The 112,182-nt window shown below is 58.2% G+C and carries 105 protein-coding genes and 2 pseudogenes (1 of these 107 only partly in view); 52 read left to right on the top strand and 55 right to left on the bottom strand.

Annotation, left to right across the window (positions count from 1 at the left end; all coding sequences use genetic code 11):
* The 3 genes in view from ACQR3R_RS13405 to ACQR3R_RS13395 are tightly spaced (at most 9 nt apart) and all read left to right on the top strand, a layout consistent with a single transcriptional unit that may run on beyond the window.
* Positions 1-606, top strand: the 3' portion of a protein-coding gene (locus ACQR3R_RS13405; protein WP_428272782.1) for an ABC transporter permease subunit. It extends 222 nt beyond the left edge of the window; only the last 606 of its 828 coding nucleotides appear in the window; the start codon falls outside the window, past its left edge; its stop codon occupies positions 604-606.
* 2 nt (positions 607-608) lie between these two features.
* Positions 609-2,264, top strand: a complete 1,656-nt coding sequence (locus tag ACQR3R_RS13400; RefSeq protein WP_428272781.1) for a nickel ABC transporter ATP-binding protein NikE — start codon at positions 609-611, stop codon at positions 2,262-2,264.
* Between the two features lie 9 nt (positions 2,265-2,273).
* Positions 2,274-2,978 (top strand): NAD(P)H-dependent oxidoreductase, encoded by a 705-nt coding sequence (locus ACQR3R_RS13395; protein WP_428272780.1) that lies wholly within the window; start codon positions 2,274-2,276, stop codon positions 2,976-2,978.
* A 61-nt stretch (positions 2,979-3,039) separates the two neighbouring features.
* Here ACQR3R_RS13395 and ACQR3R_RS13390 read toward each other — a convergent pair whose 3' ends face one another.
* Complete coding sequence (locus ACQR3R_RS13390; RefSeq protein WP_428272779.1) at positions 3,040-3,231, bottom strand: DUF1508 domain-containing protein; 192 nt, start codon at positions 3,229-3,231, stop codon at positions 3,040-3,042.
* A 189-nt stretch (positions 3,232-3,420) separates the two neighbouring features.
* Between ACQR3R_RS13390 and ACQR3R_RS13385 the strand changes: the two genes are divergently transcribed.
* The 3 genes and pseudogenes from ACQR3R_RS13385 to ACQR3R_RS13375 all read left to right on the top strand — a co-directional run bounded on the left by ACQR3R_RS13385 (position 3,421) and on the right by ACQR3R_RS13375 (position 6,015).
* Positions 3,421-4,359 (top strand): LysR substrate-binding domain-containing protein, encoded by a 939-nt coding sequence (locus tag ACQR3R_RS13385; protein ID WP_428272778.1) that lies wholly within the window; start codon positions 3,421-3,423, stop codon positions 4,357-4,359.
* A 15-nt stretch (positions 4,360-4,374) separates the two neighbouring features.
* Positions 4,375-5,571, top strand: a pseudogene (locus ACQR3R_RS13380) (low temperature requirement protein A).
* A gap of 78 nt (positions 5,572-5,649) precedes the next feature.
* The gene (locus ACQR3R_RS13375; protein ID WP_428272777.1) at positions 5,650-6,015 is read left to right on the top strand and encodes a 5-carboxymethyl-2-hydroxymuconate Delta-isomerase; all 366 of its coding nucleotides are present in this window, start codon (positions 5,650-5,652) and stop codon (positions 6,013-6,015) included.
* Positions 6,016-6,017: 2 nt separating this feature from the next.
* On the opposite strand, the gene ACQR3R_RS13370 is transcribed toward ACQR3R_RS13375, so the two are convergent.
* From ACQR3R_RS13370 to ACQR3R_RS13360, 3 genes are all read right to left on the bottom strand, one after another.
* Positions 6,018-6,953, bottom strand: coding sequence for a LysR substrate-binding domain-containing protein (locus tag ACQR3R_RS13370; protein WP_428272776.1), 936 nt, complete (start codon positions 6,951-6,953; stop codon positions 6,018-6,020).
* Positions 6,954-7,049: 96 nt separating this feature from the next.
* Entirely contained in the window at positions 7,050-7,967 is a 918-nt protein-coding gene (locus ACQR3R_RS13365) for an EamA family transporter (RefSeq protein ID WP_428272775.1), read from the bottom strand.
* A 15-nt stretch (positions 7,968-7,982) separates the two neighbouring features.
* A complete protein-coding gene (locus ACQR3R_RS13360) occupies positions 7,983-9,167 on the bottom strand; it encodes a cyanate transporter (protein WP_428272773.1) in 1,185 nt (394 codons plus the stop codon).
* Positions 9,168-9,580: 413 nt separating this feature from the next.
* On the opposite strand from ACQR3R_RS13360, the gene ACQR3R_RS13355 reads away from it, so the two are divergent.
* From ACQR3R_RS13355 to ACQR3R_RS13330, 6 genes are all read left to right on the top strand, one after another.
* Positions 9,581-10,963 carry a glutamine synthetase family protein gene (locus tag ACQR3R_RS13355; RefSeq protein WP_428272771.1) on the top strand — a complete coding sequence of 461 codons (1,383 nt, stop codon included), beginning with the start codon at positions 9,581-9,583 and terminating at the stop codon, positions 10,961-10,963.
* 177 nt (positions 10,964-11,140) lie between these two features.
* On the top strand, positions 11,141-12,790 hold the full coding sequence (locus tag ACQR3R_RS13350; RefSeq protein ID WP_428272769.1) for a phosphoethanolamine--lipid A transferase: 1,650 nt from the start codon (positions 11,141-11,143) through the stop codon (positions 12,788-12,790).
* A 74-nt stretch (positions 12,791-12,864) separates the two neighbouring features.
* Entirely contained in the window at positions 12,865-13,527 is a 663-nt protein-coding gene (locus ACQR3R_RS13345; RefSeq protein ID WP_428272767.1) for a methyltransferase domain-containing protein, read from the top strand.
* Between the two features lie 123 nt (positions 13,528-13,650).
* Positions 13,651-14,784 carry a ribonuclease D gene (gene rnd, locus ACQR3R_RS13340; protein ID WP_428272765.1) on the top strand — a complete coding sequence of 378 codons (1,134 nt, stop codon included), beginning with the start codon at positions 13,651-13,653 and terminating at the stop codon, positions 14,782-14,784.
* A complete protein-coding gene (locus ACQR3R_RS13335) occupies positions 14,781-15,074 on the top strand; it encodes a YcgL domain-containing protein (protein ID WP_428272763.1) in 294 nt (97 codons plus the stop codon). The genes rnd and ACQR3R_RS13335 overlap by 4 nt, the downstream gene beginning before the upstream one ends.
* A 120-nt stretch (positions 15,075-15,194) precedes the next feature.
* Positions 15,195-16,127: an NAD(P)-dependent oxidoreductase gene (locus ACQR3R_RS13330; protein WP_428272761.1), complete on the top strand. Its 933-nt coding sequence runs from the start codon at positions 15,195-15,197 to the stop codon at positions 16,125-16,127.
* 116 nt (positions 16,128-16,243) lie between these two features.
* Here ACQR3R_RS13330 and ACQR3R_RS13325 read toward each other — a convergent pair whose 3' ends face one another.
* The gene (locus ACQR3R_RS13325) at positions 16,244-16,837 is read right to left on the bottom strand and encodes a nitroreductase family protein (RefSeq protein WP_428272759.1); all 594 of its coding nucleotides are present in this window, start codon (positions 16,835-16,837) and stop codon (positions 16,244-16,246) included.
* Between the two features lie 165 nt (positions 16,838-17,002).
* On the opposite strand from ACQR3R_RS13325, the gene ACQR3R_RS13320 reads away from it, so the two are divergent.
* Both ACQR3R_RS13320 and ACQR3R_RS13315 read left to right on the top strand, forming a co-directional pair.
* Positions 17,003-17,452, top strand: coding sequence for a YcgN family cysteine cluster protein (locus ACQR3R_RS13320; protein WP_428272757.1), 450 nt, complete (start codon positions 17,003-17,005; stop codon positions 17,450-17,452).
* A 20-nt stretch (positions 17,453-17,472) separates the two neighbouring features.
* On the top strand, positions 17,473-18,702 hold the full coding sequence (locus ACQR3R_RS13315; RefSeq protein ID WP_428272755.1) for a hypothetical protein: 1,230 nt from the start codon (positions 17,473-17,475) through the stop codon (positions 18,700-18,702).
* A gap of 27 nt (positions 18,703-18,729) precedes the next feature.
* On the opposite strand, the gene ACQR3R_RS13310 is transcribed toward ACQR3R_RS13315, so the two are convergent.
* The 5 genes from ACQR3R_RS13310 to ACQR3R_RS13290 all read right to left on the bottom strand — a co-directional run bounded on the left by ACQR3R_RS13310 (position 18,730) and on the right by ACQR3R_RS13290 (position 25,575).
* Positions 18,730-19,107 carry a YgaP family membrane protein gene (locus ACQR3R_RS13310; RefSeq protein WP_428272753.1) on the bottom strand — a complete coding sequence of 126 codons (378 nt, stop codon included), beginning with the start codon at positions 19,105-19,107 and terminating at the stop codon, positions 18,730-18,732.
* 80 nt (positions 19,108-19,187) lie between these two features.
* Entirely contained in the window at positions 19,188-19,658 is a 471-nt protein-coding gene (locus tag ACQR3R_RS13305; RefSeq protein WP_428272751.1) for a TrmH family RNA methyltransferase, read from the bottom strand.
* A gap of 116 nt (positions 19,659-19,774) precedes the next feature.
* A complete protein-coding gene (locus tag ACQR3R_RS13300; RefSeq protein WP_428272749.1) occupies positions 19,775-21,199 on the bottom strand; it encodes an efflux transporter outer membrane subunit in 1,425 nt (474 codons plus the stop codon).
* Positions 21,183-22,349 (bottom strand): efflux RND transporter periplasmic adaptor subunit, encoded by a 1,167-nt coding sequence (locus ACQR3R_RS13295; RefSeq protein WP_428272747.1) that lies wholly within the window; start codon positions 22,347-22,349, stop codon positions 21,183-21,185. The genes ACQR3R_RS13300 and ACQR3R_RS13295 overlap by 17 nt, the downstream gene beginning before the upstream one ends.
* On the bottom strand, positions 22,339-25,575 hold the full coding sequence (locus ACQR3R_RS13290) for an efflux RND transporter permease subunit (protein ID WP_428272745.1): 3,237 nt from the start codon (positions 25,573-25,575) through the stop codon (positions 22,339-22,341). The genes ACQR3R_RS13295 and ACQR3R_RS13290 overlap by 11 nt, the downstream gene beginning before the upstream one ends.
* Before the next feature lie 224 nt (positions 25,576-25,799).
* Here ACQR3R_RS13290 and ACQR3R_RS13285 point away from each other — a divergent pair, with 224 nt between their 5' ends.
* Together ACQR3R_RS13285 and ACQR3R_RS13280 are read left to right on the top strand one after the other, a co-directional pair.
* Positions 25,800-26,204 (top strand): PA0061/PA0062 family lipoprotein, encoded by a 405-nt coding sequence (locus tag ACQR3R_RS13285; RefSeq protein WP_428272743.1) that lies wholly within the window; start codon positions 25,800-25,802, stop codon positions 26,202-26,204.
* 29 nt (positions 26,205-26,233) lie between these two features.
* Complete coding sequence (locus ACQR3R_RS13280) at positions 26,234-26,644, top strand: PA0061/PA0062 family lipoprotein (RefSeq protein WP_428272741.1); 411 nt, start codon at positions 26,234-26,236, stop codon at positions 26,642-26,644.
* Positions 26,645-26,784: 140 nt separating this feature from the next.
* Here ACQR3R_RS13280 and ACQR3R_RS13275 read toward each other — a convergent pair whose 3' ends face one another.
* The 6 genes from ACQR3R_RS13275 to ACQR3R_RS13250 all read right to left on the bottom strand — a co-directional run bounded on the left by ACQR3R_RS13275 (position 26,785) and on the right by ACQR3R_RS13250 (position 31,128).
* Entirely contained in the window at positions 26,785-28,176 is a 1,392-nt protein-coding gene (locus ACQR3R_RS13275; protein ID WP_428272739.1) for an ATP-binding protein, read from the bottom strand.
* Complete coding sequence (locus tag ACQR3R_RS13270) at positions 28,154-28,837, bottom strand: winged helix-turn-helix domain-containing protein (RefSeq protein WP_428272737.1); 684 nt, start codon at positions 28,835-28,837, stop codon at positions 28,154-28,156. Before ACQR3R_RS13270 ends, ACQR3R_RS13275 begins: the two co-directional genes overlap by 23 nt.
* Positions 28,838-28,962: 125 nt before the next feature.
* Positions 28,963-29,172: a hypothetical protein gene (locus tag ACQR3R_RS13265; protein WP_428272735.1), complete on the bottom strand. Its 210-nt coding sequence runs from the start codon at positions 29,170-29,172 to the stop codon at positions 28,963-28,965.
* 138 nt (positions 29,173-29,310) lie between these two features.
* Positions 29,311-29,820 (bottom strand): hypothetical protein, encoded by a 510-nt coding sequence (locus tag ACQR3R_RS13260; protein WP_428272733.1) that lies wholly within the window; start codon positions 29,818-29,820, stop codon positions 29,311-29,313.
* A 201-nt stretch (positions 29,821-30,021) separates the two neighbouring features.
* Positions 30,022-30,393: a YajD family HNH nuclease gene (locus tag ACQR3R_RS13255; protein ID WP_111450808.1), complete on the bottom strand. Its 372-nt coding sequence runs from the start codon at positions 30,391-30,393 to the stop codon at positions 30,022-30,024.
* Positions 30,394-30,441: 48 nt separating this feature from the next.
* Positions 30,442-31,128, bottom strand: coding sequence for a spermidine synthase (locus ACQR3R_RS13250; protein ID WP_077046469.1), 687 nt, complete (start codon positions 31,126-31,128; stop codon positions 30,442-30,444).
* Positions 31,129-31,220: 92 nt separating this feature from the next.
* Between ACQR3R_RS13250 and ACQR3R_RS13245 the strand changes: the two genes are divergently transcribed.
* Entirely contained in the window at positions 31,221-31,508 is a 288-nt protein-coding gene (locus tag ACQR3R_RS13245; protein WP_428272730.1) for a hypothetical protein, read from the top strand.
* Here the strand turns inward: ACQR3R_RS13245 and ACQR3R_RS13240 are convergent.
* Both ACQR3R_RS13240 and ACQR3R_RS13235 read right to left on the bottom strand, forming a co-directional pair.
* Positions 31,505-31,978 carry a cyclic nucleotide-binding domain-containing protein gene (locus tag ACQR3R_RS13240; RefSeq protein ID WP_428272728.1) on the bottom strand — a complete coding sequence of 158 codons (474 nt, stop codon included), beginning with the start codon at positions 31,976-31,978 and terminating at the stop codon, positions 31,505-31,507. The two genes, ACQR3R_RS13245 and ACQR3R_RS13240, sit on opposite strands and share 4 nt — an antisense overlap.
* Before the next feature lie 92 nt (positions 31,979-32,070).
* Positions 32,071-34,164: a prolyl oligopeptidase family serine peptidase gene (locus tag ACQR3R_RS13235; protein WP_428272726.1), complete on the bottom strand. Its 2,094-nt coding sequence runs from the start codon at positions 34,162-34,164 to the stop codon at positions 32,071-32,073.
* Positions 34,165-34,270: 106 nt separating this feature from the next.
* On the opposite strand from ACQR3R_RS13235, the gene ACQR3R_RS13230 reads away from it, so the two are divergent.
* The 6 genes from ACQR3R_RS13230 to ACQR3R_RS13205 all read left to right on the top strand — a co-directional run bounded on the left by ACQR3R_RS13230 (position 34,271) and on the right by ACQR3R_RS13205 (position 38,577).
* Positions 34,271-34,759 (top strand): hypothetical protein, encoded by a 489-nt coding sequence (locus ACQR3R_RS13230; protein ID WP_428272725.1) that lies wholly within the window; start codon positions 34,271-34,273, stop codon positions 34,757-34,759.
* A gap of 32 nt (positions 34,760-34,791) precedes the next feature.
* Positions 34,792-35,568: a class II glutamine amidotransferase gene (locus tag ACQR3R_RS13225; RefSeq protein WP_428272724.1), complete on the top strand. Its 777-nt coding sequence runs from the start codon at positions 34,792-34,794 to the stop codon at positions 35,566-35,568.
* An 11-nt stretch (positions 35,569-35,579) separates the two neighbouring features.
* A complete protein-coding gene (locus tag ACQR3R_RS13220) occupies positions 35,580-36,122 on the top strand; it encodes a DUF2937 family protein (RefSeq protein ID WP_428272722.1) in 543 nt (180 codons plus the stop codon).
* A gap of 78 nt (positions 36,123-36,200) precedes the next feature.
* Positions 36,201-36,953 (top strand): 5-oxoprolinase subunit PxpA, encoded by a 753-nt coding sequence (locus tag ACQR3R_RS13215; protein ID WP_428272721.1) that lies wholly within the window; start codon positions 36,201-36,203, stop codon positions 36,951-36,953.
* Positions 36,950-37,654, top strand: coding sequence for a carboxyltransferase domain-containing protein (locus ACQR3R_RS13210; protein ID WP_428272720.1), 705 nt, complete (start codon positions 36,950-36,952; stop codon positions 37,652-37,654). The genes ACQR3R_RS13215 and ACQR3R_RS13210 overlap by 4 nt, the downstream gene beginning before the upstream one ends.
* Positions 37,651-38,577 (top strand): 5-oxoprolinase/urea amidolyase family protein, encoded by a 927-nt coding sequence (locus ACQR3R_RS13205; protein WP_428272719.1) that lies wholly within the window; start codon positions 37,651-37,653, stop codon positions 38,575-38,577. The genes ACQR3R_RS13210 and ACQR3R_RS13205 overlap by 4 nt, the downstream gene beginning before the upstream one ends.
* A 102-nt stretch (positions 38,578-38,679) precedes the next feature.
* On the opposite strand, the gene ACQR3R_RS13200 is transcribed toward ACQR3R_RS13205, so the two are convergent.
* From ACQR3R_RS13200 to ACQR3R_RS13190, 3 genes are all read right to left on the bottom strand, one after another.
* Positions 38,680-39,858, bottom strand: coding sequence for a VWA domain-containing protein (locus tag ACQR3R_RS13200; RefSeq protein WP_428272718.1), 1,179 nt, complete (start codon positions 39,856-39,858; stop codon positions 38,680-38,682).
* Between the two features lie 11 nt (positions 39,859-39,869).
* Positions 39,870-40,715 carry an AAA family ATPase gene (locus ACQR3R_RS13195; RefSeq protein WP_045058724.1) on the bottom strand — a complete coding sequence of 282 codons (846 nt, stop codon included), beginning with the start codon at positions 40,713-40,715 and terminating at the stop codon, positions 39,870-39,872.
* A 338-nt stretch (positions 40,716-41,053) separates the two neighbouring features.
* Positions 41,054-42,130: a DUF748 domain-containing protein gene (locus tag ACQR3R_RS13190; RefSeq protein ID WP_428272717.1), complete on the bottom strand. Its 1,077-nt coding sequence runs from the start codon at positions 42,128-42,130 to the stop codon at positions 41,054-41,056.
* A 127-nt stretch (positions 42,131-42,257) separates the two neighbouring features.
* Between ACQR3R_RS13190 and cysK the strand changes: the two genes are divergently transcribed.
* From cysK to ACQR3R_RS13170, 4 genes are all read left to right on the top strand, one after another.
* Complete coding sequence (cysK, locus tag ACQR3R_RS13185; protein ID WP_428272716.1) at positions 42,258-43,232, top strand: cysteine synthase A; 975 nt, start codon at positions 42,258-42,260, stop codon at positions 43,230-43,232.
* 192 nt (positions 43,233-43,424) lie between these two features.
* A complete protein-coding gene (locus ACQR3R_RS13180) occupies positions 43,425-44,363 on the top strand; it encodes an aspartyl/asparaginyl beta-hydroxylase domain-containing protein (protein WP_428272715.1) in 939 nt (312 codons plus the stop codon).
* 260 nt (positions 44,364-44,623) lie between these two features.
* Positions 44,624-44,788: a hypothetical protein gene (locus ACQR3R_RS13175; protein WP_428272714.1), complete on the top strand. Its 165-nt coding sequence runs from the start codon at positions 44,624-44,626 to the stop codon at positions 44,786-44,788.
* A gap of 109 nt (positions 44,789-44,897) precedes the next feature.
* Positions 44,898-45,761 carry an EamA family transporter gene (locus ACQR3R_RS13170; protein WP_428272713.1) on the top strand — a complete coding sequence of 288 codons (864 nt, stop codon included), beginning with the start codon at positions 44,898-44,900 and terminating at the stop codon, positions 45,759-45,761.
* A gap of 39 nt (positions 45,762-45,800) precedes the next feature.
* Here ACQR3R_RS13170 and ACQR3R_RS13165 read toward each other — a convergent pair whose 3' ends face one another.
* The 4 genes from ACQR3R_RS13165 to ACQR3R_RS13150 all read right to left on the bottom strand — a co-directional run bounded on the left by ACQR3R_RS13165 (position 45,801) and on the right by ACQR3R_RS13150 (position 49,952).
* Positions 45,801-46,757, bottom strand: a complete 957-nt coding sequence (locus ACQR3R_RS13165; protein ID WP_428272712.1) for a LysR substrate-binding domain-containing protein — start codon at positions 46,755-46,757, stop codon at positions 45,801-45,803.
* Positions 46,758-46,826: 69 nt separating this feature from the next.
* A complete protein-coding gene (locus ACQR3R_RS13160) occupies positions 46,827-48,356 on the bottom strand; it encodes a tripartite tricarboxylate transporter permease (protein WP_428272711.1) in 1,530 nt (509 codons plus the stop codon).
* On the bottom strand, positions 48,353-48,886 hold the full coding sequence (locus ACQR3R_RS13155; RefSeq protein ID WP_428272710.1) for a tripartite tricarboxylate transporter TctB family protein: 534 nt from the start codon (positions 48,884-48,886) through the stop codon (positions 48,353-48,355). The genes ACQR3R_RS13160 and ACQR3R_RS13155 overlap by 4 nt, the downstream gene beginning before the upstream one ends.
* 52 nt (positions 48,887-48,938) lie before the next feature.
* Positions 48,939-49,952, bottom strand: a complete 1,014-nt coding sequence (locus tag ACQR3R_RS13150; protein WP_428272709.1) for a tripartite tricarboxylate transporter substrate-binding protein — start codon at positions 49,950-49,952, stop codon at positions 48,939-48,941.
* A gap of 377 nt (positions 49,953-50,329) precedes the next feature.
* On the opposite strand from ACQR3R_RS13150, the gene ACQR3R_RS13145 reads away from it, so the two are divergent.
* The 7 genes and pseudogenes from ACQR3R_RS13145 to ACQR3R_RS13115 all read left to right on the top strand — a co-directional run bounded on the left by ACQR3R_RS13145 (position 50,330) and on the right by ACQR3R_RS13115 (position 59,195).
* Positions 50,330-51,676, top strand: a complete 1,347-nt coding sequence (locus ACQR3R_RS13145; protein ID WP_428272707.1) for an MFS transporter — start codon at positions 50,330-50,332, stop codon at positions 51,674-51,676.
* Entirely contained in the window at positions 51,669-52,634 is a 966-nt protein-coding gene (locus ACQR3R_RS13140) for an amidohydrolase family protein (RefSeq protein WP_428272705.1), read from the top strand. Before ACQR3R_RS13145 ends, ACQR3R_RS13140 begins: the two co-directional genes overlap by 8 nt.
* Before the next feature lie 155 nt (positions 52,635-52,789).
* Positions 52,790-53,635: pseudogene (locus ACQR3R_RS13135) on the top strand (4-hydroxythreonine-4-phosphate dehydrogenase PdxA); the annotation flags it as partial.
* Positions 53,636-53,988: 353 nt separating this feature from the next.
* Positions 53,989-55,314, top strand: a complete 1,326-nt coding sequence (locus ACQR3R_RS13130) for an MFS transporter (RefSeq protein ID WP_428272703.1) — start codon at positions 53,989-53,991, stop codon at positions 55,312-55,314.
* 33 nt (positions 55,315-55,347) lie between these two features.
* Entirely contained in the window at positions 55,348-56,523 is a 1,176-nt protein-coding gene (locus ACQR3R_RS13125) for an L-rhamnonate dehydratase (protein ID WP_150745842.1), read from the top strand.
* Between the two features lie 53 nt (positions 56,524-56,576).
* Positions 56,577-57,572: an AraD1 family protein gene (gene araD1 / locus ACQR3R_RS13120; protein ID WP_428272700.1), complete on the top strand. Its 996-nt coding sequence runs from the start codon at positions 56,577-56,579 to the stop codon at positions 57,570-57,572.
* Between the two features lie 42 nt (positions 57,573-57,614).
* Positions 57,615-59,195 carry an aldehyde dehydrogenase family protein gene (locus ACQR3R_RS13115; RefSeq protein WP_428272698.1) on the top strand — a complete coding sequence of 527 codons (1,581 nt, stop codon included), beginning with the start codon at positions 57,615-57,617 and terminating at the stop codon, positions 59,193-59,195.
* 95 nt (positions 59,196-59,290) lie between these two features.
* On the opposite strand, the gene ACQR3R_RS13110 is transcribed toward ACQR3R_RS13115, so the two are convergent.
* The 7 genes from ACQR3R_RS13110 to ACQR3R_RS13080 all read right to left on the bottom strand — a co-directional run bounded on the left by ACQR3R_RS13110 (position 59,291) and on the right by ACQR3R_RS13080 (position 66,029).
* Positions 59,291-60,181 carry an EamA family transporter gene (locus ACQR3R_RS13110; protein WP_428272696.1) on the bottom strand — a complete coding sequence of 297 codons (891 nt, stop codon included), beginning with the start codon at positions 60,179-60,181 and terminating at the stop codon, positions 59,291-59,293.
* A gap of 439 nt (positions 60,182-60,620) precedes the next feature.
* The gene (locus ACQR3R_RS13105) at positions 60,621-61,001 is read right to left on the bottom strand and encodes a hypothetical protein (protein WP_428272694.1); all 381 of its coding nucleotides are present in this window, start codon (positions 60,999-61,001) and stop codon (positions 60,621-60,623) included.
* The gene (locus ACQR3R_RS13100) at positions 60,982-61,395 is read right to left on the bottom strand and encodes a polymorphic toxin type 44 domain-containing protein (RefSeq protein WP_428273423.1); all 414 of its coding nucleotides are present in this window, start codon (positions 61,393-61,395) and stop codon (positions 60,982-60,984) included. The genes ACQR3R_RS13105 and ACQR3R_RS13100 overlap by 20 nt, the downstream gene beginning before the upstream one ends.
* A 37-nt stretch (positions 61,396-61,432) precedes the next feature.
* Positions 61,433-61,834, bottom strand: a complete 402-nt coding sequence (locus ACQR3R_RS13095; RefSeq protein ID WP_428272693.1) for a hypothetical protein — start codon at positions 61,832-61,834, stop codon at positions 61,433-61,435.
* Positions 61,835-62,241: 407 nt separating this feature from the next.
* Positions 62,242-62,583 (bottom strand): hypothetical protein, encoded by a 342-nt coding sequence (locus tag ACQR3R_RS13090; protein ID WP_428272691.1) that lies wholly within the window; start codon positions 62,581-62,583, stop codon positions 62,242-62,244.
* Positions 62,584-62,644: 61 nt separating this feature from the next.
* Complete coding sequence (locus ACQR3R_RS13085) at positions 62,645-64,180, bottom strand: polymorphic toxin type 44 domain-containing protein (RefSeq protein ID WP_428272689.1); 1,536 nt, start codon at positions 64,178-64,180, stop codon at positions 62,645-62,647.
* Between the two features lie 223 nt (positions 64,181-64,403).
* Positions 64,404-66,029, bottom strand: a complete 1,626-nt coding sequence (locus tag ACQR3R_RS13080) for a methyl-accepting chemotaxis protein (protein WP_428272687.1) — start codon at positions 66,027-66,029, stop codon at positions 64,404-64,406.
* Positions 66,030-66,441: 412 nt separating this feature from the next.
* On the opposite strand from ACQR3R_RS13080, the gene aceK reads away from it, so the two are divergent.
* The 3 genes from aceK (at position 66,442) to ACQR3R_RS13065 (ending at position 73,655) form a co-directional block, all read left to right on the top strand.
* Positions 66,442-68,163 carry a bifunctional isocitrate dehydrogenase kinase/phosphatase gene (aceK, locus tag ACQR3R_RS13075; protein WP_428272685.1) on the top strand — a complete coding sequence of 574 codons (1,722 nt, stop codon included), beginning with the start codon at positions 66,442-66,444 and terminating at the stop codon, positions 68,161-68,163.
* A gap of 157 nt (positions 68,164-68,320) precedes the next feature.
* On the top strand, positions 68,321-72,232 hold the full coding sequence (gene hrpA, locus ACQR3R_RS13070; RefSeq protein WP_428272683.1) for an ATP-dependent RNA helicase HrpA: 3,912 nt from the start codon (positions 68,321-68,323) through the stop codon (positions 72,230-72,232).
* A 301-nt stretch (positions 72,233-72,533) separates the two neighbouring features.
* A complete protein-coding gene (locus ACQR3R_RS13065) occupies positions 72,534-73,655 on the top strand; it encodes a beta-ketoacyl-ACP synthase III (protein ID WP_428272682.1) in 1,122 nt (373 codons plus the stop codon).
* Positions 73,656-73,771: 116 nt separating this feature from the next.
* On the opposite strand, the gene ACQR3R_RS13060 is transcribed toward ACQR3R_RS13065, so the two are convergent.
* Positions 73,772-75,100 (bottom strand): putative porin, encoded by a 1,329-nt coding sequence (locus ACQR3R_RS13060; RefSeq protein ID WP_428272680.1) that lies wholly within the window; start codon positions 75,098-75,100, stop codon positions 73,772-73,774.
* Positions 75,101-75,380: 280 nt separating this feature from the next.
* Here ACQR3R_RS13060 and ACQR3R_RS13055 point away from each other — a divergent pair, with 280 nt between their 5' ends.
* Entirely contained in the window at positions 75,381-76,505 is a 1,125-nt protein-coding gene (locus ACQR3R_RS13055; protein WP_428272678.1) for a GNAT family N-acetyltransferase, read from the top strand.
* 15 nt (positions 76,506-76,520) lie between these two features.
* On the opposite strand, the gene aqpZ is transcribed toward ACQR3R_RS13055, so the two are convergent.
* From aqpZ to ACQR3R_RS13030, 5 genes are all read right to left on the bottom strand, one after another.
* A complete protein-coding gene (aqpZ, locus tag ACQR3R_RS13050) occupies positions 76,521-77,216 on the bottom strand; it encodes an aquaporin Z (protein WP_428272677.1) in 696 nt (231 codons plus the stop codon).
* A 149-nt stretch (positions 77,217-77,365) separates the two neighbouring features.
* Positions 77,366-79,198: an ATP-binding cassette domain-containing protein gene (locus ACQR3R_RS13045; protein ID WP_428272675.1), complete on the bottom strand. Its 1,833-nt coding sequence runs from the start codon at positions 79,196-79,198 to the stop codon at positions 77,366-77,368.
* A gap of 85 nt (positions 79,199-79,283) precedes the next feature.
* Positions 79,284-79,847, bottom strand: coding sequence for a peptidylprolyl isomerase (locus ACQR3R_RS13040; protein WP_428272673.1), 564 nt, complete (start codon positions 79,845-79,847; stop codon positions 79,284-79,286).
* 3 nt (positions 79,848-79,850) lie between these two features.
* On the bottom strand, positions 79,851-80,654 hold the full coding sequence (locus ACQR3R_RS13035; protein WP_428272671.1) for an alpha/beta fold hydrolase: 804 nt from the start codon (positions 80,652-80,654) through the stop codon (positions 79,851-79,853).
* Between the two features lie 14 nt (positions 80,655-80,668).
* Positions 80,669-81,592: a PA3225 family LysR-type transcriptional regulator gene (locus tag ACQR3R_RS13030; RefSeq protein ID WP_428272669.1), complete on the bottom strand. Its 924-nt coding sequence runs from the start codon at positions 81,590-81,592 to the stop codon at positions 80,669-80,671.
* A 49-nt stretch (positions 81,593-81,641) separates the two neighbouring features.
* Between ACQR3R_RS13030 and ACQR3R_RS13025 the strand changes: the two genes are divergently transcribed.
* The 3 genes from ACQR3R_RS13025 (at position 81,642) to ACQR3R_RS13015 (ending at position 83,870) form a co-directional block, all read left to right on the top strand.
* Entirely contained in the window at positions 81,642-81,956 is a 315-nt protein-coding gene (locus ACQR3R_RS13025; RefSeq protein WP_428272667.1) for a hypothetical protein, read from the top strand.
* A gap of 229 nt (positions 81,957-82,185) precedes the next feature.
* The gene (locus tag ACQR3R_RS13020) at positions 82,186-82,785 is read left to right on the top strand and encodes an NAD(P)H-dependent oxidoreductase (RefSeq protein ID WP_428272665.1); all 600 of its coding nucleotides are present in this window, start codon (positions 82,186-82,188) and stop codon (positions 82,783-82,785) included.
* A gap of 218 nt (positions 82,786-83,003) precedes the next feature.
* Positions 83,004-83,870 carry a carboxylate/amino acid/amine transporter gene (locus tag ACQR3R_RS13015; RefSeq protein WP_428272663.1) on the top strand — a complete coding sequence of 289 codons (867 nt, stop codon included), beginning with the start codon at positions 83,004-83,006 and terminating at the stop codon, positions 83,868-83,870.
* 19 nt (positions 83,871-83,889) lie between these two features.
* Here the strand turns inward: ACQR3R_RS13015 and ACQR3R_RS13010 are convergent, their stop codons facing one another.
* The gene (locus ACQR3R_RS13010) at positions 83,890-84,777 is read right to left on the bottom strand and encodes a LysR substrate-binding domain-containing protein (protein WP_428272661.1); all 888 of its coding nucleotides are present in this window, start codon (positions 84,775-84,777) and stop codon (positions 83,890-83,892) included.
* A gap of 160 nt (positions 84,778-84,937) precedes the next feature.
* Here ACQR3R_RS13010 and ACQR3R_RS13005 point away from each other — a divergent pair, with 160 nt between their 5' ends.
* Positions 84,938-85,582 (top strand): isochorismatase family protein, encoded by a 645-nt coding sequence (locus tag ACQR3R_RS13005; protein WP_428272659.1) that lies wholly within the window; start codon positions 84,938-84,940, stop codon positions 85,580-85,582.
* A gap of 117 nt (positions 85,583-85,699) precedes the next feature.
* Here the strand turns inward: ACQR3R_RS13005 and ACQR3R_RS13000 are convergent, their stop codons facing one another.
* On the bottom strand, positions 85,700-86,998 hold the full coding sequence (locus tag ACQR3R_RS13000) for a mechanosensitive ion channel domain-containing protein (protein WP_428272657.1): 1,299 nt from the start codon (positions 86,996-86,998) through the stop codon (positions 85,700-85,702).
* Between the two features lie 193 nt (positions 86,999-87,191).
* Between ACQR3R_RS13000 and ACQR3R_RS12995 the strand changes: the two genes are divergently transcribed.
* On the top strand, positions 87,192-88,538 hold the full coding sequence (locus tag ACQR3R_RS12995; RefSeq protein ID WP_428272655.1) for a DEAD/DEAH box helicase: 1,347 nt from the start codon (positions 87,192-87,194) through the stop codon (positions 88,536-88,538).
* A 52-nt stretch (positions 88,539-88,590) separates the two neighbouring features.
* Here the strand turns inward: ACQR3R_RS12995 and ACQR3R_RS12990 are convergent, their stop codons facing one another.
* Together ACQR3R_RS12990 and ACQR3R_RS12985 are read right to left on the bottom strand one after the other, a co-directional pair.
* Entirely contained in the window at positions 88,591-88,866 is a 276-nt protein-coding gene (locus tag ACQR3R_RS12990; RefSeq protein ID WP_428272653.1) for a hypothetical protein, read from the bottom strand.
* A gap of 83 nt (positions 88,867-88,949) precedes the next feature.
* Positions 88,950-89,684: a DUF899 family protein gene (locus ACQR3R_RS12985; protein WP_428272651.1), complete on the bottom strand. Its 735-nt coding sequence runs from the start codon at positions 89,682-89,684 to the stop codon at positions 88,950-88,952.
* A gap of 176 nt (positions 89,685-89,860) precedes the next feature.
* Here ACQR3R_RS12985 and ACQR3R_RS12980 point away from each other — a divergent pair, with 176 nt between their 5' ends.
* Positions 89,861-90,250, top strand: a complete 390-nt coding sequence (locus ACQR3R_RS12980; protein ID WP_428272649.1) for a hypothetical protein — start codon at positions 89,861-89,863, stop codon at positions 90,248-90,250.
* A gap of 65 nt (positions 90,251-90,315) precedes the next feature.
* Here the strand turns inward: ACQR3R_RS12980 and ACQR3R_RS12975 are convergent, their stop codons facing one another.
* From ACQR3R_RS12975 to ACQR3R_RS12965, 3 genes are all read right to left on the bottom strand, one after another.
* Positions 90,316-91,185, bottom strand: coding sequence for a DUF6279 family lipoprotein (locus tag ACQR3R_RS12975; RefSeq protein WP_428272648.1), 870 nt, complete (start codon positions 91,183-91,185; stop codon positions 90,316-90,318).
* A gap of 78 nt (positions 91,186-91,263) precedes the next feature.
* A complete protein-coding gene (locus ACQR3R_RS12970; RefSeq protein WP_428272646.1) occupies positions 91,264-91,980 on the bottom strand; it encodes a TorF family putative porin in 717 nt (238 codons plus the stop codon).
* A 219-nt stretch (positions 91,981-92,199) separates the two neighbouring features.
* Positions 92,200-92,379: a hypothetical protein gene (locus ACQR3R_RS12965; protein WP_007946007.1), complete on the bottom strand. Its 180-nt coding sequence runs from the start codon at positions 92,377-92,379 to the stop codon at positions 92,200-92,202.
* Between the two features lie 361 nt (positions 92,380-92,740).
* On the opposite strand from ACQR3R_RS12965, the gene ACQR3R_RS12960 reads away from it, so the two are divergent.
* The 3 genes from ACQR3R_RS12960 to ACQR3R_RS12950 all read left to right on the top strand — a co-directional run bounded on the left by ACQR3R_RS12960 (position 92,741) and on the right by ACQR3R_RS12950 (position 95,142).
* A complete protein-coding gene (locus ACQR3R_RS12960) occupies positions 92,741-93,577 on the top strand; it encodes a S1-like domain-containing RNA-binding protein (protein WP_428272643.1) in 837 nt (278 codons plus the stop codon).
* Positions 93,578-93,623: 46 nt separating this feature from the next.
* On the top strand, positions 93,624-94,016 hold the full coding sequence (locus ACQR3R_RS12955) for a DUF2177 family protein (RefSeq protein ID WP_428272641.1): 393 nt from the start codon (positions 93,624-93,626) through the stop codon (positions 94,014-94,016).
* 193 nt (positions 94,017-94,209) lie between these two features.
* The gene (locus ACQR3R_RS12950; RefSeq protein ID WP_428272639.1) at positions 94,210-95,142 is read left to right on the top strand and encodes an EamA family transporter; all 933 of its coding nucleotides are present in this window, start codon (positions 94,210-94,212) and stop codon (positions 95,140-95,142) included.
* On the opposite strand, the gene ACQR3R_RS12945 is transcribed toward ACQR3R_RS12950, so the two are convergent.
* The gene (locus ACQR3R_RS12945) at positions 95,087-96,268 is read right to left on the bottom strand and encodes a YbfB/YjiJ family MFS transporter (RefSeq protein ID WP_428272637.1); all 1,182 of its coding nucleotides are present in this window, start codon (positions 96,266-96,268) and stop codon (positions 95,087-95,089) included. The two genes, ACQR3R_RS12950 and ACQR3R_RS12945, sit on opposite strands and share 56 nt — an antisense overlap.
* Before the next feature lie 103 nt (positions 96,269-96,371).
* Here ACQR3R_RS12945 and ptrR point away from each other — a divergent pair, with 103 nt between their 5' ends.
* Both ptrR and ACQR3R_RS12935 read left to right on the top strand, forming a co-directional pair.
* Positions 96,372-97,265, top strand: a complete 894-nt coding sequence (ptrR, locus tag ACQR3R_RS12940) for a putrescine utilization regulator PtrR (protein WP_428272636.1) — start codon at positions 96,372-96,374, stop codon at positions 97,263-97,265.
* A 139-nt stretch (positions 97,266-97,404) separates the two neighbouring features.
* Positions 97,405-97,533 (top strand): PA1414 family protein, encoded by a 129-nt coding sequence (locus ACQR3R_RS12935; protein WP_007914492.1) that lies wholly within the window; start codon positions 97,405-97,407, stop codon positions 97,531-97,533.
* A 71-nt stretch (positions 97,534-97,604) separates the two neighbouring features.
* Here ACQR3R_RS12935 and ACQR3R_RS12930 read toward each other — a convergent pair whose 3' ends face one another.
* From ACQR3R_RS12930 to speB, 6 genes are all read right to left on the bottom strand, one after another.
* Positions 97,605-97,856 carry a phosphopantetheine-binding protein gene (locus ACQR3R_RS12930; RefSeq protein ID WP_428272633.1) on the bottom strand — a complete coding sequence of 84 codons (252 nt, stop codon included), beginning with the start codon at positions 97,854-97,856 and terminating at the stop codon, positions 97,605-97,607.
* 53 nt (positions 97,857-97,909) lie between these two features.
* Positions 97,910-98,635: an MBL fold metallo-hydrolase gene (locus tag ACQR3R_RS12925; protein WP_428272631.1), complete on the bottom strand. Its 726-nt coding sequence runs from the start codon at positions 98,633-98,635 to the stop codon at positions 97,910-97,912.
* A gap of 86 nt (positions 98,636-98,721) precedes the next feature.
* Positions 98,722-100,101, bottom strand: coding sequence for a sodium:solute symporter family transporter (locus ACQR3R_RS12920; RefSeq protein ID WP_428272629.1), 1,380 nt, complete (start codon positions 100,099-100,101; stop codon positions 98,722-98,724).
* Between the two features lie 225 nt (positions 100,102-100,326).
* Complete coding sequence (locus tag ACQR3R_RS12915; RefSeq protein ID WP_428272627.1) at positions 100,327-101,838, bottom strand: cytosine permease; 1,512 nt, start codon at positions 101,836-101,838, stop codon at positions 100,327-100,329.
* 54 nt (positions 101,839-101,892) lie between these two features.
* Positions 101,893-102,315, bottom strand: a complete 423-nt coding sequence (locus tag ACQR3R_RS12910; protein WP_428272625.1) for a nuclear transport factor 2 family protein — start codon at positions 102,313-102,315, stop codon at positions 101,893-101,895.
* Between the two features lie 9 nt (positions 102,316-102,324).
* A complete protein-coding gene (speB, locus tag ACQR3R_RS12905; RefSeq protein ID WP_428272623.1) occupies positions 102,325-103,275 on the bottom strand; it encodes an agmatinase in 951 nt (316 codons plus the stop codon).
* Positions 103,276-103,437: 162 nt separating this feature from the next.
* On the opposite strand from speB, the gene ACQR3R_RS12900 reads away from it, so the two are divergent.
* Both ACQR3R_RS12900 and ACQR3R_RS12895 read left to right on the top strand, forming a co-directional pair.
* Entirely contained in the window at positions 103,438-104,331 is an 894-nt protein-coding gene (locus tag ACQR3R_RS12900) for a LysR substrate-binding domain-containing protein (RefSeq protein WP_428272622.1), read from the top strand.
* Positions 104,332-104,335: 4 nt separating this feature from the next.
* A complete protein-coding gene (locus ACQR3R_RS12895; protein WP_428272620.1) occupies positions 104,336-104,932 on the top strand; it encodes a DTW domain-containing protein in 597 nt (198 codons plus the stop codon).
* A 418-nt stretch (positions 104,933-105,350) separates the two neighbouring features.
* On the opposite strand, the gene ACQR3R_RS12890 is transcribed toward ACQR3R_RS12895, so the two are convergent.
* From ACQR3R_RS12890 to ACQR3R_RS12880, 3 genes are read right to left on the bottom strand one after another with little or no spacing between them, the layout of a single operon-like run.
* The gene (locus ACQR3R_RS12890) at positions 105,351-106,718 is read right to left on the bottom strand and encodes an HlyD family type I secretion periplasmic adaptor subunit (protein ID WP_428272618.1); all 1,368 of its coding nucleotides are present in this window, start codon (positions 106,716-106,718) and stop codon (positions 105,351-105,353) included.
* 9 nt (positions 106,719-106,727) lie between these two features.
* The gene (locus tag ACQR3R_RS12885) at positions 106,728-108,878 is read right to left on the bottom strand and encodes a type I secretion system permease/ATPase (protein WP_428273421.1); all 2,151 of its coding nucleotides are present in this window, start codon (positions 108,876-108,878) and stop codon (positions 106,728-106,730) included.
* 28 nt (positions 108,879-108,906) lie between these two features.
* Positions 108,907-110,265, bottom strand: coding sequence for a TolC family outer membrane protein (locus ACQR3R_RS12880; RefSeq protein WP_428272617.1), 1,359 nt, complete (start codon positions 110,263-110,265; stop codon positions 108,907-108,909).
* 492 nt (positions 110,266-110,757) lie between these two features.
* On the opposite strand from ACQR3R_RS12880, the gene ACQR3R_RS12875 reads away from it, so the two are divergent.
* Positions 110,758-112,182: retention module-containing protein (locus ACQR3R_RS12875; protein WP_428272616.1), on the top strand; the 1,425-nt coding region annotated here is incomplete at its 3' end.

Genomic DNA, 112,182 nt, shown 5'->3' with positions numbered 1-112,182 from the left:
AATACCTTGGGCATTGCCTTTCTGACCACGGTGCTGGCGTTTCTGCTGGGCGGCTTGAGTGGGTTGGTCGCGGCCATCAAAGGTGGGGCAATTGATCAGGGTTTGTCGCGGATCGTGGATATTCTGATGGCGATTCCACAACTGATTTTCGCCTTGCTGATTCTCAGCGTGGTCGGCACCACGGCGACGTCGCTGGTGCTGGTGATCGCACTGCTGGATGCGACCCGGGTGTTTCGTTTGTCGCGTGCGGTGGCGATGAGCGTAGTGGTGCAAGACTTCGTCGAAGCGGCGCGGCTGCGGGGTGAAGGCTTGTGGTGGCTGGTGACGCGTGAGGTATTGCCCAACGCGGCTGCGCCGTTGATTGCCGAGTTCGGCCTGCGTTTTTGCTTCGTGTTTTTGTTCATCAGCGCGCTGTCATTTCTCGGTTTGGGCATTCAGCCGCCCACCGCCGATTGGGGCAGCATGGTCCGCGATAATGCGGTGTTGATTACCTTCGGTGACGTCAGCCCATTGCTGCCGGCACTGGCGGTTGCGTTGATTACGGTCAGCGTCAATTTCGTCGTCGACTGGATGCTGCATACATCCAGCGGCCTCAAGGAATGCTGAACATGAACGCACTCAATAACGAAAAACCGTTGCTGGAAATACGTGATCTGCACATCGAAGGTCATTACGAAGACGCCTGGCATCCACTGATCAAGGGCATCGACCTGACGTTGCAACGTGGCGAAGTCCTGGGGCTGATTGGTGAGTCGGGTGCTGGCAAGTCGACGCTCGGGTTGGCGGCGATGGGCTACACCCGCGACGGTTGCCGCATCACCGGCGGCTCGGTGCAGTTCGATGGCATTGACCTGCTGCGCGCAAAGCCTGATGCGCTGCGCAAACTGCGTGGGCTGCGCATCGCCTACGTGGCGCAAAGCGCTGCGGCTTCGTTCAACCCGGCGCATCGGTTGATCGATCAACACGTCGAAACAGCGGTCAAGAACGGTGGCATGAGCCGTGCCCAAGCCATGGCCGAAGCGGTTGAGTTGTACCGCGTTCTGCGCCTGCCGAATCCTGAGCAGATCGGCCAGCGTTATCCGCATCAGGTGTCTGGCGGGCAACTGCAGCGGGTGATGACTGCCATGGCAATGGCCTGTCATCCCGACTTGATCATCTTCGACGAACCGACCACCGCGCTCGACGTCACCACGCAAATTGAAGTGCTGGCGGCCATTCGTGAGGCGATCGCCACGTATGGCAGCGCCGCTATCTACATCAGCCACGATTTGGCGGTGGTCGCGCAAATGGCGGACCGGATCATGGTGTTGCGCCATGGGAAATTGGTCGAGGAGGCCGAGACCCGCAAAATGCTCGGTGATCCCCAGGAGGACTACACCAAATCGCTGTGGGCCGTGCGCAGTTTTCGCACCGAACCCAAGCCGTGTCCGCAACAGGAAAAACCATTGTTGGAGCTGCGCCAGAGTTGCGCCAGCTACGGGCATCAACCGGTGCTGCACGACGTTTCATTGCGCCTGTATCGCGGCCAGACGCTGGCGGTCATCGGTGAGTCGGGCAGTGGCAAAAGCTCGACTGCACGTTTGATCACCGGTTTGCTGGCGCCGACTTCGGGCCAGGTGCTGTATGACGGCGAAGCGTTGCCAGCGGACTTTCGTCGGCGCAGCAAAGAGCAATTGCGGCGCATCCAGATGATCTACCAGATTCCGGATACGGCACTGAACCCACGTCAGCGCATCGTCGACATTATCGGTCGCCCGCTGACCTTTTACCTTGGCCTCAAAGGCAAGGCGATGCGGGCGCGAGTGGCCGAGCTACTGGAGATGATCGAGCTCGACCCGGCAACTTTCATGGAGCGCCAGCCGCGTGAATTGTCCGGTGGTCAAAAGCAACGGGTGTGCATCGCTCGCGCACTGGCTGCCGACCCACAATTGATCATCTGTGATGAAGTGACGTCGGCGCTGGATCAGTTGGTGGCCGAGGGTGTGCTGAAATTGCTCAACCGTATTCAGCAGCAACTGGGCGTTGCCTATCTGTTCATCACTCACGATGTGGCCACGGTGCGGGCGATTGCCGACGAGGTGCTGGTGATGCAGCGCGGAAGGGTGGTCGACCACGGCTCACGCGATGTCATTTTCACGCCACCGCATCAGGATTACACCGGGTTGTTGTTTTCATCCGAACCGCAAATGGACCCCGACTGGCTCGACCGGTTATTGGCCGCACGCGCGTTGCCGACTTCAAACACAAAGCTTGCAAACGTCTAAGGAATTGTCATGAAAGTATTGATTGTCCACGCTCACCCGGAACCGAATTCATTTACCGCTGCATTGCGCGATCAAGCGGTAACAACCCTCGAAGCGCAGGGGCACGAGGTGCAGATCAGTGATTTGTACGCGATGAACTGGAACCCGGTGGCCAGCGCCGATGATTTTTCTTCGCGGGAAAATCCGGATTACCTGGTGTATGCGCTGGAGCAGCGCCTGGGCGTCAAGAAGCAGTCGTTAGCGCCGGACATCCAGCAGGAACTCGACAAGCTGTTATGGGCCGACCTGCTGATTTTGAATTTTCCGATTTTCTGGTTCTCGACCCCGGCAATTCTCAAGGGCTGGATTGATCGGGTGCTGGTGTCGGGCGTGTGTTACGGCGGCAAGCGTTTCTACGATCAGGGCGGCCTGAGCGGCAAGAAAGCGCTGGTAACCGTGACCCTGGGCGGGCGTGAGCACATGTTCGGCGAAGAGGCGATACATGGTCCGCTGGAAGACATGCTGCGACCGATTCTGCGCGGCACGCTGGCGTATGTCGGTTTTGAGGTGCTGCAACCATTTGTCGCTTGGCACGTGCCGTACATCAGCGACGAGGCGCGCAAGGCATTTCTGGTGAGCTACCAACAGCGCTTGCAGCATTTAAGCGACGAGCAGCCAATGGTGTTCCCGCGGTTGTCGCAATTTGATGACGCGTTGTACCCCTTGCCACGATGAAGCAAGGCATGCCGAAGCTGTTCGCTGCAATCGAACAGTTTCGGCACTGTTGTCTCGGGCCTTAGAGCTCCTTCACCGGTGTTTCACCATCGGTACCTTTCATCAGGTTGATGGCGTGCACGCAGTCCGACTTGTTGATGTACGACTCGCCACTGGCGATCGTCTCGTGATTACCTGCTTTTAACCGCCAGCGCCACTGTCCTTGCCCGGTACTTGGGGTGCCTTTGGACTGCTTGTAAATCTCGAAATACATACGAATCGCTCCATGCTGTGGGTCATTACGCAACCTGTTTGGCGCGCCGGACGCAGGGTAGCGGAGCTGGTTTGTTTGGCTACCCGGCATGTGTTTCGAATCGTTTGAAAAAACCGCTGCAAAGCCGCAGTAGACGCTCGCGCCATGCCTTTCTAAACTGGCCCCGAGTCTTGGGCATGGGGGTATTGAATGAATCGCAATGAACTGCGCAAGGCTGACATCAACCTGATGGTGGTGTTCGAGACATTGATGCTCGAACGCAATGTCACGCGGGTTGCCGAGAAGCTGTTTCTGGGACAGCCGACCATCAGTGCAGCGCTCAATCGCCTGCGAACGATGTTCAATGATCCCCTGTTTATTCGTGTCGGGCACCGCATGGAGCCCACCGCGCGAGCCGAGGAAATCATCAAGCACTTGTCACCGGCCCTGGATTCGCTGTCGGTGGCCCTGAGCCTGACTCACGATTTCGACCCGCTCAGCAGCACCATGACCTTTCGCATCGGCTTGTCCGATGATGTCGAGTTCGGTCTGTTGCCGCCGCTGCTGCGCGCTCTGCGCCAAGAGGCACCGACCGTGGTGTTCGTGGTGCAGCATGTCGATTACTGGCGCATTCCCGATTTGCTGGCGTCCGGCGACATCACGGTCGGCATCAGCCAGACCCGGGGTTTGCCAGCCAATGCCAAGCGCAAATTGCTGCGGCACATCCAGCCCAGCATCCTGCGCGCCGATGTGGCCGATGCGCCGCTGACCCTCGACGAATACTGCTCGCGCCCTCACGTGCTGGTGTCCCACACCGCCAATGTCAGTGGCTATGCCGATGAGTGGCTGGCCGAGATCGGACGCAAACGCCATGTTGTGCTGTCCGTGCCGCAATACAGCGCATTGCCTGCATTGCTGGCCGGAACCGACCTCATCGCCAGCCTGCCGGATTACACCGCCGAAGCGATGGCGGCGTCTGGAATGTTGTTCAAGGAACCGTTCCCGTTCAAGACCCCAACCCTTGACCTGTCCATGGTCTGGCTGAGCCATGTCGATACCGACCCGGCCGAACGCTGGCTGCGCTCGCGCCTGGAAGCGTTCATGAGCGAGCGCGGTCACGGCGATTTGCAGAGCGCGGGTTCACTTTAAAACCGGAGATCAAACATGGCCTTATCCCGTTCCTTGTTGCGTGGGCGCGGCAGCCAAGACAGCGGTAAGGTCGGCATGGTCGAGTTGTTCTTCGATCTGGTGTTTGTGTTTGCCGTCACCCAACTGTCTCATTCGCTGTTGGCGCATTTGTCGATTGGCGGGGCGATTCAGGTCGCGTTGATGATGGTCGCGGTGTGGTGAGTCTGGATCTTCACGTCGTGGATCACTAACTGGCTCGACCCGGAAAAACTGCCCGTTCGCCTCGGGCTGTTCGGCCTGATGATCGCCGGCCTGTTGCTCTCTTCATCGATACCCAAGGCCTTTACCGATCACGGACTGATGTTCGCCGGGGCGTTCGTGTTCATGCAGGTCGGGCGCACGCTGTTCGCACTGTGGGCGGTGCGCGGGGAGCCACTGGGCATGACCCGTAACTTTCAGCGCATTCTGGCCTGGCTGATGCTGTCTGGCGTGTTCTGGATTGCCGGGGCTTTTTTGCCGGGCGATCAACGGCTGGCCTGTTGGGCCTTGGCCCTGTTGATCGAGTTGATTTCACCGTCAGTGTATTTCTGGGTGCCGGGGCTTGGGCGTTCTTCGTTAAGTGACTGGAATGTCGAAGGCAATCACATGGCCGAACGCTGCGGGCTGTTTGTGATTATTGCCCTCGGCGAATCGCTATTGGTAACCGGTGCGACGTTCGCCGAGTTGGCCTTGAGCCTGCAAGGGTTGATGGCGTTTCTGGTGGCGGTGCTGGGCAGTATCGCCATGTGGTGGGTGTATTTCGACAGTGGCGCCGAGCGTGCACACCATCGCATCGCCCATTCCACCGATCCCGGTCGTCAGGCGCGGATTGCCTACACCTATTTGCACGTGCTGATCGTTGCCGGCGTGATTGTCAGTGCAGTCGCCGATGAGTTAGTGCTGATGCACCCCGACCACGCCAGCGACGCTGGCATCCTCGCGATCATTGCCGGACCCTGGTTATTCCTGCTGGGCAATGCACTGTTCAAATGGGTGATGGCAGACCGGATTTTACCGCCGCTTTCGCATTTGGTCGGGCTCGCGCTGCTGATGGCGTTATTGCCGCTGGCATTGAATCAATGGTTTTCAGCACTGTTGCTGGGAGCGCTGACCACGGCGGTGGTGATACTGGTCGCTGCCTGGGAAACCCTGGCGCTGCGCGAATCGCTGGCCTCAACGGTGCACGGAAAATAGCCGTCCGGACGTTCGACGCCAGTGTGGTATACCTACGGCCTTTGCGCGCTCCTTGCGCGCGTTTTCTGGAGCCACGTCATGCCTCATCTGCACATGGAATACACCGCCAACCTGCCGGGTTTGAATGCTGATGTAGCCTTGATCCGGCTCAACAATACGTTGGTGGGTTCCGGTCAGTTTGCTGCCGAATTTGATATCAAGAGCCGCGCGGTGAAGGTCGAGACCTTCAAGGTCGGCACCGCCATGGGTGAACGTGCATTTGTGTATGTGAGCCTGGCGCTGTTGAGCGGTCGTTCGCCGGAGATCAAAAAGCAGTTGTCCGACAGCCTGCTGGCCGTGGTCCAGGACCTGTGCGAATGGCCGGCGGGCGTTGAAGTGCAACTGTGTGTGGAGATTCTCGACATTGACCGAGCGTCCTACGCCAAGACCGCTATCGGCGTGTAATCTCAATCAGCGTTCTGCTCGGCGCAGGCCTGGATGATTTGCTCGCGCAGCCAGCCATTGGCCTCGTCCTTGTCGACGTTATGTGTCCATTGCATGTCGAGGGTAAAACCCGGCAAGCCACTGGGCGCTTCGCACTGCTGGAACGTTGCCTCACTGGCCAGCAACTGCTGAATGCGCCGGGGCAAGGTCACGACGAAGTCAGTGCCAGTGATCATCTTCAGCGCAGCGCTGTAGCTGTTGGCTCGCGCGACGATCTGCCGTTTTTGGCCTTGTTGCGTCAACCAGCCGTCGACCATGTTGGTGCTTGAGTTCCACGGCGTCGGGAATACATGCCGGCGTTCGACGAAGCTTTGCAGGCTCAAGCGAGGTTGCGCGGGGGCTGTGTGTTTATCGAAGACGCACACCAGATCATCTGTCAGCAGCGTCCGGGATTTGAAATCACCGTGGCTGCGATGAAAATCCGGGCCAAAACACATCACCAGATCCAAGCTGCCGTCACGCAGTGCTTCAGCCGGAATATCGCTTTCCAGTTTGTGCATGTTGACCATCACCGGCCAGTCGGCAAAAGCGAAGCGCTTCAACAGACGCGGCAGGATCAACTGCTCGAAATATTCCGGGGCGCACAGGTTAAAAGTGATGGGCTGCAACGCCGGGTCAAACGCCGACGCTGCGGTGTGACACAGATTGATGCTGTCGAGGATGTTCAGCACATGGGGGTACATGCCACTGGCCTTGCAGGTCGGACTCATCCCCGCGCGGGTGTTGATGAACAGTTCGTCTTCGAAACTTGCGCGCAGTTTTTTCAGGCAGTAACTGACTGTCGACTGGCTGACGTTGAGCGTATCCGCCACAGCGCTGACGTTGTTTTGTCGATACACCGCGACGAACACCATCAGGTCCTGCATGTCGAGCTTTCGAAGCACGTTACTGTTGAGCATCCACTGCGTCTCGCAATTTTACTTGCGCCGACCGTGCGCAACATTCTGCGAGTGATCCTAACCAAACAATGCCGGAAGGAGAATGCCTTGCCCGGATTAACCTTCGGCGGTGGCCGGAGCTGTGCGACGGCTGGACAGCAACAGCGCCAGCATGCCGATGGCCACCAGCGCGGCACCGACGATTTCCAGTAACAACGGCGACTGCCCCAACCAGAACCAGTGGAACAGTGTGATGAATAACGTGCTCAGGTAAATGTAGGAAATAACCGACGACGGAGCGATCACGCCGATGGCCCGATGCAGCAGCCAGAAAGTCGCCAACGTCGCGAACAGCGCCAGGTAGATCAGCCAGCAGAAATCATTCACCGTCAGCATCGACGCCGATCGCCAGCCACCACTGAGGCCAGACAACACCAGCAGGAAAAACGCACCGAACAGCATGTTCCAAAAGGTCATGACCACGGGTCCACGCCCCTTGAGGCTGCGGTTTTTGAAGCGTTGGCTCAGCGGTGAGTAAAGCGCCATCGCCAGACAGCCCAGGCCATACACCGACACCGCATAAAGCGACGGCATTTCGCCAGGGCCCGCACCTTTCAGCACCAGCAACACCGCCCCTGCGGCGGCGATCAACATCGGCAATACCCTTTGCTTCAGGCTGGCGTCGGGCATCAGCAGCGCTTCAAACAGCAGCGTCAATAATGGCACGAGGGTGAACATCGTCCCGGTGTTGACGGCCGAGGTGTAACGCAGTGCCTCGAACAATGAGCCGAAATACACCGCCAACAATAAGCCGAGCACGCCGTGGTTGAGCAGCCCTCGGACAGTGCTGGCGGTGTTGCCTTGCAACAGCAGCAACGGCAGAAACACCAGCGCGCAAAACAGCAGCCGCAAACCGGTCAGCAGAATGGGGTCGATGGCTTGGCTGACCTGGGCAGCCGCTGGAAAAGAGGCGGCTATCAGCACCGCCCAAAGCAGCATGCCGACGTGCGCCGCGGCGAAACCTGAGTCTTTCATGATGAGGTTTCCGGGTCAGTGGATATGACGGGCGTAGTGCCGTGGATCAAAGCGCAATACCATCACAATCATCAGCGCCATGACGCCAGTCAGTGACCACCAGGCCCATTCAAAACTGCCGAGTTGGTCGCGGATCATGCCGGCGATCAGCGGCGAGAGGCCGGCGATCAGGTACCCGATGCCCTGGACAAATGCAGTCAGGCCACCTGCGCGCTGTGGATTGTCGATATGGTCCATCGACACGATAAGGCTCATCGGAAACAGTCCGCCAATGCCCAGCCCCAACAGGCACGGCCACAGCAGGCTCAGGTGTTGCGGGCTGAGGATCAGGCCGCAGAAACCGGCCATGATCAACGCCAGCAACACCACCAGCACCCAACGCCGATCACGGCTGCGGTTGGCGATGGCAGGCGTCAGCAGCCCTGACACGACTTCCATGGCGGTCAGCAATCCCAGGAGCAACCCGGCGTTTTGCTCGCTCCAGCCCTTTTCCACGTAGTACGGCGCCAGCCAGGCCAGCACGCAGGTGTACGACGCGGTGCCAAGGCCAAAGAAGAGGGCGAGTAGCCAGGCGCGGGAGTTGCCAAAGAACGATTCATTGCGCGAGTGCTGCGGATGTTGCGCAGGGTTGGCCACGCGTTGGCTGCACCAGAACAGCAATGCCAGCAATGCCAGGCCCGCCCAGATTGCCAGGCCCATGCGCCAGCTGCCGGTGCGGTTCATCACGACCGGAGCGAACGAGGCGGCAATCGCAGCACCGCCCATGATCGCGGTGACGTAAAGCCCCATGCACAGCGAAACGTTGTCGCTGAAACGGGATTTGATCAGCGCCGGCATCATCGCTTGAATCAGCGCGATGCCGATTCCCGCCAGCATTGCGCTGAGGATCAGCTCAAGTGCGGAATCAAGAAACAGTCGCGAAACCGCGGCCACGCCGATAATCAGCAGCGACACCACCACCGTGCGCATCTGTCCCAACCGCTGGCTGACGCGCAGGCCAAAGAACATGGCCAGTCCCATCGCCATGACCGGCAGCATGGTCAGCAGCGACGCCAGGCTGAAACTCAGCGCAATGTCGCCGCGAATGGCCGACAACAACGGGCCGACAGCCGCCATCGAGGGCCTCAGGTTGAGGGCCACCAGCACGATGCTGAACATCAGCAAAAGGGCAGGGCGGGAAGTTGCTTTTACGTTTTCCATCATCAGGCCTTTAGTCAACAGGCGCCGATTAGGCGCGCGCAGACCGAGGCCCCGCAAATCAGAAAGTCTGCAGGCTTATTTAAAAACTAAATACTTCTGCGCCGCAGCGAATCCGGGCGGGGTGGGATGTTTGTTTAGCCAATCCGCACCCAAAGTTCTTCAAATGCTGATTTAACGACTTAACCGCCCATGTGACGCTGCTGTGCATCTGGTCTTTGCGGTTTTAACTATGGACGGTTCCCCCGTCGCACTTCCCTCTGAATTAGCTTTTTGGGCGCTATGGCACTGCCGTCACGCGCGCCCGCCAGATTCTCGCTTTTCCCGTTGATGCTTGTTTAAAGGTCCTGCGCTGTGCGCTGGATCAAACTGGCGACGCCTGCGCGTTTGCCTGACGCGGAAAAAAGAGAATTCTCATGAGTAGCGCTCCAACCTCCTTCGCCACCCCACAAGAAGCCCAGACCTTTTTGCAACAGAACCCGGATATCGAGATGTTCGAGTTGTTCATTCTCGACAACAACGGCGTTCCCCGGGGCAAGTTGCTGCATCGCGATGAACTGATGGCGGTGTACGAGAGCGGCCGGCCGTTGCCGAGCACCATCCTTGGTCTGACCATCAACGGCGATGACGTGGAAAACTCGGGGCTGGTTTGGGACGTGGGCGACATCGATTGCCGGGCGTACCCGATCAGCGGCAGCTTGACGCGCATGCCGTGGCGCTTGATCCCGACCGCCGCGGTACAGGTCAGCATGCACCCGAAAGAGGGCATGCCGGCGACGATTGCCGACCCACGGCATTTGCTGGCGAAAGTCATCGAAGGCCTGCAGGCTGATGGTTATTACCCGGTCATGGCCGCCGAGCTGGAGTTCTATTTGCTGGATCAGCAGCGCGACAGCAACGGCCGGCCGCAGCCCGCACGTGACGTCGATGGTGGGCGGCCGCGTTCGACTCAGGTTTACGGTTTGCGCGAGTTGGAGCAGATCGAGCCTTTTCTGGCTGACCTTTACAGCGCCTGCAAAGAGCAAGGTATCCCGGCGCGCACGGCCATTTCCGAATACGCGCCGGGGCAAGTGGAAATTACCCTCGAACATCGCGCCGATGCCCTGCAAGCCATGGACGAGGCGGTGCGCTACAAGCGGCTGGTCAAGGGCGTCGCTCACAAGCACGGCATGGCGGCGTGTTTCATGGCTAAACCGTTTGATGACCTGGCCGGCACTGGCATGCACATGCACGTGAGCATTGCTGATAAGGACGGCAACAACCTGTTTGCCAGTGAAGCGGCAGAGGGCACGCCACTTCTCAAACAAGCGGTAGCCGGCATGCTTGCGACGCTGCTCGACTCGTTATTATTGTTTTGCCCGAACGCCAACTCCTACCGTCGCTTCCAGACCAACAGCTATGCGCCGTTGGCGGCAACCTGGGGCGTCGACAACCGCACCGTCAGTTTGCGCGTGCCAGGCGGGCCGGCGTTTTCCCGGCACATCGAGCACCGCATCTGCGGCGCGGATGCCAACCCTTACCTGGCTGCTGCAGCGATTCTTGCTGGCATCCATCGCGGCATTCGGGAACAGCTCGACCCAGGCTTGCCAGTGGAGGGCAATGGCTATGCACAGGCAACCGAGCTGTTACCCACCGACTGGCTGACCACATTGCGCGCGCTGGAAGGTTCGCAATGGGCTCGGGAGGCGTTTGGCGGGGAATTCCTGGGCGTGTACCTGGCGGTTAAACGCGCCGAATATCGTCAATTCATGGGCGAGGTGGGCGAACAGGACTGGCGTTGGTACCTGCATCAGGCCTGAACGTAACCTGAACCATTCTCAAATAAATTTATAGTTTCTAACTTGTTTATCAAGCCAACTAATCGTTGGCTTCTTTTTCACAAAAAATTGATGGTCAACTGCCTAAAGTCGGCGCTGTCTCAGCTAATGCACTTTTATCTGGCTGCAGGCACTTCTTTTCAGGACCCGCCGATCACCATGTTGAAAATTAAACCTGTGCGCCCCGAGTGGGTGACACTGATTGCCAGCGCCTTTTTATTATTCGGCTTCAATTTCGTGCTCTGGCAGCACCTGTTTGAAATCACCGCGTCTGACGGCAAGGGTGTCGTCATGCGCGTTGCATTCGGGGTGATGATTTTCGCCGCTTTCAACATTGTGTTGACGTTGCTTGCCTTCCGTCCCGTGCTCAAACCGATCCTGACACTGATGTTCATGATCAGTGCCGGCGTTGCCTACTTCATGGGCCAATACGGCGCTTTGATCGATGCCGGCATGTTGCGCAACCTGGCCGAAACCAACATCACTGAAGTTCGTGACTTACTGTCGCTGACGTTGCTTTTTTATATTTTGCTACTGGGTATATTGCCGTCGTGGTTGTTGTGGAAAACCCCGATCAATTACCGTCGTTGGCACCGTGATCTATTAAGTAAAGTGTTGGTGAGCGTGGCCTCGGCTGCGGTCATTGGTGGCGTTGCGATGGTTAACTATCAAGGGTTGTCTTCGCTGTTTCGCAACCACCATGAATTGCGCTTGATGGTAGTGCCCAGCAATTACATCGGGGCAACCTTTGGTTATCTGCGCGAGCAAGTCGCCTCAGCCCATCAGCCTTTTGTCAAAATCGGTGAAGACGCCCAAAGAAACCCTGCCTGGAAAAACCACGACCGCAAATCTCTGACCGTACTGGTGGTGGGCGAAAGCGCGCGGGCCGAGAATTTCGGCATTCTGGGCTATAGCCGCGATACCACGCCGACACTGGAAAAAGAGTCCGGCCTGATCGCATTCACCGATGTGCATTCGTGCGGCACGGAAACCGCGGTATCGGTGCCCTGCATGTTTTCCGACATGGGGCGCAAGGATTACAACGCCAGCAAGGCGCAGAACCAGGAAGGCCTGCTGGATGTGCTCAAGCGTGCGGGGCTGGACGTGATCTGGCGTGACAACCAGTCTGGCTGCAAGGGTACGTGCGACCGGGTTACGGTCGACGACGTCAGCAACCTGAAAGACCCTGCGTTATGCGCCAACAGTGAATGCCGCGATGAAATCCTGTTGCAGGGCCTGCAGCACTTCATTGATAACCTGGACAAAGACACGGTGCTGGTACTGCATCAGATGGGCAGCCATGGTCCGGACTACTTCAAGCGATACCCCAAGGCATACGAACACTTCACCCCGGTGTGTGAGAGCAACTCCCTGAACAACTGCAGCCGCGACAGTATCGTCAACGGTTACGACAACACCTTGGTCTATACCGATCACGTGCTGTCGACCTTGATCGACTTGTTGCGCAGCAACCAGGACAAGGTTGATACCGCAATGCTTTATTTGTCAGACCATGGCGAATCCCTGGGCGAGTACAACTTGTTCCTGCATGGCACGCCTTACTTGCTGGCACCGGAACAACAAAAGCATGTAGCGATGCTTGCCTGGTTCTCCGACAGCTATCAAAAATCGTTCTCGGTAGACACTCATTGCTTGCAACTAGGCCGTGACAAACCCCTGAGCCAGGACAACCTGTTTCACTCGATGCTTGGTTTGCTGGAAGTCAGCAGCAAGGTCTACAACCGGGATCTGGATATGTTTGCCGGATGCCGTGGGGCGGTAATCGATGGCGTTCTGGCCAAAGAGTGAGTGCTTCGACTTAATTTTCACGCGTTGGCCGCTACCCTGCGGTTCGGTAAATACTCCAACAAGAGCCACTGCACATGCCCGCCCAGCCCCCATCAGCCATCGAGCTTGAGTTCGCCCGGCGCTATGACCAGGAACATGCTCGCGTCTGCCTTCAACCGCGACCGCGCGGTCTGGGCGGGCGCCTGGCGTTCTGGCGCGACGAGCAACTGGTGCGCAATGCGCTGAAAGTTGCCGGCGAACCTGGCCTGATCCTCGATGTGGCCTGCGGCGCCGGGCGGTTCTGGTCGGTGCTGGCGGAACACACGAATCGGGTGATTCTCGCCTCGGATCCGTCCCAGGAGATGCTCAACCATGCGCAGACCCATCATTCGCCGAGCCTGCTCAAGCGGATCAAGACCTTTCAGAGTTCGGCGTTCAACATCGGCTTGTCCGCCAATGCGGTTGACTGCATTTTTTGCATGCGACTGTTTCAACATATAGCCAACCCGGAACATCGTCTGGCGATGCTTGGCGAGTTTCATCGTGTAAGCCGCGACACGGTGATCGTCGCAGTGCGCATCGGCGCACGCTTCAAAGGTCGGCGCACCCGCGCAGAAGGGGCTGCGGCTCAACATCTGACGAGCAGGGTTGTGGTTGAAGCCGAGTTCCGGCAGGCCGGCTTCAGCTTGCTCAGCCATCAGGACTTCCTGCCGGGTTGTGCCCGGATGCGGGTCTACGTCCTTCGTAAGGCGAGCTAACCTCCGCTTGTCAGACATTTCTTGCCGTCGGGCAGGTGTTTTCGCTAAAGCTCTTGTTCAGTGGATGCGCGGAAATCGCCGGGGGCGATATATACTGCGCGCCATTCTTCAAGGGAGAGCCGTGTGGCCATCGATATTCACTGGATTCGCGACAACGATAGCCTCGGTCAGTTTTGCGCCGAGTGGCAGCAGCTGCCATCCGTTGCCCTCGACACCGAATTCATGCGGGTCGACACTTTCTACCCGATCGCCGGCCTGATTCAGATTGGCGACGGTGTACGCGCCTACCTGATTGACCCGTTGACCATCGACAATTGGCAGCCCTTGGCCGCGTTGCTGGAAAACCCGGCCGTGGTCAAAGTGGTGCACGCGTGCAGCGAAGACCTCGAAGTATTGCTGCGCCTGACCGGTAGCCTGCCGGCGCCATTGTTTGATACCCAATTGGCCGCTGCGTACCTGAACCTCGGTTTTTCGATGGGCTATTCGCGGTTGGTGCAGGAAGTGCTTGGCATCGACCTGCCCAAGGGCGAAACCCGTTCCGACTGGTTGCAGCGTCCGCTGTCCGACACCCAAATCAGTTATGCCGCTGAAGATGCCTTGCACCTGGCGGAAGTTTTCGTACGCCTGCGTCCCAAGCTGTCTGACGAAAAATACAATTGGGTGCTGGAGGACGGTGCCGAGTTGGTGGCCAACCTGCGCCGTGAAGTCGACCCTTACGAGGTTTACCGCGACGCCAAACTGGCCTGGAAACTCTCCCGCGCCCAACTCGCTGTGCTGCGCGAACTCTGCGCCTGGCGTGAGCACGAAGCCCGCGCCCGTGATCTGCCGCGCAACCGCATCGTACGTGAACACGCGTTGTGGCCGTTGGCGCGGACTCAACCGGACAACCTCGGCGCATTGGCAAAAATCGAAGACATGCACCCGCGTACCGTGCGTCAGGACGGCGAATTTCTGCTTGATCTGATCAAGCGCGCAGGCAGTGTGTCGCCTGATCAATGGCCACCAGCGGTGCCGGAGCCATTACCGGTCGATGCCGCTGTGCTGGTCAAGCAGTTGCGGGCGATCGGCCAGGCCGAAGCCGAGCGTCTGAACATCGCGCCAGAACTGATGCTGCGCAAGAAAACCCTGGAAGCGCTGCTCAAAAGCGGCTTCCCGATGGGCCCTTATCAATTGCCTGATTCGCTGCGTGGCTGGCGCCGCGAATTGATGGGCCAGGCGTTGTTAGACAGCCTGGCTACCGCCGGAGAACAGCCTTGAAACGTATTTGCTCCATCTACCGAAGCCTGAAGAAAAACGAGATGTACCTCTATGTGCTTAAAAGCGATGCACTGGAGCGCGTCCCGGAAAGTCTGATGGCGGCCTTCGGCAAACCGCACCACGCTTTCGACCTGGTGTTGACGCCCGAGCGCAAGCTGTCTCGCGAGGACATCACGCTGGTGCTGGAGAACCTTGAAAAGCAGGGCTATCACCTGCAAATGCCGCCGGCTGAAGATGAATACATTGAGCATCTGCCGGAAGAATTGTTGCGCCGCAACGATCCGATGTAAGCGGCAGACAGGTTCTGTTCAGAGCCACAATGAAATACTGGAATGATTTTGGCGTTGGTCAGGACGACGGAGCGATACTCCGTCGACGGCCATCTGCACTGTTTTTGAAAGGTTTGAACCATGCGCGTTCTGATAGCTGAACACGACCACCCTGTGTATGCCCAACTGTTGCGTCAGGCGGCTCCCGAACTGGAAGTGCTGACCAGCGGCGATTCCGCTGAACTGGCCAGCCACGCCGCAGATTGTCCGATCTGGCTTGGCCAGCCGGATTTACTGGCGACCCTGCTGCGTCAGGGGCACCAACCGCAATGGCTGCAGTCGACCTGGGCTGGCATTACGCCGCTGTTGGCTGACGGCTTGCCACGGCACTACCGACTGACCCGCGCAGTGGGGATTTTCGGCCAGGTCATGGCTGAATACGTGCTCACCTACATGCTCGGTCACGAGCGCGAAGTGCTGCCGCGACTGGTTAGCCAGGTCGAGCGCAAATGGGACAATCGCCTGGGCCAAAGCCTGGCAGGGCGCAAAGTGTTGATCGTCGGTACCGGCGACATCGGGCAGACGGTGGCGCAGTTCCTGTTGCCGTTTGGCGTCGAGTTGTATGGCATCGCCAGTGAAGCCCGCGAGCAGGCACCGTTTATCGAAGTCGCGGCCCTGGCCGACTTGCCGCGTTTGGTCGGTGAAGTGGATTACGTGATCAATCTGCTGCCCAATACGCCGACAACCCACGATCTGTATGACGCAGCGCTGTTCAAGCAATTCAAGCCGACCGGGTTGTTCATCAACGTTGGGCGCGGTGTCGCAGTGGTCGATGCAGATTTGGTGGAAGCCTTGAAAGAGGGGCATCTGGCCGGCGCAGTCATCGACGTTTGCCGTCAGGAACCGTTGCCGCAACGTCATCCTTTCTGGACGGCTTGGGGCTTGTTGCTGACCGGTCACAGTTCGGCGCCGACGTCACCGACGATGATGGTGAACCTGTTCGTCGAGAACCTGCGTGCCTATGAGGCGGGTCAAGCGCTGCGCGGGGAAGTGGATTTCAATCGCGGTTATTGAATGCACGCGTCTAACTGTGGGAGCGAGCCTGCTCGCGATGATGTGTCAGTTGTCGTCAGTGTATCTGACACACCATCGCGAGCAAGCTCGCGCCTGAAGAGGTAGCGCAGCGTGGCTTACAGGCTGAAGTCGCCTTCAGCCGCCAACTCGCTCAGCGGACGGCGCGGGCTTGGCGCTTCACGTGCCTGCAGGTACTCCGCCAGCGTCGCTTTGTCACCCAACTTGCCCACCGCCACGGCGGCGTGCAGCGCATAACCTTCAGGAATGTTCAGCTCCTTGCGGGTCAATTCCTGGTCGAAACCGGCCATGCCGTGGGTATGCCAGCCGCTGATGCTCGCTTGCAAGGCCAGATGACCCCAGGCCGAACCCGTGTCGAACGTGTGCCAAAGGGCCGGTGTTTCTTCGGTTGCGCCAGGTGCAGTGAACGTGGTCTTCGATACCACGATAATCAGTGCCGAGGCATGTTGCGCCCAGCTGCGATTGAACTCATTCAGCAAACCCAGGTAACGCTCCCAGTTCGGCGTATCGCGGCGCGCATACAGGAAACGCCAAGGTTGCGAGTTGTACGCCGATGGCGCCCAGCGCGCCGCTTCGAAGAAGCTCAGCAAGGTTTCTTCCGGGATGGCTTCGCCGGTAAACGCGCGAGGCGACCAGCGATCAGTGAATTGCGGGTGGATGGCGTAATCGGCAACGCGTGGATTGGCGCTCATGCGGAGTTCCTTGCTACGTTTTAAGAAGTGGGGACGACGCAAAACCCTACTGGGCGGCGCGTTAACTGACAAGCACGTTCTACCGGCAGTCGCCAGTGCTTGGCCCGCGGGCCTCTGCGCACTAGACTGGCGGCCTTTTCATTACCTGATGTTGATGCTTGAGCCATGGTTGCCAAAGTCGAACCGTTCTGGATGCGCAAAACCCTCGATCAGCTCGATCCACAGGAATGGGAATCGCTGTGCGACGGTTGTGGCTTGTGCTGTCTGCAAAAGCTTGAAGATGAAGACGACAACAGCGTCTATTACACGCGCATCGCCTGCAAATTGCTGGACCTGAAGACCTGCCAGTGCACCGATTACCCTAATCGCCGCGACTTTGTGCCCGATTGCATCCAGCTCACGCCGGGCAAGGCCGATGAGTTCAAATGGCTGCCGCCGACCTGCGGTTATCGCCTGGTCAGTGAGGGCAAGGATTTACCGCACTGGCACCACCTGGTGAGCGGGGATCGCGATGCAGTGCATCACGAACGAATTTCACAATCCGGGCGCATGCTGGCCGAAGGCAGCGTGGCCGAAGACGATTGGGAAGATCACCTGATTTTCCGTGCGGGTTAACGTTTCACCAAGGAGAGTGTATGGCTGTGGGATGGCGGCTGGCGTTGGGCGTCGGGTTGTTGGCCTTGAGTTCTTCGTTATGGGCGGCGAAGAAAGTTGATCTGGATTATCACGTGCGGCTTTTTCCACAAAGTGATCAGGCTGAAGTGCGGTTGACCCTGGCCCAGGGTTCAGCAGTGCGCAGCCTGGATTTCGATTTGGGCGACGGCAGCCATTACAGCGACTTCAAGGCCGATGGCCAATGGCAACTGACACCCGGCGCTCACGCACGTGGCGTGTGGCGTCCGGCCGCCGACAAGGCCAGCCTGACTTACCGCGTGCGCGTCAGCCATGCCTTGAAGAACGGCAGCTTCGACGCGCGCATGACCCCGACGTGGGCGTTGATGCGCGGCGATGACCTGGTGCCTGCGGCCAAACTCGACCAGCAGGACGGCATCGAGTTGGTATCACGCCTTGAATTTGAATTGCCCGCCGGCTGGAAGAGCGTTGAAACCGCCTGGCCGCGCATCGGCAAGAACAAGTTCCGGATCAATAACGTGTCCCGGTTGTTTGATCGGCCGACCGGTTGGATGCTGGCCGGCAAACTTGGCAGTCGCCGTACGCGCCTGGGGGAAACCGAAGTCACTGTCGCCTCGCCTCAAGGCCAGGGCATGCGCCGCATGGACGTGCTGACACTGCTCACCTTTGTCTGGCCGCAGGTGCAAGCGGTGTTTCCCCGTCATCCAAGCAAACTGTTGATTGTCGGCGCCAGCGATCCGATGTGGCGCGGCAGCCTAGCCGGCCATGAGTCCATCTACCTGAACACGCGAATGCCGTTGGTCAGCGAAAGCGGCAGTAGCGCGTTGGTGCGTGAATTGGCCCAAGTGTTCGGGCGGATCAACGACAAACAGCGCAGTGACTGGATCAGCGAAGGTTTTGCTGAGTACTACGCCATCGAACTGGTGCGCCGCGCGGGTGGCATGAGCGATGAGCGCTTTGAGAGTTTGAACAAGAAGTTGACCAAGGACAGCCAGAAGGTCACCACCTTGCGTGGCGAACAGATTAGCCCGGCACAGATTTCGAAGGCTGTGTTATTGCTTCAGGATCTGGACCGCGAGATTCGCTTGAAGACCCGCAACAAGCGTTCGCTGGACGACGTGCTGCGCGCAGCGATGCACTTGGGAAGCATCGATACCAAGGAATTCGTCCAGCTCAGCGAAAGCGTGATCGGTGAATCGTCCACCGTCCTTGGTACCGAGTTGCTTCATTAATACCGCGCTCGCGAGCAAGCCTTTAGATCAAACCGAGGCTTTAGGCGACTTCAAGGAATCATTGCCCGTCACCGTGGCAGTCTTGGTCGCCGATTCGGCGTTCGCCTTTAATTGGCTCAGCTCTTCACCGGCGCGTTGAATTTTCGCCCGCACGTTGTTCATGTCCTGACGGCTCTTTTCCAGCAGGCTCTTGGCCGAGCTGTGCCCGGTAATGCCGCGCGCCAGCGCCACACCGCCAATGGCGACCTGAATAAGCCCGAATACGCCGCCGCGACGCAGGCCTTTGCCCATCATCAGCACGCCCCCGGCCAAGGAACCAATGCGTTCCCAGCCGTGTACGTTCTGATCCGGATAGGTCTGAAATGGGGTGGATTCGATGCGCTCTACGCGTTTGAGTTCGCTCATGATCTGTCTCCAGGCTTCAAGAATGGATAATTAAGCTGACTGCCAAAGCAGGTGGCTTGTTCCATCGAATGTGCGGTGGTTCAGCGGAATTTCGGTCCCGAGCGGGTGTTCAGGCCTTTGGCCATCCGGTCGTAAAGCACCACGTTGACGGTGGCCGCGAGGTTCATGCAGCCAGTGGTCGGGATGTAGACCACGTCTTCACACCAGTCACGAATCTCTTGATCCAGCGTTCCATCTTCGGGGCCGAAGATGTACAGCGCACGGTCCGGGTGAGTGTATTCGGGCAATGAGCGGGCACCTTCGACCAGCTCCACCGCTACGGGTACACACCCCAGAGGCAGGATCTTTTTCAGGTCGTCGATGCCAATCAGCGGAATGTCGTAATGGACGCGTTTGGTGTCCGTTACGAAGTCGGCGGCACGTTCATATCGCTTGCCGGTGTAGAACACCGAAGCCACGCCGTAGCAACCGGCGGCACGCATCACCGAGCCGACGTTCTCCGGTGATTTGGGGTTATACAAACCAATGCAGCTGTACCGTTTATCTGCCACGAGCGGGGTGCCTTCGGGTAAAAGAGCGCGATTATACGGAGATTCACTTCGGGTCGTCAGTTTTGGGATTGGCGGTGCTCTGGATCCGCCCCCAATCCCACAGGGTTACAGCGATGTCAGCGACCGCTGCTCCAGCCTCCGCCCATGGCGACCATCAAACCGACACTGGCCTGCAACTGCCGGGTCCGCAATGTCTGTAATCGACGCTGGGCCTGCAACGCCGAGGTTTGTGCGGTGACCACGTCCAGGTAATTCACCGCGCCGGCTTCATAGCTGTTCATGGCCAGTGTTTGAGTGTGCTGCGCTGCGCTGACGGCGGCTTGTTCATCCAAGGCTTCCTGTTGCAGGTCGCGCAGTTGACCCAGGTTGTCTTCGACTTCACGCACCGCCCGTAGCACCTGACTGCGGTAATGCGCGGCTGCTTCTTCGAATTCGGCTTTGGCTTGGCGCTCGTTGGCATCAAGCCGTCCGCCATCGAAAATCGGCAGGTTGACCAGCGGCCCGAGTGCCCAGTAGCGATTACCGGCCGCCAGCAGATTGCCGCTGCCGGCGGTTTGCCCGCCAAGCAGGCCCGTCAGGCTGAAGTCCGGGTACCACGCGGCACGGGCTACACCGATCGATGCGTTGGCAGCAAACACCCGGCGTTCGGCCGCCGAGATGTCCGGCCGGCGTTGCAGCAGGGTACTGGGCAACTCATTGGGAACTTGAGGCAAGCCCAGCACCGAATGGCTTGCCGGCAACTGAAACACGCTCGCCGGTTCGCCCACCAGCTCACCCACTGCATGTTCGGTCAGGTTGCGTTGCGCGCGCACTTCGTCCAGTTGCGCTCGGGCCTCGGCCAATTGACTCTGCGCGCGGGTCAGGTCCAGTTCTGATGCGATGGCGCCTTGGTAGCGGTCGCGGGTCAGTTGCAGGGCCTGGGTGTAAGCATCCAGAGAACGGGTGAGAATTACTTGCTGGGCATCCAGGCCATCGAGCTGGATGTACAGCGTTGCCAGCTGTTGTTGCAGGCTCAATCGGGCGGCGGCCAGATCATCCCCCGACGCTTGGGCTTGCGCGTCACCGGCCGCCACCTGGTTACGAATTTTTCCCCACAGGTCGAGGTCGAAGTTCAATGCAAAACCTGCGGTGTTGCTGCTGTAGACCGAGGGCTGATTGCTCCCGCGTAACGGTTTGCCGTCCGACTGGCGTTGTCGCACTGGCTGGGCGCTGGCAGTGATTTGCGGGAACAGCCCTGCATGCAATTGACCGGCATACGCTTGTGCAGCATCAAAGTGTGCAAGCGCCGCCGCGAGGTCCGGGTTGGCCTGTAACAGACGCTGCTGCAGCTCGTTCAGCTGAGGATCTTGATACAACTGCCACCATTGCCCGGGCAGTTGCTGGCCGGAACTCGCCAAATGCCACGGCCCGTCGCGGGTGTGTTCGCGGTACTTCGCAGGCAAATCAATGCTGGGCGCCTTGTAGGTCGGGGCCAGTGAGCAGCCCTGCAGGAGCAGCGCCACCGTCAGTGCTGCGGCCAGTGGTTCAAGCCTTGGGAACATGAGCACCTCCGGCGTCGGCCAGTTGCACCGCATCGCCTTCACGTAACGCATCGGGCGGGTTGTCGACGATGCGGTCCGCAGGCTTCAGACCCTGGTCGATGACCAGGCGCTCGCCCAAGTCCAGGCCGATATGAATATCACGCAGATGGACGTGGTTGGCCGGGTCGAGCACCGCGACCTGAGTGCCTTGCGCCCGGAAGATCAGCGCACTGGCGGGAATGCTGACACCGTGGGTATCCGCCGGAATTTGCAACGTGGCCTCGGCATAGTCACCCGGCAATAAGGCGCCGTCCGGGTTGTCTGCGATAAATTGCGCAAGCAAGGTGCCAGAGCGGCGGTCGACCGCGGTGGAGTCACCTACCAGCCGCGCACTGAAATGTTGGCCCGGGTGTTCCGGTACCACCAATTGCGCCAGCATGCCGGGGCGGATCACGCTGGCGTAGTTTTGCGGCACCGGTACATACAGGCGCAGTTGATGGGTGTCGGCGATGTCGAACAGCTCGGGATCGCTGTCGTTGTCAGCTTTGATCAACTGGCCGATATCGGTGTTGCGCGCGGTGATGGTGCCGGCGAACGGCGCCCGAATGGTTTTGTAGTCTTCCAGCGCCGAAAGACGAGCGTAGTCCGCCGCCGCAGCCTGCGCATTGGCCTTGGCGGCGGCCGCGTTGGAGCGTTTTTCGTCAGCCTCCTGACGAGACACCGAATGCGTCGCCAGCAAGTTCTGCCAGCGTGTCGCGGTGGTTTCGGCGAGGCGCGCATTGGCCTGTTCCTGAATCAGCCGCGCATGGGTTTGAGCCACCTGTTGATCAAGGTCCGGACTGTCTATATCCGCCAGTACCTGGCCGGCTTTTACCTGTGTACCGATGTCAGTCTTCCAGTCCTTCAGATAGCCGCTGACCCGGGCGTGGATCGGCGCTTTACTCCAAGCCTCCAAGTGCGCCGGCAACCGCAGGCTGTCGCCGTGCACGTTCTGTTGTGGCTGGAACACGCTGACCAACGGCATAGCCGCGGTTTCGGTCCAGGCCGCTACCGCGTTTTCATGGCGAGTGCGGGCGGCCAGGCCATTGGCAACCAGCAGTGCGGCCAGTGTCAGGCCACCGATGCCCACCAGCATCAGGCGCTTGCGCGAAGGTTTTTGTTCAGTCGACATGGGTGCTTTCTCCAGCAAAATTTTCTTCAACAGCAGTGCGAGATGAATGACGTCCATGGACCAGGCTGAAAACCACGGGCACAAATAACAGGGTGGCGGTGGTGGCGAGGATCAGGCCACCGATGACCGCTCGGCCGAGCGGCGCGTTCTGCTCCTCGGACAGTGCCAACGGCAACATGCCGATGATCATTGCCAGGGCGGTCATGCACACCGGGCGAAAACGGGTGTAACCGCCCTCCAGTGCGGCCTTCAGCGCATCGCCATGGTCCGCCAGGCGCTCCCGGCAAAAGCTCACCACCAGAATCGAGTTGGCCGTCGCCACGCCCATGCACAGAATGGCGCCGGTTAGGGCCGGCACTGATAACGAGGTACCACTGAGGAACAGCATCCACACAATGCCGGCGAGGGCGGCGGGCAGGGCCGTGATGATCACGAACGGGTCGACCCACGACTGGAAATTGACCACGATCAGCAGGTAAATCAGCACCACGGCACCCAGCAGGCCGAAGCTCAGGCCGCTGAACGCTTCGTGCAGGGCATCGATTTGTCCATGCAGGCTGATCACCGCACCTTTAGGCCGCAACGAGGCCGTGTCGTCGAGGATTTTCTGGATATCCCCGGCCACACCGCCGAGGTCACGGCCCTGCACGTTGGCGTACACATCCAGGGTCGGCATGATGTTGTAGTGGCTGACGACAGCAGGGCTCTGTACCCGCGAAATACTCGCCACACCGCCGAGAATCTGCGATTGCCCATCACTGCCGGTCACCGGCAAGGCCTCTAGCGAGGGCAGGCTGTCGAGGCGATATTGTGGCGTGGCCGCGACCACCCCGTAGGAAACGCCATTGGCCGGGTTCAGCCAGAAGGTCGGCGCCGTCTGCGAGCTGCCGGCCAGGGAGGCGACCATGCTGTTGGTGACATCGCGCTCGGTGATCCCCAAACCATTGGCGCGCAGCCGATCAACATTGACCTGCAGCGACGGATAACCGGTGGATTGCTGGATACGCAGATCTGCGATCCCGGTGACATGCTGCAGGCGTCGCTCCAGCTCTATGGCATACGCGCGGTTGGCGTCGCCGTTGGGCCCGGAGATCTTCACGTCCAAAGGTGCCGGTGCACCGAAATTGAGGATCTGGCTGCTGATGTCGGCAGGAAGAAAGGCAAAGTGGCTGCCGGGAAAACTGTCTGGCAATGCTTCGCGCAAGCGTTGCACGTAATCGGCGGTGGGGCTGTGATCGGCCTTCAGGGTGACCTGGATATCCCCGTCCTGTGGGCCAATTGTGCCGCTGTTGCTGTAAGCCATGTCGATACCGCTCAGCGGGATGCCGATGTTGTCGACGATGGTGTCCAGTTGCGCAGCCGGAATCACTTCACGAATTCGTGCCTCGATCCGGTCGAACGCCGCCGCGCTTTCTTCGATGCGGGTGCCTAAAGGCAACCGCACGTGCAGCGCTAGCGCACCGGCGTCAGTCGCCGGGAAAAAATCCTGGCCAAGGCTTGGCAGCAGCGCGAAAGAGGCCAGTACACAGGTCAGGAAACCCAGTAGAAACCGCTTGCGGTACTCCAGGGCCAACTCAAGCAAGCCGTAATAGGCATCGCGCAGGTTTGAGAAGCGTTGTTCGAAACCCTGCTGGAAATTCAGCACTCGTTGCAGGAGCGGATGGCGTGGTGTGCCGTGTTGTTCGCCTTCGTGATGGTTAATGAATTGATCTTCCGGATGATGCCCGGGGCCTTGTTCAGGCACATGCGGTTTAAGCAGGAACATCGCCAGTGTCGGCACCAGCGTGCGCGAGAGAATGAACGAGCTGGCCATGGCAAAAATCACCGCCAGCGCCATCGGGCGGAACAGGTAACCGGCGATTCCCTGCAGCAGGAACATCGGCACGAACACGATGCAGATGCACAGCAACGAAACGAAGGCCGGACCGACGATTTGCTTCGCGCCATCAAGGATCGCGGTCTTCACCGCTTTGCCTTGCTCCAGATGCCAGTTGATGTTTTCGATGGTTACCGTGGCATCGTCCACCAGAATGCCCACCGCCAACGCCAGCCCGCCCAGCGTCATCACATTGAGGGTCTGGCCGGTGGCCGCCAACAGCGCGATGGCCGACAGCACGGCCAATGGAATCGAGGCCGCGATAATCAGCGTGGAGCGCCAACTGCCAAGAAACAGCAGGATCATCGCGCTGGTCAGCAACGCCGCGATGATGCCTTCCTTGGCCACGCTGCCCACCGACTGCTTGACGAACACCGAGGCGTCGCCCAGCAGTGAAGTCTTGAGCGAAGGCGGCAGTGTTTCGTTGATGCGCGGCAACATCTGCCGAATGCCGTCGATGATCGACAGCGTGGAAATATTGCCGTTTTTCAGCACCGGCATCAGCACCGCGCGACGACCATCGACCCGCACGATATTGGTTTGCGGCGGCGAACCGTCACGCACGTGGGCGACCTGGCCGATGGTGATCAGCGCACCATCCACGGTTTTGATCGGCAGGTCGTTGAGTTCATCGATGGCTTTGGGGCTGTTGTTCAACAGCACCGTGTATTCATTAGGCCCAAGCTTGGCAGTGCCCACCGGAATGATCTGATTTTGCGCGGCCAGTGCATTCCCCACGTCTTGTGCGGAAAGCCCCTTAGCAGCCAGCGCTTGTGGGTCGAGGTCGAGGGTGATCTGGCGCTGTTTGCCACCCATCGGCGTGGGAATTGCCACCCCCGGCACCGAGGTCAATGGCAGGCGAATGCTGTTCTGTACCAGGTCGCGGATTTTCGCCTCCGACAGCGTCGGACTGGAGAACGCCATTTGCAAAATGGGCACGGTCGAGGCGCTGTAGTTGAGGATCAGCGGCGGCGTGATACCCGGCGGCATTTGCTTCAGTACCGTCTGTGAAACGGCTGTGACCTGGGCATTGGCCGTGCGGATATCGACACCCGGCTGGAAGAAAATTTTGACGATGCCCATGCCCGGCAGCGATTGCGACTCGATGTGTTCGATGTCGTTGACCGTGGTGCTCAGCGAACGCTCATAGGTGTAGATCACTCGCCCGGCCATGTCTTGCGGCGACAGACCGTTGTACTGCCAGACCACGGCGATCACCGGAATGCCGATGTCGGGAAACACATCGGTGGGCGTGCGCAAAGCCGCCATCGGCCCGATGATGCAGATGAAAATTGCCAGCACGATAAACGTGTAGGGCTTGAGCAGTGCAGTCTTTACCAGCCCGAGCATGCCGTAAACCTCCGAGGTGTTTAATTGCAAACCTCGGCAGTCTTGCGTTTGTTACTTAAAGATTTGCCTTCAGCAGAATGAAGAATCTTTTAACGATTATCTGAAATTCGTTTCATGCGGATTCATTTGTCCGAACCGCGCAGCCTCGCCACTCTGCACCTCAAGCCGATAGCCCACCGTCACTCCAGGCGGCGGCCTCGGCGCCTGATTGCGAGGTGTTTTCGATGCTGTGTAAATCGCTGTTGATGGTCTCGGGTTTAAGTCTTGTGTGTCTGTTATCAGCCTGTGCAGGGCCGATGCCTGCGGCTGATCCGAGCGAAGCCTGGATTGGCCTGCAACCCTCTGCCAGTAACGACTTGCTGGCGGAAAAAATTGACGGTCAGCGCGTTAACGACGGTCGCTATTTTGAAGTCGGACCGGGCGCTCATCAATTGGACATGACACTGATCAGTGGCGCTGACGGCAACTCCAGCGACCTTAACTGCATGGGCCGACTCGACTACGCCAACTTCAAGGCCGGTGAGCATTATCAGGTCAGCGCTTCCAGCGAAGGCGAGACGGCCAGTTTCAGCCTGATGGATTCACACGGCAAACAAGTCGCGCAAAGCGACAGCTTCCAATGCTCGTAAGTCGGTTTTTTCGAATAAAGGATCATTCAATGATGCTTAAACATTTGCTGTTGGTTCCCGGCCTGAGTGTGGTCTGTTTGTTGTCCGCCTGCGTGGGTCCGATGCCCCAGCCCGATCCTGCGCTCGCCTGGATCGGCCTGCAGGAAGAAGCACCCAACGACATGTTGGCGGAAAGAGTGGACGGCAAGCGAATCGAAGACGGTCGTTATTTTGAGGTGGCCCCCGGCGCGCATGACCTGGACGTAACGCTGTTCGAAAATCCGATGGGTGATTCAAACCAGGAAGATTGTTCCGGCAAGGTCCATTACAACCAGTTCAAGGCCGGCGAGCATTATCAATTGGTGGAGTCGAGCCTGGGTGAGGAAGTCAGCGCACGCCTGGAAGATTCGCACGGCAAGCAACTGGCGCAGACCGCGGACTTCCAGTGCATGCCGGGTTAATCCGACGCCGCCATCGCTGGCAAGCCAGTCTCCTACGGTTCGGTGGTGCTCGCCGGGATTGATGTCATCAACACGGATCCGTAGGAAACCGGCTTGCCGGTGATGGCGATTTCACGGACGCCATCGCTGGCAAAACGGGCTCACAGCGTGAGCATGGCAGGGCGGCACTCCAGAGTCATTCGCGTGCCGCCTTGCGCACGATTACCGACCTCCAGTTTGAACCCGTGCAAGTTGATGATGGCGGCCACGATCGACAGTCCCAATCCGAAACCGGTCTGATGTCGGGTGTCGTCGCAGCGATAGAACCTTTGGAAGATGGCGTCGCGTTCGACGGCAGGAATGCCTGGGCCGGAGTCCAGTACCTCGATTCGAGTGCTGCCAGCTTCATTGATCGCCCGCAGGATGACTTCACCGCCCGCAGGGGTGAACTTGATCGCATTGCTCAGCAGGTTCGCCAATGCCTCGAACAACAATGCACGATCGCCGTTCAGCGTCGGCAGTGAATCGGCGCGCTGCAAGCGCAACCTCAGGCCTGCTTCCTCGGCGAGCGGCAGGTAAAAGTCATACACCTCGTCCAGCAACGACAGGGGGTCGAGCTGCACGAAGTCAGCGCGACGCTGATGATCTTCCAGTTCGGAGATGCGCAACAGGCTGCGAAAGCGCGCCATCAAATTGTCTGCTTCAACGATGACTTTATTCATCTGCGCGGCTTGCGACGAACCTTCGCCTGCCTGCTGCTGAATCCGGTAGAGCTGGGTTCGCAGACGGGTGAGGGGCGTGCGCAAATCATGCGCGATGCTGTCGCACACTCCTTTGACTTCGTTCATTAGTCGCTCTATGCGTTCGAGCATGGCGTTGACGATGGCGGCCAGCATGTCCAGCTCATCGCGCCGGTCGGACAGCGGCAGTCGATGAGTCAGGTTGCCGGCGACAATCGATTCGGCACTGGCCTGGATCGCTCGAATGCGCCGCAACGGACGCCGGCGTAACAGCTGCCAGCCGGCAATGCCGGGAAGAATGGTCAGCGATATTCCCCAGAGCAACGCATGCCAGATGATCTGCGTGACCGCCAGCAACGAGCCGTTGTCCCGGACCAATACCAGCCATTGGCCGCTATGGGTTTGAGTGGCCACGGCATCGCAACTGGACTGCGGCAGCAGCGGGTCATCGGAGTCCACGCAGGTGCCGAGCTCATGGATTTTTCCGTCCAGCGGCAGGTGCGCCGGAATACTCTTGATCGCGCCGTACAACGGTTTTTTCTGACTGTCGAACAAACCAAAGGCGTCCACGGTAGGCATGTCGAACTTCATGTTGCTGGTCAGGGCTTCGACCAGTTGCTCGCCGTGCAGGCGAGAAAACAAATGCTGACGTTGCATCAGTGAGTGCCGAGCCAGATTGTTCATGTAGCCGGACACTTCGTAATACAGCCCACCCATGAGCACGCAACTCCAGAGCACAAACAACGCGCTATACAGCGCCAACAAACGGCTGGTCGATGAACTCCAACCCTTAGAGGGGTTCAGCAATGACATAGCCCGAGCCCCGCATCGTCCGAATCAAAGGCGTCTGGCCGGGCGGGTCGATCTTCTTGCGCAAACGGCCAATGTGCACATCGATCAGGTTGGTGCCGGGGTCGAAGTGGTAGCCCCAGACCTCTTCGAAAATCATCATCCGCGAGAGGATTTGCCCCGGGTTGCGCATCATGAACTCCAGCAGTTTGTACTCGGTGGGCAACAAACTCAGCGGTTGATCGGCGCGATGGGCCTCGTGGGTGATCAAGTCGAGTTCCAGGTCGGCCACGCGCAGGGTGGTCTCGAAGGCACTGACGGGACTTTTGCGTCGCAATAAAACCTCCACGCGCGCCGCCATCTCGTCGGTAGCGAAGGGTTTGGACAGATAGTCATCGCCGCCGGCACGCAAGCCGCGCACACGTTCATCGACGTCGGAGAGGGCGCTGATCATCAGGATTGGCGTCGCCACGCCAATGGCGCGCAACGTGGTGACGATGGCCAGGCCATCAAGCTCGGGCAGCATGCGGTCGAGCGTGATCAGGTCGTAATTGCCACTGACCGCACTCACCAGGCCCTCACGGCCATTGTCCACCCAATCCACTTCAAAGCCGTGGCTTTGCAACTCCGTGACGATTTCCGTGGCCGTCACGGCGTCGTCTTCTATGGTCAAAATACGTGGCATGTTGGTTACCTGACAGAGTTGCGAATGTCAGGATTTTGCCAACAAACGTCGCCGTACTTTCTGATGAAAGTTTCATCCTCGCGGCAACGCAATTGGGCTAGGCGCAGGTGGACAACAGACGATGCCTATGCGGTAGGCAGCAGGGCTTTGAGCTTGTCCATCATGGCGCTGGCGGCGTCATTGACCCTGGAGTTCGCGGGCTCTTTACTCGCGGAACCGTCGGTGTCTATGCCGGAGAGAATTTCCGCAAGATTATGGAAGTGCCCGTCCTTTTTCTTTTCGTCGGTGCCTGAATCAACCTTGCCGTAGTTGTTCAGCGCGTCTTGCAACGACATGTGCTGGGACAGCCATTGAGCCGTGTTTTTTTCTTCAGGGCCGAGGTTGTCGAGAAAATTCAGCGCCGCTTTTGCGCGTCCGACCGGGTCATTGGCGAACGGATCTTTCCAGTTTTTTTTCTGGTCATCGGGGCCGCTTTAGTAACCGGATGCCAGTCGGGCCTGCTGCTGCATCAGGGCTTTGGCGGCGTCTTGCTCATCCTTGGAAAACTGGCCACCTTCGTTGGTGGCGACAGCATTCAGCGAGCGCCGATCCAGGTCACCCATCAGCGCATTACGATCTTCAACGCTAGCGTTGTAAGGCTTATTTCCCGCCTTCATTTGCGCGTATTTTTCATCCATGCGTTTACGGGCATCGTCGGCCACTTGCGCGAAGGTCTTGTCCTTGGAGCTGGACACCGCGCCCGGCTGAGTGACGCCCAACACCAATGCGTCCGCATTCATGCCCTGGCGAACCGGGAAGAATGGCGCGTTGTTGGTAATCGAGCCGCTGTAGTCGGTGGATGTTTTGGAGAGGCTGACCGAGTCCGCTGTGTTCGCAGTAGTTGCGGTTTGGTCGGCTTGCGCGGCGCTGGCGTTGGCTTTTGGCTCGGCAGCAACGCTGTAGACCGCCATGGCGGCGGTATTGAAGCTTGAATTGATGTTCATCCGCTACGCCTGTCCGCGAGTATGTATTGATACTGATACATCGCAAGAACAGTGCCATCAAGGCTAATGGCACTTACCGCCGTTGGTTTGTAACGGTTTTGATAGATTGGGGCGCAGTCAGGAAGAAGCGAAATTGGCCGGCGGCGGCAGATTCTCGCCGCCGACGTCCAAGGCTTGCCGTTTGACGTTGGGCGTTCGGGCCTAGTCTTCTTTTTTCATCAAACCCGCCAACGCCGCAAACGGGTTGTGCGTGGCCTTGGCAATTTTCGGGCTGCTGAGCGAGCCTTCGCCGAAATACTGCTGATCGGTGTACCGCGAGTGTTCGTTGTCGTGGCAATACAGGCACAACAACTCCCAGTTCGAGCCGTCCTGCGGGTTGTTATCGTGGTTATGGTCGCGGTGATGCACGGTCAATTCGCTGAGGCGCTTGCCGGAAAACTCACGGGCACAGCGGCCACAGACGTGCGGGTACATCTTCAGGGCCTTGTCGCGGTAACCCATTTCCTTGTCGCGCTGGTTGTCGGCAAGGATGCGGTCCAGCTTCGAGGTGTTGGTCGGTGTTGACGAACTCATGGGTTCACCTTTGTAAAAGACTAATGACGGTTATCAACTGAGTTTAGCTCAGCCCTTGAGCTTCTCGGCAATCCAGATGGTATGACGTGTGCCCTTGTTGCCATGGGCGAAGACCTGTACTTCTTCGGCTTTGAAACCGGCCTTTTTCAGTTTGTCGGAAAACTGCCGATCAGCGCTGGCAGACCACACGGCCAGCACGCCTTTTGGCCGCAACGCTTTGGCGCAGGCACTGAGGCCGCCCGCGGAATACAGCCAACTGTTAGCCTTTTGGGTCAGGCCTTCCGGGCCGTTGTCGACGTCGAGCATGATTGCATCAAAACCTTGCGGTTCGGCTTGCAACACCTTGGCCACGTCTTCCATACGGATCACCGTGCGCGGGTCGAGCAACGGATTACCTGCCTTTTCGCCGAGCGGGCCACGGTTCCACTCCACGACGCCGGGCACCAGTTCGGCAACCACCACTTCAGCGGTTTTGCCCAAATGCTTGAGCGCGGAGGCGAGGGTAAAACCCATGCCCAAGCCGCCGATCAGCACCCTGGAGTTCGGCCGGCCGGCGACTTTTCGACAAGGGATTTCGGCCAGAGCATCTTCAGAGCCGTGCATGCGGGTGTTCATTAACTGCCCGCCATCGCCGCCCTGAATCTTGATGACGAAGTCCTCGCCATACTCGAACAGGCACAGGGCACCGCCATTGTCAGGAATGGGAGTGGTGTCGAGCAGAACGAAACGTTTCATGGGGCTCTCTTGAGAAGAATTGGCATTGGGGAGGGCAAACACGCGCAGTTGGGAGTAGCCTGCGAAAAACCACGAGGCTAACGGAGCCATTGATGAAGCGCACCATTCTAACGGTCATTGCCTTGGCCGCGCTCTCGATTACTGCGACGCAGGCGCAAGATTTGCAAACCATCCCGACCAGTCCGGCGCCGATGTCCGGTTCACCGGGCACCGCCACACCGACGCCTTACCCGCAGATCACCCCGACCAGCGTCCCTAAAACCGGGCCGGGCAACGGCGGCCCGGCGTTGGCGCCGATTGAAATGCCCAGCCCACCCAAGGACCAGACCTTGCCGGGGCTTGAGCAAAACAGCACCAAGGTCAAGTCACCCGGCGGTTAAACCTGCTGCGAGAGCAATTGTCCGTCAGCCATGCGTAAGCGTTTTGACAGGGAAACGGCCAGGGCGCGGATGATTTTTGCGGCGATTTTAGGGGCGTCGTTGAGCATTTTTTCCAGCGAATCCTTGCCCAGGTTCAGTAACTGGCAATTGCTGGCGGCCACGCAACTGGCGGAGCGTCGTTCGCCGTCGAGCACGGCCATCTCGCCGAATGCCCGGCCGCTGCGCAGGGTGGCCATCGTCACCCGTTGCCCGTCGCTATTGGTCTTTTGAACCGCCACCTGGCCGGTGTGGATGATGCACATGAAACTGCCGGCATCACCCTCGTGGAAAATCTCTTCGCCTTCGGCCACGGTGCTGATGCTGAAGTAGCCCGATGCCGCTGCAAAGTCGGCCGGCAGTAATTGATCGAACAGGCCGCAGTCCATCAGCCAGTAGCGAATTTCGTTGTTCAGTAAGGTCAGTTCTGACATGTCGTCACAGTCTTTTTCTTGTGGTCTGTTGCGGGTTTGGTTCGTGCGGGCCCGGTGCCTGGTCTTATGACCGGGTCACCGGGCCAAGTTCCTCAGGCAATGCCCAAAACCTTAAAAACAAATGCATATTCGAGCGCTACGTCACGCAATCCTTGATATCGACCGCTCATCCCACCGTGGCCAGCGCCTAATTCGGTCTTGAGCAGCAGGGGATTGGTGTCGGTTTTGGTGGCTCGCAATTTTGCCACCCATTTGGCAGCCTCCCAATATTGCACCCGACTGTCGTTGTAGCCAGCGATCACCAACGTCGCAGGATACGCCTGGGCAGTCACGTTTTCGTAGGGAGCATAGGCCTTGATCCGCTCGTAAACCTGCGGTTCCTGAGGGTTACCCCATTCGTCGTATTCGGTCACGGTCAGCGGCAAGTCCGGGTCGAGCATGGTGTTCAGCACATCGACAAACGGCACTTCGGCAATCGCGGCAGCAAATAAGTCCGGGCGTTGATTGAGCACGGCACCGATCAGCAAACCGCCGGCACTGCCGCCGCTGATCGCCAATTGCGAAGAAGTCGTGAAACCATTGGCGATCAGGTGTTCAGCGCAGGCGATGAAGTCGCTGAAGGTGTTGTGCTTGTGTTCCTGTTTGCCGGCGCGATACCAGGCTTCGCCCAACTCGCCACCGCCACGCACGTGCGCAATGGCAAACGCCACGCCCCGATCCAGCAAGCTCAAACGTGCATGGGAGAACCATGGGTCGAGGCTTTCGCCATACGCACCGTAGCCGTAGAGATACAGCGGCGTCGGCTTGCCCAGTGCTTCGCGTTTGACCACCAGGCTGATCGGCACTTGCGTTCCGTCTGGCGCAGTCGCCCACAAGCGCTGGCTGACGTAAGCATCGGCATCGAAGGGGCCGAGCACCGGGGTTTGCTTGAGTACTGTCTGCTCGCCAGTGGCCAGATCCAGCTGCCGGATCTGCGCCGGACGGTTCAATGCTTCATAACGCAGGCGAATCTTGTCGCTGACAAATTCAAGACTGTTTTGCACGTGCAGGCTGTAGGCCGCATCCGGCAGTTGCACGCGGTAACTTGCAAGGTCTTGCGGGTGAACTTCGATGATCGGCAAACCGCCGGCTCGCAGACTAAGCGTCATGGCCGAGACGTTCAGGCTCATGCCCTCGATCATCGTGGTGTCGCTGTGTGCAATCAGGTTTTGCCAGTCAGCTTCGGTCGGTACAACGCCCGTGTCCACGGCGTGATAGAGCGCGAAGTTGATGCCGTCGCGGTTGGTGCGGATAAACCAGTTCCATTCGCCATTCAGTGCGCCGTGGTCGACGTCGTATTCATGCTCTTCAACTCGCGGGGCCAGGCACGTAAATGCCTGGTGCGGTTGCGAGGCGTCGAGTGCCCACACTTCGCTCGTGGTCTTGCTGCCCAGTGACAGCAGCAATTGCAGCTCTGAACTTGAGCGGTAGCAATGCAGGAAGAAACGGCCGTCCGGCTCATGGAACACTTCTTCGGCTGCCGTGCCGTCCAGTCGATAACGAAACAGTTTGTGCGGGCGGTGAGTGTCATCCAGTTCCGCGAAGAACAGCGTCAGGCTGTCGTTGGCCCAGGTCATGCTGCCGTCGCAATCCTCGAACTCGAGTTCGCTGACTTTGTCGTTGGACAGTTCCTTGACAAACAGCGTGTAGATTTCATCGCCCGTGGCATCAATGCTGTAGGCCAGCCGCTGATGATCCGGGCTGATGCTGAATGCACCCAGCGAAAAGAAGCCGCCGTTGGCCAGTGCGTTGGGGTCCAGCAATAGTTGTTCGAGGTTTTCATCCAGTTGCAAACTGTCATCGGCCGGGCGCGGACAACGGTAGTGACGCGCATACTCGTCGCCGGCGGTTGTACGCGTGTAATACAGGTACGGACCCCACGGGGAGGGCAGCGACAGGTCGGTTTCTAGGATCCGGCCCTTGATCTCCTCGAACAAGGTTTCGCGCAGCGCAGCCTGATCGGCGGTTTGCGCTTCTTGGTAGCTGTTTTCGGCCTTCAGGTAATCGAGCACCGCAGCGGTGTCGCGCTCCTGTAACCAGGCATACGGGTCAGGACCTTCAGCCCTTCGGGCAATTGGAGCGTCGCAAACGTTGTTGGATACGGGCATGAAGGACTCTCGAACGATGGACGGAATAGGGCTTTGCATGCCCGTTCCTACAGGAGTTAGGCATCACAGCTCAGTATTGGGACAAGCCTGAAGTGTGAAAAGTCGTTACTATAAGCGCCTCTTTGCCTGCCTTGCCATGGACACCATGACCGAGAACGACTATCTGATCGCTTGGGGCCTTTACGCCTTTGCCGCTTTAGGCTGCCTGTTGGTGTGGATGCGCCTTACCCGCTGGATGTGGCGCTGGCTGCGTGAGCCACTGCGGCTGCTGGTTGCCGTGTTGCTGTTCAGCCCGACCATCATCGACCCGGTGAAGGAAAAAGTTGCCCCGGCCATCGCAATCACGGCCCTGGACCTTGCGTTCAAAGTGGGTAACAACGCTTGGCGGGCGATTTCCGACCTGTTCATGTACAGCATGATCGCGTTTGGCATCTACCTGGTGTTCGTGGCGATCCGCTTCCCGATCGAGCGCGCGTCCAACGCTCGCAAGGCCCAGGCGGCTGCTGCGAAAGCTGCGGCGCGGGCCGACGAACGGGACGACGATCAACCCTTCGGCGGTGCCGGCGATGATCGTTATGGTCGTCCGCCTGTCCCGAGTAATCCTCAGCGCTCGCGGGTCGAGCCGCGGTTGTAAGCGGGTCCCTGCCTTTCATCGAGAGTCCGAGCATGTGTGAGTTATTGGGCATGAGCGCCAATGTCCCTACCGATATTGTGTTCAGCTTCACCGGGCTGATGCAACGCGGCGGCAAAACGGGCCCGCACCGCGACGGTTGGGGTATCGCCTTCTATGAGGGCCGCGGGCTGCGGCTGTTCCAGGACCCGGCGGCGAGCAGCGAGTCTGAAGTCGCAAACCTTGTGCAGCGCTATCCGATCAAGAGCGAAGTGGTCATCGGGCATATCCGTCAGGCCAACGTCGGCAAGGTCTGCCTGTCCAACACCCATCCTTTCGTGCGTGAGCTGTGGGGGCGCAACTGGTGTTTCGCCCACAATGGCCAGTTGGCAGACTTTCAACCGACCACCAGTTTTTACCGACCCGTTGGCGACACCGACAGCGAAGCGGCGTTTTGCGACCTGCTGAACCGTGTCCGCGCTGCATTCCCGGAACCGGTCGAAGTTGAAGCATTGCTGCCGGACCTGGTAGCGGCTTGCGCCGAATACCGCAGTAAAGGCGTGTTCAACTGCTTGCTCAGCGACGGTGATTGGCTGTTCTGCTATTGCTCGACCAAACTCGCACAAATCACCCGTCGTGCACCGTTCGGGCCCGCGCGTTTGAAGGATGTCGACGTGATCGTCGATTTCCAGGCAGAAACCACACCCAATGACGTCGTCACGGTGATCGCCACCGAACCACTGACTGAAAACGAAACCTGGACCCGCTACGAACCGGGCCAATGGAGCCTCTGGCGACGCGGCGAATGCGTCAGCCAGGGCAAGACCGAATAAGGACTTCCACCATGTTGCTCAGTTATCTACGGCTGGTGTTGTTCGCGGCGGGCCTGTTGATTGGCGTTCAGGTGCCAGGTTTCATCAGCGATTACGCCAAGCGCATCGAAGCGCATCTGATTGAGGCGCAGGCTGGCCTGAGCGGCTTCCAGGGCACGGCGAACCAGTTTTTCAAAGGTGATATGCAGGCGCTCGTCGCCCATTACCGCGCGAGCGACGACCCGATCTTTCGCAGTGACGCCGACAGCCTGAGCAACCTGCTGACCCGTCAGCTGGCGCTGGATAAACAGTTCCAGGCAATGCAGGGCCCGTGGTACATCCGCTTCCTGCAAGTTGCGCTGGCAGCCGATCCGGATATTCGCAAGGAAACCTGGAACGGCTACAGCTATCAGATTCTGCTGACGCCAGAAGCGATGATCTGGGGCATGAGCGGCGCCTTGCTGCTTTCGTTCGGCATTGAATGCCTGTTCCGGTTGATCGACTGGGTGGTGCTGGGCGGCAAACGCCTGCGCCAGAGCCGGCCGATTGAAGATCGGGATGTGCGAGGGTTGTAACGTCGACAAGCGCGCTCTCTTGGCGAGAAGGCGCTTGCGCAGTACCTGCTGATACAACGCGACTCAGGAGTGTTCACCATGACCCGCCTGCTTTTGAACTGCGACATCGGCGAGAGCTTTGGTAGCTGGACCATGGGTCTGGACGCCGAGGTCATGCCCTTCATCGATTGCGCCAACATCGCCTGCGGCTTCCATGCCGGCGACCCGGGCATCATGCGCAAGACCGTCAGCCTGGCCTTGAGTAACGGCGTGAAGATCGGTGCACATCCGGCCTATCAGGACCTGGTGGGGTTTGGCCGTCGCTCCATGGTTTACTCCGCTCAGGAGCTTCAGGACCTCGTGCATTACCAGATCGGCGCTCTGGACGGCATCTGTCGGGCTCAGGGCACGCGGGTCAGCTACGTCAAACCGCATGGCGCGATGTACAACGACATGATGGCCAACCCGGCTCAATTGCGTGCGGTACTGCAGGCGGTGGCGGCCTATGACCGCAGTTTGCCGTTGATGCTGATGGCCACTCGCGACAACAGCGCTGCTCAATTATTGGGCGACGAATATGGCGTGACCTTATGGTTTGAAGCGTTTGCCGATCGAGCCTACGACAGCGCCGGCAGGCTCGTCTCTCGGCAACTGCCCGGGGCCGTACATCACGATCCGGAAAAAATCATCGGGCAAGCACTGACCATCGCGCGGGGCGGCAACCTTGTCGCCAGTGACGGCAGTGACTTGTTGTTGCGGGCCAATACGCTCTGCGTGCATGGCGACAATGCGAGTTCGGTGGCTGCCGTGCGGCGGATTCGTGAAGCGCTTGATCAGCAGAGTGCCCCATGAAACCACGGTTGGAAGTGGTGGCAGTGGATTGCCTGATGGTGCGGTTGTTCGATGAGATCAGCGAGGACAACATGCCGTGGATGCTCGCTGCCAGCGATGGCCTGCGTGCAGCGTTCGCCGGGCACCTGATCGATCTGGTGCCGTCCTATACGACGTTGATGGTGCATTACGATTTAAAGGCCTTGAGTCCGGCTCAGGCACGGGAGCTGATCAGCCGGGCCTTGATCGGCTTGACGCCTGGCGCCAGCTCTCAAGGCAAGTGCCACGTGCTACCGGTCTGGTACGACCTGAGCGTCGGCCCCGAATTAAGCCTGTTGGCTCGGCGCAGTGGGTTCGCCATCGACGAAGTGATCCGCCGCCACAGTCAACGCGAGTACCAGGTATTTGCCCTGGGCTTCGCGCCGGGATTTGCATTCATGGGGCTGGTCGATGAAGTGCTGGCGACGCCGCGCCTGGATACTCCACGCAAAAAAGTCGCCGCGGGCAGCGTGGGGATTGCCGAGCGGCAGACCGCAGCCTACCCGGTTGTGTCTCCCGGTGGCTGGAACCTGATCGGCCGTACTGCGGCCAAATTGTTCGACCGTGAGCGCGATGGCTACAGCCTGATGCAACCCGGCGATACGGTTCGCTTCGAAGCGGTCAGTCACGCCGAGTTCCTCAACCTGGGCGGTGATGACACGCCACTGGAGGCACAGGCATGAGCCTTCTGACGATTGAAGCGAGCACGCCGTTGTGCCTGTTGCAGGACGCGGGCCGGTTCGGTGTACGGCATTTGGGCGTGACTCAGGGCGGGGCGCTGGATTGGCGTTCGATGTCGTGGGCGAACTGGTTGCTGGGCAATGCGCTGGATGCCCCGGTGATCGAAATTACTCTCGGCGGGTTCACTGTGGTCGCGCAAGAGGATTGCGTGCTGTCGCTGGCGGGAGCGGACCTCGGTGCCCTAGTGGACGGCGAGGCGCTGGCGCCATGGCGCAGTTTCAGGCTGAACAAAGGTCAGTGCTTGCAACTGACTCGGCCGCTACTGGGGGCTCGGGCTTACCTGGGGGCACCCGGTGGGTTTGATGCGCCGAAGGTATTGGGCAGCAGTTCAACCGTGGTCCGTGAGGCGCTTGGCGGGCCGGATGCAATGGGGCGGGCGTTGGCCAAGGGCGCGCCGTTGAGTTATCAGGGCAGCTCGCTGTTGCTGCTGCGGGAACTGCCCTCGGCACATCGACCAGATTTCCACGAGAACAAGCCGTTGGACCTGGTATTGGGCGCGCAGATCGGCGAGTTCAGTGGGCAGAGTTCGTTCGACGCGTTCAATAATGTCTGGACCCTGGACAGTCGCGCGGACCGAATGGGCATGCGCTTGCTGGGAAAGGCGCTGGAGTACCAGGGCAAGCCGATGATCTCCGAAGGCATCCCGCTCGGCGCCGTTCAGGTGCCGCCGGATGGCCAGCCGATCGTATTGCTCAATGATCGGCAGACCATTGGCGGGTATCCGAGACTGGGAGCGTTGACGCCCTTGGCGTTGGCGCGTCTGGCGCAGTGTTTGCCGGGGGTGAAGGTGCAGTTGCGACCCGTGTTGCAGGAGGCGGCGCATCAGGAGCAGCTGGCGTATTTGCAGCGGTTCGTAAAGCGCTAAAAGCTTCGCGAGCAAGCCCGCTCCTACATTGATCCAGTGTACGACGCAGATCTCATGTGGGAGCGGGCTTGCTCGCGAAGGGGCCATGACAGGCAACGAAGATTATTTGGAAAGATACCGCATCCCTTCCTCCAACCCCCGCAGCGTCAGCGGGTACATCTGATCATCAATCAAGTCCCGCACGATGTTGGTGGAGGACGTATAGCCCCACGTATCTTTCGGGTATGGATTGATCCAGATGACTTTCTTGTACTTCGCCATGAACCGCTGCATCCACACGTAACCGGCTTCTTCGTTCCAGTGTTCGACACTGCCGCCGGCCTGGGTGATTTCATAAGGCGCCATCGCCGCATCGCCGATGAAGATCACTTTGTAGTCGGCGCCGTACTTGTGCAGCAGGTCCTGGGTTGAGGTGCGTTCGGAGGTGCGGCGCATGTTGTTCTTCCACACCGATTCATAAATGAAGTTGTGGAAGTAGAAGTACTCCAGGTGCTTGAACTCAGTCTTGCAGGCCGAAAACAGTTCCTCGCAAATCTTCACATGGGCGTCCATCGAGCCGCCGATGTCGAACAGCAGCAACAGCTTGACGGTATTGCGCCGTTCCGGGCGCATCTGGATGTTCAACAGGCCCGCATCGCGTGCGGTGTGGTCGATGGTGCCATCGATGTCCAGCTCTTCCGCCGCCCCTTGACGCGCAAATTTACGCAGCCGGCGCAGGGCTACCTTGATGTTGCGGGTGCCCAGTTCGACCGAGTCGTCGAGGTTCTTGTACTCGCGCTGATCCCACACCTTGACCGCTTTGCCCTGGCGCTTGCCTGCGTCGCCCACCCGAATACCTTCCGGGTTGAAACCACCGGAGCCGAACGGGCTGGTGCCGCCCGTGCCGATCCACTTGTTGCCGCCGGCATGACGTTCTTTCTGTTCTTCGAGGCGTTTCTTGAACTCCTCGATCAGTTTGTCCAGGCCGCCCAGGGACTGAATGGCTGCGCGCTCTTCATCGGTCAGGGAACGCTCGAACTCCTTGCGCAACCAGTCTTCTGGAATCAACGCCTGAAGGTGGTCGTCGAGTTTTTCCAGGCCATTGAAATAAGCACCGAAGGCCCGGTCGAACTTGTCGAAATGCCGTTCGTCCTTCACCAGGATTGCTCGGGCCAAGTAGTAAAACTCGTCCATGTCGGCAAAGGTCACGCGCTGTTTCAGCGCGTTGATCAGGTCCAGCAGCTCGCGCACCGAGACTGGCACCTTGGCTGCACGCATTTCATTGAACATGTTGAGCAGCATGGCGTTGGCCCTTATCGACTACCGCGACGGCTCATGAACGCCAGACGCTCCAGTAACTGCACGTCTTGCTCGTTTTTCACCAGGGCGCCGGCCAGCGGCGGAATGGCCTTGGTCGGATCGCGTTCGCGCAGCACTGCTTCGCCGATGTTGTCGGCCATCAGCAGCTTCAGCCAATCCACCAGTTCGGAGGTCGAAGGCTTCTTCTTCAGCCCTGGCACTTTACGCACGTCGAAGAACACATCGAGCGCCTCGCTGACCAGGTCTTTCTTGATGTCCGGGTAATGCACGTCGACGATTTTCTGCAGCGTGGTGCGATCCGGGAACGCGATGTAATGAAAGAAACAGCGGCGCAGGAAAGCGTCTGGCAGCTCTTTTTCGTTGTTGGAGGTAATGATGATGATCGGACGCTTCTTGGCCTTGATGGTCTCGTCGATCTCGTAAACGTAGAACTCCATCTTGTCGAGTTCTTGCAGCAGGTCATTCGGAAACTCGATGTCGGCCTTGTCGATTTCATCAATCAGCAGAATCACCCGCTCGTCGGACTCGAAGGCTTCCCAGAGCTTGCCTTTCTTCAAGTAGTTACGAACGTCGTGAACCTTGTCCGTGCCCAGTTGCGAGTCGCGCAAACGGCTCACCGCGTCGTACTCGTAAAGGCCTTGATGGGCCTTGGTGGTGGACTTGATGTGCCAGGTGATCAGCTTGGCGCCAAAGGATTCGGCCAATTGCTCGGCGAGCATGGTCTTGCCAGTGCCGGGTTCGCCCTTGACCAGCAGCGGACGCTCCAGGGTGATGGCGGCATTCACTGCCAGCTTCAAGTCATCAGTGGCGACATAGGCCTGGGTGCCTTCGAACTTCATCTGCTTTTCCTCGAACGGTAACGCCGACCTGAGCGGAGCAGGGCGTAGCGCAATAAATGTTGTGTCCGACTATACCGCGCAGGCCGGTCGACTGTGAACGCAGACGGCTTATTCAGTCTCTGAATGGAGCGTCACATCCTGACTGGCATCGACGGTCTGAATCAGGCTGCGCAGGCGCTTGGGATCGGTGCCCGGGGTATCAGCCGCTACCGTTGCGGTCGAGAGGCGGTGCCCAAGTAGCAGACACTGGCATGTCTTGGCTGGGATTTCCTGCAATCGCAAGCGAACCCGGCGCAAGCTGCCGAAGCGACCGGCGACTACACGGTGACCCGAAAGTCTTAACCCGCCTCCGGCTTCGGCCGTTCGTAGCGGGCGGTAAATGCCTGGACGAAGCCGTTGCGCAGTATCTGCAGGAACGCCTGAAATGCGCTGACGTTTTGCTGATGCACATTGCCGCTTAGTTCAACGCGGGTGGCGAACTGGTTTTTGTTCTGGTTTTTCAACACGGTTTCGGTGCCGCCCACTATCGCTTCCCAGACGGAACGCAAAATTCCCTTATTCTTGTTTTCGACATCCTGCTGCCAGTTGAACACTTCTACGTCGCGCAACAGCGGCTTGATGTAGCCCTTGAGTTGCCCTTTGTTAGCCTCGGCTTCAATTACCACATCGCCGTGGCCAGCATTGAAATCGAACTTGCCGTAAGCCGACGCAAAATCGTTCAGGCGCCGCAGTTCAATGTCCTTAGCCCGCAGTCGGAACTCGAAGTCTTCGAAATTACTCAGTGGATCGAAAGTTGCCGTAGTTTCCAGCGGTGCGTGCCCCAGCAACAGGGCCTTACCTTCGAAACGCGCGTCTCGCTTGCCTTGGGTGTCGACTACGTTAGTCAGGTTGTAAATGCTGGCATTGACCTGAGTGGCGTTCATGTTGACCGGCGGTTGCGAATTGAAGTTGCGAAAACTGATCTTGCCGTCGTTGATTCGAACTTCGTTGAGGGTGATTGGCAGCAACTTGCTGAGTTGCGCTCGCCAGTCGGTGCCTCGACCTGTTTGCGAGTTTTGTTTGTTGGTGCCGCCATCGACGAAGTTCAGTTGCGGGTTGAAAAACTGCACTTCTGCCACGACGGCATGGTCGTACCACAATGAGTGCCAACTGACCGACAGATCGATCAGTGGCGCATCGACGAAGGGTACTGGCACTTTGCCGTCGACCTTCACAATTTTCAGCCCGTTGATTTTGTACGCGCCGCGCCACAAGGCCAGATCGACATCGGTGACCTGTCCGCGATATTCACCCATGTCCGCCAGCTTGTCGTTCAGGTAATTGCGCACCATGTACGTCAGGGTGATATGCAATGCAACGAGTAGCACAACGAGGCCGGCAAGTGTCCACAAGGGCCAACTGTATCGACGTTTCATGATGGCAGATCTCTGGCGATGTAATGCCATTGACTGCGCCAGCGCGCGGACGTTCGCCTCGACTGGACGACCAGGAGCAACAGGCATACCTTGGAGCGCTAATTCAATGCTGCATAAGGACCCAGCCATGAGTCGTATTTTTGCTGACAACGCCCACTCCATCGGCAACACACCGCTGGTGCAGATCAACCGGATCGCGCCGCGCGGCGTGACTATCCTGGCCAAGATCGAGGGGCGCAATCCCGGTTATTCGGTCAAGTGCCGGATCGGTGCAAACATGATCTGGGACGCGGAAAGCACCGGTAAACTCAAACCTGGCATGACCATCGTTGAACCCACTTCCGGCAATACCGGCATTGGTCTGGCGTTCGTTGCCGCCGCGCGCGGTTACAAGCTGATGTTGACCATGCCTGCATCGATGAGCATTGAACGGCGCAAAGTGCTTAAGGCGCTGGGTGCCGAGCTGGTACTGACCGAGCCTGCAAAAGGCATGAAGGGCGCTATCGAGAAAGCGGCGGAAATCCTCGCCAGCGACCCGGCCAAGTACTTCATGCCGGCCCAGTTCGATAACCCGGCCAACCCGTCCATCCACGAGAAAACAACCGGTCCGGAAATCTGGAACGACACGGACGGTGCCGTTGATGTGTTGGTGGCGGGTGTCGGAACGGGCGGAACCATTACTGGCGTCTCGCGGTATATCAAGAATACCCAGGGCAAGCCGATTATTTCGGTCGCGGTAGAGCCGGTGAGCTCGCCGGTGATCACCCAAGCGTTGGCCGGTGAAGAAATCAAGCCCAGCCCTCACAAAATCCAGGGCATTGGCGCCGGTTTTGTGCCGAAGAACCTGGATTTGTCGATCGTCGATCGGGTTGAGCTGGTCAGCGATGAAGAGTCCAAAGCCATGGCCCTGCGGTTGATGCAGGAAGAGGGGATTCTGTGCGGCATCTCGTGTGGTGCTGCGATGGCGGTGGCCGTGCGCTTGGCCGAGACACCCGAAATGCAAGGCAAGACCATTGTGGTGATTCTGCCGGACTCCGGCGAGCGCTACTTGTCGAGCATGTTGTTCAGCGATCTGTTCACCGAGCAGGAGAATCAACAGTAAGCCGTGGTGGGGGTTGATTCAGGTCAGCGAGTGTTCAGGCGCCTTATGTTAAAAAGTGCTTTATTGCACAATCTTTAACACTGAATGTCGGGTTTTGCGGGTTTTTCCCGAGGCCGGTAGTGATTTATCATTGCCGGCTGCCACGTCGGGTAAATGGCGTTGTGCAGAGTTGCCTATTTCAAGGAGTCGTTGATGAGTTTTTCCCTTGCCGCGAAGGCTTCGGTGCTGCTGTTGTTTCTCGGCAGCACCCTTTATGTGCATTTGCGCGGTAAGGCGCGATTGCCGGTGCTGCGTCAATTCGTCAACCATTCGGCTCTGTTCGCGCCTTACAACGCCTTGATGTACCTGTTTTCCGGCGTGCCTTCCAAACCGTATCTGGATCGCACCAAGTTCCCGGAACTGGACGTGCTCAAGGACAATTGGCAGGTCATTCGTGACGAAGCCATGCACCTGTTCGACGAAGGCTACATTCGCGCCGCCGAAAAGAACAATGACGCCGGTTTTGGTTCTTTCTTCAAGAAAGGCTGGAAGCGTTTCTACCTGAAGTGGTACGACAAACCGCTGCCTTCGGCTGAAGCGCTGTGCCCGAAGACCGTGGCGTTGGTCAGCAGCATCCCCAACGTGAAAGGGGCCATGTTCGCTCTGCTGCCGGGCGGTAGCCACCTCAACCCGCATCGCGATCCGTTTGCCGGTTCCCTGCGCTATCACCTGGGCCTGTCGACCCCCAATTCCGATGCTTGCCGCATTTTTGTGGATGGTCAGGAGTACGCCTGGCGCGATGGCGAAGACGTTATGTTCGATGAGACCTATGTGCATTGGGTCAAAAACGAAACCGATAAAACCCGGGTCATTCTCTTTTGCGACATTGAGCGGCCGCTGAGCAATCGGTTCATGACGCGCATCAATCGCTGGATAAGCGCATGGCTGGGCCGGGCCACTGCGCCACAAAACCTGGATGATGAACGTGTAGGCGGGATCAACCGGGCGTACGCCTGGAGCAAGAACTCCAGCGACAAGTTCAGTGGTGTGGTCAAACAGTGGAAGCGTCGTAACCCTAAAGCCTACCGCGTGCTGCGGCCGGTACTGGCGGTGCTGGTGCTGGCGTTGCTGGTGTATTGGCTGTTCGGTTGATGCTGATTGTTGGATAAAAGAACCGCTCCTTGTGAGCGGTTTTTTTTAAAAAGGGAATTTAAACGACGCACCGGTGTGGTCATTAATCATCAGTGAGTTCGACACGGGTCGCAGCCAAAAGGGCATCACCACTCGCCCACGTGACCCTGTCGTTAAGGGCTCTTTATCCAAGTCGTTGCAATACATGTCGATCGCTGGTTATAGTCGGCGCTCGGTGGTTTTCATCAATCACTGTCCGATCCCACAAAGAAGATCAGCCCATGCCTGCATCCCTCATCAACGCGGTAGTCGATTCAGCGGTTAACGCTGGCGTCGTGCCGTGCGGGAATCAGCAGCCTGCGCAGATCAGTCATTACCCTCCACCTGTCAGTAGCACGCCGGTGTGCGCAGTCGTATCACCGCCGGGCGTTGGCGTTTCGGGCTGATCAGCTTTTATTGGCTGTCGTATGCCCGCACAAAAATCGCCCGCTTGAAAAAACTACTGAATTTCAGCTTCGGCTGAGTTGGCTTTTTGCCTGACTACAGGTGGTATTCATGTTTGTCCTTTCGAAAAAATCCGCATTGGCGGCGGCCTCCACGAGCCTGTTTGTTCTGCTGTGGAGCAGCGGTGCAATCTTCTCCAAATGGGGTCTGGCGCATGCGTCACCCTTTGCGTTTTTGCTGTTTCGCTTCGCCATCGCGTTGTGCGGTCTGGTGCTGCTGGTGCCGTTACTCAAGCTGAAATTGCCCAAGGGCGGCAAGCCGATGCTGTACGCGATGGCCACCGGCGTGGTGTTGCTGGGGGCTTACCAGATTTTCTATCTGCTGGCCCTGGACTTGAAAGTCACGCCGGGTGTAATGGCGACAATCATGGGCGTTCAGCCGATCCTCACGGTGGTGATCATGGAGCGTCAGCGCTCAGCCAGCCGCCTATTTGGCTTGGCGCTGGGCTTGGCGGGGCTGATCATGGTGGTTTACCAGGGCATCGGTCTGGCCGGTATGTCGCTGGCGGGCATGCTCTTCGGATTACTTGCGCTGGCGAGCATGACGTTCGGTTCGATCATGCAAAAACGCATCACCGACAACCCTCTCGGAACGTTGCCGGTGCAGTACCTTGCAGGCCTGTTGCTGTGCGGGATCTTCGTGCCGTTTCAGCCATTCCATTTCGAACACAGCAGTGGTTTTATCGTGCCGGTTTTGTGGATGGGGCTGGTCGTTTCGGTGCTAGCGACGTTGCTGCTGTATCGGCTGATTGCTCGCGGCAATCTGGTGAATGTCACCAGCCTGTTTTACTTGGTACCCGCGGTGACGGCGATCATGGACTATCTGATTTTCGGCAACAAACTTGCCTCGTTGAGTCTGCTGGGAATGGTGCTGATTATTGTCGGCCTGGCGTTCGTATTCCGTAAGTCCGCCTAAAGAGAACCAAGGCCCGGAGCCTTCAGCTTCGGGCCTTTTTCATTTGGTGGGCGCATGCTCGGCCCGCACGGAGTTCATGAACGCCTGCATCGCCGACGATTGAATGCGATGGCGCCGGGTGATCAGTCCGAACGGTGGCAGACGTGCCTCGAATTTGATTGGCAGCACTGCCAGCAGGTCGCGGCCGGCGTAATCTTCCACCACCGACACTGGCGTGACGCCAAGCATGTCGGTCTGCTGGATCAAGGACAGCAGGGTCATGATCGAGGTGGTCTCCACGATGCTGCTCGGAATGTCGACCCGGGCATTGTGGAACACTTGGTTGATGATCGCGCGCATCGGGCTCGGGTGCTGTTGCAGCACCCAAGTCATGTTCTGCAGCTCTGCCCAGCTCAGTTTCTTCTCCTTCGCCAATGGGTGTTGCGCACCGGCAATGACGCACAAGGCTTCTTCGCCGAGGCTATCGAATAACAGCTCCTCAGCTCGTGCGCCGGCCGGAATCCGTCCCAGCACGATGTCCAGTTGATCCTGCAAAAGCGCTTGCACCAACACGTCGCTGGTGTCGACCTGAATGCTCATCGACAACCGTGGGTGGCTCTGTTTGAGCGTGGCGATGGTGCGGGTCAATAGTCCTGAGGCCAACGCCGGGATGGCGCCGACTGCAACCCGGCCAAGGTTGCCGGATTCGAGCGCCACCAGTTCTTCACGCATGCCGCTGAGTTCGGCAAACACCATGCGTGCGTAGTAGATGACGGTGTCCCCGAACGGGGTAGAACGCATGCCGCGCGGCAAGCGTTCGAAAAGCTCGACGCCGAGCAAATCCTCGGCTTCATGCAGCATCTTCGTCGCTGCTGGCTGCGTCATACCGATGTGGTCGGCGGCGCGCCGCAACGAGCCGAACTCCTGCAGAGCCAGCATCAGCCGCAATTGGCGTAGACGCAGTCGACTGTGGATCACGTTGGCTTCTGGAATTCGCACATCAGGCGTTCGGGTCATGGGCTCGACTCGCAAAAAAGACTGCGGCAAGCCTGACAACAAATGTCAGGCGTTGCCAGCATTGCAGTGTCACAGCACCGACTTGGTTTTCGCTACGTGCGGTTTGCGCAGGCCCATCAGCATTTGCAGTGCCTTGGTAATCAACGGCCAGAACAGCATCAGCATGGCCGCGGTGGTCAGGCTGCCCACCAACGGGTTGGACCAGAAGATTCCCAATTGCCCGTCCGAAAACAGCATCGACTGACGGAACGCATCTTCAGCTTTATCGCCCAACACGGCCGCCAGCACCAGTGGCGCAATCGGATAACCGAGTTTCTTGAACAGATAACCCAGTGCGCCGAAGCCCAGCATCAATACAACATCAAAGAAGGAGTTGTGCACCGAGTACGCACCGATGGCGCAAACCATGATGATGATTGGCGCAATAATCGAAAACGGAATGCGCAGGATCGAGGCAAACAGTGGCACCGTCGCCAACACCACGATCAAACTCACCACGTTGCCCAGGTACATGCTGGCGATCAGGCCCCAGACAAAATCATGCTGCTCCACGAACAGCGTCGGCCCAGGATGCAAGCCCCAGATCATCAACCCACCGAGCATCACTGCGGCAGTCGCCGAACCGGGAATGCCCAGGGTCAGCATCGGCAGCAAGGCACTGGTGCCCGCCGCGTGGTCGGCAGTTTCCGGAGCGATCACGCCTTCCAGTTCGCCCTTGCCAAAGTTGTCGCGGTTTTTCGAAAAGCGCCGCGCCAGGCTGTAGCTCATGAACGATGCCGCCGTCGGCCCGCCCGGCGTGATGCCCATCCAGCAACCGACCAATGTGCTGCGCACGATGGTCAGCCAGTAGCGTGGCAGTTTGGCCCAGGTACGCAGGATGACCATTGGTGTAATGCGCGCATGTTCGCCGCGAAATACCAGGCCTTCCTCGACGGTGCAGAGAATTTCGCCGATCCCGAACAACCCGATCACGGCCACTTCAAAACTGATGCCGGTCATCAATATTGGCTGGTCGAACGTCAAGCGCAAATTGCCCGATACCGTATCCATGCCGACCGCTGCCATGGCGAAACCGATCATCATCGCCACCACGGTTTTCAGCGGCGGGTTTTTGCTCATGCCAATGAAGGTGCAGAACGCCAACAGGTACACCGCAAAGAACTCCGGTGAGCTGAACGACATGGCAAACGCAGCAATTTTTGTCGACAGAAACGTCAGCAGCAACACGCCGGCCAGGGCACCTATCAGTGCCGAGCTGAATGCGGCGGTCAAGGCTTCCGCGGCGCGGCCTTCGCGAGCCATCGGGTAGCCGTCGAAGGTGGTTGCCACCGATGAGGGTTCACCGGGGATGTTGAACAGAATCGAGGTGATCGAGCCGCCGAACAGCGCGCCCCAATACATACACGACAACAAAATGATCGCCGACACCGGCGACATGGTGAACGTCAGCGGTAGCAACAATGCCACGCCATTGGGCGCGCCGAGGCCTGGCAATACACCGACCAGAATGCCCAGCAGTACGCCGATCACCATCAGGCCGATGTGGCCCGGGGTCATGATCAGGCTCATGCCCTGCAGCAGGGAATCGAACTCACTCATTTGAAATATCTCCCGACCAGGCTGATCAAGTCACCCAGCGGACCCGCATCCAGCGGAACCTTGAACCACAGCGAAAAAATCAGGTAGCTGGCGAGCACTGCGCCAAGCGATACGGTGGCGATCATCAACGGGCCATAAGGCTTTTCGCGGACCCTGTCGCGCCACATGAACCAGGCGATAAAACAGGCGGATGCGATGTAAATGCCGGTGAACGGCATGGCGCCAACGAACAGCGCAATCGGGATGAACACCGACAACACTTGCTTGAATGCACTGCGGCTGACGAATGAAACGCTCAGCGCGCGCCAGCGCACCACGGTCAGCACGCCGTTGCCGACACTGGCGGCGCTTAGCAGCAGGCCAATGTAGAACGGGAAGTAACCGGGCTCAGGGCCGGAATCGCCCCAGCCGATGCCTTGTTCGACGCTGCCAAACATCACGACTACGCCCAACAGGGCGGTAAACAACGTCAGGCCGAGTTCGACCCAGCGGGTACCGACCAACGCCGGTGAATCCGAAGAATGGGACATGAAACACCTCCAGCAGGTGGCGGCCGAGCGCAGGCGAACGGCCGCGAGCAACTCAGTTTTTCAGCCAGCCGGCCTCTTTGAACACCGGCGTGACGCGGGCGGTGTCCTGTTCGATATAGGCGGTCAGTGGCTCACCTTCGAGGAAGGTCGGCACCAATGCGTTCTGCGTGACGTAGGCCTTGAACTCCGGGCTCTGCGTGACTTTACGCATCAGCTCGACATAGAACGCACGTTGTTCGGCGGTGACCTCGCCTGGCATGAATACGGTGCGCGGGAAGCGGTATTGGTCGATGCCCAAGCCTTGTTCGTGACAGGTCGGCACGTCGGCCCAGGATTTATCGCCGGCGACTTTTTCGGTGTAGCTCATGCGCTCTTTACTGAACACGCACAGCGGCTCGACCTGGTCGCCACGCCATTGGCTGATGCTTTCGCTGGGGTTGTTGACGTTGGCGGCGATGTGTTTGCCAGCCAGTTGGGTGGCGGCTTCACTGCCGCTTTTAAACGGGATGTACACCAGTTTGCTGTGGGTGGTCTGGTTCAGCAGCAGGGTCAATGTCTGGTCGACGTCCTTGGATTGGCTGCCGCCCATGCGCAGTTTCGACGGGTCGGCCTTGACCGCTTCGTAGAAGCCTTTCGCGTCTTTCCACGGCGCGTCTTTGTAGCTCCAGAGAATGAAGTCATCCTCGGCAACGGCTGCAATCGGGGTCAATTCCTTCCACTGATAACCGAGCTTCGACACCAGCGGCAGCAGGTAGATATTGTTGGTGCCGATCACCAGCTTCTCGGGGTCGCCCTTGTTCATTTTCAGGTCGAGAAACGCTTCGGCGCCGTTGCCGCCGCCCTTGTTGAGAACGATGGTATTAACATCGAGCAGCTTATGCGTGGTGATGATCGACTGGATCAGCCGGGCGAGTTGGTCGGTGCCGCCACCGGGTCCGCCAGCAACGACAATTTCGACGTTTTTGTCAGGCGTCCAGGCATGAGCGAGAGCAGGAAGGGCGCCAGCGGCGACGAGAGTACAACCAAGAAAAAGACGGGAGGTGCGGCGTACGAATGCAGTTCGCATGGAAGGGCCTCGTTTTTGTAGTTGTTATAAGTGACTTGTCTGCGCTCAAAAGCCGCAAGCCTGGCCCGAGTGTGGGAAGCCGTCGCCTCCGCGTCTAGTCAAAACAATACATACACCGATAGCCTGGGGTTATAGGTCGGGTAAATCGCTTGTGTGGTTTTCGCTGAAGGCACTGTGCCAGAGCCTTTTCTGATAAAAGCTGATGGAGGTGTAAACCGTTGAAAGCTGCCTGAAAGCAAGGCATGGCATAACCCGAGGCTATCGCCTTATGCCAAGTATTGATTAGACGGTTATCACTGAGCCTTCGATAGTGCTCACCAGCGCCGCCATGAAGCGGCAGAGCGGCATCACAAAAATAATAAATCGAGGTACGCACCATGGCTCGTCCCAGTGCATCGCTGCACCTGCCCGGCGCAGGTGACCAGCCCACAGCCGTAGCTGCGGCAATACCGCAAGCCACCACCCGCAAAGCCAGCAGCGTACGCTGGCGGATTTTCGCGATTATCTTTGCCCTGACCATGGTCAACCTGATTGACCGGGTGTCGCTGTCGATTGCGATGCCAACCATCGCTCATGAATTTTCCCTCTCGCCCAGCATGCAGGGGTTGATCCTCAGCAGCTTCTTCTGGGCCTACGCGTTGTTGCAGATTCCCGGTGGCTGGATGATCGATCGTTTCGGCCCGCACCGGGTGATCAGTTGGTCCACCGGGCTCTGGGGCACATTCCAGGTGTTGGCGGCATTCGCCAGTGGCGGACTGTCGTTGCTGTTTGCGCGTGTTGCGCTGGGTGCGGCAGAGGCTCCGTTATTTCCCTCGGGCGGCAAGCTGATTTCATTGTGGCTGGCGCCAAGCGAACGCAGTCGTGGCGCGGTGCTGATGGACAGCGGCAGCCCATTGGGCGTGGCGATTGGCGGCTTGATCATTGCTTACCTGATCGCCTCGCTGGACTCCTGGCGCCTGGCGTTCGTGATCGCCGGCGTCGCGACCTTGGTGTTGGCGTGGCTGGCTCGGCGTTACCTGCGTGATGACCCTGCCACGCACCCACACGTGAATGCTGCGGAACTTGAGAAGATCAACGCCGGGCGTGCCACGCCTGCTGCCGAAGCGGCGCGTGTCCCCGTCAAGGGCTTGGGGATTGCGCCGCGCTCGCTCAGTGGTTTGCTGGTCGGCCGCGCGAGTTGGGCCATGGTTTATTTTGGTTTGCTGACGTGGGGGCCGAGCTATTTGTCGCAAGCTCGAGGCTTTGACATCAAGGGCATCGGTGCGGCGACTTTCGTCATTTTCATCTGCGGCGCACTGGGTTCGTTGACCGGTGGTTTCCTGTGCGATGGGTTGATTCGTAAAGGGGTCAGCCGTGGTGTCGCGGTCAAGAGTCTGCTGGCCTTTTCCGGATTGATAGCGCTTGGCGCCTTCCTGCTGTTGCCAACCTTGAGCGATCCTTTTGCGGCGGTGGCGTTGTTGGCCATGACCGCGTTTTTCTTGATGTGGGGCAGCCTCTACTGGAGCTTCCCGGCGTTGCTGGCAGCACCGGCTCGCGTCGGCCTGATTGGCGGCGTGATGAACATGGCCGGCAGCGTAGGTGGCATCGCCGTGCCGATCCTGGTCGGGATCATTCTGCAAATGACCGGTGGTTTTGCGCCGGTGCTGGGTTTCTTTGCGGTGTGTTCGGCGATCTTCGTGCTCGCAACGTTGTTCATCAGCCTTGATGAGGTGCGTCATGCCTGACACCAGCAACCTGTGGAATGGCCCGATCGTCGATGCCCATCATCACTTTTGGGACCCGACGGTCAACCACCATCCATGGCTGATGCCTGAAGCCAATGTCCCGTTCCGCTACGGCGACTACAGCGCGATCAAGCGTCGCTATTTGCCCGACGATTATTTTGCCGATGCGGGCGCACACAACGTCGTGCAAACCGTGTACGTCGAGACCGAATGGGACCCGCAAGACCCGATTGGCGAAACCCGTTTTATCGAGGGGTTGGCCGCCCGTTACGGCGTGCCGAATGCGGTGGTGGCGCAAGCCTGGCTCGATCATCCGGACGCCATTGCAGTACTGACAGAGCAAGCCGGTTTCAAGTGTGTGCGCAGTGTTCGGCACAAACCCGGTGGCCCGACGTCACCTGCTCAGGTTGGACGTGAGCGCAGTTTGATGAGCGACGAGCATTGGCGTCGAAGCTATGCCGCGCTGGAAAAACTGGGTCTGCATTTTGATCTGCAGGCACCCTGGTGGAACCTGCACGAAGCCGAACAACTGGCGCGGGACTTTCCCGGCATCACGCTGATTCTCAACCACGCTGGATTGCCCAGTGACCGCAGCGCTGCCGGGCTGGCGGGTTGGCGCCTGGCGATGGCGCGGCTCGCTGAGTGGCCGAACGTGCAGGTCAAGATTTCTGGCCTGGGTTTGGCCGGTCGGGCATGGCGGCCCAAAGATAACGCCTGGATCGTGCGTGAGGTCATCGCGATGTTCGGCAGCGACCGCGCGATGTTTGCCAGCAACTTTCCAGTGGACAGCTTGTGCGGTTCGTTCGACGACATCTACAGCGGTTTCAAATCCATTGTTGCTGACCTGCCTCAGGCCGATCAGCAGCGGCTTTTTTACAGCAATGCGCAGCGGATCTATCGCTGCGAGCCCTGCGCCATTGACCGGGCATGGTCTGAACCATTGAGGAGTGAAGCATGAACAAAACCACCATCGCCATGGTCCTGGGTGACCCGGCGGGCATTGGCCCGGAACTGATCGCACGCCTGTTGAGCGATCCCGTGGTTCGCAGCCAGGCCAATGTGATTCTGATCGCCGATGAGGCAGAAATGCAGCGCGGCATGCGCATTGCCGGTTCGCAGTTTCCCTACCGTCGTGTCGAGTCGCTTGCGCAGTTGTCGTTTACCGACGACACGCCGCTGTTCTATGACTTTCGCGGTGACACCGTTGGCGAGTTTGCGCGCAGCGAGGCCAGTGTCATCGGCGGTCGCTACTGCCTCGATACCCTGGAACAAGCGCTGCGCCTGACCGAGGCCGGAACCACCGATGCGGTGCTGTTCGGGCCACTGAACAAAACCTCCCTGCACATGGCCGGCATGGCACACAACGATGAACTGCACTGGTTCGCTGAGTTGCTGGATTTCCACGGGCCGTTCTGTGAGTTCAACGTGCTCGACAACCTGTGGACGTCGCGGGTGACTTCGCACGTGGCGCTGGCCGAAGTGCCGGGCATGTTGTCGCAGGCGCGCGTCGTGGAGGCGATCCAGTTGATCGACACCGCACTCAAGCGCAATGGCCTGAAAAAGCCGCGCATCGGCGTCTGCGGCTTGAACCCGCACAACGGTGACAACGGCTCGTTCGGTCGTGAAGAACTGGACATCATCGGCCCGGCCGTACGTTCGGCACAGGCATTGGGTATTGCTGCGGAAGGACCGTATCCCGGCGATACGATTTTCCTCAAGGTTCAGGGCGATGCGAGTGCATTTGACGCCGTGGTCACGATGTACCACGACCAAGGGCAGATCGCGATCAAGTTGATGGGGTTCTCGCGCGGAGTCACCGTACAGGGTGGCTTGCCGATTCCGATTACCACGCCGGCGCACGGCACCGCATTCGATATCGCGGGGCAGGGCAAGGCCAACGTCGGGGCGATTCGCCAAGCGTTCGAGATCGCCTGTCGAATGGGTGTTAACAACTACTGACAACCCGCGAAACCCACTGACACGCGCAACACCCTGTAGGAGCTGGCCTGCCAGCGATGAGGGCCTGACAGACACGCCTGAAGTGACTGTCAGACCGCTATCGCCGGCAGGCCAGCTCCTACAGTTTTTTGTGAGGCCTGATAACTCGATCTGCCTAATAACGGCACTGACCTATCACCTCAGGTTATCGATGGATGTGCAGAAGTGATTATCCGCCTCTGTTCGTGCTGGCTAAAGTCGCTCCATCGACTGATCAGAGCCGACCTGGAGCCGACTCGATCACTTGAATCAACAACTACAAAAAGCCTGCCTTGCCGTTGAGCAAGGTACATCGGCAGTAAAGGAACCTTCACATGCCCCGTCCAGATTCCGTCACGGCTCTGTCCAGTGCCATCTCCAAAAGTCGGCTGCGTTTGCTGCCATTTCTGATCCTGATGTACATCCTGGCCTTTATCGATCGCTCCAACGTCGGCTTCGCCAAAGCTGCGTTGCAGGCTGATACCGGGCTGGGTGATGCGGCGTTCGCGTTCGGCGCGAGCATCTTTTTCATCGGCTATGCGTTCTTCGAAGTGCCGAGCAACTACATGCTGCACCGCCTCGGCGCGAAGGTCTGGCTGTGCCGGATCATGGTCACCTGGGGGCTGGTGTCGGCGGCCATGATGTTTGCCCACAACGCCGAAACCTTCTATGTGCTGCGCTTTATGCTGGGTGTCGCCGAGGCCGGTTTCTTCCCTGGCATTATTCTTTACCTCACCTACTGGTTCCCCGCGCAAAGCCGTGGCCAGGCCTTGGGCCTGTTCTATTTCGGCCTGCCGCTGGCGTTGGTATTGGGTAGCCCGTTGTCGGGCTGGCTGCTGGACTTCCACGGCGTATTTGGCCTGACCAACTGGCAGTGGCTGTTCGTGGTTGAAGGCCTGATGGCTTCAGTGGTCGGCATTGCGGCTTACTTCTATCTGGTCAACCGCCCGGCTCAGGCCACCTGGTTGAGCGTCGAAGAAAAGCAGGCTCTGGAAACGGCGCTGGCAGAAGAAGATGCGCTGAAAAAAAACAGCAGCCCGCACGGCTTTCTCAGTGCATTGCGCAACCCTCGGGTGCTGCAATTCTGCCTGGCGTATTTCACGATTCAGATGAGCGTATACGGCGTGGTGTTTTACCTGCCGACGCGCATCGCCGGTTTGCTCGACGGCCATGTCGGCCTCAACGTCGGCCTGATCACCGCAATCCCTTGGGTATGCGCCTTGATCGTCACCCGCATCGTCACCCGTTATGCCGACCGCACCGGGCAGCATCGTCGCTTGGCAGTGTGCATGTTGACCATGGCCGCGCTGGGTATTGCCGCTTCGGCACTGGGTAACAGCATGGTGCCGGTAGTGCTCGCGTTCTGCTTTGCCGCTGCCGGTTTTGTCTCGGTGCAACCGCTGTTCTGGACCATTCCTACTAGTTACCTCAGCGGTGCGGCCGCGGCGGGCGGTATCGCCCTGATCAACTCAATCGGCAATCTTGGCGGCTTCGTTGCGCCGAACCTGAAAACCGTGATGGAAAGCAGTTTTGCAGACCCGCGTGCCGGCATGTTCGCCCTCGCGTTGGTGGGCATTCTGGGCGCCATCCTGCTGTCCCGACTTCGCACTCATCACACCCCAAAATCGCCCTCGCAGCTCACACCGGCTCAGGTTGGCTGATCACTACCAAAGCGTTAGCAAGGATTAGAATTCATGAAAATCAAAGCGATCCGTACCCGCGTTTTCGAATGGAAAGGCAAAGTTGTTCCACCTCAGGCGCATTTCTGCACCAACGCCAGCGACATCCTGTTCGAGCGTGGCGACGCCATGGGCTCGTTCCGTTTTCACGGCTGGCTGGTGGTGGAAGTCGAGACCGATACCGGTCTTGTCGGCATCGGCAACTGCGCCCTGGCACCGCGTGTGGCCAAGGAAATCATCGACACCTATCTGGCACCGATTGCGATTGGCGAAGACCCGTTCGACAACGAATACATCTGGCAGAAGATGTACCGCCAAAGCCACGCCTGGGGCCGCAAGGGCATCGGCATGGCTGCGATCTCGGCGATCGACATTGCGATCTGGGACATCATGGGCAAAGCGGTCAATAAACCCGTGTTCAAATTGCTCGGTGGCCGCACCAAGGAAAAGATCTGGACCTATGCCTCCAAGCTCTACGCCAACGACAACCTGGATCTGTTCCTGGAAGAAGCCCAGGGCTATCTGAATCAGGGCTTCACCGCGCTCAAAATGCGTTTCGGTTATGGTCCGAAGGACGGCCCGGCGGGCATGCGCAAAAACATCGAGCAGGTCCGTGCGCTGCGTGAACTGGCCGGTCCGGACATCGACATCATGCTTGAGTGCTACATGGGCTGGACCCTGGAATACGCACGTCGCATGTTGCCAAAACTCGCCGAGTTCGAACCGCGCTGGCTCGAAGAACCTGTTATCGCTGACGACATCGAGGGTTACATCGAGCTGAAAAAAATGGGGATCATGCCGATCTCTGGCGGCGAGCACGAATTCACCTCGTACGGCTTCAAGGACCTGCTGGAGCGCCGCGCCATCGACGTGATCCAGTACGACACCAACCGCGTTGGCGGCATTACCGCCGCGCGCAAGATCAACGCGATGGCCGAGGCCTGGTCGGTGCCGGTCATCCCGCACGCCGGGCAAATGCACAACTATCACCTGACCATGTCCACTACCGCCTCGCCGATGGCGGAGTTCTTCCCGGTGTTCGACGTCGAAGTCGGCAACGAACTCTTCTACTACGTGTTCAAGGGCGAGCCGCAACCGGTCAACGGCTACATCCAGCTCGACGACAACAAACCGGGCCTGGGCCTGGAAATCTCCGATGAATACCTGAGCGACTTCAACATCATCGAGTGACCTTGAAGCGCCGCCCGCAGGTGGCGCCATCCCTGACTTTGTGGAGGGCCGACATGCGCCTGATTCAATTTGAAAACACTGCCGGTGAGCGCCAGGTTGGCGTCGTCGAAGGCTCGCAGGTTCACGTGCTGAAAGGCACCCGCAGCACCCGTGAACTGGCACTCGCCGCGATCCGCGCCAAGCGCAGCCTGCAAGAAGAAGTCGCCCAGCGCGGTACCGAGGCTGGCCCGGATTATGCGCAATTGTTGCAGCAGGGCAGTGTGTTGCCACCGCTGGACCACGAAGACCCGGCTCATTGCCTGATCAGCGGCACCGGCCTGACCCACTTGGGCAGCGCCTCGACGCGCGACAAGATGCATCAGCATGACGGCGAAGTCGAAGCCGGCATGACCGACACCATGCGCATTTTCAAATGGGGCCTGGAGGGCGGAAAACCAGCGGCCGGCCAGGTTGGCGCGCAACCGGAATGGTTCTACAAGGGCGACGGCAGCATCGTGGTTCGCCCCGGTGCGGACTTCCCTGTGCCGCCGTTTGCCGAAGACGCGGGCGAAGAACCCGAGCTGACCGGTCTGTACGTGATCGGCGACGATGGCCAGCCGTACCGTGTCGGTTACGCCTTGGGCAACGAATTTTCCGACCACGTGATGGAGAGGCGAAATTACTTGTACCTCGCGCATTCGAAGCTGCGTTTCTGCGCCTATGGCCCGGAACTGCGCGTGGGTGAATTACCCAAGCACCTGGCGGGTACCAGCCGTATCAAACGTAATGGCGAAACAATCTGGGAAAAGGAATTTCTCAGCGGTGAAGACAACATGTGCCACAGCTTGGCCAATCTTGAATTCCACCACTTCAAATATGCACAGTTTTTGCGTCCGGGCGATGTTCACGTGCATTACTTCGGCACCGCGACGCTGTCGTTCGCCGACGGCATAAAAACTCAACCGGGCGATCGCTTCCAGATCAGCCTTGATGAGTTTGGCGCGCCGCTGGAAAACGGTATCGGCGAAAGCGCCCAACCGTTGGCCATCGGCCAGGTGCGTGCGCTTTAAGCCTTCAATCACCGGCGCTGTCGGCCGGTCAAGGAAACCTTTATGACCACGTTACTCGGACACAACTACGTCGGCGGGCGCCGCAGCGCTAATGGCACGCTGCAACTGCAAAGCCTGGACGCGACCACGGGCGAGCCGCTGCCCGGCAGCTTCTTCCAGGCCACAGAAGCCGAAGTGGATGCCGCAGCCAACGCCGCCGCTGCCGCGTACCCGATCTACCGTAACCTCAGTGCGGAAAAACGTGCGCTGTTCCTCGACGCCATCGCTGATGAAATCGATGCGTTGGGCGATGACTTCGTCGCCATTGTTTGCCGCGAAACAGCGTTGCCGGCGGGGCGAATTCAAGGCGAGCGCGGACGTACCAGCGGCCAGATGCGTCTGTTTGCGAAAGTCTTGCGTCGGGGTGATTTCTATGGCGCACGAATTGATCAGGCCTTGCCGGATCGGCAACCGTTGCCACGCCCGGATTTACGCCAATACCGCATTGGGTTAGGGCCGGTCGCGGTGTTCGGTGCCAGTAATTTTCCGTTGGCATTTTCCACGGCCGGCGGCGATACCGCCTCCGCGTTGGCTGCCGGTTGTCCGGTGGTGTTCAAGGCCCACAGTGGGCACATGGCAACGGCTGAATGGGTGGCGGATGCGATCATTCGAGCCGCCGAGCGCACCGCAATGCCGGCGGGCGTCTTCAACATGATTTATGGCGCTGGCGTCGGCGAGTGGCTGGTCAAACACCCCGCCATTCAGGCCGTAGGTTTCACCGGTTCGCTCAAGGGCGGTAATGCCTTGAGCCACATGGCCGCGACGCGCGCTCAGCCCATTCCGGTGTTTGCGGAGATGTCGAGCATCAACCCGGTGTTCCTGCTGCCCAAAGCGCTCGCTGTGCGTGGTGAACAGATTGCCGCGCAACTGGCCGGTTCGGTGACCCTGGGTTGCGGTCAATTCTGTACCAATCCGGGGTTGGTCATCGGTCTGCGCTCGCCACAGTTCAGCCTGTTCCTGGAAACGTTTTGCGCGAGCATGAATCAACAGCCCGCACAAACAATGCTCAATGCCGGTGCTTTGGCCAGCTACAGCCAAGGCCTGGGAGAGTTGCACGAACACCCAGGGTTGACGCACCTGGCTGGCAAACCGCAGCAGGGCAATCAGGCTCAGCCGCAAGTGTTCAAGGCCGATGTCAGCCTGTTGCTCAAGGGTGATCAGTTGCTGCAGGAAGAAGTATTCGGGCCGACCACCATCGTCATCGAAGTCGAGGATCAAGCGCAGTTGGCAGCAGCGCTGCATGGCTTGCGTGGGCAACTGACCGCCACACTGATTGGCGAGGCCGATGAGCTGCTGGAGTACCGTTGGCTGGCCGAGTCGTTGCAGGAAAAGGTCGGGCGGATATTGCTCAATGGCTATCCAACCGGTGTCGAAGTCTGCGAGGCCATGGTGCATGGGGGGCCGTATCCGGCGACGTCGGATTCGCGTGGGACATCAGTGGGCTCACTGGCAATTGATCGATTCCTGCGGCCGGTGTGCTTCCAGAATTACCCGGATGCGTTGCTGCCCGAGGCACTGCAAAGCGCTAATCCACTGGGCATCCAGCGCTTGGTGGATGGGCAGGTCAACCACAAGAGTTTGTAGTTTGCGGTGACTGATCTATCGCTATCGCGAGCAAGCACAATCCCTATGGGAGCGGGCTTGCTCGCGAAGGCGTCATGGGCGGCAGCGCAAAGTCATCAAGCAATAGCCTTGCCCGGTTTCAACACCAGCCACAACGCCGCCGCAATCAACACCCCGCCATAGATGTGCGCCATCGACAACGGCTCATCCAGAAACAGCGCGCCCCAGAGCACCCCGAACGGCGGAATCATGAACGTCACCGTCATCGATTTCACCGGGCCAATGGAGGTCAGCAATCTGAAGTAAACGATGTACGCAAACGCAGTGCATGCAAGCCCCAGCCCAAGCAACGACAACCAGACATTCCAGCCGCCCCAGCTCGCGGGAGGCTGGCTGATCACGCTGTAACCGAACAGTGGCAACAAAAACAACGTCGCACCGAGCATGCTGCCCAGTGCTGAAAGTCGACTGTCGAGCCCCCCAGCCTGATCGAGCCAGCGGCGGGCGAGGAATCCGGCGAAGCCATAACACGTGGTAGCAAGCAGGCAGGCGAGGGCACCCATCAAAATGTCCAGATCGAACGCCACGGGTCCCGCGCGGGTAAGAATGCCGACGCCGAACAAACCGAGGAACACTCCACCTAACTTGGCAGCAGTCAGTTTTTCACTGAAGAACAAACCGCCGATCAACACGCCCATCAGCGGCGTCGTGGCATTGAAAATGGCCGAGTAACCCGCCGGCAGCACCTGGGCTGCAACGGAGTAAAGAGTGGCGGGTATTCCGGAGTTGATCACACCGAGCAACATCACGGTCTTGAGCTTGCCTTTGAAATCCCAACTGATACGCATCAGCCCTAGAATCACCAGCAACCCGACGGCGGCAATCGACACACGAAAAAACGCAGTGGGAATCGTGCCAATCACCGGGGCGATGATGCGCATGAACAGAAAGCTGGCGCCCCAGATAGCCGCCAGCGACAGCAAACGGAAAATATCGACAGGGCTCACGGGCGCACTCCTTCCTTGATGGGGGCGAGAGTGTTGCCGAGAGTTTTGCATGTGGCAACCGGTAAATGGGGGTTGAATCCTGTTTGGGGACTTGACCAGTCCCCTTTACATCGGCCCAAGCGATCGACATCTGTATGGGCACCTTTTTTGATATTTATGTTGCCGTGCGAGTCGAGATAAATATCGGTATTAGGCCATTTGAGGCGAATGCTCACGCAATGGTGGCGACCTGTTTTTTATTCCATCAATCATGCTGCATAGAAAACTCGTCGTCTGGAGGAATAAACCCATGCCAAGTGTTCACCTCCCAGTTGTATTCGACCTTTGTATTTTCGGTGTTGTACCGCCGCTGGATAATACGATTCCAGAAGTCGGCTCTTCCATAACTGCCAGAGCTTGGTTGGCTGGATCTGTTTAGCAATAGAAGGTCAGTCTCACGCTAGCATTTTTTAATGCGACTGAGGTCGCCTGGAGCTGTTTTGTGAGTGTCAATTGCGCCGTTGCTATCCAGGTAAATTTTCGTTCTGGTCCATTTTGGTGTGATAGATATGCAGCGCACATGGTCCTCCCTGGCGCCCCATTCAAATATCATGAAAAACTCCTCATTGGGGAATATATGTCCGGTTTCGAATGTTGATTGTCCCGGGTTCATGCCTTCTTTATGAATGCTGTGCTGTGTATTCCAAATGTACCGGATTTCTTTTTTTCCGTCTTTGGAGTAGTAAATATCCACAACAGGAACTGCTACATACCAGAACAGCAGAGGCATAAATATTAAAGCCCCGAATAGGTATTTGAATTTAATTCGTTTTGCAGTCATGGACACTGGCACCCTCTCCCCAATTTTTTGGTGTGACTGCAAGTACTTCGTTTTTTATCATTGTTGCTGTTATGCGCCCGTTGGGGTATCGGCTATAGAGTTTCGTGCCGATACCAATCGAAATACGATCCGGAGCGTCGTCCCATGCCCGTAGTCCGATAACGCCTACAGAGCGATGAGGCCCCGGAAGCTTTCTATCTTCTTGTGCCACCAAGGCAAGCTCTTTAACTTTTCGCCATGAGTCAGAGACGATTTGCTCAGCCCCAGCTCCATCCAGAAGTAGGCTTTCGGATAGTCCACTCGCCATTCCCACATATCCGTAGTGTATGTTTGACCAAATATCGTAGTAATAGTCATGAGCGCCTTGTTTGTGTCGAACTTTTCCATCATACAGGGAGCGTATTTTTGGCTTATGATCCCACTCTTGAGTGTCATTGTTGTTTGCATGGCTTAAGACGGGTCATAATCTCCGGCCCTGTTTTAGCACTATCAATCCTGCCTGTTTTGTCAAGGTAGATGTCTATCGTTCTTCCCCATTTTGGGGTTATATAAATGCAGTTCTGAAAACCAGCCTTGGTCCACCAGTCGAACATCATAAAAAAGTTTTTGTCAGGGAATAGGTGGCTGAACTCAACGGCCGATCCTCCGTGTTTAATATTACCTCTATAAATTCTGTGCTGAGTGTTCCAAACGTAGTGGAACTCTTTCGTGCTGTTAGGAAAAAAATTAACCGCTACAACCGGACTGGCGATATACCAAAGTGCCGGTGGAAATATAATTAAAATGGAAAGAGCCCAGCGACCGTATCGGATTTTATTCTTTTTAGCATACATGCGATTTTACCCCCTTTTTCCGTCCCGGTGCGTCACTGCAAGCACTTCGTCCATGTACTCATACTTCGCTTCTTCTGCGGCAGATGCGGGATGCTCGTTGCGCTGAATTTCATCACGAGCCTGTTCCTGCTCGTATTGATCAATGGCTGCCTGCTGGCGAGCGTAGTCTGCAAGGGTTGGTGTTCGGGCGGCACAGGCGGGACAACCACACATGATCGAGCCTACATAGAATGACGGCCGTCCACCCTAGTGGCCGGTTTACGTGTTGGCTGTAGGGCTATTCGCTAATGCAGTGGTCCACTTTCCGAGTTTTTTGTCCAGATAGTCGTCTGCGGCCGTAAACGAAAAATACCGACAGAACTCACCGGACATTTCTCCTTGACCGGCTAGAGTGTCGCCACGGGCGGCTACGGCATCACCAAATCCCAGTCGCATACCTTCAGTCGATCAATGTCCGTGCCACTGTTTTCTTTGATATCTATATCTCCATTTGCGTCGAGGTATATATGGGCTCTGGGCCACTTTGGTGTGATGCTGACGCAATGCCATCGATTTTTTATGTTGTTGTACCAGGAAAACTCCATGAAGAATTCACTGTCCGGGAATAAAACTCCACGGTCATTGGTCAAACTGCCGGGAGGCATTCTGCCTCTATCAATTCGATCTTCGACGTTCCATGTAAACTTGATCTCCTGACGACCATCTTCAGAGTAATGGACAGTCGCTTTCGGTAAGATGATCTGCCACATAATAATTGCCAGTAGCGGTATCAGCGGAATTGATAATAACGTTAGAAAAAGTTTTAAACATTTAATCGCAAATGTGGGCACGTATTCCGTCTCCCCAATTGTTGGGCGAAACGGCGAGAACTTCGTCCATGATTATCTTGGACGTTATGCCTCCGTTACGGTATTGACTCGCGAGCTTCACGCCGATACTGATTGATACTCTATCGGCGACATCGTCCCAAGACCGAAAGTCCGTCCACGGGCTAGCGCTTGCACGAGGTCCAGGAAGTTTCCTGGCTACTTTTGGTGGATTTATAAAATCTCCGATTCTATTGCCAATGTCGGTGACGATTTGTTCCGCCCCTGCGCCATCCAATAAAACGCTTTCTGAAATTCCACCGATAATCCCTACGTATCCGTAATGGATGTTCGACCAAATGTCATAGAAGTAGTCGTACTGCCCCTGTTTGTGATGAACTTTTGGGAATATTTTCCGCAGCTTCGGCTTGTGATCCCAATCCTGTCCCTGACCCACTTTCTGAGTCCAGATTACCGCCGCCGCTGCTTTGTTTTTCATCGCAATAGCGTGGTAGCTAGGTGGTCCACGCAGACGGGCGATAGGCGCCAAGTGCTCATACTTCGCTTCTTCCGCGACAGGGTCGTAGTCAATCAACCGCCTCATTTCCAGCACAGCCGGGTCGTGGATATTGCGATTCATCTCCCCAGCAATGTACTCCGCCAACTGTTCCATCATGTCGGGATGAGTACAGGTGGTGGTGACGCTGAAGGAAATGTAGAACGGCGGGATATTGGTGTTCGGAAACCAGACAATCCTGTCTTGATACAGCGGTGGATGGACTGGTTTCACCAAGGTTTTGTCGGCAGCATCCGTGGGTGGGTAGACCCACACCGGCGCAAGGGGTTGAGCGTCTTTAAGATGCGATGTTTGCTTTACCGCATCGAGTGTCAGTATCAGCTTGAGTCCTTGGCCCAACTCGACAATAAGCCGGTCGCCGTCGGCGTTAGCTGCGACAACCGGAACACTTTCCCACTCTTTGTTGTTTCCGGTGTAGAACCCATAAGCGCGTACTGAATCGTCAGCAAGACGTTCAACGTGGATCCGGGCGCGGGTCTTGCCCATTGCCAGCGAGCCATATTGGTCAAGGGTGTAAAGCGCGCGGTCGAGTGGTGTCGTGTCCGGCATCAGCACGGCAGCCAGAACTTTCAAACCTGGCGGTGAGGTCGAAAGCGTTCCGCCGAGGCGGCGGGTAAGCGCCGTGGCAGTGCTGGTGCCTCCGATCCAGGCTAATGGCGTGCTTGCGGCAGTCTCTGCAGAGTCGCTGGCCAGTAAGGCAAAAGGGCCGTATTGCGACAACAGCTCAACGGGAATGAAACCGCCGGGGTTGTCGTGATTGATTAATCCGTTGGGCAACGAACAGCTTTTGGCAAACACGCAGCCCTTGGGTTCAAGATTGTCTGTTTGCGGCGATGCGGGATGCTCGTTGCGCCGAGCCTCATCACGAGCCTGTTCCTGCTCGTATTGATCAATGGCTGCCTGCTGGCGAGCGTAGTCTGCAAGGGTTGGTGTTCGGGCGGCACAGGCGGGACAACCACACATGATCGAGCCTACATAGAATGAAGGCCGTCCACCCTAGAGGCCGGTTTACGTGTTGGCTGTAGGGCTATTCGCTAATGCAGTGGTCCACTTTCCGAGTTTGTTGTCCCGATAGTCGCCTGCAGACGTAAACGAAAAATACCGACAGGACTCACCGGAACTCCTTCCTTTTATAAGGTCAGGAGTTTTGCAGTGAGCCTTGCTTATGGCACCTGCAAACCAGGGGTCAGATTATAAAACGGGTCACCAAGCCATTGAGGTCGACTGCCAGCCGTGACAGTTCCTGGCTGGCGGCGGAGGTCTGGGTGGCGCCTGCTGCGGTTTGAGTTGAGAGGTCGCGAATGTTGACCAGGTTTTGATCGACTTCACGGGCGACCAACGCCTGTTGCTCGGCGGCGCTGGCGATCACCAGGTTGCGCTCGTTGATTTGCGAAATCGACGCGGTGATTTTCTCGAGTGCCTGGCCCGCGCTGTTGGCCCGACGCAAGGTCTGGCTTGCTTGTTCTGCACTGCTTTGCAATGCGCTGACGGTGGCGCTGGTGCCTTGCTGGATGTTGCTGATCATCAACTCGATTTCTTCGGTGGAGTTCTGTGTGCGTTGCGCCAGAGAACGTACTTCATCGGCGACCACGGCAAAGCCGCGTCCTGCTTCACCCGCCCGAGCCGCTTCGATGGCGGCGTTCAGCGCCAGCAGGTTGGTCTGCCCGGCAATACCGCGAATCACCTCCAGCACTTTGCTGATGTCTTGTGCCTGTACGGCAAGGCCCTCAGCCTGTCCGGAAGCGCGGAGGACTTCGCTGACCAGCCCTTGAATCGAGGTGATGGTTTCGCTGACTTGAACATGCCCGTGTTTGCTGTCTTCGTTCGAGGCCTGGGAGGCTTCGGCACTGGAGACGGCATTGGCGGCGACTTCATCCACCGCAGCGCTCATCTCGGTGACGGCGGTTGCAGCCATCTCGATCTGATCATTTTGCTGCTGCAGGCCACGGGTGCTTTCTTCCATCACAGAACTCATTTCCTCGGCGGCGCAAGCCAGTTGCTTGGCCGAGTCACTGATGCCGCGAATGGTGGTGCGCAGGCTTGCTTGCATGTCTGCCAACGCGTCAAGCAACTGCCCGGCTTCGTCCTTGCCGCTGCTGACAATTTGCCCGCTGAGGTCGCCGGCGGCGATCTGTCGAGCGACTTGCAGTGCTTGATTGATCGGTGTGGTGATGCTGCGAGTCAGCAGCCAGGCCAACAGCAACGTGGCAGTCAACGCGAGCAAAATGATCGCTGCGACAATCCACTGCGCGCGCTGGTAAAGCGAGGCGGCGAAGTCGGCAGCGGCGTCAGCTCCTTGTTGATTGGTGCTGATCATCTGTTCCAGGATTTTGTCGAGAACCGTGCCTTGGGGGGCCAATTCATTGCTGAGTCGCTGAGCTGCCTGTTCATTTTGGCCGGCGTCAATCTGAGTAATGATTTGCTCCAGAATGGCCATGTACTTCGCCGCCGCAGCGTTCAGGCTGTCGAGTTGCGTGCGCTCCTGATCGCTGGACAGTAGCGCTTTATGGTTTTGCAGGCGCTCAAGCAATTCCTGCTTTTGAGCGCTGATGATGCCTTTGCTTTTATCGCGGCCAGCCGTCTGGCTGGTGGTGAACAAGCGAAGGGATTCGAGGCGGATGGCGGCGATATTTGCCGCACTGTCATGGATGCTTTCAATGCTCGGCATCCAGGCTTCTTCGATGACCGTTGCGCTTTCGCGCAGGGTCGCCATTTGACCGAGACCGAACAGACCAACCACGACCAGCAGACCGGCCAATATGGCAAAACTGAGACTGGCGCGCAGACCTATACGCATATTCCTGACTGACATCGTTGTAACTCCTTGAGCGTTTTTAGGGGGAGTCTTCGTGTACCGAAGATCTTGTTTTTAGGCAGGTAACGGCGCGCTGTATAGCAAAGTGCCACTACTTTAGTAAGGTCAGTATTTCCAGTTTTCTGAACGTACCGAGGGCTATCAGGAGATCGCGGTCAGCAGGATGATTGGTTTGCCTGGCGAGTGATTGGATCCCAAACCCGCAGAACTCAAGGGCTGCAGATGAATCGATTAATCGTCGATCAGACGACTGGCAAGGACGGTTTTTGACCGAATGGTCGATTAAAAATAATCTGAAAAATTTTGTTTCAGCTCACACACCATTCCGGCGCAGACCGAAATTACGCTTCTCCTGCACCCGGTTCACTGGCTAAGCTCTGGGTCTTCGAATTCCCGCAGAGGTCTCACCATGCCGCAGCAATGGCCCGCCGCCGATATCGCTCGAATGATCCTCGATGGCTTTGACGATTACCGTGAGCATTTCCGTCAGATCACCGACGGCGCCCGGAGCCGCTTCGAACAGGCCAAGTGGCAAGAGGCGCAGACCGCGTCCGCTGCTCGGATCAATCTGTACGAAGAAAAAGTCGGCGAAACCGTAGACCGTTTGCAGGCGGCGTTCGAAACCGATGCGCTGATGGATGTCAGTTGCTGGCCACTGGTCAAAAGTGCCTACATCACTTTGATCGACCTGCGCTTTGACGATGAACTGTCCGAGACCTGGTACAACTCGATCTTCTGCGGGTTGTTCAGTCACGACCTGATCAGCGACGGCTGCATGTTCATCCATACCACGCGGCCAAGCCTGCGTCGGGCGCGGGCTGCGCAGACGCGCACGTATAAGCCTCATGGGCATTTGTCCGAGATGTTGGCGAGCATCTTTGCCGACTACCGCTTCAGCGAGGATTACGCCGACCTGTCCGGGGATCTGTGTCGCCTGGAAGCGCAATTGCGCGAGAACCTGCCAGATTGGGTGTGCAAAGACCCGGAGTTGTCCGTCGAACTGTTTTCCTCGGTGCTGTACCGCAACAAGGGTGCCTACCTGGTGGGGCGCATTTACACCCAGGACGAGCAGTGGCCGCTGGTGATCCCGCTGCTGCACCGCGAGGGCCGCGGCATTCAAATCGACGCGCTGATTACCGACGAAGCCGATGTGTCGATCATCTTCTCGTTCACCCGTTCGTATTTCATGGTCGACGTACCGGTGCCGGCGGAATTCATCGGTTTTCTCAAGCGCATCCTGCCCGGCAAGCACATTGCCGAGTTGTACACCTCGATCGGCTTTTACAAACACGGCAAGTCCGAATTCTACCGGGCGCTGATCAATCACCTGGCCAACACCGACGACCAGTTCATCATGGCGCCGGGCGTGCGCGGCATGGTGATGAGCGTGTTTACGCTGCCAGGTTTCAATACCGTTTTCAAAATCATCAAGGATCGTTTCTCACCGTCGAAAAACGTCGACCGCGCCACGGTGATCGAGAAGTACCGGTTGGTGAAAAGTGTTGACCGGGTAGGGCGCATGGCCGATACCCAAGAGTTCGCCGATTTCCGTTTCCCGTTGAGCAAATTCGACCCTGCGTGCCTCGAAGAGCTGCTTGAAGTGGCTGCGTCCACGGTGTCGGTCGAGGGCGATACGGTGCTCATTCGTCACTGCTGGACCGAACGCCGGATGACGCCGTTGAACCTGTACCTGGAAAACGCCAACGAAGCGCAGGTGCGAGAAGCGCTGGAGGATTACGGCCTGGCGATCAAGCAATTGGCGGCGGCGAATATTTTCCCGGGGGACATGCTGCTGAAGAATTTCGGCGTCACTCGTCACGGGCGCGTGGTGTTTTATGACTATGACGAAATCTGCTTTTTGACTGAGGCCAATTTCCGGCATATTCCGCAGCCACGTACGCCGGAAGATGAGATGGCGTCTGAACCGTGGTACTCGATCGGGCCGCTGGATGTGTTTCCCGAGGAGTTTCCGCCATTTCTGTTTGCCGATTCCGGTCAGCGCAAATTGTTCGATCAACTGCACGGCGAGTTGTACAACGCCGATTATTGGAAGAGCCTGCAAGAAGCCATTCGCGCCGGCAAAGTGATCGACGTGTTCCCGTATCGGCGCAAGGGCTTCGATAACGAGTAGTTCCCCGCGATTGCTGCGCAATCGATCGCGAGCCGTGAGCCCCGTCGTGGTGAGGGGATTTATCCCCTCGCCACAAAAGCTGGGTGGATTCGTCGCCGTGCACCCAAATCTGCGACAATCCGCCTTCTGCGCCACTAGACGACTGAATTGCGTACCGATGACTGACGAATCGCCCTCCATCGACAAACTGCTGAAAAACCTCGATCACGCCATGCTCGCCGACCGCCACCGGCTGCGGCGGCAGTTGCTTGAGCTGCGCAAAAAACCTGACGAGGCCAAATTGGCCCAGTGGGTGACGCGCATGCAGGCTTCGTGTGATCAGGTGTTGGCTCGACGTGCCAGCCTGCCGGTGATTCGTTACGACGACAGCCTGCCCATCGCCGCCAAACGCGACGAAATCAAAGCGGCGCTGCTCAAGCATCAAGTGCTGATCATCGCGGGCGAAACAGGTTCGGGCAAAACCACCCAGTTGCCAAAAATCTGCCTGGAAATCGGTCGCGGGCAACATGGCCTGATTGGTCACACGCAGCCTCGTCGAATCGCCGCCCGCAGCGTGGCCAGCCGGGTTGCCGAAGAACTGGGCACACCGTTAGGCGCGCTGGTCGGCTATCAGGTGCGGTTCGAGGATCAGAGCGATTCCAACACCCTGATCAAGTTGATGACCGATGGTATTTTGCTGGCCGAAACCCAGAACGATCGGTACCTCGAACGCTACGACACGATCATCGTCGACGAGGCTCACGAACGCAGTCTCAATATCGACTTTCTGCTCGGCTACCTGAAAACCTTACTGCCTCGGCGCCCGGACCTGAAGGTCATCATTACCTCGGCAACCATCGATCTGGAGCGCTTTTCCAAGCATTTCGACGATGCACCGATTGTCGAAGTGTCCGGCCGCACCTTCCCGGTAGAAACCTGGTATCGCCCGCTGACACTGGAGCAGGACGAAGAGGGCAACCGCGTTGAGGATGACCTGACGGTGGATCAGGCGATTCTCGCCACCCTCGACGAAATTGCCGCGTTCGAACGCAGCGAGCGCAAGAGCCCGGGCGATGTGCTGGTGTTTTTGCCCGGTGAGCGCGAAATTCGCGACGCCGCCGACATGTTGCGCAAGGCCCAGCTCAAACACACTGAAATCCTGCCGTTGTATGCACGCTTGTCACCGGCCGAACAGCAGCGGATTTTCCAGTCGCACCCGGGCCGTCGTGTCGTGTTGGCAACCAACGTCGCCGAGACTTCGCTGACCGTGCCGGGCATTCGTTACGTGATCGACAGCGGCACCGCGCGCATCAGCCGTTACAGCTATCGCGCTAAAGTCCAGCGTTTGCCCATCGAGGCCATTTCCCAGGCCAGCGCCAACCAGCGCAAGGGCCGATGCGGACGGGTCGAGCCGGGTATTTGTGTGCGGCTGTTCAGCGAAGAAGATTTCATCGGGCGCCCGGAGTTTACCGATCCGGAAATTCTGCGCACTAACCTCGCGGCGGTGATCCTGCAGATGCTGCACCTGCGCCTCGGCGAGATCACTGATTTCCCGTTTATCGAACCGCCTGACGGCAAAGCCATCAGCGACGGTTTTAACCTGCTGCAAGAACTCTCCGCCGTTGATCGCAACAGTCAGTTGACGCCGCTCGGGCGTCAGCTCGCGCGGCTGCCAGTGGACCCGCGCATGGGCCGTATGTTGCTTGAAGCGGCGAAACTGGGCAGCCTGCAGGAAGTGCTGATTGTTGCCAGTGCAATGTCTATTCAAGACCCGCGAGAGCGCCCGCCGGAGCGTCAGCAAGCGGCCGATCAGGCGCACGCGCAATGGAAAGACGTGGACTCGGATTTTGCCGGGTTGGTCAATCTGTGGCGTGGTTTTGAAGAGCAACGCCAGGCGTTGACCGCGAGCCCGTTACGCAACTGGTGCCGCAAGCACTTTCTGAATTACCTGCGTCTTCGCGAATGGCGTGACTCTCATCGCCAGTTGAGCCTGATTTGCCGCGACATGCAGCTGAGTGTGAATAAAGAGCCGGCGGATTACCCCAAATTGCACAAAGCGGTACTCTCGGGTTTGCTGAGCCAGATCGGCCAGAAAACCGAAGACGGCGATTACCTCGGCGCGCGTCAACGGCGGTTCTGGATTCACCCGTCATCGGGGCTGGGCAAGAAACGCCCGCAATGGTTGATGGCCGCCGAACTGGTCGAAACCACCAAGCTCTACGCGCGCATGGTCGCCAAGATTGACGCCGACTGGATCGAGCCGCTGGCGGGGCACCTGATCAAGAAAAATCACTTCGAACCGCATTGGGAGAAGAAGCGCGGGCAAGTTGTGGCGTTCGAGCAAATCACCTTGTTCGGGCTGATCGTGGTCGGCCGTCGGCCGGTGCATTACGGGCCGATTGATCCGGTGGTATCGCGTGAGTTTTTTATTCGCGAAGGCCTGGTGCGCGGCGAGATTCAGTCCAAGGCCAAGTGTTTGCAGGCCAACGCGCAACTGCTGGAGCAGCTTGACGAACTGGAAGCCAAGGCGCGCCGACGTGACATTCTGGCCGACGAAGAAACCCTGTTTGCCTTTTACGACGCGCGCCTGCCGGCGGAAATTCATCAGACCGCCACGTTCGATAGCTGGTATCGGATCAACAGCCAGAAAGCCCCGCAGCTATTGATCATGCGCGAAGAGGACGTGCTGGCCCGCGAAGCCATTGAAGTCACCGCGTTGCATTACCCGGACACCTTGCACATCGGCGATCTGGAGCTGGCGCTGAGTTACCACTTTGAGCCAAATCATCCGCGCGACGGTGTGACCCTGCGCGTGCCGGCGCCACTGTTGCCGATGTTGCCACCGGAGCGTCTGGAATGGCTGGTGCCGGGTGTCATCGAGGCCAAATGCGTCGCACTGGTGCGCAACTTGCCCAAAGCGTTGCGCAAGAATTTTGTGCCGGTGCCGGACTTCGTCAAAGCCGCGCTGCAGCGCATGACCTTTGCCGACGGTTCGTTGCCTCAGGCGCTGGGGCGCGAATTGTTGCGCATGACCGGCGTGCGCGTCAGTGATGAGGCGTGGGCCGAAGCGGCGCAACAAGTTGACAGTCATCTTCGAATGAACCTGGAGATTGTCGACGGTCAGGGCAAGTTTCTTGGCGAGGGTCGAGACCTTGCCGAGCTGACCGCTCGTTTTGCCGAGGCGAGCCAGGCTGCGCTAGCGGTGCCGCAAACCGCGAAGAGCCAGCAACCGGTGGAGGCGAAGGTGTTCGCCGCTGTGGCGCAGAAGACTCAACAGAAGATCGCCGGGCTGTCGATGACGGTGTATCCGGCGTTGGTGGAGGAGAACGGCACGGTCAAGGAAGGGCGCTTTTCTACGCCAGCCGAAGCCGAGTTCCAGCACCGCCGGGCGTTGCAGCGATTGCTGATGCAACAACTGGCCGAGCCGGCGAAGTTCTTGCGCGGCAAGTTGCCGGGGTTGACCGAACTGGGCCTGATGTACCGCGACATGGGTCGGGTCGATAGCCTGGTGGAAGATATTTTGCTGGCCAGTCTCGACAGTTGCATTCTTGATGGCGAAGACCCGCTGCCGCGTGATGGCGTTGGTCTGGCAGCGTTAGCCGAGCGCAAACGTGGCGGCTGGACTGAGCATGCCGAGCGGTTGGCCAAGCTGACGCTGGAGATTCTCAAACTCTGGCATGGCTTGCAAAAACGCTTCAAGGGCAAGATCGATCTCGCGCAAGCGGTGTCGTTGAACGACATCAAGCAGCAGCTTGGTCATCTGGTGTATCCGGGCTTCGTGCGTGAAACGCCGATGCAATGGCTCAAAGAGCTGCCACGTTATTTGAAAGCCATCGAGCAACGCTTTGAAAAACTCGGCGCCCAGGTGCAAAAGGACCGGGTGTGGAGCGGTGAGTTATCCGGTCTTTGGGCTCAATACCAGACCCGTGCCAACAAGCATGCGCAGGAAGGCAAGCGCGACCCGCAGCTGGAACTCTATCGCTGGTGGCTGGAGGAATACCGGGTGTCGCTGTTTGCGCAGCAATTGGGGACCAAAGTGCCGATTTCCGATAAGCGCCTGAACAAGCAGTGGAGCCAGGTCGAGCCATAGGCCTGTTGTGCGGTGAGGGGATTTATCCTCGTGGGTCGCAACGCCGCCGCAAAATCTGCAGTCTCGGCCTATCAGATAAGCCTGGTGGGCTGCGTTTGATCCAGCAAATAGGGCCAAAAGTCGAGGTTTATGGCAAACTTCGCGCCTATAAACGCCCGTCCCGCGGTTTTGAGCCTTTGCAGGCTCCAGGCGGATCGGAATAAAGCGATGCCAGGTTTGCATCCTGTGACGGGATCGGACCCTTTGTGTATTGGTACGTCGGTGCCAATGCTTTCTGCCTGAACAGATTAGAGAAACGACCATGCATAATGTCGTCATCAGCGGCACCGGCCTGTACACCCCGGCCAACAGCATCTCCAACGAAGAGCTGGTGCAGTCTTTCAACGCTTACGTCGCGCAATTCAACGCCGACAATGCCGAGGCCATTGCACGCGGTGAGGTCCAGGCTTTGACTGAATCCAGCGCAGCGTTTATCGAAAAAGCTTCTGGCATCAAAAGCCGCTTTGTCATGGACAAAGAGGGCATTCTCGACCCGCAACGCATGGCGCCACGCCTGCCCGAACGTTCGAACGACGAATGGTCGGTGCTTTGCCAAATGGCCATCGGCGCGGCCGAGCAAGCCTTGCAGCGCGCTGGTAAAACCGCTGCGGACATTGACGGGGTGATCGTTGCCTGTTCCAACCTGCAACGCGCCTATCCGGCGATTGCCATTGAAGTTCAGGAAGCGCTGGGTATCCAGGGTTTCGGCTTTGACATGAACGTTGCCTGCTCCTCGGCGACCTTCGGCATTCAGGCTGCCGCCAACAGCGTGCAACTGGGCCAGGCCCGGGCGATCCTGATGGTCAACCCGGAAGTGTGCACCGGTCACCTGAACTTCCGCGACCGCGACAGCCACTTCATCTTTGGTGATGCGGCGACTGCGGTCATCATCGAGCGTGCGGACCTGGCGACGTCCAAGTACCAGTTCGATATCGTCAGCACCAAGTTGCTGACCAAGTTCTCCAACAACATCCGCAATAACTTCGGTTTCCTCAATCGCGCGGCGGAAGAGGGCATCGGTGCGCCGGACAAGTTGTTCGTCCAGGAAGGTCGCAAAGTGTTCCGCGACGTGTGCCCGATGGTGGCCGAGTTGATCGCCACCCACCTCGACGAAAACAAGCTTAACGTCAGCGACGTGAAGCGCTTCTGGCTGCACCAGGCCAACCTCAGCATGAACCACTTGATCGTCAAGAAACTGCTGGGCCGCGAAGCCAGCGAGGAAGAGGCACCGGTTATTCTCGACACTTATGCCAACACCAGTTCTGCAGGTTCGGTGATTGCGTTTCACAAGAACCAGGATGACCTGGCCGCGGGCTCGCTGGCGGTACTCAGCTCGTTTGGCGCGGGTTATTCGATTGGCAGCGTGATTCTGCGCAAGCTGTAAAGCCACAGCAAAACAGCCCGGCGTTGACGTATCGGACGGATGATGGGGACCGATACAACAACGCCAGGCTGTGAGTAACTACTCGAGCGTCCTTGCCCGAGTATTGATGCTTGCAATCAGAACTTCGCTTCAGCATCCAGTTGCAGGGTGTTGATGTCGGAGTCGGTCTTCCTGAGGCTGGCGTTGGTGTAGTCGGAGTTAGCCATGAAGTACGTGGCGCCGAGTGCGAAGTTCTTGTCGATTTCGTAGCTCACTTTCAACTTGCTGCCGCGCGAACCGGTGTAGCCGTTGGCGAAGTCAGAGTCGGTGAAGGCACCCACCACGGCGTTACGCTGGATATCGCGGTAGTTGTAGTCCACGTTGAAACCATAAAGTTTGGATTTCACACCCGCCAGCCAGCCAGTGTCCTGGCCGTTGCTGGCTTCGGTGTTGTTGACGTACTGGCCGTAAATCGACAGCGGCATTGGCAGGCCGCCGATATCGAGCTGACCGAAACCTTCGTACAACTTGAATTCTTCGTTCGGGCTGTTGCCGTTGACGGCCAAGGCGCATGGCGCGGTAACAGTGCCCGTGGTTGGGCAGGCGCTGCTCTTGTCGTTGTCGTAGGCGTAGATGCTGCCGCCCAAGGTCATTTTCAGGTTATCGGTAATCGCGAAACGCGCGCCCAATTGGCCGGCGTACAAACGCAGGTCGTGTTTGAACTGCACGCCCTCGCCGTCGACGTTGTCCTTGAGGGTGTAGTGACCGGCGCTGCCGAACAGCTCGGTGCTGCCCAACGGGTATTTGTAAGTGACTGCCAGGCCTTCCGGGTTGATGTCGCTATCCCAGATGATGTCGCCCATGCTCACCCACGGTTGTGACATTTTGCCGCCGATCAGGTGCAGGTTCTCGATCGCCTTCGGGTGGTAGTCGACATAACCCTGGTCCAGCCAGATCTGCTTCTTGTCGAAGTAGTTGTTCAAGTCCTGGTTGGTGGAGCGAGCGTCGTCGCTGCTGCCAGTGGCAATACGGATGCCGGTGTCCACTTGCGAGTTGATTTCGGTGTAGGCACCCAGACGTGCGCGAATGCGCTGGCGGTCCTGGTCCTTGCTGTTGGGAACGCCATCGTTGTGAACCGTTTCTTCACGAAAACGCACGTCACCCTTGAACTGGGTCTTGGCGGCCCACGCCAGTTTCTGATCGAAGGCGCTCAGGGTGTCGGTTTTTTTGGCGGTTGCTGCGATCTGCTCGTTGGTCTCTTGCTGAGCCTGACGCGCGATTTGTTGGTCTTTCTGATCCCTGGCCAACTCGGCTTGCAATTCGGTGTACTGCGCAGGCGAAATCGAGCCGTTTGCCTTGAGCATGTCGAGCAGTTTGGCGTCGACTGCGGCGCTGGCCGGAACACTCATGGCCAGCAGCAGACCACCGCACAGGGCTGCCGCAGTTTTCGTGGAAGCAAGACGCATATCAATCTCCGAAGATGAAAGGGGATGACTTGGCCATCCAGGACACAACCGACCGATGTCGGACGGAAAACAGTGGCCGGGTAGAACCCGACGCTCTAAAAACAGGCGCCAGTATCGCGATGGTTTATGACAGAGCAGTGGCAAAGTGATGGCGTTGAGATGACGATGTGTATCTGCCCGCAATGCCCTTTGTAGAGCCATGCCGGTGGATAGTCGTGTGGCTTTGGCGGTGATAAGCGATACTCGCCAGGCTTTCATGCAAGAAGTGGAGAGAACGTCGATGCCGTTGCAACGCCTGGAAAATCTGTCCCAAATAGCGCCGCACATATGGGATGCCTTGGTGCCCCAGGATCAGCCTTTTCTGCGTCACGCCTTCTTGAGCGCGCTGGAAGACAGTGGCAGCGTGGGTCCTCATTCCGGCTGGCAGCCCGAGCATTTGCTGCACATGGAAGGAGATCGCCTGATCGCCGCGCTGCCCAGTTACCGCAAATGGCACTCCTACGGCGAGTACGTGTTCGATCACGCATGGGCCGATGCCTGCGAGCGTGCCGGTATCGACTACTACCCCAAACTCTTGACGGCGGTGCCGTTCAGTCCGGTCAGCGGGCCACGCTTGCTGGCAGCCACTGTCGAGGAGGGTTTCGAACTGCTCAAGAGCCTGCCGGGCTACCTTGAGATTGAGCAGCTTTCCAGTGCCCACATCAACTTCACTGACCCCTTCACCGATGCCGCGTTGGCCGAACAACCTGGCTGGCTGCAGCGGATAGGCTGTCAGTACCATTGGCAAAATCGCGGTTACCGGGACTTTCAGGATTTTCTCGACGTTCTCGCCTCACGCAAACGCAAGCAGATGCGCAAGGAGCGCGAGCAAGTGGCGGGGCAGGGCATTGATTTCGAATGGCTTGAAGGCGGGCAACTGACGCAGCAGCAATGGGACTTCGTGTATGCCTGCTATGCCAATACCTATGCAGTACGGCGGCAAGCGCCGTATCTGACGCGCGAATTTTTCAGCTTGTTGGCCGAGCGTATGCCGCAAGCAATTCGTGTGGTGTTGGCCAAACAGGGTTCACGCCCGGTGGCGATGGCTTTCAGTCTGGTGGGGGGCGACAGTTTTTACGGTCGTTACTGGGGATGCCTGGCGGAGTTTGATCGCCTGCACTTCGAAACCTGTTTTTACCAGGGGATGGACTACGCGATTGCCAACGGCTTTCAACGTTTCGATGCCGGGGCACAAGGCGAGCACAAATTGATTCGTGGGTTTGAACCGGTGATCACGCACTCGTGGCATTACCTGCGGCATCCTGGCCTGAAAGCCGCGGTCAAGGACTTCCTGCGCCAAGAGCGTGTCGGGGTGCTGGCGTATGCTGAAGAGGCGAGGACCGCTTTGCCTTATCGACAAAACTGATCCTCGCCTGATCCTTCAACTGTCTTCCTTGCCTAACCAGCGATACGTCACACCGCCGACTACCGCACCCAACATCGGTGCTACCCAGAACATCCACAATTGCGCGATGGCCCATCCACCGACAATCAGTGCCGGGCCGGTACTGCGGGCCGGGTTGACTGAGGTGTTGGTGACGGGAATCGAGATCAGGTGGATGAGCGTCAAGGCCAGGCCGATGGCTATCGGTGCCAGCCCTGCGGGTGCTCGCTTGTCGGTGGCGCCGAGAATGATCAGCACAAACATCGCCGTCATTACCAGCTCGCAGACAAAGCCTGCTGCCATCGAGTATTTGCCGGGAGAGTGTTCGCCATAGCCATTGGATGCCAGGCCGGAAGAGAGTTCGAATCCTTCCTTGCCGCTGGCGATGTAGTAGAGCAATGCAGCGGCGATAATGCCGCCAATGACTTGGGCGATGATGTAGGCCGGCAGTTCCTTGGCGGGAAATCGACCGCCAACAAACAAACCGACCGATACCGCAGGGTTGAGATGGCAGCCCGAGATATGGCCAATGGCGAATGCCATGGTCAACACCGTCAGGCCAAACGCCAGGGCCACGCCAAGCACCCCGATTCCAAGCGGAGAAGACGCGGCCAGAACCGCACTGCCGCAACCACCCAATACCAGCCAGAACGTACCTAACAACTCAGTGACTGAACGCTTGAACAGAGACATGAGAGCGTCCTTGATAGGGGATCCTATCGGGACTGTTTCGAGTTTTGCATCCTGCAGATTTACGACAGGCTCAAGCCTAGAACCTTGGCTCAGTACAGCAGGGTTTTGCTGGAATGCCAGTCAGGGCTAATGGCCGATCAAGGTAGCGCTCAGTCAATCCCGACAAACCCTCCGGTCTGGTGCTGCCACAACCGTGCATACAATCCGCCGTGGGCCAGCAACTCGGCGTGGGTGCCGGTTTCGGCGATCTTGCCGTTTTCCAGCACCACCAACCGGTCCATGCGGGCGATGGTCGAGAGCCGGTGGGCGATGGCGATTACGGTTTTGCCTTGCATCAGGGTTTCCAGGCTTTCCTGGATGGCTGCTTCGACTTCCGAGTCCAGCGCCGAAGTGGCCTCGTCCATGATCAGGATCGGTGCGTCCTTGAGCAGCACGCGGGCAATTGCGATCCGCTGACGCTGCCCGCCGGAGAGCTTCACCCCGCGTTCACCGACGTGAGCATCGAACCCGGTACGACCTTCGGAGTCCGAGAGCAACGGGATGAATTGGTCAGCCTTGGCCTTGTGCACCGCCTCCCAAAGTTCAGCCTCGGTAGCGTCGGGCCTGCCGTAAAGCAGGTTGTCGCGAATCGAGCGGTGCAGCAGCGAGGTGTCCTGGGTGATCATGCCAATGCGCTCGCGCAGGCTTTCCTGGCCAACCTCGGCGATGTTCTGGTCATCGATGAGGATTCGCCCGCCCTGCACGTCATACAGCCGCAGCAACAGATTGACCAAGGTCGATTTGCCGGCACCCGATGGCCCGATCAAACCGATTTTTTCACCGGGTTTGATCGAAAGGTTAAGGTCACCGATGATGCCGCTCTTCTTGCCGTAGTGGAAATCCACATGCTCGAAGCGCACCTCGCCACGAGTGACCTGAAGCGGTTTGGCCTGCTCGTGGTCGGTGACGCTGACCGGTTGGGCGATGGTCTGCAAACCGTCCTGAACCATGCCGATGTTTTCGAAGATGCCAGTGACCACCCACATGATCCAGCCGGACATGTTGACGATGCGGATCACCAGGCCTGTGGCCAACGCGATGGCGCCCACCGAAATCAGCGATTGGCTCCACAACCACAAGGCCAGGCCAGTGGTTGTGACAATCAGCAAGCCGTTCATGCTGGTAATGGCCACGTCCATGCTGGTGACGACACGGCCAGCCATTTGGGCCTTTTCGGTTTGTTCCTTGATCGCTTCCTTGGCGTATTGCTGTTCAAAATTGGTGTGGGCAAACAGCTTCAGGGTGGTGATGTTGGTGTAGCCGTCGACGATCCGTCCCATCAGCTTGGAGCGCGCATCGGAAGACTTCACCGAGCGGTCCTTGACCCGTGGCACGAAGTAATAGAGCGCGCCGATAAAACCTGCAATCCAGGTGATCAGCGGAATCATCAGGCGCCAGTCGGCTTCGGCGAACAGCACCAGTGCGCTGATGGCGTAGATCAGCACGTGCCACAGCGCATCCACGGCTTGCACAGCGGAGTCGCGAAGGGCGTTGCCGGTTTGCATGATGCGTTGGGCGATACGCCCGGCGAAGTCGTTCTGGAAGAAATTCAGGCTCTGTTTGAGTACATAGCGGTGGTTCTGCCAGAGAATCAGGCTGGTCATGCCCGGCGTCAGGGTCTGATGCACCAGCAAGTCGTGCAGGGCGAAGAAAATCGGCCGCAGGACCAGTGTTACAACGACCATCCAGGTCAACTCTAGCGCGTGATCCTGAAAGAAATTCGGGTTCGGCGTGCCCTGTGCCAGGTCGATGATGCGGCTCAGGTAATTGAACAGCGCAACTTCGATCAACGAGGCGAACAGGCCAACGACGAGCAGGGCGGCGAAACTCGGCCAAACCTGCTTCAGGTAATAGGTATAGAAGGGGAGAACCCGATCTGGCGGGGCCGCCGTCGGTGCGTCGCGGAAAATGTCGATCAGTTTTTCAAAACGGCGATAAAGCATCAGTTCTCCGCCCGCGCACGGGCTCTCCTTTGAACAACGTGAGCGGCGGCGCGATCCGGCAGCCGCTCAAGGCACCCTGTACAGCTTAGTCGATACGCTTGGCCGACTTGATCAGTACCGGGTCGATGGGCACGTTTTGCATGCCGCTTTTAGTCGTGGTTTGCGAGTTGACGATGATGTCCACCACGTCCATGCCCTTCACCACTTTGGCGAACACGGCGTAACCGGCATCGCGACCCGGATCGAGGAAGGCATTGTCGGCAACGTTGATGAAGAACTGGCTGGTGGCGGAGTCCGGGTTCGACGTACGGGCCATCGACAGCGTGCCACGAACGTTGTGCAGGCCGTTGCTGGCCTCGTTCTTGATCGGGGCGTTGGTGTCTTTCTGGTTCATTTGCTGCGTGAAACCGCCGCCCTGAACCATGAATCCAGGAATTACCCGGTGGAAAATCGTGTTGGTGTAGAAGCCTTTGTCGACGTACTCAAGGAAGTTCTTGGTGCTGATCGGCGCCTTGACCGGGTCCAGTTCGATTTCGATCTGGCCGTTGGTGGTGTCCAGCAGGACATGCGGCGCCTTGGCGGGCGTGGCGGCCATCAGGTTGGCGGCAAACAGAACGGAGCCAGCGACGAGGGCAATTTTTTTCAACATGGGTCAATGATCCTGAGTGGTGGTGTCGACTTCGGTGAGAAACTCGAGCAGGGTTTGGTTGAAGTGTTCGGGTTGGTCGAGCGGGGTGGCGTGGCGCGAATCGGCGATCACTACCAGCCGCGCATCGGGCAGCAGTTTTACGTAAGTTTCTTTTAACGAGACCGGTGTGTAATCACGGTCCGCGCTGACGATGAGGGTTGGACAGGACACTGCCGAAAGTCGTTCCTGAACGCCCCAGCCAACGATCGCATCGAAGCTGGCGAGATAAGCATGTTTGTCGTTTTTTGCCCAGCGTTCAGCCATTTTTTGTCGCAAGTCTGCCTGTTCCGGCTTCGGAAACAGCTTGCCGCCCAAGGCTTTGCCGATGGTGCCCAGACTTAAAGCGCGCATCAGGCTCCAGCGCTTGAACCACTGCCAATAGTCATCACGACTGCGTAGCTTGACCTCGGGTGCGCTATTGACGATGCACAGGCTTTTGAGCAACTGCGGCTGATCAACGGCGAGTTGAAAGCCGATCATGCCGCCCATGGACAGACCGACGTAGTGCGTCGGACCAAGGTTCAAGTGTTCGATCAGGGCAATCAGGTCGGCACTGAAACCGGCGATGGTATAGCGCTCGCGAGGTTTGTCGGAGCGCCCGTGGCCGCGCACATCGGGGACGATCACCCGGTAACGGGCAGCAAGCGCCGGGATTTGCATCTCCCAATCGAGCGTGCTGGAGCCCAGCCCATGCACCAGCAGTAACGGCGTGCCGTGGCCATATTCCTCGTAGTGCAGGTGACAACCTTCGTGCTCGAAATAGGCCATGCGTTCACTCCGTGTCAGGCTTGTTCAGGGGCGGCAAAAGGCGCATCCAGCGGCGCCGTGTCGAAGGTTCGCAACAGTTCGATGAGAATCTGCGTTGCCGGGCCCAGTGGTTTGTCCTTGTTCGAATAGAGGTAGAAGCTCGGGTTACGGCTGCCGCCCTGATCCAACGGTAGCAGCTTGAGCGTACCGTCCTTGAGTTCTCGTTCGATCATGTGCCGTGGCAGCCAGGCGAAGCCCAGTCCGCTGCCGACAAAGGTTGCTGCGGTAGCAAGGCTGCCGACGGTCCAGCGCTGCTCGGCGCCGAGCCAACCGACATCCCGTGGTTGCTGGCGGCCCGAATCGCGGATCACCACTTGCATCTGGCTTTCCAGGTCTTGAAAGCTCAACACCCGGCCCAGACGATGCAGTGGATGTTCGGGATGGGCCACGGCGACGAACTCGACATCGCTCAGTTCCGCGCCCAGATAACCGGGAATGCTGAAACCGGTGATGGCCAGATCGGCCACGCCTTCGAGCAACACTTCCTCGACGCCCGACAACACCTCTTCACGCAAGCGCACGCGGCAGCCACGACTTTGCGGCATAAACGCCGTCAGCGCGCGAACGAGACGGGCGCTTGGGTACGCCGCGTCGACGACCAGCCGCACTTCCGCTTCCCAGCCTTGCTCCATGTGGTGGGCGAGGTCTTCCAGCTGACTGGCCTGTTTCACCAGTTGCCGCGAGCGACGCAGTAATACGCCTCCGGCCTCGGTCAACACCGCTTTGCGGCCGTCGATGCGCAGCAGTGGCACGCCGAGTTGGTCCTGCATACGCGCCACGGTGTAGCTCACGGATGATTGCGAGCGGTGCAGCGCTTCGGCGGCTTGGGCGAAACCACCGTGATCGACCACGGCTTGCAATGTTCGCCATTGATCAAGGGTCACGCGGGGCGCTTTCATGAATAGCTCCTCTTGTCCTAAGCTGGCAGTTCTTATTGGAGACTGCCGAATGAAAAAATTCTGTTGTGTGGTGTTGGCAATGTTGCCGTTGACTGCGTTTGCTTATCCGATTGATGTTCAAAAAAAGCTGAATGGCCTAAGCATTGATTACAACGCGTTTGACACCGATAACGACATCGCCTCCATCCAGGTCAACAACTTCGGCACCACCGATGCCATCTGCAAGGTGGTATTCAATAATGGCCCGGAGGCGCCACGCACACGCAAGATAGACGTGCCCGCTGGCAAGCACAGCAATGCCACTGCGAAATTCACCCGCACCATCATCAAGATGCGTATCGACCTGACCTGCGAACCTAAATGACCCGCGACCTGTGGGAGCGGGCTTGCTCGCGAAAACGTGGTGTCAGCCAACATCCCTGTATTTGACCCTGCGCTGTCGCGAGCAAGCCTGCCCCCACACGTGTCGTGCTCAGCTTATAAACGAATTTATTGATGGTTTATAGCAGTTATTTGCGCTTTTTCATCGATATGGCTCTGCTTTAACCTTCACTCCATCGCCTTACAGCATTCTCAGATGGAGCCTACATCCCATGTCCCGCGTTCTGATCATCGAAAGTAGCGCCCGTCAGCAAGACTCGGTTTCCCGTCAACTGACCCAGACCTTCATCAGCCAGTGGAAAGCCGCGCATCCAGACGATCAGATTACCGTGCGTGACCTGGCTGTGAACCCGGTGCCGCACCTGGACATCAATCTGTTGGGTGGCTGGATGAAACCGGCGGAACAGCGCAACGATATCGAGCAGGCATCGCTGGAACGGTCCAATCAGTTGACCGACGAACTGCTGGCAGCCGACGTGCTGGTGATGGCCGCGCCGATGTACAACTTCGCGATCCCGAGCACCCTGAAAGCCTGGCTCGACCATGTGCTGCGTGCCGGTGTGACCTTCAAGTACACCGACACTGGCCCCCAAGGTTTGCTCAGCGGCAAGCGTGCTTACGTGCTGACGGCTCGCGGCGGCATCTATGCGGGTGGCCCGGCAGACCACCAGGAACCGTACCTGCGCCAAGTCATGGGTTTCATCGGGATTCATGACGTGACTTTTATTCACGCCGAGGGCATGAACCTGGGCGGTGACTTCCAGGAGAAAGGCCTGAACCAGGCAAACGCCAAACTTTCACAGGTCGCCTGAAACGTTTAATCGCCAGATAATCTCTGAATGTTCTAGTGCTCTGGCGCCACCCTTCAAGGTTTACGCGCATCGAACCTCCCTTGGCACTTGTTGCTCCTGAGTGCAGTAGCCCGATTGAACGCATTAGCGAGATCGGGCTTTTTTTTGCCTGCGATTGAGTGAATTCGCAGAGAAAGGTAAAAACCGCTATCGTCGCCGCCATTCAAAACGAGGCGACCATGGGCTATTTACTTTTCGTGACGCTGATTCAGGCGTTTTCTTTCAGCCTGATCGGCGAATACCTGGCGGGGCATGTCGACAGCTATTTCGCGGTGCTGGTGCGTGTGGTGCTTGCGGGTTTGGTGTTCATTCCGCTGACCCGTTGGCGCAAAGTCGAGCCGGCCTTCATGCGCGGCATGCTGCTGATCGGCGCGTTACAGTTTGGTGTGACCTACGTTTGCCTGTACCTGAGCTTCCGGGTGCTGACGGTGCCCGAAGTGTTGCTGTTCACCATTCTCACGCCGCTGCATGTGACGTTGATCGAAGATGCGCTTAACCGCCGGTTCAACCCATGGGCGCTGATTGCAGCGTTGGTGGCGGTACTCGGCGCGGCGGTGATCCGCTATGACCGGATCAATCCGGATTTCTTCATGGGGTTCCTGCTGCTGCAACTGGCCAACTTCACCTACGCCGCCGGTCAGGTGCTTTATAGGCACCTGGTGGCTCGGCACCCAAGCGATTTGCCGCATTACCGGCGTTTTGGCTACTTCTATCTGGGCGCATTGGCGGTAGCGTTGCCGGCATTCCTGTTGTTCGGCAAGCAGAATTTCCTGCCCGAAGCACCGTTGCAGTGGGGCGTGCTGGTATTCCTCGGTCTGGTGTCGACAGCGTTGGGTTTGTACTGGTGGAACAAGGGCGCCTGCCTGGTCAACGGCGGCACGCTGGCGGTCATGAACAACCTGCATGTGCCGGTGGGATTGCTGATCAACCTGCTGATCTGGAATCAACATGAAGAGCTTGGACGCTTGTTCCTCGGAGGGTCGGTGATTTTGATGGCGGTGTGGATCAGCCGCTTGGGCGTTCGCAAGCCGCTGGCCATCACCTGACTGACTAAAAGGTTCTGCGTTATTTCTCGGCCAACTGCGCCACTAGAAACTCGATAAACGTTCGGGTTTTTTGTGGCACTCGACGTGCTGATGGGTACACCGCGTTAATGGTGATCGCCGGGGCTTGCCATTCACACAGCACTGGCACCAGCCTGCCAGCCGCCAGCGCATCCTCGACGATAAAATTGGGCAGCAGGGCAATGCCCATGCCGGCCTCGGCAGCTTGCGCGAGCAAGTCGCCATTGTTGGCATGCAGCGGCCCGGTCACGTTAACGCGTTGGGTTTCTTTGCCGTTGCAAAGCTGCAAACTCACACCACTTTGCAGATAGCCGTAGTTGAGGCATTGATGCGCGCGCAGGTCTTGCGGGGTTTGCGGGGTGCCAGCACGTGCCAGATATGCTGGCGACGCCACCATGATCCGAGGCGCGGGGGCCAGTTGCCTGGCAATCATCGTCGAGTCCGGCATGCTGGCGATGCGCAGGGTCACGTCGAATCCGCCGCGCACCGGGTCGACCTGTTGATCGCTGAGCACCAATTGCAGTTCGATGTTTGGATGCTGTTCATGAAACAGCGGGATTAGCGGCCCCAATCGACGCAAGCCGAAGGACATCGGCGCATTGACCCGCAACACTCCGCGCAACTCACCTATCCCGTTACGCGCACGCTGCTCGGCTTCGTCCAGCGATGCGAGCACCTCCACTGCCGCGTCGAAATACTCGGCGCCAGCCTCGGTCAAGTGCAGGCTGCGCGTGGTGCGTTGCAGCAGCTGCACGCCGATGGCTTCCTCCAGCGCCTGAATCTGTTTACTGACTTTTGATCGCGGCACATCCATCGCTCGTGCCGCGGCGGCGAAGCCATTAGCGCTGACCGTCACCACGAACGCGCGCATGCATTCTATGCGATCCATGATTGTCCCTATTTTAGAATCAATGATTCTCGATTTTATGGGATTGTCCCTTTTATGGCCAGTCCTTAAAGTTACCTCCAAGCCGACGAAAACGCCGCTGCAGGCAGCGTCGAGCCACCCATTACTTATTTCAAAAAATCGACATCAAAAGGAACGCGCCATGTCTATTCGTGAATTGCTCAACCCAACCAACTCCGCACTGATCCTGATCGACCACCAGCCACAAATGGCTTTCGGCGTGCAGTCGATTGACCGTCAGACCCTGAAGAACAACACCGTCGGTTTGGCCAAGGCTGCCAAGATCTTCAACGTACCGACGATTTACACGTCGGTGGAAACCGCGAGCTTCAGCGGTTACATCTGGCCAGAACTGCTCGCGGTGCACCCTGATCAAAAACCGATCGAGCGGACGTCGATGAACTCCTGGGAAGACAAGGCGCTGGTTGATGCGGTGAAAGCCACCGGGCGCAAGAAACTGATCATTGCTGCGCTCTGGACTGAGGTCTGCCTGACCTTCCCGGCACTGGAAGCGTTGGCAGAAGGCTACGAGGTGTACATCGTTACCGACGCGTCTGGCGGCACCACCAAGGAAGCTCATGACATGTCGGTGCAGCGAATGATTCAGGCCGGTGCGGTGCCGGTGACCTGGCAACAAGTGTTGCTTGAGTACCAGCGCGATTGGGCTCACAAGGACACTTACGATGCGGTCATGGGCCTGGTGCTGGAACACAGCGGCGCCTACGGCATGGGCGTGGATTACGCTTACACCATGGTGCATAACGCACCGCAGCGGCAGGTCAAGTAAACCGACGCATCACCTGTGGGAGTGGGCTTGCTTGCGAAGATGGAGTGTCAGTCGATTTAGACATCGCCTGACACAGCGCCTTCGCGAGCGAGCCCGCTGTCACAGGGCTTTTTCAGGTTACATGATGTGTTTTTCAGCCTCGGGAATGTGACTTGCGCCGAGCACCGCAGGCAGTAAGCCGGCCCGCAGATCCCCGCCGCTTGGCTGTTGATAAAGGCTCAGGCCAAACTCCGGCAGCACCGCCAGCAGGTAATCGAAAATATCTCCCTGAATGCGCTCGTAATCGGCCCATGCCGTGGTGCGGGTGAAGCAGTAGATTTCCAGCGGAATGCCCTGAGCAGTGGTCTGCATCTGGCGAACCATGCAGGTCATGTTGGGTTGAATTTCCGGGTGGCTGTTCAGATAGGCCAGCGCATAGGCACGGAAGGTTCCGATATTGGTCATCCGACGCCGATTGGCCGACATCGCCGCGACGTTGCCCTGGGCTTCGTTCCAGGCCTTGAGCTCGGCCTGTTTGCGGCCAATATAGTCGGTGAGCAAATGCACCTGACTCAGCTTCAACTCTTCCTCATCCCTTATAAAACGTACGCCGCTGGCATCGATGTACAGGCTGCGCTTGATCCGCCGCCCACCGGATTGCTGCATTCCGCGCCAGTTCTTGAACGACTCGGACATCAGGCGCCAGGTGGGAATCGACACGATGGTCTTATCGAAATTCTGCACCTTCACCGTGTGCAGGGTGATGTCGACCACGTCGCCATCGGCGCCCACTTGCGGCATTTCAATCCAGTCGCCCACGCGCAACATGTCGTTGCTGGTCAACTGCACGCTGGCGACAAATGACAGCAAGGTGTCCTTGTAGACCAACAGGATGACCGCTGACATAGCGCCCAGACCCGACAGCAGCAACAGCGGCGAACGGTCGATCAGCGTGGCAACGATGATGATTGCGCCGAACACGTACAAGGCCATTTTTGCCAGTTGCACGTAGCCTTTGATCGAGCGGGTTCGGGCATGCTCGGTGCGGGCGTAGATATCGAGCAGGGCGTTGAGCAGTGCGCCGATCGCCAGTACCAGGAACAGAATGGTGAATGCCAGGGCCACATTGCCGAGGAATATCATGCTGGTCTTGCTCAGTTCCGGCACTAGGTGCAGGCCAAACTGGATCACCAATGACGGAGTCATTTGCGCCAGTCGATGAAAGACCTTGTTGTGCCGCAGATCGTTGACCCAATGCAGCGCGGGCTGACGAGCGAGCAATTTAGTGGCGTGCAGAACCAGATAACGCGCCACTCGTCCGAGGGCCAGCGCTATCACCAGCAGCACGATTAGCGCGATGCTGGAATGCAGCAGCGGGTGTTGATCGAGAGTGCCCCAAAGGTCTTGGGCGTTGAGCCAGAGCTGTTTGATATCCATAAGCTGAAACGGTTCTTTTGTGAGACGCGACGGGGTAATTAGAGCATTTAAGACGCTTTGTATTACGTCTGGGGACAAATCAGGCAACAAAAAAGCCACTGTTTACCGCCGTTTGTATAAAGAAACTCGGCCTGAGCGCCCGAAACCGGTACCCTATGCAGCTGTTTTTTTGTATTTCTTCGAGGTAGCACCCGTGTTTTCCCAATTCGCCCTGCACGAACGCCTGCTCAAAGCCGTGGCCGAGCTTAAATTTGTCGAGCCAACGCCTGTGCAAGCAGCGGCTATTCCGCTGGCGCTGCAAGGGCGTGACCTGCGGGTGACAGCGCAAACCGGTAGCGGCAAAACCGCGGCCTTCGTTTTGCCGATCCTCAACCGTCTGATCGGCCCGGCCAAAATCCGGGTCAGCATCAAGACCCTGATCCTGCTGCCGACCCGTGAGTTGGCCCAGCAGACCATCAAGGAAGTCGAGCGTTTCGCGCAGTACACGTTCATCAAATCCGGCCTGATCACCGGCGGTGAAGACTTCAAGGTCCAGGCTGCCATGCTGCGCAAGGTGCCGGACATCCTGATCGGTACGCCAGGGCGGATGATCGAGCAGTTGAACGCTGGCAACCTCGACCTGAAAGAGGTTGAAGTGTTGGTGCTCGACGAAGCCGACCGCATGCTCGACATGGGTTTTGCAGAAGACGTGCAGCGCCTGGTGCAAGAGTGCACCAATCGTCAGCAAACCATGTTGTTCTCCGCCACGACTGGCGGTTCTGGCCTGCGCGAGATGGTCGCCAAGGTGCTGAACAATCCTGAGCATCTGCAGCTCAACAACGTCAGCGACCTGAATGCGACGACCCGTCAGCAAATCATCACCGCTGACCACAACCAGCACAAAGAACAGATCGTGAACTGGCTGCTGGCCAACGAGACCTATCAGAAGGCCATCGTGTTCACCAACACCCGTGCCATGGCCGACCGTATTTACGGCCGTCTGGTGGCCCAAGACTACAAAGCGTTTGTGCTGCACGGCGACAAAGATCAAAAAGACCGCAAACTGGCGATCGACCGTCTGAAGCAGGGCGGGGTGAAAATCCTCGTGGCCACTGATGTTGCCGCTCGTGGTCTGGACGTGGAAGGTCTGGACTTGGTGATCAACTTCGACATGCCGCGCAGCGGTGACGAATATGTGCACCGTATCGGTCGCACGGGCCGCGCCGGCAACGATGGCCTGGCCATCTCGCTGATCTGCCACGGCGACTGGAACCTCATGTCGAGTGTCGAGCGCTACCTGAAGCAGAGCTTCGAGCGGCGCACCATCAAGGAAGTCAAAGGCACCTACGGCGGACCGAAAAAGGTCAAGGCATCAGGCAAAGCCGTTGGTGTGAAGAAGAAAAAAGTCGACGCTAAAGGCGACAAGAAGAAAACCGGCGCCAAGGCTCCGACCAAGCGCAAAATTGCTAACCGCCCGAAGACCGACGCCCTGTCGCTGGTCAGCAAGGACGGCATGGCCCCGCTCAAACGCCGTAAGCCGGAAGCCCCGGCTGCTGAATAAGCGTTTTCAGCGGTGCATTAAAAAACCCGGACACTGTCCGGGTTTTTTGCATCTAGCCCTCGGCTTTTTTATCCGCCGTATCCAGCTCTTTCAAGCGCTGGTCAATCAACTGGCACTTGTCCGGCAAATCCGCGCTGGCTGTGCCCATGTCCATTTTCTGCAACTGCTCGTTGATCTCTTTGGCTTTGGTCGGATTTTGCTCGGTGAGCTTGGCCACTTCCTGGGCCAGTTGTTCGCGCTTGGCTGTGGCTTCCTCGGGAGTGCAGGCCCAAACGGGCAGGGCGCAGGCAAGGGTGGCGGCGAGGGTGATTTGCAACATGCTTTTCATGGGGTAAGCCTCGGGTCCGGTTAAGGCGGGTTATCCGGTTGAGGGTTGATCCCGCTAAAAAGTTCAGTGGTCAACACGGCTGACTAATTCCCATGACAGCAACTTGAGGTGGAGTTGCCCTCGTAGCGATCATGGTGTTTTACCCATTCCATGATGTGTTCCTCGTTGCGACCTTTGGGCGTCAGGTCGAGATAGTTGTAGGCGCCGACGAGCATGTCCAGGCCTCGGGCATACGTGGAGTAGGTGTGGAAGATTTCGCCGTTGTCGTTGCGATAAAACACGCTGAGGCCGGGAAGTTCTTCTTCGGCGCCGTCGGTTTTTTCGTAGTTGTAGGTGGCTGTGCCTGCTGCGACGTCTTGCGCTCGGGCTGAAACGCCAAAGTCGTAATTGAAGTCGCAGCCTGCTGACGAAACCCAGTCGAATTTCCAACCCATGCGTCGCTTGAACGCCTGGAATTGTGCGAAGGGCGCGTGAGAAACCGCGACCACCGAGATGTCGTGATGGGCCAGGTGCTGATTGGCGCCGTCGATGTGGTCGGACAGGAACGAGCAACCGGGGCAGCCTTCATCCCAACCATCAGCGAACATGAAGTGATAGATGACTAATTGGCTGCGATCGCCGAACAGGTCGGCCAGCCGCATCTCGCCGCCGGGGCCTTGGAAGTGATACGCCTTGTCGACTTTCACCCAAGGCAGGGCACGGCGTTCTGCGCTGAGTTTGTCGCGTTCCCGGGTGAAGGCTTTTTCGTGGGCCAGGTGTTGCTGGCGGGCAGCGAGCCATTCTTCGCGGGACACAACGGCATGATTCGAAATGTTCATTGAGTTTCTCCTGCGGTGTGCTGGGAGGTGACTTACACAGCCTAGTCGTTTGGCCATCGCCCAATTCGACATACCGCCGTTCGGTACCTGCGAGCACCTTGGCTGAACGGCTGTGCGCGGCGCCGGTCACAACCTTTGTAGGCCATCTCACTTACTGGCTTGGAGGTTGAATCAGGATGACAATTTATAACTGGGATTTGATTGAGCGGTTGCTGCACGAGGTGCAACACGGGGAGAGCAGTTTCACCCCCCGCCCGTACGCCGAGGACTACGCAGCGGCGAAGGCGGCAGAAGGCGAGCAGACCGAGAACCTGGATCACCTCAAAGCGGTGGCCGGCGAGTATGAAAAGCTGTTGTTGACGCGCGGTTACATCGAGCCTCGGCCTGAAGATCAGGGCGGCACGGGTTCCAATTACATTTTGACGGCGCGCGGTTCGAGTTTGTTGAGCCTGATCGACAGCAGTATTCCGGGTAACGAACACCCGCGTCAGGTACTGGATGAGCAAGCCGATGCGCTGGACGAGGCGACGTTCGATACAGTGGCCTCCAAGGCGCAAATTGCCTGAAGGCAGCCTCTTTGGCGTGCAGGAGTTGGCTGGCCAACTCCTGCAAAAGGAGTGTTCCGGGCCGTTTAGCCCTGTTTAGCCGCTTTCAGGCACTTCAGGTCATTGAAGTCTTTTCTCACGCCATCAATTTTCTTCAACAACCGCTGACGTTGGTCGGGGGTACTCTGCGCCATTAAGTCCACGATCAGTGCTCGCGCCTGGGCTTCCGTATTGGCGTAGGCCTCGCGGTAAGCCGGCGTCCATAAACTTTCGCGATTGACCAACAGCGTCTCGATTCGCTGTGCAAATTCAGGACTTTGGCGCTGCGCAACGGCCGCACTGAATTGTTTCTGCCAGTGCACACGATTGGCGATCCATTGCGTGTTCTGGTCACCCAAGGCATTTGACCACGCTACAACGCGTTGTTGTTGGGTGGGGCTGAGGGGGCCGAGCCAATCACCCAAGCGTTTTGCCATGCGTTCGCTACGTTCCTTGATTTGCTGTTCCAGAGACGGTTTGAGGTATTCCTCCTGGCGTTTGCGTTGGTCCTTGGCGAACGCCTCGTTCATTTCCGCGACCTGATTGTCGTCCAGTCCCTGCAGCAACTCGATGGCTGAGGGCGTGATCTCGCGCGCAGTCTGAGCGATGGCCTGTTTGGCTTCCTGAGTGCGGGTTTGCAGCGCGGCGTCAGTGACCTGATTGGTCTGAACCATCGCCTGCAAGCGGTCCAGCCAGCCCAGATAACCTGGCAATTGCGTGGTGCAGTGCCAGCTTAAATGTTCTTTGAGCCGCTCGTTGAACCAGCCTTTTTGCTCGCCGTTCATGTCCAGGTAGTCGCTGAGCGTCCACGGAATGATCACGTCGAGGTTGCGATAAGCCAGGCCCATACGGCTGCAGCCGCCGAGTGCGAGGCTGAGGGTCAGGACGACAGCGAGATACTTTAACCAGCGCGACATGGCGAATCCTTGCGAAGGCCTGGCTTCTTTTATGGACGTCTATATGTGAGCGCAGGATGAGTCCCGCAGTTCAGACGATCAATAAAAGGCGCGCTCGGCCTTCAGGGTGACCAAGCCATCGCATTGGCTATTGTGCCCGGAATAAGCCGAGCAACCGCTACCGCTGAGGCTTGAATCGCTGTAGATAAGGTCCAGGTCCACGCCCATGAACGGGCGCGACAGTTTCACTGACCAATCGGTAAAACTGCCGACGTAGCCCCCGTCCACCGACACGGGTGTGTTGAGCTGGTGGGTGGTGTATTTCATGCTGATACCGATGCCGAACGGCTGATTGCCGCCCAAATCGGCGAATACCGTGCTGTTCTGTTTGTCGGGGTCATTACTGAACGCTGCACCGAAACGGCTACCCAGTACCGTCAAACCGCCAAACAGCTCCTGGCTATCGAGGGTGTCAAGTTTGGGATAGCTGTAGTGGATCATTCCCACTTCGTAGCCCAGGGTTTGGTCAAAAGGTTGTTTAAAACCCAGGTAGGAATCGACTTCGAGATTGGCGCCCGGCGTAATGCCCATGCTGGGTGCCCACTGGCCTACGTAAAAACCGCTGCCATGGCTCAGGTCCAGACCGCCGTGGAAAGAACCGGTGCTGGACGGTTTGACTAATCCTTGGGCCATGCTGCGACTGGGCGTGGTGCCAAGTTTCAGGTCGAAGTCGCCCAGTTCGCGCTGGAAAATTTGCGCGTTGGCGATTGAACACGACAATAAGCCGCCGAACAATAAATAGGAGGGTTTGAGCATGCGTCACTCCATGAACAGCGAGGAGCAGGAACCGAGGCCTGCTGAAACGCTTGATCTAGACGTGTGCAAGCATACCGGCGAATGCTCGGCATTTAAGGCCGTTCGTCGATTATTGAAATATTGGTGTTGAAGGCGGGATTTTGATTGGGTGTTGCGAGGAGGGTTCCAGTCCAAGCGCTTCGAAGCTCAAAGCGCCTATGGACCAGTTAAAGCACCGTGTTACTTTTTGCCCAAAGTGATCTGTTTGGACGGGCCAAACGTCTGGCCGCTGACGCCTTTGGCAATTTGCTGGATCTCTCCACCGGATTTGAGGAACGCAGCAATCTGGTTGTTGATCGATTCGCTCGTTTCAACGGCTGGAGCTGGCTTTGCTTTGCTGTTGGATGCTTTTACACGCATGGCGGCCATTAACCTGTAGAAAATTAACTTGGCCACGCATCGTACAGGAAATACTTGACAATTGCTTGGCAAATATCCCCCTGAAATACACATCGTAGGGTGGTAAAACGCTCTGGATTGTTATGCGTATTATTAGCTTAAGTCGCTGTTTTAACTAAGAACCGCGCTTGAAAATACAATGGGTTTCGACCCGTTCAACGCCGTGCAAATCTACTGCTCGGCCTGACGAGCGGCCAATCTCACCCTGCGCAAACCGCGAAAATCAGGGTCTTGGCGTGATTTTCTTTCCTGGCCGGACGGGGCACCCAACGCAACCAGCAAAACCGGGTAGAATGCCGCCCACGTAATGAGGGTATTGGAAATGGCTTTAATCGGGCGCTACAACAGTTTGCAAGTGGTTAAACACACTAACTTCGGTTTATATCTGGACGGTGGAGCGGACGGAGAAATTCTGCTGCCTAATCGTTATATCCCCAAGGATATTCCCAGCGAAGATGAAGACTGGCTCAACGTTTTTATTTATCTGGACAGTGATGACAAACTCATCGCAACTACCGAAAAGCCGAAAGTGCAGGTCGGTGAATTTGCCAGTTTGAAAGTCGTTGAAGTCAACAGCATCGGCGTATTTCTGGATTGGGGTCTGCCGAAGGACCTGTTGCTGCCGTACTCCGAAGAAAAGCGCCAGATGACGGCCGGCGAGTACGTCGTGGTGCACGTTTACCTCGACAAGCATACCCGCCGCATCACCGCGACGGCGCGGCTGGACCGCTACCTGGACAAAACCCCGGGCAGCTACACACCTGGCCAGGAAGTGGATTTGCTGGTGGCTGAAGCGACAGACATGGGCTTCAAGGCGATCATCAATAACAAGCACTGGGGCTTGATCCACAAGAACGAAATCTTCAAGTTCATGCGCGCCGGCAAAGAAGAAAAGGGCTTTATCAAGGAAGTCCGTGCCGACGGCAAGATCAGCCTGAGCCTGCAACCGGTTGGCGAAGAAGCGGCCACCAGCCTGAACTCGAAGATCCTCGCCAAGTTGCGCGAAAACAACGGCAGCCTGCCGGTCAGCGACAAGAGCGACCCGACCGTGATCAGCAACCTGTTCGGTGTCAGCAAAGGCAACTTCAAGAAGGCGATTGGTGCGTTATACAAGAACGGTCAAATCGTCATTCACGCTGATCGCATTGAACTAAGCTGACCGTGCGCCGGCCCCATGTAGGTCGATCACATGGGGTTGCACAGTTATGAAAAAAGCACTGGTTGCTTACGTTGGCACTCTGCTGGCGTTTCTGGTTCTCGACGGACTTTGGTTGGGCGTGTTGATGGCGCCGACCTACCGGGCGCTGCTGGGTTCATTGATGCTGGATCAACCGCTGCTGGCCCCGGCAGTGGTTTTCTACCTCCTTTACGTTATCGGTTGTGTGGTGTTCGTGGTCTTGCCGGCCGTCACCTGGCAGCGGGTTGCACGCATGGGCGCGCTATTGGGATTGGTTGCTTACGGTACTTACGATTTGAGTAACTGGGCGACGCTCAAAGGCTGGTCGGCGCAACTCGCCGTGATGGACATGGCATGGGGCGCGTTTGCGACCTGCATTGCGTGTGTCGTGGGGTATTGGGTCGCGCGCAAAGTGCGATAGCCGATTGATGCCTGCGCTATGGGCTGCATGACGCGCTCAGTGAGTTAAACGTCTCTTGCAGGCGCTTTTTTCTGGCCATCTGGTTAATAATCAACCGCATAATTTCTCGCCTCGGTGCTCTGTAAACCACAGTGCCGGGGCTTTGTTTCTATTGTCGAGCCACTGCCATGGATTGTGTTGTCGAGGTGTATCGGTGAGCGCCACGAGGCGTAGTGCCGATGGGTTTGCGCTGCAAGTCATGATCGGCTTGTGCCTGATCTGGGGAATCCAGCAGGTGATGATCAAATGGGCCGCGCCCGATATCGCACCCGTGATGCAAGCGGTCGGGCGATCGGGCATTTCGGCGCTGCTGGTCGGGTTACTGATCTGCTGGAAGGGTGGCTGGGACCAGGTGGGAAGTACCTGGCGTGGTGGATTGCTCGCGGGTGCGTTGTTTGGCCTGGAGTTCTTTTTCATCTCCGAAGGTTTACAACTGACGACGGCGGCGCACATGTCGGTGTTCCTCTACACGGCACCGATTTTCACCGCGTTGGGCGTGCACTGGTTGTTGCCTGGCGAGCGGTTGAGGCCGGTGCAGTGGCTGGGGATTTTTCTGGCTTTTGTCGGGATCGCTTTTGCTTTTGCCGGCGGTGTGTCCTGGGACAACCTCGACCGCCGCATGTTGTTCGGTGATGCGTTGGGCATATTGGCCGGCGCTGCATGGGGCGCAACGACCGTGGTGGTGCGCGCATCGCGTTTGTCGGAGGCGCCGGTAACCCTTACGTTGTTCTATCAACTGATTGTTGGTTTTGTCGGTCTGTTGCTGATCGCGACACTCGGCGGCCAGGTGACTCACGTCAGCCTGACAACGGTGGCGGTGGCCAGTGTGCTGTTTCAGGGCCTGGTGGTGTCATTCTTCAGTTACCTGACCTGGTTCTGGTTGCTGCGCCGGTATCTGGCGGCGAATCTGGCGGTGTTTTCGTTCATGACGCCATTGTTTGGCGTCACGTTCGGGGTGGTGCTGTTGGGTGAAGAACTGAGCCTGAATTTCGTCATCGGCGCCGTGCTGGTGTTGCTCGGCATTACCTTTGTCAGCGCTGAACAGTGGGTGCGCCGTCGGTTGCGCAAAGCGCTCGGCCAGCACTGACCGGGCCGAGCAACAGGGCACCAGCGATGAGCAAACCGCTGCCCGCGACGATCAATGCCGGGTGCAAGCCGCCACTGAAGTGGCTGCTTGAAGCGGCCAGCAGCGGCCCGGCAAGTTGCCCCACCGCGAAGCAAGCAGTCAGCAACCCGGCGTTGCGTTGGGTGGCGTGTGGCGCCAGTTCACGCGAGCGTTGCATCACCAATTGCATGCACGCCAGAAACGGAGTGCCGCACAACACTACCCCCAGCGCCAGGCCTGTACCACTGCCCAGCAAGCAAGCAAAAACCCCCGCCGCCTGTAACCACAACGTTGCCATCAGCCAGTGGCGAGTGGCACTCGGGTTATGGCGACGCAAACTCACCAGCACCACGCCGGCAGCCGCTGCCAGCCCAAAGCACGGCCAAAACAGATCGGCTTGCCACTCGCCGTGAAACTGCGCGCTGGCCATTTGCGACAGGAAAGTGGCCGGGATGATGTAGCCCAAACCGAACAAACCGTAGATCAGCCCTAAACGAGCAATGCCTTGCTGGCCGGTGCTTGCATTAACGGGTGCGCTGGCGGCAACCGGTGCTGGCTGCGGCAGAAACGGCAGAATCACCAGCAACATCACCAGCCCCACAGCGGCATATACCAACCAGAGAACGGCGGAAGTTTGACCCGTCAGGTTCGAGCCCAATGCCAACAACCCGGTCAGCAAGATCCCCAGCCCCGGACCTGCGAATACCAATGCGCCAAGGCGTGGACGCCCGGCCGCAGCCGCCAGAGGCTGGCTCAAGGCAGTGATCATCACCAGCACCCAGGCACTGGCCACGCCGGTGCCAAAACGCAACGCCAAATGTGACCAGAAACCGTTGGCCCAAACGGAGGCGAGCGTCAGCAGCACACATAACCACAAGCCACCGAGCAAGCGCCTGCGCACTTGTTCTGGACGATGTGAAAACATCGCATCAACCGCGCCCACGAAGTAGCCGAGGTAGTTGGCGGCAGCAATCAGACCAGCGGCAGTCAGGTCAATCTGACCTTCGCTGAGCAAGTGCGGAAGCTGTGGCGTGAGGGCAAAACGGCCGATGCCCATGGCCATCATCAAAGCGATAAAACTGGCGAGCAAGCGAATCAGAGGAGACATGGTCCGAATTCCTGCAGAGGTTCAATGACCGTCAGGCTAGGACTGATTGACTTTCTTTAAAAATGAATAATAGTGAGTAACTTGTTCTTATTTGGAGAAAGGTGTGGAGTTCAGCCAATTACGGATTTTCCAAGCGGTGGCGGAGGAGGGTTCGATCACCCGAGCCGCTGAGCGCCTGCATCGGGTGCCTTCAAACCTTTCTACGCGGCTCAAACAACTTGAAGAGCAACTCGATGTAGAACTTTTCGTCCGTGAGCGTCAGCGCTTGCAGCTATCGCCTGCGGGAAAAATCCTGCTGGACTACACCGCCAAACTCTTCAGCTTGCACGACGAAGCTCAAGCGGCGGTGCAGGGCGGGCAACCGGCCGGTGATTTCGTATTGGGCACCATGTACAGCACCGCGGCTATCCACCTTCCGGAGCTGTTGGCGCGGTATCACCGCCGGTATCCGGCAGTGAATCTGCAGGTGCAGTCTGGCCCAAGTGGTGAGCTGCTTGAAGGTTTGCTGACGGGTCGTCTCGATGCAGCATTAGTCGACGGTCCATTGGAGCTGGCCGGGCTCGACGGCGTGCCGATGATGCACGAGCGACTGGTGTTGATCAGTGAGGCTGACCATGCGCCGGTGCGTAGCGCGCTGGACGTGGAAGGGCGCGCGGTGTTCACGTTCAGGCGCGGTTGTTCCTATCGGATGCGTCTTGAAGCCTGGTTCGCGCATGACCACGCGTCGATGGGGCGGGCGATGGAGATTGAATCCTATCCAGGAATGCTCGCGTGCGTGATTGCAGGTTCGGGCGTGGCGCTGATGTCGGAGTCGATGCTTGCCAGCCTGCCAGGCCGTGAAAGCGTGGCCGTGCACCCGCTGGCCGAGCCATTTGCCAGTGCAACCACGTGGCTTATGTGGCGCAAAGGCATGGTCGGGGCCAATTTGAATGCGTGGATCGAGCAGCAACAGACGCTTTATCCGACGTTACAGAGTGAATCCCTGCGAATTGCTTGAACTATCGCTTCTTGATTTGGATCAATTCAGTAACAGATCATTGCGACTTTCGACGAGCATTACGTAGGACTTCGGACTATTATCAGTGCGAAGCGGCTTCAGAATTCAGGTCGCTCGGCACTACCCTGAAGGGGGCATCATGAAAGAGAAAATCCAGAACTGGCTGCACGACCTCGGTGTCGCACTCGGTTTGATCGAACCGCCTCTGCAACCTGTGCCTATCCGCACTGACGACGAACAGCGCCGACGCCAGCAGCGTCGTCGGTAATGTAGCGAGGGGGTGAGCCCCCTCAACTCCGCAGAGTGCACTGCCAAAATAAACGTGTTTGGCAGCTGTTCTCAACTGCTTCCAATCTTCATCAAAAACCGGCTCAGGTCGTTTGCCGTCCTGGCAGTCTTGAGCATTTGATCTTCCTGCGTCGTGAACGCAGTCAATCCCAGCTCATCTTCCAGATGGAAGATAAGCTCGGCGATGTCTTCTTTGTCCAATCCCAAATGTTCCAGACTGGCGTCGTCGTCAAAGTCTTGCTGGTTGTCCAGCAGGCGGCTGATGAAACGATGCACGGCGGCACGAACGGCGGCTCTTTTCATGGGCGATCTTCACGGGTTTGTTGTTGTTTTCCCTGAATTGAGTACAGCAGGCTTCAGCCGTGATGGCGCAGCCACTCGTCAATCATTACCCGCAAGTGCTCACCTGAAAAACTGCCGAAATGACCGCCGTGTACGGTGCGGATTGGCAGTTCGCGCAGGCGTCGCAGGCTGCGCGCGTAATCCTGGAGATTGGAGTGGTAGGCGTCCTCGATCAGCGGTCCATCGTAAATGATGTCGCCACTGAACAGCGTTTCGGTCGCGGCTTCATACAGGCTGATACCGCCGGGCGAATGCCCTGGCGTATGCAATACCTGAAGCACGCGATTGCCCAGATCGAGTACGTCTCCTTCCTCGATCATCCCCGTGGCCGGTGCGGCTTTGACCCGGTACTCGGCGTAGCACAACGGGCAGTCAGGATGCGCCTCGAACATATCGTCACCGACAAACGCGGTGGCCAGCGTGTTCTCGCCGTCGGGTGAAGCCAAAATCCGGGCTTCGGCGGGATGCACCAGCCGTTCCGGGAACTCATGATGGCCGGCAATGTGATCAAAATGACAATGACTGGCCACAGCCACTAGCGGGCGCTCGGTGATCCACGGCAGTTGCTCGCGCAAACTGACCAGCCCCGAACCGCTGTCCAGCAACAGGTCTTTGTCGCGGCCCTGTATATGCCACAGATTGCAGCGATAGAAAGGGCGGATGTAGGGTTCGTGGATGAGGCGGATACCGTCACTGAGCTGTTTGACTTCGAACCACTGATCGCGGCTGACGATCTTCATTGGCAGATTCCTTCAGGCGAAAAAAAACGAGTGTGGCAACCGACGCCACACTCGTCGAAGAAAGCATCAAGTCGTTGTCAGTCAGCTTAGATCGCGCTCGCCACCGCAGCAGGGCGACGCGACATCAGGCTGACGAGCACGAAGGCCACCAGGCCCACACCAAGGCTGTAATAGATCGGGGTGTTGGAATCCAGACCATCCTTGAACATGAAGACCAGCGCAGTGGCGAAGCCCATGCCCATGCTGGCGATAGCGCCGGCGGTGGTTGCACGTTTCCAGAAAATCGCGCCGATCAGCGGAATCAGCATGCCGCCCACCAACAGGTTGTAGGCGAGTGTCAGGGCGCTGATCACATCGTTCACGACCAAAGCGATGCCGAGTACCACGATGCCGGTCAACAGGGTGAACAGGCGATTCATGCCCAGGCTCGACTGTTTGCCGCCACGCAGTTTCGGCAGCAGGTCTTCGGTCAACGTGGTGGCAGCGGCGAGCAGGCCGGCGCTGGCGGTGGACATCATCGCAGCCAGTGCTGCGGCGATTACCAGGCCACGGATACCGTCCGGCAAGGACAGTTTGACGATGGCGGCGAAGGCGTTGTTGACGTTATCCAGGTCCGGAATCAGCACGTGAGCGGCCATGCCGATCAGGGCGCAGGCCAGTCCGTAAAGAATGCAGTAGAAGCCTGCGAAGGTGCCGGCGACCTGAGCCACTTTGGCGCTCTTGACGGTGAACACGCGTTGCCAGATGTCTTGACCGATCAGGATGCCGAAGAAGTAGATCATGAAGTAGGTAATGATCGTGTCCCAGCCGATGGCGGTGAAGCTGAAGGCGCTTGCCGGCAGTTTCAACACCAACTCATCCCAGCCGCCGACGCGGTACAGGCAAATCGGCAGCAGGATGAACATCAGGCCTACGGTCTTGATCACGAACTGGACGATGTCGGTCAGGGTCAGCGACCACATGCCGCCGATGGCCGAATAGATCACCACCACGCCACCGCCGAGCAGAATCGACAGCCAGAAGGGCAGGTCGAACAGCACTTGCAGTACGGTGCCGATGGCCAGGATCGAAACCACGCCGATCATCAGCGCATACGCCAGCATGATCACCGCGCTCGCTGAGCGTGCCATCGGGTTGTAGCGTTTTTCCAGGACTTGGGTAACGGTGTAAATCTTCAGCTTCAGCAGCGGTTTGGCGAGGAATAGGTTCAGTGCGACGATCCCGCAGCCCAGCGCGGCGCAGAGCCAGAAGCCCGAAATGCCATGAACGTAGCCCAGGCGCACGGTGCCAACGGTGGACGCACCACCCAGGACGGTAGCGGCCATGGTGCCCATGTACAGGCTTGGGCCGAGGTTACGACCGGCGACCAAAAAGTCTTCGTTGGTCTTGGCTTTTCGCATGCCGTAATAGCCGAGTATCAACATCGCGGCGGCGTAGATGAGTACGACGAATAAATCCAGTGCCATGGTGGCGTGTCTCCGATTGTCTTTTTTATGTGAGGCTGAATTGCATTGCTGTGTTGGGCTTTTGTGGCGAGGGAGCTTGCTCCCGCTGGGCTGCGAAGCGGCCCCAAATTCTGCATTTGAGTTTCTCAGGGAAGACTCAATTGCCTTTTTTGCGACTGCTGCGCAGTCGAGCGGGAGCAAGCTCCCTCGCCACAGGTGTACATTCCCATCAGCATGTTTTGTTTATCAGGCGGCTTGTCGCAACGCCGTTTTACCGAGCGAATCCTTGCCCTTGCTGCGTGCATCTTCAGGACCGAAAACCGCTGCCGATTCCGGAAACAAACTCAGCAGCGTCAGGTACACCAGCGATGCCAGGCCCAGTGTCACCGGCAGGCTGATGTCGATGCCGCCCGCAAGATTGCCCAGCACGCCGACGAACTGCCCCGGCAGGTTGACGAAGCACAAGCCCACCAGCGCGCTAGGAATCCAGGCGCCCAGACCGCGCCAGTTCCAGCCGTGCGTGAACCAGTAACGGCCTCCTTTCTCACCGCGAGTGAACACTTGCAAGTCATCGGGGCAGTAGAAGCCGCGACGCACCACCAGGCCGATGATCATGATCACCATCCACGGTGTCGTGCAGGTGATGATCAGTACGGCGAAGGTCGACACGCTCTGAACCAGGTTGGCGGCGAAGCGACCGATGAAGATGAAGGCAATCGACATCACCCCGATCAGCAACGTTGCCTTTACCCGAGACAGTACCCGTGGGAACACGCTGGACATGTCCAGGCCAGTGCCATACAGCGACGTGGTGCCGGTGGACATGCCACCGATCACTGCAATCAGGCACACCGGCAAGAAGAACCAGTTTGGCGCGACAGCCAGCAGACCGCCGACGTAGTTATTGGCTGCGATGTAGTCCGGTGCCTTGATTGCCACGATGGTGGCGGTAGCGAGGCCGAACATGAACGGGATAAACGTGGCGATCTGCGAGATCACCACCGCGGCCATGATTCGGCCCTTTGGCATGTCGCGAGGGATGTAGCGCGACCAGTCACCGAGGAACGCGCCGAACGAGATCGGGTTGCTCATGGCGACCAGTGCAGCGCCGATGAACGCCGCCCAAAAACCGGGTTGGCCCATGCTCACTGTGCCGGCGAAATTCACATCGAACGGCCCGGCGAAGGCGAAGATGCCCAGCAAAAACAGCAGGCTGGCGCTCCACACAGCGATCTTGTTGACCCACAACAGAAAGCGGAAGCCGTAGATGCAAACGGTCAGTACCAGAATCGCGAACAAACCGTAGGCCAGGCCCAGCGTGAGGTCGGTTTCCGGAAGACCGATCAGGCGCTTGGCACCCCCGATCAATGCATCGCCCGAACTCCACACTGAGAGCGAGAAGAAGGCGATAGCGGTCAACAACGACAAAAACGAACCCACGATCCGCCCGTGTACGCCAAAGTGCGCACCGGAAGACACGGCGTTGTTGGTGCCGTTGATCGGGCCGAACAGGCCCATCGGCGCCAGTATCAGCGAACCCAGCAGTACGCCCAGCACAATCGCCCAGACGCCCGCCTGAAAAGACAGGCCGAACAGTACCGGGAAACTGCCGAGCACGGCGGTGGCGAAAGTGTTGGAACCACCGAAGATCATCCGGAACAAGTCCGTTGGGCCTGCGGTGCGTTCGCTGTCCGGGATCTGTTCGACCCCGTAGGTTTCAATTTGCGTAAGGCTTTGGTCGTTGTTTTTGTTATTCATGATCAGCTCCGATCATAAAGGCGCGCTCATCGTGTGTGAGCGTCACCTGTTTGGCTAAGGGGATGGCAGCCCTTCCGGCATTGCGGACAAATGTTCATGACAGGCCAGCCATAGGCCTTGTTGTTGTTTGCCAGACGCTTGTTTGCGGAAAACAATCGTCTCGCGTTCCTGGCTAAAGTGTTGCTCCCCTTGCATGCGCAGCTTGGTGGCTACGTCATGGATGAAAATCGCCACGTCACCCTGCAGGCTGACGAAGGCGTTGCTTGAGGTGCACGAGAGCACCTCGAAGCCATCCTGCGAGCGCCAGTTGTCCCACAACACCTGGTAGGCATCGCGCGACAGCAGAGGCTGCTCGAGGGTGTAGAACACAAAGCTTGCATCAGCGCTGAATGCGCCGAAGTAGGCTTCGCGGTCGTTGCTGGCAAACGCTGCAACCAGGTCGGCCGCAGCTTTCAATACTTGATCACGTTCGTTCATGACCTGCCCTCAGCGGTGGACCACGCCAGGCAATACGCAGAGCATCTCGTACAGCAAGTTGGCGGCCAGCAGCGAGGTGTTGCCGGTGGTGTCATAAGCCGGCGAGACTTCTACCAGATCGCAACCGATCAGATCCAGACCTTGGCAGCCACGTACGATTTCGATTGCCTGAATGGTGGTCAGGCCGCCGATTTCCGGGGTGCCGGTGCCAGGTGCCCACGCCGGGTCGATACCGTCGATGTCGAAGCTCAGGTACACCGGGCCGCCGCCGACTTTCTCGCGCACTTCAGCCATCAGCGGTGCGAGGGATTTGTGCCAGCACTCTTCGGCTTGAACGACACGGAAACCCTGCTTGCGGCTCCAGTTGAAGTCGTCAGCGGTGTAACCCTGGGCACGCAGGCCGATTTGCACTACGCGGTCCGGGTCCAGCAGGCCTTCTTCCACGGCGCGACGGAACGTGGTGCCGTGGGCGATTTTCTCGCCGAACATGTGATCGTTCACATCGGCGTGAGCGTCGATGTGCACCAGGCCTACCTTGCCGTGCTTTTTATGGATGGCACGCAGGATCGGCAGGGTGATGGTGTGGTCGCCACCCAGTGTCAGCGGGATCACATCGTGTTCAAGGATGTTGTCGTAGGATTCTTCGATGATCCGAACGGCGTCCAGCAGGTTGAAAGTGTTGATCGCCACGTCGCCGATATCGGCAACCGACAGCGAGTCGAACGGTGCGGCGCCGGTGGCCATGTTGTAGGGGCGGATCATCACGGATTCAGCGCGGATTTCGCGAGGTCCGAAGCGAGTGCCCGGGCGCAGCGAGGTACCGATGTCCAGCGGAACGCCGACGAAGGCAGCATCCAGGCCAGCGGCCGTTGGTAAATGGGGGAGTCGCATCATGGTGGCGATGCCGCCGAAGCGCGGCATTTCGTTGCCGCCCAGTGGTTGGTGCAGAATCTTTTCCACGGGTTCAGGCCTCATCTTTTTTATAGTAGGAGCTGTAATAGGGGCCGATTCTGCGAAATGTAGTGCCCGGGAAGAATCGCTACGGGCAAATACTTAGTTCAGATTTTTCTAAACTAATGGCCATGACGGCGATAGACTTCACGGGATCTCTGGAGACGACTCATGGCCAACGCTTTACCCGACTTGAAACTTTTACGCATTTTTGTCAGCGTGGTTCGCCACCAAGGGTTTGCCAGCGCCCAGCATGAGTTGAACCTTTCGACCTCGGCGATCAGCACTTACATGAGCCAACTCGAGGCCGCCCTTGGCCTGGTGCTGTGCCATCGCGGTCGCGGCGGTTTCAGCCTGACCAGCAAGGGCGAATTGTTCCATCAGGAGACCCTGCGCCTGCTCGGCGAACTTGAAGGCTTCGAGCAATATGCGGCGGCGTTGAAGGGCGAGTTGCGCGGTACGCTGAACCTCGGGGTGATCGACTCCACGGTCAGCGACAAAGCCTTGCCCTTTGCCGAAGCCATCGGTGCGTATAACCAGGAGCATCCGGCGGTGCATCTGCATTTGTCGGTCATGAGCCCTTATGAACTGCAACTCGGCGTGCAGGACAATCGTCTCGATCTGGCCATCGGTGCGTTTTCCACGCGCATGAGCGGTCTGGTGTACATGCCGCTCTACCGCGAACAGCACTGGTTGTATTGCAGCAGCCGTCATCCGCTGTTTGCCGAGCGGCGCATTCCCGAACAAGTCATCACGCAGCAGCGCATGGTCGGCCGTGGCTATTGGAGCCAGGCTGAACTGGCCCGACACGGTTTCAAACACAGCGCCGCTACCGTGGAAAGTATGGAAGCGCAGCTGATTCTGGTGCTGTCCGGCGCCTACATCGGCTATTTGCCGGAACACTATGCGCAGGCGTGGGCCGACAAGGGGGATTTGCGAGTTTTACTGCCAGCGACTTTTGGCTATCAGGCGCCATTCTCGATGATCGTGCGTCGGGGCCGCAGTCGCGAGCCGTTGATCCAGACGTTCCGCGATTTGCTAAAAGCGCAACTGAACCAGGCCTGAGACCATGCCCAGAATCCAATGCCCGCGCTGCTTGCGTCCACAAACGCACTGCCTGTGCTCGCTGATCCCAAGCCTCGATAGCCGCACTCGAGTGTTGTTGCTGCAGCATCCGAGCGAGGTCAACCATGCACTGAACACTGCGCGGTTAGCGGCGTTGGGGTTGAACAACGCCGAGCTGATAGTGGCTGAGGTGTTTGACGATTTGCCGGGGCTGTTGAATCAACCGGGTTATCAGGCGCGGCTGTTGTTTCCTGCCGACGATGCGCAGCCGTTACAGGCTTACACCGCCTCGGATTTGCCGTTGTTGTTGGTGGTTCCGGACGGTACCTGGCGCAAGGCACGTAAGATGCTGCACCTCAATCCGCTGCTGGCCGCGTTGCCGAGAGTCACGTTGCCCTCGGGTGGCGTGTCCCGGTACCGGTTACGCAAGGCGCCGGAACCGGGCGCGTTGTCGACGGTGGAAGCGATTGCCCAGGCGCTGCAGACGCTGGAAGCACCGGACAGTTTTGAGGCGTTGTTGAGGCCGTTCGAGGCATTGATCGAGGGGCAGATAGCGGCGATGGGGGAGGCGGTTTTTCAGCGTAATCATGGGCCGAAATAGCCGATGTGTTTGACGGCCTCATCGCGAGCAGGCTCGCTCCCACAGGGTTCGCGGCGTGCACAAAAGTTGTGGGCATCATGAAAACCTGTGTGTGCGGGCCTGCCTGTTGCCATCGCGAGCAGGCTCGCTCCCACAGGGTTCGCGTCGTGTACGAAAGTTGTGGGCATCATGAAAACCCGTGCGCGTGCGCCTGCCCGTTGCCATCGCGAGCAGGCTTGCTCCCACAGGGTTCGCGGCGTGCACAAAAGTTGTTGGCATCATGAAAACCTGTGTGTGCGGGCCTGCCCGTTGCCATCGAGAGCAGGCTTGCTCCACTAGGAACTTGGAGTGAACACCTATTTGTATTCACAACTGATCAAATGTGGGAGCTAGCCTGCTAGCGATAGCATTGCACAATCAATGAAGACACTAGCCGCAACTACCGTTCGCGCATCGCTTCGGTCCGGGCTTTCAGCACTGGTTTCAGCAGGTAATCCAGCACGCTTTTCTCACCGGTAATAATGTCTACCGTCGCCACCATTCCCGGAATAATCAGCAACGGTTTTACATCCCCGCCCAGGTGATTCTTATCGGTGCGTACCTGAATCAGGTAAAAGCTGTTGCCCTTGTCGTCGGTGATCGTGTCTGCGCCAATCAGCTCGAGTTTGGCGCTCAGCCCGCCGTAAATCGTGTAGTCGTAAGCGCTGAACTTGACCATGGCTTTCTGGCCCGGGTGCAGAAACGCGACGTCTTGCGGGCGGACTTTCGCTTCGATCAACAGGTTGTCTTCCAGCGGCACGATTTCCACCATGTCGCTGCCTGGCTGAACGACGCCACCGATGGTGTTCACCTTCAGTACCTTGATAATCCCATGAACCGGCGAGACCACAGTGGTGCGGCTCACCCGGTCATCAATGGCGATGCTCGATGCAGTGATTTTCGACAGGTCAGTGCGTTTCTCATTCAGGTCTTTAGCGGCTTCGGAGCGAAACGTCTGCACCGATTCATCGATCTTGCTTTTGATCTCGTTGATCGCCGATTCAGCACGTGGAATGGCGAGGGTCGTGGCATCCAGCGAACCGCGAATTTCCACGGCGCTGCGTTTGAGGCGGAGGATTTCCACCGGCGAAACCGCCCCGGTGCCGACCAGCGGTGCCGACATGTTCATCTCTTGTTGAAGCAGCGCCAGGCTCGAACTGAATTGGCCCTGTTTGGAGCGAAACTCTGCCAGTTCCTGGGTTTTTTGCCGAAGTTGCTCGGTCAGCGTGCGTTGTTCACTGGCCAGGCGACGCTGGCGTTGGTCATACAGGGAGCGTTCGTCTTCGGCCACTTGCGGGGCCTTGGCTATGACTTCATCCGAGAGCTTGAAAGGTCGACCTTCAGCTTCGGCTGAAAGCCTTTCAACTTGCGCGGTCAGCGCATACCGATCAGCCTCGCTTTCACCTTTGTTCGACAGAAAACGTGTGTCATCCAGGCGCAGTAGCGTGTCGCCCTTGTTCACCATTTGCCCTTCGCGGACGAAAATTTCGGTAACGATGCCGCCCTCAAGGTTTTGAATCACCTGAACCTTGCTCGACGGAATAGCCTTGCCTTCGCCCATGGTGACTTCCTGCAACACCGCAAACTTGGCCCACACCAGCGCCGAGATCAGCAACGCTGCCGCCAGCCACACCGTAATGCGTGACCAACGAGGGGAGTCGTCGAGTGTCGCTCCAGCGGTTTCCGGCATGAATTCGCTTTCGGCGCTTTTGCTGAAACTGCCAAAGTAACCCCTGTCTTTCGAAGAGGCTGGCGATGAATCGGACATGGACAACTCCTATACCGCCGCAGAGCCGACACGGCCCTTGCGTAGTGCATCAATGACCGCTTCTTTAGGACCGTCCGCGACAATCCGCCCGTTGTCGAGCACCACCAGCCGATCCACCAGGCTGAGCATCGAGGTGCGATGGGTTACCAACAGCAGGGTTTTGCCCTGAACCCAACCGTGCAGTTTTTGCCGCAGAACGTCTTCACTGCTGTTGTCCATGGCGCTGGTGGGCTCATCCAGCAGCATGATCGGCGGGTCGAGCAACAAGGCTCGAGCCAGCAGAACTGCCTGGCGTTGACCGCCTGACAGCAGTTGGCCTCGTTCACCCACCGGCCGGTCGAAGCCTTGTGGATGCTGGCGCGCGAGTTCGGTAACGCCGGTCAGTTCAGCCACCTCAAGCATCCGCGCATCACTGACGTAGCGCGCGCCCAGGGTGAGGTTGTCGCGCAGGCTGCCGGCCAGCAATGGCAGGTCATGAGCGACATAACCGATTTGTTGACGCAGGTCGGCCACGTCCAGTTGTCGCAGGTCCAGACCATCGAGCAGCAATTGGCCTTCTTCAGGCGCGTAGAACCCCATGACCAATCGCGCCAGGGTGCTCTTGCCCGAACCGCTGCGACCGATGATGCCGACCCGTTCGCCGGCCTTCATGCTGAAGCTGACGTTGGCCAGCGCTGGTGCGTTTTGCCCGTTGTAATGGAAGGTCACGCCGCTGACGTCGAGTGCGCCTTGCAGTTGTGTGCGCTCCAATGGCCGTTGCTTGGCGTCGCGTTCTTGGGGCAAACCCATCAGCGCATCGGTGCTTTTCATGGTCAGTTGCGCTTGCTGGTAGCGAGTGATCAACCCGGCGATCTGCCCGAGCGGTGCCAGCACGCGGCTGCCGAGCATGTAAGTCGCTACCAGCGCACCCACGCTGAGGTTGCCGGCGATGATGCTGTAGACCCCAGCGACAATGGTCGCCATGCCCGAAAACTGCTGGATGAACAGGGTGCCGTTGGTGGCCAGCGCCGAGAGGTTGCGCGCGTGGCTGTCGAGGCGGGTGAGGGCGCCGTGGGTGCTTTCCCATTTGTGCTGGCGTTCGCTTTCGGCGCTGCAGGCCTTGAGCATTTCCAGGCCACCGAGTGTTTCGATCAGCAACGCCTGGCGTTCTGCGCCCAGGCTGAGGCTTTTTTGCACGGTGTCGCGCAGTCGCGCCTGAATCACCATGGCGAAGATGATGGTGATCGGAAACGCCAGCAGTGGAATCACCACCAGCCAGCCGCCGAGCAAACCGATGACCACCAGCATCAGGACGGCGAAGGGCAGGTCGATCAGGCTGGTCAGCGTAACCGCCGTCAAAAACTCGCGCAGGCCCTGGAAGTCATGAATGCTTTGCGCAAAACCACCGATGGTTGCGGGCCGCGCTTTCATGGCCATGCCGGTGATGCGTTCGAACAGCGTCGCGGAAAGAATGACATCGGTTTTTTTGCCGGCGGTGTCCAGCAAGTGCGCACGAACGACCCGCAGCACCAGTTCGAAACCGGTGCCGATCAGCAAGCCGATGGCCAACACCCACAAGGTCGATGTGGCTTGGTTCGGCACCACCCGGTCGTAGGTTTGCATCACGAACAACGGCACCATCAACCCCAGCAGGTTGATCAGGAAACTGGCCAGAATCGCATCGCTGTACAGCCACTTCGAGAGTTTTAGCGTGTCGCGAAACCACGCCTCTACGCGCGGAATCAGTGGTGAACGCAAGTCTTCGAGTTCATGACGTGGCCGGGCGAACAGGGCTTGGCCACTGTAATCTTCAATCAACTCTTCACGGCTGACCCACTGTTCTCCGCCGTCCGCTTCGCTGGGCAGAATCAACACCCGACCGTCATCACCAAAACGCCGCAGAACAGCCGTGCGGTTGTTTTTCAGGATCAGCATCACGGGCAGGTTCAGCGGTGAAATATCTGACAATTCACGTCGTAGCAGGCGTGCTTGCAGACTGGCGCGAGCCGCTGCGCGGGGCAACAGGTCGAGGCTCAGGCGCTGCTTGTTCAGGGGTAGCCCGGCACTGAGGCTGGCTCGGCTGACGGTCGCGCCGTGCAGTTTGCAGAGAATCAACAACCCGTCCAGAAGTGGGTCATCGAAGCTCAGGCGCGGATCAACACCGGTGTTGCCGGGTTCCATGCTGGTCACAGTTGTCGCTCCAGTTGATCTACTTCAGTTCAGGCAAACGCGCTTCGTTTTTCACTTCGGTCTGGGCGATGGCATCGGCAGGCAACACAACCCGCTGCTTGCTCAGCAACTGACCCATGTTGGCCAGCACGCGGTACATCGAATACTCCTCGGTATAGCGCACTTCGGTGTAACGGCGATTGGCGTTATAGAGCTCGTTCTCACTGTCGAGCAAGTCGAGCAGCGTCCGCTGGCCCAAACCGAACTGATCCTGATACGCGGCACGTACGCGTTTGGTGGTTTCGGCGTATTCACGAGCGGTCGGTGTTTGCTTCTTGGCATTGACCATCGCGTTCCATGCCAGGTGGATGTTCTCGTTCAGCTGGCGCAGCGCATTGTTGCGGATGTCCATTGCCTGGTTGATCTGGTGCGCATCGGACGCCAAACGAGCCTTGTCGCTGCCACCGCGGAACAGGTTGTAGTTCATCACAACGCCGACTCGCCACTCGTTATCGTGACCTTCCTCGCCCTGCACATTGTTGTTGGCGCCCACCGCGGCTTCGGCGTCGAAGCGTGGATAAAACGGCGACTTGGCAACTTCATACTGGCTTTCAGCCGATTGCACGTCAGCTTGTGCCGACTTCAGGTACGGGTTGTTTTCGACCATGCTCTGCTGCGCTTCCGGCAGCGTGTTGGGCAACTCGCCGCGGGTCGATGGCGGGGTTTCCAGCTCATCCGGAATACGCCCGACTACGGCGTAGAAATTCGATTCGGCATCCGCGAGATCGACTTCGGCGGTGTCGAGGTTGTTTTGCGCCAAGGCCCGACGAGCGGTGGACTGGTCAGAGTCGGCGTTGCTGCCAACACCGCGTTGCGTGCGCAGGCCAATCTGATCGTTGACCCGCATGTGCGCTTGCAGGTTGTTCTTGGCCAGCGTCACCAGTTCGCGACGTTTGAGCACTTCGAGGTAGACCTCGATGGTGCGCAGCGCCAGGTCTTGCGCGGTGCCTTGAGCGTAATAAGCGCGAGAGTTGACCACGCCTTTGGTGCGCTCGACTTCGTTGGAGGTGTTGAAGCCGTCGAACAGCATCTGCCGCAAGCGCAATTCGGATTGGGTGTAGTTGAGAATTTCGGTGTGGTGATTGCCGAACGCCCGGGTGTTGGTGTTGTCGCTATAGCCACGGCCGTAAGCGGCGTTCAAATCCACCGATGGATAAAAGCCACCTTTTGCGACTTTTACTTCTTCATCTGCGGACAGGCGCGCGTCCACGCGCGATGCAAGTTCTGGGTGAGTTGCAATCGTGCTTTGAATCGCTTCGGTCAACGAAATGGCTTGAGCTTGAGATGTGCAGGCCATGGCCAAAAGAATCGCACTGCAAAGAGGGGTTAAATGGCGCATGGGTGCTTCTCCCTGATTCCTGATGGTGCTTTATCAGTCGCCAAAAATTTGACGACATTTATAGGTAAAACCGTTTCATGCTTGTAACAACAGAGCTAAGAACATTCTAGAGGGGAGCTAAGAAATATTTCTCATAAAGCTTATTCCAAAAAAAACTTATGCGCTCGGAAAATTCCAGCACATTGTTCACTCACAAAGCCCTTGTTTTGTGAGCTATAGTGAGCTCCATCAGGGTTGTACATAGTTCAATCCACTAATCGACAAAGGGCGGAGAAGTGCTGAAAGGGAGGGGCGCGGAGCAGTTTTTTAGTGACGGTTTTTTGTCACTTGGTGGATCAAAACTGTTACGCACCGTACGGCGAGTGGTTGCCGAAGTGGGTTCTATGCCGCTGATTGCATAGATTTTCTTCCCGGAATTGGCCAGTTTTGGTCAACAGCAGATTCTTCGTAACAACAGGACGCCGACAGTGGTTGGCAGCGGAGGAAATGCACATGGCAACGCTTATCGGCATCGTCAGTAAGGTCATTGGTCAAGTGTTCGCGGTGGCAGGAGATGGCACGCGACGCGCGCTGGTTGAAGGCGATCGGCTGTTTGCCGGCGATCAATTGGTTACCGGTGCTGAAGGTGCGGTGGCGGTGCATCTGCAAAATGGCCAGGAACTGACGCTGGGGCGCGACAGCAGCCTGCAGATGAATGCTCAGTTGCTGGCGCATCAGGCGTCGCATGTGGATGCACCCGAGGCGGTGACGCCGAGCGAAGCGCAGTTGACCGATGTGCAACAACTGCAAAAAGCCATTGCGGCCGGTGCCGACCCGACCCAAACCGGCGAAGCCACTGCCGCAGGTCCGGCTGCGACCGGCACGCCAGGTGCTCTGGGTGGCGGGCACAATTTTGTACTGCTCGAAGAAGTGGGCGGGCATATCGACCCAACGGTTGGTTTTCCGACGGCGGGCTTCAACGGCATTCCTGAGTTTCCACTGGAACGCCTGGCCGGTGATCCGAACAATGGCGACAACGGTATCGTCGCACCGGTCGCACCTGAAGTGCCTGTTGTCCCTGTCGTCCCTGTGACGCCGGTTGTGCCGGAGGTGCCCAACAATCCGGTGACCCTCAATGGCCTGTCGGTAACGGGCGGGGAACTGACTGTCAATGAAGCCAACCTGCCGGATGGTTCAGCGAGTAATCCGCAAGCGTTGACCCAAAGCGGCACCTTTACCGTGACCGCGCTGGACGGCCTGACCAGTTTGAGTATCGGTGGTGTCAGTGTGATCAGTGGTGGCGTGGCCGCAGGTTTCCCGCAGTCGATCACCACGCAATTGGGCAACACCCTGACCATTACCGGCTACAACCCGGCCACTGGCGTGGTCAGCTACAGCTACACCCTCACCGGTAACGACGCGCATTCTGCCGGTGATGGCGCGAACAACCTCAGCGAGCAGTTCACTGTGGTTGCCGGCGACAGCAATGGCGACAGTGCCACCGGTTCGCTGGACATCAACATTACCGACGACGTCCCTAAGGCCGTCGATGACAGCAACTCGGGCGTCGCTTCCACTGCTCACCAGACACTCGAAGGCAACGTCCTGACCAACGACGTGCAAGGCGCCGACCGCGTACCGACCGGTCCGGATTCCGGACCAATCACCGCCGGTACCTTCAACGGGACTTACGGCACGTTGGTGCTGAACGCCAACGGCACTTACACCTACACGCTGAACATCAGCGATGCCGCGTTCAAGGCATTGCACGATGGCGGTAGCGGCACTGAAACTTTCACCTATACCCTCACCGATTCCGACGGCGACACCAGCACCGCGAATCTGGTGCTGAACATCCACAACAGCCCGGTGATCCTCAACGGCCTGGATGTGACGGGCGGTGAACTCACTGTCTACGAGAAAAACCTGACCTATGGC

This window comes from Gordonia sp. IEGM753 (genome assembly GCF_050321825.1).
GTDB lineage: Bacteria > Pseudomonadota > Gammaproteobacteria > Pseudomonadales > Pseudomonadaceae > Aquipseudomonas.
This window is presented reverse-complemented; position numbering and strand designations above follow the sequence as displayed.

Excerpts from the sequence above, each read along its gene's own strand:
- ACQR3R_RS13295 (WP_428272747.1), bottom strand. The coding sequence starts at position 22,349 with ATGTCGACTGAACAAAAACCTTCGCGCAAGCGCCTGATGCTGGTGGGC.
- ACQR3R_RS13290 (WP_428272745.1), bottom strand. The coding sequence starts at position 25,575 with ATGCTCGGGCTGGTAAAGACTGCACTGCTCAAGCCCTACACGTTTATC.
- ACQR3R_RS13115 (WP_428272698.1), top strand. The coding sequence starts at position 57,615 with ATGACCACGTTACTCGGACACAACTACGTCGGCGGGCGCCGCAGCGCT.
- ACQR3R_RS13040 (WP_428272673.1), bottom strand. The coding sequence starts at position 79,847 with ATGTTGAAAAAAATTGCCCTCGTCGCTGGCTCCGTTCTGTTTGCCGCC.
- ACQR3R_RS13000 (WP_428272657.1), bottom strand. The coding sequence starts at position 86,998 with ATGGATATCAAACAGCTCTGGCTCAACGCCCAAGACCTTTGGGGCACT.
- ACQR3R_RS13325 (WP_428272759.1), bottom strand. The coding sequence starts at position 16,837 with ATGAGCGCCAATCCACGCGTTGCCGATTACGCCATCCACCCGCAATTC.
- ACQR3R_RS13315 (WP_428272755.1), top strand. The coding sequence starts at position 17,473 with ATGGCTGTGGGATGGCGGCTGGCGTTGGGCGTCGGGTTGTTGGCCTTG.
- ACQR3R_RS13245 (WP_428272730.1), top strand. The coding sequence starts at position 31,221 with ATGAAGCGCACCATTCTAACGGTCATTGCCTTGGCCGCGCTCTCGATT.
- ACQR3R_RS13270 (WP_428272737.1), bottom strand. The coding sequence starts at position 28,837 with ATGCCACGTATTTTGACCATAGAAGACGACGCCGTGACGGCCACGGAA.
- ACQR3R_RS13390 (WP_428272779.1), bottom strand. The coding sequence starts at position 3,231 with ATGTATTTCGAGATTTACAAGCAGTCCAAAGGCACCCCAAGTACCGGG.
- ACQR3R_RS12925 (WP_428272631.1), bottom strand. The coding sequence starts at position 98,635 with ATGAAGATCGTCAGCCGCGATCAGTGGTTCGAAGTCAAACAGCTCAGT.
- ACQR3R_RS13385 (WP_428272778.1), top strand. The coding sequence starts at position 3,421 with ATGAATCGCAATGAACTGCGCAAGGCTGACATCAACCTGATGGTGGTG.
- cysK (WP_428272716.1), top strand. The coding sequence starts at position 42,258 with ATGAGTCGTATTTTTGCTGACAACGCCCACTCCATCGGCAACACACCG.
- ACQR3R_RS13055 (WP_428272678.1), top strand. The coding sequence starts at position 75,381 with ATGCCGTTGCAACGCCTGGAAAATCTGTCCCAAATAGCGCCGCACATA.
- ACQR3R_RS12880 (WP_428272617.1), bottom strand. The coding sequence starts at position 110,265 with ATGCGCCATTTAACCCCTCTTTGCAGTGCGATTCTTTTGGCCATGGCC.
- ACQR3R_RS13280 (WP_428272741.1), top strand. The coding sequence starts at position 26,234 with ATGATGCTTAAACATTTGCTGTTGGTTCCCGGCCTGAGTGTGGTCTGT.
- ACQR3R_RS13030 (WP_428272669.1), bottom strand. The coding sequence starts at position 81,592 with ATGAAAGCGCCCCGCGTGACCCTTGATCAATGGCGAACATTGCAAGCC.
- ACQR3R_RS13255 (WP_111450808.1), bottom strand. The coding sequence starts at position 30,393 with ATGAGTTCGTCAACACCGACCAACACCTCGAAGCTGGACCGCATCCTT.
- ACQR3R_RS12965 (WP_007946007.1), bottom strand. The coding sequence starts at position 92,379 with ATGCGTGTAAAAGCATCCAACAGCAAAGCAAAGCCAGCTCCAGCCGTT.
- ACQR3R_RS13265 (WP_428272735.1), bottom strand. The coding sequence starts at position 29,172 with ATGTCGTTGCAAGACGCGCTGAACAACTACGGCAAGGTTGATTCAGGC.
- ACQR3R_RS12970 (WP_428272646.1), bottom strand. The coding sequence starts at position 91,980 with ATGCTCAAACCCTCCTATTTATTGTTCGGCGGCTTATTGTCGTGTTCA.
- ACQR3R_RS13345 (WP_428272767.1), top strand. The coding sequence starts at position 12,865 with ATGCCCGCCCAGCCCCCATCAGCCATCGAGCTTGAGTTCGCCCGGCGC.
- ACQR3R_RS13375 (WP_428272777.1), top strand. The coding sequence starts at position 5,650 with ATGCCTCATCTGCACATGGAATACACCGCCAACCTGCCGGGTTTGAAT.
- ACQR3R_RS13310 (WP_428272753.1), bottom strand. The coding sequence starts at position 19,107 with ATGAGCGAACTCAAACGCGTAGAGCGCATCGAATCCACCCCATTTCAG.
- araD1 (WP_428272700.1), top strand. The coding sequence starts at position 56,577 with ATGCGCCTGATTCAATTTGAAAACACTGCCGGTGAGCGCCAGGTTGGC.
- ACQR3R_RS13250 (WP_077046469.1), bottom strand. The coding sequence starts at position 31,128 with ATGAAACGTTTCGTTCTGCTCGACACCACTCCCATTCCTGACAATGGC.
- ACQR3R_RS13095 (WP_428272693.1), bottom strand. The coding sequence starts at position 61,834 with ATGTATGCTAAAAAGAATAAAATCCGATACGGTCGCTGGGCTCTTTCC.
- ACQR3R_RS13140 (WP_428272705.1), top strand. The coding sequence starts at position 51,669 with ATGCCTGACACCAGCAACCTGTGGAATGGCCCGATCGTCGATGCCCAT.
- ACQR3R_RS13225 (WP_428272724.1), top strand. The coding sequence starts at position 34,792 with ATGTGTGAGTTATTGGGCATGAGCGCCAATGTCCCTACCGATATTGTG.
- ACQR3R_RS13165 (WP_428272712.1), bottom strand. The coding sequence starts at position 46,757 with ATGACCCGAACGCCTGATGTGCGAATTCCAGAAGCCAACGTGATCCAC.
- ACQR3R_RS12900 (WP_428272622.1), top strand. The coding sequence starts at position 103,438 with ATGGCCAACGCTTTACCCGACTTGAAACTTTTACGCATTTTTGTCAGC.
- ACQR3R_RS13235 (WP_428272726.1), bottom strand. The coding sequence starts at position 34,164 with ATGCAAAGCCCTATTCCGTCCATCGTTCGAGAGTCCTTCATGCCCGTA.
- aceK (WP_428272685.1), top strand. The coding sequence starts at position 66,442 with ATGCCGCAGCAATGGCCCGCCGCCGATATCGCTCGAATGATCCTCGAT.
- hrpA (WP_428272683.1), top strand. The coding sequence starts at position 68,321 with ATGACTGACGAATCGCCCTCCATCGACAAACTGCTGAAAAACCTCGAT.
- ACQR3R_RS12975 (WP_428272648.1), bottom strand. The coding sequence starts at position 91,185 with ATGTCGCGCTGGTTAAAGTATCTCGCTGTCGTCCTGACCCTCAGCCTC.
- ACQR3R_RS13320 (WP_428272757.1), top strand. The coding sequence starts at position 17,003 with ATGGTTGCCAAAGTCGAACCGTTCTGGATGCGCAAAACCCTCGATCAG.
- ACQR3R_RS13060 (WP_428272680.1), bottom strand. The coding sequence starts at position 75,100 with ATGCGTCTTGCTTCCACGAAAACTGCGGCAGCCCTGTGCGGTGGTCTG.
- ACQR3R_RS12895 (WP_428272620.1), top strand. The coding sequence starts at position 104,336 with ATGCCCAGAATCCAATGCCCGCGCTGCTTGCGTCCACAAACGCACTGC.
- ACQR3R_RS13020 (WP_428272665.1), top strand. The coding sequence starts at position 82,186 with ATGTCCCGCGTTCTGATCATCGAAAGTAGCGCCCGTCAGCAAGACTCG.
- ACQR3R_RS13160 (WP_428272711.1), bottom strand. The coding sequence starts at position 48,356 with ATGAGTGAGTTCGATTCCCTGCTGCAGGGCATGAGCCTGATCATGACC.
- ACQR3R_RS12990 (WP_428272653.1), bottom strand. The coding sequence starts at position 88,866 with ATGAAAAGCATGTTGCAAATCACCCTCGCCGCCACCCTTGCCTGCGCC.
- ACQR3R_RS13285 (WP_428272743.1), top strand. The coding sequence starts at position 25,800 with ATGCTGTGTAAATCGCTGTTGATGGTCTCGGGTTTAAGTCTTGTGTGT.
- aqpZ (WP_428272677.1), bottom strand. The coding sequence starts at position 77,216 with ATGTCTCTGTTCAAGCGTTCAGTCACTGAGTTGTTAGGTACGTTCTGG.
- ACQR3R_RS13150 (WP_428272709.1), bottom strand. The coding sequence starts at position 49,952 with ATGCGAACTGCATTCGTACGCCGCACCTCCCGTCTTTTTCTTGGTTGT.
- ACQR3R_RS13125 (WP_150745842.1), top strand. The coding sequence starts at position 55,348 with ATGAAAATCAAAGCGATCCGTACCCGCGTTTTCGAATGGAAAGGCAAA.
- ACQR3R_RS13400 (WP_428272781.1), top strand. The coding sequence starts at position 609 with ATGAACGCACTCAATAACGAAAAACCGTTGCTGGAAATACGTGATCTG.
- ACQR3R_RS12935 (WP_007914492.1), top strand. The coding sequence starts at position 97,405 with ATGAAAGAGAAAATCCAGAACTGGCTGCACGACCTCGGTGTCGCACTC.
- ACQR3R_RS13025 (WP_428272667.1), top strand. The coding sequence starts at position 81,642 with ATGAAAAAATTCTGTTGTGTGGTGTTGGCAATGTTGCCGTTGACTGCG.
- ACQR3R_RS13355 (WP_428272771.1), top strand. The coding sequence starts at position 9,581 with ATGAGTAGCGCTCCAACCTCCTTCGCCACCCCACAAGAAGCCCAGACC.
- ACQR3R_RS12955 (WP_428272641.1), top strand. The coding sequence starts at position 93,624 with ATGAAAAAAGCACTGGTTGCTTACGTTGGCACTCTGCTGGCGTTTCTG.
- ACQR3R_RS13145 (WP_428272707.1), top strand. The coding sequence starts at position 50,330 with ATGGCTCGTCCCAGTGCATCGCTGCACCTGCCCGGCGCAGGTGACCAG.
- ACQR3R_RS13015 (WP_428272663.1), top strand. The coding sequence starts at position 83,004 with ATGGGCTATTTACTTTTCGTGACGCTGATTCAGGCGTTTTCTTTCAGC.
- ACQR3R_RS13230 (WP_428272725.1), top strand. The coding sequence starts at position 34,271 with ATGACCGAGAACGACTATCTGATCGCTTGGGGCCTTTACGCCTTTGCC.
- ACQR3R_RS13365 (WP_428272775.1), bottom strand. The coding sequence starts at position 7,967 with ATGAAAGACTCAGGTTTCGCCGCGGCGCACGTCGGCATGCTGCTTTGG.
- ACQR3R_RS13010 (WP_428272661.1), bottom strand. The coding sequence starts at position 84,777 with ATGGATCGCATAGAATGCATGCGCGCGTTCGTGGTGACGGTCAGCGCT.
- ACQR3R_RS12920 (WP_428272629.1), bottom strand. The coding sequence starts at position 100,101 with ATGGCACTGGATTTATTCGTCGTACTCATCTACGCCGCCGCGATGTTG.
- ACQR3R_RS12885 (WP_428273421.1), bottom strand. The coding sequence starts at position 108,878 with ATGGAACCCGGCAACACCGGTGTTGATCCGCGCCTGAGCTTCGATGAC.
- ACQR3R_RS13155 (WP_428272710.1), bottom strand. The coding sequence starts at position 48,886 with ATGTCCCATTCTTCGGATTCACCGGCGTTGGTCGGTACCCGCTGGGTC.
- ACQR3R_RS13210 (WP_428272720.1), top strand. The coding sequence starts at position 36,950 with ATGAAACCACGGTTGGAAGTGGTGGCAGTGGATTGCCTGATGGTGCGG.
- ACQR3R_RS13065 (WP_428272682.1), top strand. The coding sequence starts at position 72,534 with ATGCATAATGTCGTCATCAGCGGCACCGGCCTGTACACCCCGGCCAAC.
- ACQR3R_RS13300 (WP_428272749.1), bottom strand. The coding sequence starts at position 21,199 with ATGTTCCCAAGGCTTGAACCACTGGCCGCAGCACTGACGGTGGCGCTG.
- ACQR3R_RS13180 (WP_428272715.1), top strand. The coding sequence starts at position 43,425 with ATGAGTTTTTCCCTTGCCGCGAAGGCTTCGGTGCTGCTGTTGTTTCTC.
- ACQR3R_RS13005 (WP_428272659.1), top strand. The coding sequence starts at position 84,938 with ATGTCTATTCGTGAATTGCTCAACCCAACCAACTCCGCACTGATCCTG.
- ACQR3R_RS13175 (WP_428272714.1), top strand. The coding sequence starts at position 44,624 with ATGCCTGCATCCCTCATCAACGCGGTAGTCGATTCAGCGGTTAACGCT.
- ACQR3R_RS13220 (WP_428272722.1), top strand. The coding sequence starts at position 35,580 with ATGTTGCTCAGTTATCTACGGCTGGTGTTGTTCGCGGCGGGCCTGTTG.
- ACQR3R_RS13260 (WP_428272733.1), bottom strand. The coding sequence starts at position 29,820 with ATGAACATCAATTCAAGCTTCAATACCGCCGCCATGGCGGTCTACAGC.
- ACQR3R_RS13035 (WP_428272671.1), bottom strand. The coding sequence starts at position 80,654 with ATGGCCTATTTCGAGCACGAAGGTTGTCACCTGCACTACGAGGAATAT.
- ACQR3R_RS13045 (WP_428272675.1), bottom strand. The coding sequence starts at position 79,198 with ATGCTTTATCGCCGTTTTGAAAAACTGATCGACATTTTCCGCGACGCA.
- ACQR3R_RS13085 (WP_428272689.1), bottom strand. The coding sequence starts at position 64,180 with ATGTGTGGTTGTCCCGCCTGTGCCGCCCGAACACCAACCCTTGCAGAC.
- ACQR3R_RS13360 (WP_428272773.1), bottom strand. The coding sequence starts at position 9,167 with ATGGAAAACGTAAAAGCAACTTCCCGCCCTGCCCTTTTGCTGATGTTC.
- ACQR3R_RS13170 (WP_428272713.1), top strand. The coding sequence starts at position 44,898 with ATGTTTGTCCTTTCGAAAAAATCCGCATTGGCGGCGGCCTCCACGAGC.
- ACQR3R_RS13090 (WP_428272691.1), bottom strand. The coding sequence starts at position 62,583 with ATGTGGCAGATCATCTTACCGAAAGCGACTGTCCATTACTCTGAAGAT.
- ACQR3R_RS13215 (WP_428272721.1), top strand. The coding sequence starts at position 36,201 with ATGACCCGCCTGCTTTTGAACTGCGACATCGGCGAGAGCTTTGGTAGC.
- ACQR3R_RS13105 (WP_428272694.1), bottom strand. The coding sequence starts at position 61,001 with ATGACTGCAAAACGAATTAAATTCAAATACCTATTCGGGGCTTTAATA.
- ACQR3R_RS13200 (WP_428272718.1), bottom strand. The coding sequence starts at position 39,858 with ATGCTGCTCAACATGTTCAATGAAATGCGTGCAGCCAAGGTGCCAGTC.
- ACQR3R_RS13330 (WP_428272761.1), top strand. The coding sequence starts at position 15,195 with ATGCGCGTTCTGATAGCTGAACACGACCACCCTGTGTATGCCCAACTG.
- ACQR3R_RS12945 (WP_428272637.1), bottom strand. The coding sequence starts at position 96,268 with ATGTCTCCTCTGATTCGCTTGCTCGCCAGTTTTATCGCTTTGATGATG.
- ACQR3R_RS13275 (WP_428272739.1), bottom strand. The coding sequence starts at position 28,176 with ATGTCATTGCTGAACCCCTCTAAGGGTTGGAGTTCATCGACCAGCCGT.
- ACQR3R_RS12930 (WP_428272633.1), bottom strand. The coding sequence starts at position 97,856 with ATGAAAAGAGCCGCCGTTCGTGCCGCCGTGCATCGTTTCATCAGCCGC.
- ACQR3R_RS13370 (WP_428272776.1), bottom strand. The coding sequence starts at position 6,953 with ATGCTCAACAGTAACGTGCTTCGAAAGCTCGACATGCAGGACCTGATG.
- ACQR3R_RS12985 (WP_428272651.1), bottom strand. The coding sequence starts at position 89,684 with ATGAACATTTCGAATCATGCCGTTGTGTCCCGCGAAGAATGGCTCGCT.
- ACQR3R_RS13240 (WP_428272728.1), bottom strand. The coding sequence starts at position 31,978 with ATGTCAGAACTGACCTTACTGAACAACGAAATTCGCTACTGGCTGATG.
- ACQR3R_RS13080 (WP_428272687.1), bottom strand. The coding sequence starts at position 66,029 with ATGTCAGTCAGGAATATGCGTATAGGTCTGCGCGCCAGTCTCAGTTTT.
- ACQR3R_RS13350 (WP_428272769.1), top strand. The coding sequence starts at position 11,141 with ATGTTGAAAATTAAACCTGTGCGCCCCGAGTGGGTGACACTGATTGCC.
- ACQR3R_RS12890 (WP_428272618.1), bottom strand. The coding sequence starts at position 106,718 with ATGTCCGATTCATCGCCAGCCTCTTCGAAAGACAGGGGTTACTTTGGC.
- ACQR3R_RS12910 (WP_428272625.1), bottom strand. The coding sequence starts at position 102,315 with ATGAACGAACGTGATCAAGTATTGAAAGCTGCGGCCGACCTGGTTGCA.
- ACQR3R_RS13395 (WP_428272780.1), top strand. The coding sequence starts at position 2,274 with ATGAAAGTATTGATTGTCCACGCTCACCCGGAACCGAATTCATTTACC.
- ACQR3R_RS12960 (WP_428272643.1), top strand. The coding sequence starts at position 92,741 with ATGGCTTTAATCGGGCGCTACAACAGTTTGCAAGTGGTTAAACACACT.
- ACQR3R_RS12915 (WP_428272627.1), bottom strand. The coding sequence starts at position 101,838 with ATGAATAACAAAAACAACGACCAAAGCCTTACGCAAATTGAAACCTAC.
- ACQR3R_RS13130 (WP_428272703.1), top strand. The coding sequence starts at position 53,989 with ATGCCCCGTCCAGATTCCGTCACGGCTCTGTCCAGTGCCATCTCCAAA.
- ACQR3R_RS13195 (WP_045058724.1), bottom strand. The coding sequence starts at position 40,715 with ATGAAGTTCGAAGGCACCCAGGCCTATGTCGCCACTGATGACTTGAAG.
- ACQR3R_RS12980 (WP_428272649.1), top strand. The coding sequence starts at position 89,861 with ATGACAATTTATAACTGGGATTTGATTGAGCGGTTGCTGCACGAGGTG.
- ACQR3R_RS13205 (WP_428272719.1), top strand. The coding sequence starts at position 37,651 with ATGAGCCTTCTGACGATTGAAGCGAGCACGCCGTTGTGCCTGTTGCAG.
- ACQR3R_RS13190 (WP_428272717.1), bottom strand. The coding sequence starts at position 42,130 with ATGAAACGTCGATACAGTTGGCCCTTGTGGACACTTGCCGGCCTCGTT.